Below are 110,824 nucleotides of genomic sequence, written 5' to 3'. Positions count from 1 at the left end.
TGGGGGTGTCGACGGTCGCGTAGTAGGTGGACGTGGACATCGAGTTGGTCCTCTCAGGAAGTTTCGGATTGCCAGAGGTGTAGGACGGCGTACGACCGCCAGGGACGCCAGCGGCTCGCCCATTCGTCCAGCGCCCGCGGGTCGTCGGGGAGACCCAGCTGAGCCGCCGCGCGGCGGACGCCCAGGTCGCCGGAGAGGAAGACGTCCGGCGCCCCGGTGGCCCGCAGCGCGATGTAACCGGCGGTCCACGGCCCGATGCCGGGCAGCTCCTGCAGCGCCTCCATCGCCTCGGCCGGGTCGGTGCCCGCGTCGAGCACCAGGTCGCCGCCGGCCAGCGCGGTGCAGAGCGCGATCAGCGTCCGGGCCCGGCTGGCCGGCATCGGGAGTGCCGCCGGAGTGAGCTCGGCGAGCGCCTCCGCGGTGGGGAACACGCGAGCGCCGTCGGCGTCGGCGGGCTCGCCGTACTGCTCGGCGAGGCGCCCGGCGACCGTGCGGGCCGCTGCCACCGACACCTGCTGCCCGAGCACGGCGCGGACCGCGATCTCGGCCCCGTCGACCGCGCCCGGAACCCGGAGACCGGGGTGGGCGGCGACCAGCGGACCGAGCGCCGGGTCGGCGCCCAGCGCGGTGTCGACCGCGACCGGATCGGCGTCCAGGTCGAGCAGCCGGCGGCAGCGATGGACGGCGGTGCCGAGATCGCGCAGGTCGGCGAGGGTCAGCTCGGCGCGGACGTGCCCGGCGGCCGGCGTCAGCGCGACCGACCCGACGCCGTGCGGAAGCCGCAGCGTGCGCCGGTACGTGTCGCCCTCCACGACCTCGACGTGGGGAACCGCTCTGGCGGCGAGGAACGCCCAGAGCGCTGGCGCGTCGAACGGCTCGCGGTAGGCCAGCCGCAGCGCGATGGTTCCGGGCCCGGCGGCGGGTACCTGCCCGCCTGCCGTGCGCCGCTTGGCGCGCAGCGCGCTGGGCGTCGCCGCGAAGACCTCACGGACGGTCTCGTTGAACTGTCGGATGCTGCTGAACCCGGCGGCGAACGCGACGTCCGCGAACGGCAGCGTCGTGGTCTCGATCAGCGTGCGGGCGATCTGCGCCCGCCGGGCACGCGCCAGCGCCAGCGGGCCGACACCCAGCTCGGCGATGAGCTGCCGGTTGAGGTGGCGGGCCGAGTAGCCGAGCCGGTCGGCCAGCCCGGTGACGCCGTCGCGCTCGACGACGCCGTCGCCGACCAGCCGCATCGCGCGCCCGACCAGGTCGGCGCGGAGGTTCCAGTCGGGTGAGCCGGGCGCCGCGTCGGGCAGGCAGCGCAGGCAGGCCCGGAATCCGGCCGCCTGCGCGGTCGCCGGAGTCGGATAGAAGCGGACGTTGGCGCGCTTCGGTGTCATCGCCGGGCAGCTCGGACGGCAGTAGATGCCGGTGGAAGTCACTCCCAGCACGAACTGCCCGTCGAACCGCGCGTCGCGGCTGCGGGCCACGCGGTAGCAGAAGTCGGGGTCTAGTAGTGCGGTCACGAACATGATCCTGCCGCCATCACCCACCCACTGGCTGGCGGGAATCGGACCTGTTGATAACCGGCCCGTTGCGTGGACTGCGATCCTGGGCGACGTGACGCAGACGACGTTCGAGTTCCACAGCGACGGGTTGGCCCTGGCGGGGATCCTGCGGGTCCCGTCAGGCACGGCACCGGAGGGCGGATGGCCGGCGCTGGTCTTCACCGGCCCGCTGTCCGGCGTCAAGGAACAGGTCGTCGGCGGGTACGCCGAGCGGTTGACCGCGGCCGGCTACGTCACGCTCGCGTTCGACCATCGCAACTTCGGTGGCAGCGAGGGCGAACCGCGCCAGCACGAGGACTCCGCGGGCAAGCTGGCCGACCTGCGTGACGCGGTCAGCGCGCTGACGATTCACCCGGCCGTGGACGCCGCCCGGATCGGCGCGGTCGGCATCTGTCTCGGTGGCGGGTACGCGCTCCGGTTCGCCGCGTTCGACCCGCGGATCCGCGCGGTCGCGTGCGTCGCGGGCGGATACAACGACCCGGCCGCGATGCGGGCGGCGATGGGCGCCGAGACCTATCGGGCGCAGCTCGCGAGCTACGCCGAGGTGGCCGGCGCGCAGTACCGCACCGGGCAGGTCGAGTACCTCGCGGCGGTGTCCGCGGATGAGACCGAACCGGCGGTGATGGCCGGTGCGGAGCCGTTCACGTACTACGGCACCGAGCGGTCGGCCACCCCCGGCTGGGTGAACCGCCTGACCGTGCTGACCGTCCGCGAACTGATCACCGTGGACCTGGCGGTGGGCGCCGACTTCCTCGGGCCGACGCCCCTGCTCGTCGTCCACGGCACGACCGACGCGTTCTGCTCACCGGACGGGGCGCGCGCGGTGTTCGAGCGCACCAGCGGCCCGGCGGAGATTCTGTGGCTGGAGACCACCAACCACATCGACCTGTACGACCGCCCGGAGTACGTCGACCCGGCAGTGGCGCGGATCACCGAGTTCCTCACGGACCATCTGTGATGTCCGCCGGATAGCTGACAGCATTCAGGTGTCAACGGGCGCACAATGATCGGAGACGAATTACTCAGGCGGAGCTTAATTCCTGCATGGCTCCGGGGGGTGGAATCGACTCATGACGCTGGCGAACCCATCTACCACCGCCCTCGGCGGCCGGTCCGGTGATCACGTCGGCCCGGTCGACGTCGGGTTGCCCGCCGTGCTCACCCGCGCCGTCGACTGGGCGAAGCAGCGCCGCCGCCGCCGGTACGTCGCCGCGGTGAAGCGACGTCTCCGCCGCTACGACCCGCCCGCCGGTCGCTGAGCCCTGGCCCTGACGACTCCCAGGTCGTAGGCGAGGATCGTCGCCCGCACCCGGTCACGGACGCCCAGCTTCGTGAGCACCGCGTTGACGTGCGTCTTCACCGTGCCGACGCCGACGCCGAGCTGTTCGGCCAGCTCCGCATTGGACAGCCCGGACGCCAGCAGCACGAACACCTCGCGCTCCCGGCCGGTCAACCCCGCCAGCGCCGCCTCCGCGTCCGGGTCGGGCGGCGGCCCACCGTCGGCGAACGTGGCGATCAGCCGCCGGGTCACGGTCGGTGACAGCATCGCCTCACCGCCGGCCACCACGCGCACCGCGGCCAGCAGTTCGTCCGGCTCGGCGTCCTTGAGCAGGTAGCCGGCGGCGCCGGCGCGCAGTGCCTCGTACACGTACGCGTCCAGGTCGAACGTGGTGAGGACCACAACGGCAGGCGCGGCCGGGCGGTCGGTCAGCAGCCGGGTCGCGGTGAGGCCGTCCATGCCCGGCATCCGGATGTCCATCAGCACCACGTCCGGTGCGAGCGCGGCGGCGAGTTCGACCCCGGCGGCGCCGTCACCGGCTTGTCCGACGACGGTCAGGTCGGGCTCGGCGTCGAGGATCGCGGCGAAGCCCGCTCGGAGCACCGGTTGGTCCTCCACGACCAGCACCCGAATCACGCCGGCACCGCCACAGCCGCCCCATCCGCGCCCGCGCGCGGCCCCGCGCCCGGCCCTGCGGCCGGGGCCGGCGCGGCGACCGGCAGCCGCGTCGGGCCGACGCCGCTCGGCGGATCGAGCGCGGTCAGCAGCTCGCGCATCGCGGCCAGAGCGGCCCGCGCCGCCCGCAGCACCTCGTCCGGATCCTCGCTCTCGGCGGCGGCCACCACCAGGCCGGTCTGTTCGAGCACCTGCTGCCGCAGCCCGGTGACCAGCCGCGACCGTTCGGCCCGCGCCTCCGCCTCGGCGGCGGCCACCGCGGTGGTGACGGCCTGGTGCTCCCGCTGCACCACGCCGTCGCGCCGCACCCGGACGGCAAAACCCAACCCCCAGACGGCTGTGGCCGGCAGCGCGAACAGGGCCGCCGAGAACACCGCGATCGCGACCGCGACCGCCTGCTCCACCCGATCGCCGTCCACCGTCCAGCCGGCCGTGGCGAACTCGGCGGTCACCGCCACGGTCAGCACCGCGCTGCTCGCCGGGATCACCAGCAGGCTCAGCAAGCGGTTCCGCGCGTACGCGCTGACCGCGTAGACCGCGGCGAACTCCGCGAAGAACCCGAATACCACCGCGGCCGCGAGCCGGTCGGTCACCCCGGCCTCCGACAGCCACAGCGGCCAGAGCCCGAACGTCGCGAACACCCCGAACCAGGCGAGCCACGGCGCCCGGCGGCGCAGCAACAGCGGCAGCACGTGCGCGATCACGAGCAGCGTCGGCCAGGTGCGCAGGACGGCAGGCTCCATCGCCCAGGTGTCCTCGTCCGGCATGACGAGCGAGGCGATCCCCACGGCCAGCATGAGGACGACGACGGCGAGATCGAACACCGGAGTGCGGTGTGCACTCCACCAGCGTGCATCACCCGGTACTCCCCGCTCGACCACCGGCAACGACGCCGTTACCCGCCAGCCGCCGTCCGCCCGCGGCTCGGCGTCCAGCGTGCCGCCCAGGCCGGTGGCGCGCCGCCGCAGCCCGGTGAGCCCGCGGCCGGATCCGAGCCGCCCGGCGCCCCCGACGGCACCGGCCGCGATGTCGTTCTCGACCACGATGCCCAGCTGTGGAGCGTCCGCCGCAGGAGTAGTAAGGGTCAGCCGGACGCGGACCGCGGCCCCGGGCGCGTAGCGCACCGTGTTGGTCAGCGCCTCGCGCACGATCGCGTGCGCCGCCTCGGCCACGGCCGGGGGCAGCGTGTCGAGGTTCGGCGCCTCCACCGTCACCTGCTGCCCGAGGCGGGTGAACGCGTCGGTGAGCTCGGCCAGCCGGTCGGTGAGTTGCCCGCCGGCCGGTGACGGCCCGGCGTCGGCCAGCAGGCCGCGCAGGTCGGTGAGCGCCTCCCGGCCGGTGTTCGCGGCCATCGCGAGGCTCTCGGCGAGCAGGTCCGGCCGGCCGGCCGCCAGCCGACGGGCCGCGTTCATCGTGACGACGATCGACGTGAGGTGATGGGCGCTGACGTCGTGCAGCTCGGCGGAGAGGCGACGGCGCTCACCGTCCCCGGCCTCCCGGCGGGCGGTCTCGGCCTGGCGCAGCGCGTCCGCGGCGGCCCGACGACCGGCCAGCCACTGCCGGCGAGCCATCCCCGCGCCGACGGTCACCAGGTAACCGACCACCAGGAAGCCGGACTCGATGACCCACTCGCCGCTGAAGCCGTACTCGATCGCTCCGACGCCCAGCTGCCACGGTGCCAGCAACCCCAGCGACAACCACGTGCGCTGCGGATCCCGCACGGCGACCGAGTAGAGCGCGATCAGGTCGGCCGCCCCGATCAGCAACGGCGCGTCGATCGGCGTCACCAGGAACGCGACCGTGAGCCCGCCGACCACGCCCGCCAGCGCCACCACCGGGCGGCGCAGCCGCAGACCGAGCGCGGCCGTGACGACGACGATCGCGAGCACACCGACGGTCGTCACCACCGGACCGGTCGCTTCCACCGTTTCGTACCCCGCGAGCACGCTCCCCGGCCACCACGCGAGCTGCGCGGTGGCCAGCAGGATCGGGAGCAACCAGGTCTTCATCGGCACCGACGATAGGGGGTCCGCCGCGCACACACTGTCAGCTCTCTATCGCTGGGTAGAGAGTCGGATCCTGCCCAGAGCCGACGAGATCCGGCCGCGCCGACCGGACGCTGGACGCATGCTGACACACACCCTTCCGCAGATTCCCTACCACCGCCTCGCCCGCACGGCGACGAATCGGTGGTGGAAGACCCTTCTCGGGTTCATTCTGATGCCGGTCGCCTACCTGTTCGTCGTGTTCTTCGGCTCGCTGGTGGTCTTCATCCCATTCATGATCGCCAGCGGCTCGGCGAAGACGCCGGAGTTCAGCCCGCTCGCCGAACTCGGCGTCGGCCTCGGCTCGATCGCGATCGTCCTGCCCCTGATCCTGCTCGCCGCGTGGTGGACCCAGGGCCGCCGTCCGGGGACGCTCTCCTCGGTGCGCGGCCGATTGCGCTGGCGCTGGCTGCTCGGCTGCGTGCTGCTGGCGGTGCCGATGACGCTGCTCGCGCTGGGGCTGGCCGTCGGGCTGTACGCGCTGACCGGCTCCGACAGCGGCGACGACTACCAGTGGGTGGGCTGGGCCACGTTCGGCCCGGCGCTGCTCCTGGTCTTCGCGCTGGTGCCGTTCCAGGCTGCCGCCGAGGAGTACCTGTGCCGTGGCTGGCTGCTGCAGTCGGTCGGCGCGTTCGTCCGGTGGCGCTGGATCGCGATCGGCGTCCAGACGCTGGTCTTCGCCCTGCTGCACGGCGTCGGGACGCCCTGGGGCTTCGCCGACCTCGTGGTGTTCGGCGCCGTCACCGGCTGGCTGGCGATCCGTACCGGTGGACTGGAGTCGGGCATCGCCCTGCACGTCGTGAACAACGTCCTCGCACTCAGCCTGGCGGTGAGCGCGGTGGGCGGCCTGACCCTGGACGAGACCGCGGCCGACTCCGGCTGGCAGCTGGCGGTGGCCGACATCCTCGTGATCGTCAGCTACGGGCTGCTGGTGCGCTGGCTGGCGACCCGATTCCGGGTCGAGACCGCGGCGCGCGGCCCGATCGAGCTGGCGGGACGCGAGTCGATCGAGCCGGTCGCGGCGGTTCCGGCGCCCGGCACCGACCGGGGGCCGGTCCTGACCAGCCTGTCCAGCCTCCCGGACGTCTCCTCGTCCTCCGGCAAGTAGACGAGGAGGCGCTGGTCGTCGGCCACCGAGTCGGCCAGCCCGAGCGATTCGAACCGCAGCCGCAACTCTCCGACGTCCGGATGGCGCAGCACCTCGATCTCCGTGGGCGCGACCATCCCGGACGCTCGGCACGCCCTGGTAGTGAACGCATCCCCGGCCGCGCCGGCCAGCTCCTCGGCCAGCGCGGCCACGTGCGGGTCCGCCCCGTTCACACCGAACTGCAGGCCGGCGACCCTGGCGTCGGCGATCGCGGCCCAGTCGGCGTAGGCCTCCCGAGCGCGCGGGTCGGTGAGCACGTACCGCGTCAAGTTCGGCCGCGCACCGTCGAACAGCCCGAACGGACGCATCAGCTGGGTGTACCCATCGGTGCACGCGAGCACGTCGGTGAGCCGGTTGAGTACCACGGCAGGCGTCGGCTCGAGGCGATCCAGCACCATCCGGACCTCCCGGCGAACCACCGTGGTCGGCGGCTCGATGACCAGGCACGGAGCGTTGTCCGCGGCCTTCGCGATCCGGCGGAGCTGAATACGGTCGGCCATCGACAACCGGAGCGCGTCGGCCAGCGCGGCGATCACCTGCGCGGACGGGCGCCGGTCGCGGCCCTGCTCCAGCCGGGCCAGGTACTCGACGCTGACCCCGGCCAGCGTGGCCAGCTCGCCGCGCCGGAGCCCGGGCGTCCGGCGCCGGGAGCCGGTCGGTAACCCCACCGCGGACGGGCTGAGCGCCTCTCGTCGGGAGCGCAGAAACGCGCCCAGCTCGTTTTCGCTCACGCCTTCCGAGGTTAGTAGCGCCGCGGCGACTTATCGTCGCCCTGCGAGGGCCAGCCTTCGCTCGGCGTTCCTCCGGCCGCTCACGACTCCCACGCTGAAGAGGTCCTTCTCGTGACCCAAGGAGTTCGGAATGAAGCTCGTGATCATCGTCGGAAGCGTGCGTGACGGACGGTTCGGGCCGCTGGTCGCTCAGTGGTTCACCCAGCAGGCCGCGGCGCACGGAGCCTTCGAGCTCGACGTCGTCGACACCGCGGAGGCGCAGCTGCCGTGGGTCCTGCCACCGAGCCACGACGCGCTGACCGACGTCGCCGCCCGCTCCGCCGAGCAACAGGAACTGGCCGGGCGGCTCGCTGCCGCGGACGCGTTCGTGGTCGTGACGCCGGAGTACAACCACAGCTTCCCGGCGGCGCTCAAGCACCTCGTCGACTGGCACTTCACCGAGTGGCAGGCCAAGCCGATCGGGTTCGTCTCCTACGGCGGGCTCGGCGGCGGGCTGCGGGCGATCGAACACCTCCGGCTCGTCTTCGCCGAGCTGCACGCGGCGACGGTCCGCGACACGGTCAGTTTCGACCGGCACTGGGAGCGTTTCGACGCTGACGGTTCCCTGCTGGACGCCGACGGGCCGAACGCCGCCGCGAAGGTTCTGCTCGATCAGCTCGTGTGGTGGGGAACGGCGCTGGCCGACGCCCGGGAGACTCGGCCGTACGTCGCCGCGTAACCTTGGTCGGCGTGAGCCTTACGCTGGGTATAGTCGGCCTGCCGAACGTCGGTAAGTCGACCCTCTTCAACGCCCTGACCAAGAACGACGTCCTCGCGGCGAACTACCCGTTCGCGACGATCGAGCCGAACGTCGGCGTGGTCGGTGTACCCGACGAGCGCCTCACGGCGCTGGCGAAGATCTTCGACTCGCAGAAGATCGTCCCGGCCGCGGTGAGCTTCGTCGACATCGCGGGGCTGGTGCGTGGGGCTTCGACCGGCCAGGGCCGCGGCAACGCGTTCCTCGCCAACATCCGCGAGGCCAGCGCGATCTGCCAGGTCATCCGGGCGTTCAGCGACCCGAACGTCGTCCACGTCGACGGCAAGGTGAGCCCGGCCGACGACATGGAGACGATCAACACCGAGCTGATCCTGGCCGACCTGCAGACGCTGGAGAAGGCGATCCCGCGGCTGGAGAAGGAAGCCCGGATGAAGAAGGACCGGGTCCCGGTCCTGGAGGCCGCTCGCGCGGCATCTGCCCTGTTGAACGAGGGGACGACGCTCTACGCCGGCGCTTCTCGCGCGGGCATCGACGCGGACGTGCTGCGCGAGCTCAGCCTGCTCACCACGAAGCCGTTCCTCTACGTCTTCAACGTCGACGAGGACGAACTGGGCAACGCCACTTTCCTGGACGAGTTGCGCGCGCTGGTGGCTCCGGCCGAAGCGGTGTTCCTGGACGCCAAGATCGAGTCCGAGCTGATCGACCTGCCCGAGGACGAGGCGCGAGAGCTACTGGAATCGGTCGGGCAGAACGAGCCGGGTCTCAACCAGCTGATCCGGGTGGGCTTCCGGACGCTCGGCCTGCAGACGTACCTCACGGCCGGTCCGAAGGAGGCCCGCGCGTGGACGATCCCGATCGGGGCCACGGCGCCGGAAGCGGCGGGCGTGATCCACTCGGACTTCCAACGCGGCTTCATCAAGGCCGAGGTGGTGTCGTTCGACGATCTGGTGAGCGCCGGAACGATGCAGGAAGCCCGGTCGCGAGGGCGGGTGCGCATGGAGGGTAAGGACTACGTCATGCAGGACGGCGACGTCGTCGAGTTCCGCTTCAACGTCTGAGTCTCTGCTGTATCCGCTGGTCAGACTCGCTTGCGCTTGTTCTGGGGCACATCGGGGGCACCGTTCCAGGCGTCGTCGATCGCGCGGCGGGTCCGATCCTCGGAGTCGGGCATGAGGTGGCCGTACGTCGACAGCACGAGGTTCGCGTTCTCGTGCCCAAGACGTTCGGCCACCGCGACGACGGACTCGCCCTTCGACAGTAGAACGCTGGCGTAGTGGTGACGCAGGTCGTGCGGCGTCGTGCTATCCGGTACGCCGTCGAGCTTCTTGACGGTGGCCTTGAAGATCTGCGCGCCGTAGTAGGCGTGCGAGTACGGCGCGCCGAACCGGGTCGTGAAGATAGTGCCGTCCTCGGCCGGGTCAAAGTCGGCTAGGTGGGCTTGGATCGCATCGGCGACGACTTGCGGAAGCGGGATCGTTCGCCGGGACCGGCGCGTCTTGGGGTCCGACCTTGTCCGTGACCCAGGGGCGATCTGAAACTCCACCCGGGCCGTGCGCTTCAGGAAGTTGACGTCTTGGACGCGTAGCGCGAGCAACTCGCCAATGCGAAGCCCGAGCCCGGCTTGGGTGATGACCATTGCTCGGTTCCGCTTGGGCATCGCGGCGGCGAGCACGCGGACCTGGTCGACGGTTAGCGGAACGACCCGCTCGCGATGCGACGGCGGCAGCTGGAGCCGAACAACCGGCGTTTGAGCCACCAGTCGATCCAGCACCGCGGAGGCATAGACCGATCGAAGCAAGCCGACGACGTTCCGTAGCGTGGTCGGGGCCAGGTGCTTCGCCCGATCAGTGGCCCAGACCTGGACCTCGGAGGGCCGGACCGCGGCGAGTCGCCGCTTGCCGAGGTCCGTGCCCTCGATATGAGTGCGGATATGCCCAGCGACGTTCCGTGCCGTCGAGGGCCGGTGGTGTCGTGCCTTCGCCCACTGCCAGGCGTACTCGGCGACCGTGGTTCGGTCGGAGGGGTCGACGTACTGGCCGCGGAGTAGGTCTCCCTCGACCTGGGTCACGAACCGCTGAGCGTCGGCCTTCCGAGGGAACGACCGCTTGCGTTGACGCCCGGTGTCGTCGCGCCACCGGGCGAGCCAGGTGATGTGTCCGTCCCTGCTGCGACGCTCGACGCTCGCCATCAGGCCACCTGCTGCCGGAGCCAGGAGCGGACTTCGGCCGGGTCGTACTTGAGTCGGCGGCCGACCTTGTAGGCCGGCGGACCGATCCGGCGGTGATGCCACTGGTACAGGGTTCCCACCGGGACTCCGAGATAGGTCGAGGTGTCGGTGACCGACCAGAGCCGGTCGATGATCGGGATGACTGGGGTCATGGGGCTCCTTTCTGATCGGAGACGGATTGTTCGCGGGCGGTCTCCCGTCGTTCGCGCGCTCGGGCTGCTGCGGAGGCGGCTAGGGCGACGTCGCCGTCGGTGAGGTGACCGAGGCCAACGAAGGTCCAGGTGGAGACGACGAGCGTCGAGTCGTCGACTACGTCTGGGTTCTCTGCTTCGCGGTAGGCACGGCGTTCCGCGCGGATGGCGCCAAGGGTGATCGAGTAGCGGCGGCTCTTGGTGGCGAAGTGGCCGCGGAAGCCGAGGATGTGGAGCCAGCGGTGGAGGCCGGCGTAGTTCTCGTGTTCGCCGAGGCGCCAGCAGGTGTCGAGGAGCCTGGCGATGTGGTCGGACACGTCGAGCGGCGTGTCGGGCGTGATGCGCCGGTCGCCGAGCCCGAAGTCGTCGGCGGATTTGGTGGCGTACTTGGCGATGTAGGCGGCGACGCGTTCGGGCGTGAGGCCGCGCCGGCCGTGGACGGGCTGGGTGTCGATCTGGTCTCCGAAGCTCAGGGACAGCCCGTCGCTTGTGAGTCGAGCGTCCCGGGCTGCGTGCTGGATCGCGTCGGCGAGTTCGTCGACGTTGACTTGGACGCCGGGCGGCGTGAAGGCGTCCGGGCCGTCGAGGCGGATGAGCGCGTGGAAGTGAACGACACCGCGACGCTGGAACTCGGCGACCTTGACGAAGTTGATGCGGGCGCGGCGGTCGAACTGGCTGGGCGTCATCCGGCAGCGATGGGCCAGCGTGCGCCGCAGGGTGATGGTGAAGCGTCGCCAGAGTTCAGGGGCATACCAGTTGAACGCGGCGTGGGCGTCGTAGCTGTAGCAGTTGGGGCAGAGTGGTTGCCCGAGTGCCGGGTCGCGGTGGTCATGCACCGCCGTGCAGACGGTGGCGCGTCCGTGCTGGCACCTGCGCTGTGGCTGAGCTCCGGCCGGCCGGGGGTGACAGCGCCGGTTTCCCTCTCGGGTGGTGTGGACCGGTCCGAAGCTCGGCGCGGTCAGCGTGGCGAAGATGAGTGGGTGGTTGCGGATGGATTCCGGGACGCCTTTCCGGCCGCCGGCGGCTCCCGCGTAGAGGAGCTGCCACATGTCGCCGGCGTATTCACGGGAGCAGGACGGGCAGGCTGAGGCGCGCCGGTTGCCGCAACGGACGAGCAGCACGCCGTCAGGCTCGGAGTGGGTGGAGTAGGTGACGGCGCGCCGGCCGCCGGGAGTGCGGTGGGTGATGCGGCCGCGGAGTCGGACGGGCCGGGAGCAGTAGCCGCAGTGCTGGAGCTGTTGCTGCCAGCGGTCGAAGTCCGGACGTCCGGCGCGGTCGAGGATCTGGTCGACGGTCCTTCGCGTGAAGGCAACGGGATCTGTCATTCAGGTACCTCCTCGTGCTCGGCGTGCAGGGTGGCAATGGCGTGGATGCGGCCGGCGGAGCGCTGGAACAGGTCGCGCTGGTGCCGTTCGCAGACGGCGGCTTCACCGGTGGAGTCGCCGACGATGACGACGGCCAGGCGGATGCAGAGCAGGCAGCAGCCCGCGCCGTAGGGAGAGGCGAAGCGCTTCACTCGCCATCACCACCGTTCCGGAGTTCAGCGGCATGTGCGGCGAGGTCGACGACCTGGACGTCGGTGAGGAAGGCGGACTTGAGACGGCGCGGTATACCGCCTTCGGCGATGAGCCAGCCGACGCCGCGGGCGGCCGGGTCGATGGATGCGGCGGTATAGCCCTCGTTGGCCCAGCCGTGGCCGAGGATCACGTCGGAGCTGGCGTGCGTGGAGCACCGGAAGGCCCACCGGTAGCCGAACAGGTCCCGCAGCGACGTCGGGACGATGTCCGACGACGGTCGTTGTGTCGCCGCGACGACGATGATGCCCGCCGCTCGGCCGCGTGCCACGAGGTCGCGGACGAGGCCGACAAACTCTTTCTGCTGCCGGCTCTCCCCGACGGTGGCGGAGAAGTAGGCGAGTTCGTCGATGACGACCAGGACCACCCGCGCGCCGGTGAGCCGGGTGAGCTTGCGGTGCCCGATCGACAGGAGCATGTCGTAGCGCTCGTCCATCTCGACTTGGAGCGCCTTGAGCGTGGTGATGGCGTCAGTGATCGACGGGCCGACGAACGCTTCCGCGCAGCCGGCCCAGAGCCCGAGCTCGACGCGTTTCCCGTCGACGAGAATGAGCCGGCAGTCGAGAGAAAGCGCTGCATGAGCGACAAGCAGATTGAGCGCGACCGACTTTCCGGCGCCGGGTTCGCCGCCGATCAGCAGATTGCGTTCCGCGAGACTGACGCGAACAGCGCGGCCGTTCTCGTCGATGCCAAGGAACACTTTCTGCCAGATCGACAGCGAACCCGCAGCGGGCAGCCGACGATTACGGAATCGGTGCATGAGTCTCCGTCCCGTGGATGACCCGCAGTGCCAGCGGATGCTGAACAATTCGTCGGGCCGCGAGCGGGTCGCGGCGGATGACGTCGACGGTGACCAGTTGTGACCACCGCGGATTTCGGGTGACGCGGATGTCGCGCGCCCAGCACGCCGCCCGCAGATGCTCGGAGGCGTCGGCCAGGTCTTCGGCCGAGACACCCGCTCGCAGCCACAGCCAGACGCGTTCACCGACCGAGGTCGGGCGGATGAACAGCTTCACGGGTGGCTTGCCCGAGTGCGCCGTGAGACGCAGCTCGACCAGGCCGGTCCGCAGCCGGTGCCGGGTGACCCGGACGAGGACGAGCGCGGTCACCGCTCGCCGGGTCCAGGGCACCGCGAGGAGGAGCGCGACCAGGACGACGAGCAGGACCGTGGCCCACCGGCTCCCGATGTGCTCAGCGGTCCAGTGCCAGGCCGCGGCCGGCGAGAGGATGCTGAGTGCTTCGGGGATGTGCCGGGCGAGCCACCAGAGCGCGGCGAGGATCGGTTGGGTGGCCGACGGGTTGGCCGGCCGGAGTTCACGACCCAGCGCCCGAAGGTCGCGGTTCACCGTAACCACCACTGTGTCCAGAGAGGTCGGTTGGTGAGGTCCCGGACCAGGCGCTCGACCGCGCGGTTGAGGCGCTGGTTCCACGGGTCGGTGGAGGTGATCCAGCCGGCGTCGCGCAGGCGGGCGTCTTCGCGGGTCGGGTTTCGGCGTAGCGTCATCACAAGCTCCTTGCTTTCGCTGCTGAAGTGGGGGTGAGGAGTGGGAGCGCCCGGCCGGTGCTGGTTGGCCGCCGTGGACCGGCCGGGCGCGCGTCCCTAGGTGTCGTGTTCGGTCGAGGTGGCCTCGCGGAGCACCGTCCAGGCGTCCGTCGTGGCGTCGTTGGCCGCGTCATAGACGGCCATCGCTTCCTGCCACGCGTGAAAGGCAGCTCGTTCGTTCTGGGCTGCTTCGGCGCGCTGCGCTTCGGCCCGGTGGTACTGCTCGCGGAGCCAGTCCATCGCGTCGCCTTCGGCCAGCGGGGGCATCAGGCAGCCGCTCCGGTGTTGAACTTGACCGGGGTGATCGAGTCGGCGCGAAACGCGACACCCGAGCGGCCATCGACCGCCCACGGGATCGCGATCAGTCCGACCACGTTGACCGGCTGCCGGCGGCCGACCTTGGGAGCACCGACCGTGGTCACCTTGATGACCTCGGCGCCGGAGTCGTCCATCGCCACAATCTCGGTGGTGAAGAGCAGCTCTCCGGTGCCCTTGTCCGCTTTCGGGCGTCCATCGTTGTCGTTCTTGTTCTCTGGTGCCTTTGACACCACGAATTCGATTCCGTCGCATTTGATTTCGAGGCGCATTGGGTTTTCCGCTCCCTGGTGAACCTTGGGTCTGCGGCGCCCCGTGTTGGCGTCGCATACTTATGGAACGCCGGAATGGACGGTCAGAACTGGTCCGCGAGCTAGTCCCGGACTAGTCCGCTGACTAGTCCCGACTACCGAGCGCGAGGGATAGCGGGAATGGTCGAAGGCACGAGGCAGTACCCACCGGGGAGGCGACGCGTGACCAGCGACCCGAACCGCCCGCGCCTACGGCAGCTCCGCGAGGAACGCGGCTGGACCCAGCAGGACGTTGCTGACCAGCTCATCCGTCTCGCGTGGCTGCACAATCGCGAGCGGGTCGGCGTCAACGCGGACATGGTCGCCAAGTGGGAACGCGGCGCCAAGGGCGTCAGCACCCGCTACCGGGACCTGATGTGCCTGCTGTTCGGTGTGGACGCGGACTACCTGCGAGTGAAGACCACCGGGTCGAAGCCGCGGACCAGTCCCACCGCCGCGCCGGACGAGGGCTCACTGGTCGCCACCCTCGGTGGTGCTGCTTCGGTACTGGATCAACTCGGCGCCGCCGGGGAGATCCTCCAGCCGAAGATGTTCGACGCTTGGAAGGACGAGCTCATGCACCGCCGTGCACTGCTCAAACTGATGGGCCTGACGCCGGCCGCAGCCGGACTGGGGCTCGGCGAACCGGAGACCACCCGTTCCGGCAAGCCCACCCCCGCAGCAATCGCCGACCTCGACACCCTCGCCGACCGCTACCAGACCCTCTACCACTCGACCGCACCCGCATCGCTCATGACGCCCGTCGTCGCGCACCTCGCGACCGCATCCGACCTACTCCGGCAGGGTCCGGCGCCGGCCGATCGGTTGCGGTTGCTCGAGAACCGCGCACGCGTCGCCACCCTCGCCGGCCGTCTAGCGTTCTTCGACCTGCATGACCCGATGGGCGCTCGTGGCTACTACAACCTCGCGTTGGAAGCCGCCCGTGAGGCCGGGGACCACCTCCAGGCCGCTAGCGCGTTGGCGCACACCGCGTTCATCCCCGCCAGCGAGCACGGTTTTCCGGCCGCGCTGGACTACCTCCAGGCCGCCAACCGGCACGTCGTGAAGCACCCGCACGGCCCGGTCGCCTCGTGGCTGGCCGCCGTGGAGTCGGAGATGCAGACCAACGCCGGACAGCCCAAGGCCGCTCTCGCCGCGATCGACCGCGCCCGCGAGGCACTCGGCCGCCGGGACGCCACCGCGACGAAGCTCGTGTGGTTCGACTATTACGACTCCACACGCCTGGAAGGATTCGCCGGCTACGCCACCCTCCGAGCCGGGAAGTACCGCGACGCCGAGAACTCGCTGTCCGTCGCGCTGGGCCGGTTGCCGCGTACCGCCGTCAAGCAGCGCGCCGTGTTCCTGGTCGACCTCGCCACGGTCGAGCTGCACAACGGCAACCTCGACGAGGCATGCCGCATCGTCGGCGACGCAGCCGAACAGCTGCACCAGGCCGGCTACGCCACCGGCGCCGACCGCATCCGCGAGTTCCGGACCGCGGTGGCCCCGTGGAAGACCTCGGAGGCAGTGCGCCTGCTCGACGAACAGCTCATCGCACTCGTCTAACCTGCACTTCACCCTGTTCGCCGAGCCAGGAGGTTCTCCCGTCGTGCCCATCCGCGCTGTCTGGTTCGACGTCGGCGAAACCCTCATCGACGAATCCCATGAGTACGGCACCTGGGCCGACTGGCTCGGCGTCCCCCGCCACACCTTCTCCGCCATGTTCGGCGCCGTCCTGGCCCGCGGCGAGGACTACCGCACGGTCTTCGAACACTTCAAGCCTGGCTTTGACCTGGAGAAGGAACGTCAAGCACGGATCGACGCCGGGATGGGCGAGTACCTCAACGCGCTCAACCTCTACCCCGACGTCCGGACGTGCCTGTCCGAGCTGCGTGAGGCCGGGTACTTCGTCGGCATCGCAGGCAACCAGACGGTCCGCGCCGGCCAGTTCCTACGGGAGCTCAACCTCCCGTGCGACCTGCTCGCCACGTCCGACGACTGGGGCGTCACCAAGCCTGACGTCGCGTTCTTCGAGAAGCTCATCGAGGTCAGCGGTCACCGGCCGGAAGAGATCGCCTACGTGGGCGACCGCCTGGACAACGACATCGCCCCCGCCGCGAGGGCCGGCCTAGTCACCGTCTGGATTCGGCGCGGCCCTTGGGGCTTTGTGCAGGAGCCAGGAAGCGCCGATTCACCCTCCGAGCTTCGAGCCGTTGCGCCCGACAGCAGTATCCAAGGGTTGGACACCTTGGCAACCTCACTGAAAGATGACCTATCGCGGGCCCCCCATCAGCCGATGATCTAAGAGACATCCGCTGTCTTGCCATCGAGCGAATGCTCAGCTGACACACTGGACCTCGACGGTACTGGGTACGTCCGCGCGAGCTTGAAGACCACAACACGGCTGAAGGGGAGTAGCAAATGCTCGAAGATGCACCCCCGAACATAATAAAACTAGCCGTCGCGCGAGCGATCATTGACACGTTCGATCAAGGCAAGTGGCATGAGATTGGGCTAATTACAAATACGCTCGACGATATCGAGGGTCATCCTCGACTCCTCCGGTCGATGCGTTTCGGCGACGACGATTATTCCGCCTGCGTATATCAAATGATTCCAATAATTCTTGATGAGCAGACGGGCTCTAAGGGAATTGCGTCTCGCCGAGAAGTCGCCTTCGGAAATCTTGAGACGGTGACCACTTTTATTGGCCTAAAGGCATGGCTGCAAAAAAATGATATCGACCTATATGAAAGTCTCTACGGGGAAACTGGATGGCGTCGCCAAGTTGGAACCCAGAGCACTGAGCTAGACGAAGTTGATCCGGTGACGACGGTGCCAAAAATATCGTCAGCTTCTCCCATCCGGGATGCACAAAAGACACAGGGGCCAACTACCGCAACCGTTCCAAGTAGACGCCGAGTATTTCTTGTGCACGGCCGGGATCTAGCGAAGCGCGACTCTCTAACTGCCTTGCTCCGAGCATTTGACCTTCGAACGATCACGTGGTCTGAGGCCGAAGCCGCGACCGGAGTGGCTACTCCCTATACGGGTGACGTGGTTATTGCCGGTATGGACGCAGCAGACATTGTCGTCGTGCTTCTGACTCCGGACGATCTCGGACAACTCTCGCCGGAATTCATCCAGGTAAACGACGGCCCAGAAGAACGGCAGCCAAGTGGCCAGCCTCGCATGAACGTGATTTTCGAGGCAGGCATGGCGATGGCAAGAAGCCGAAACAGCGTCATATTCGTTGAAATTGGCAAAATTCGACCCATGAGTGATATCACGGGCCTGAACGTTCTCCGCCTTACAAATGACGTGGAATCACGGCGCCAACTGGGAACCCGACTACGAACCGCTGGACTTACCGTCGACATGGAGCACGACGGCTGGCGATCAGCAGGCGACTTTACCTAGGCGGTGAGAACTTTCTCTTCCTAGTCAAGGGCGGCCCTGAACGGGCCGCCGCACCCGCCACCGAAGGAACCCCGGCTCGCTTCCGGCTTGGGGCCGGAAGCGGCCGGGATGGCTGGGTGCGAAACGCGGCAGGGCCGCCAAAGACGAAAGGCGTGCCTCCGGCGGGGATCTCTGGCAGGAGGGGGGCATCCCGTCTACCGACGACCCGGGCAGAGCCGAGCAGACCGACGGCCGGCGGCGCGATCCGCCGTTGGGATGTCAAGCCGCCGTTGACAGGCGCGCCGCCGGCCGCCGCTGCGATACTTTGCGGCCATGCAAAGTGGTCCCTGGTGGGGAGCAGCCCTGATTGCTGGTATTTCCGCCTTTTTGGGTGTCCTCACGGCACAGGCGGTTGCTATCCGAATTGAGCGACAACGAGAGAGGCGCGACGATCTAAAGCACTGGCATAAGGAGCGGCTCGAGATTTACTCACAGTTTCTGGCTCAGGTGCATTTAGTAATCCAGTCTTTCATGGTCGATCAAGCCGGCGAAACAATGATTAACCATGAGCTAAACAAGAATCGAATCGCCTTGCAGACACTTTTCACGCAGGTTAGATTCATGGGAAGTTCCGACACAATAAATACGGCCACTGGCATAATGAATCTAGTAGACCAGCTAATAGACGCCTACAATAAGGGCTACGGAAGCGGCTATGGAAACAAGTTCACGCAACTAGTGGCTATCGAGCAACGCAATCGCCCGCAAATGTTGCATTTTATGGACGCATTCTTCCAATCGGCCCAACGTGAGATTTATAATCCCATTCGCTGATGGCGGTGGGTGTATCGCCGACACGAGCGCCATGGGTTACCCTACGGCAATCACTGCTAACTGCGCACTAGCGGCAGCTACTTCTGGCAGGCTCCACGGGGCGATCGCGCAGGTCCAGCCCTAGCGTTAGGCAACCATGTCGGATGACCAGGAACGTCGTCCGGGAGGCGGGCGATTCGAGTCAAGGCCAGGCCGTCGCCAGGCCGTCGGAGGTTCACCCGTCGCCACCGACGCCCACCAACAGCCACCGCCCGCACCGCAGGTCAGGCCCAGAATGTCGAACGTGCGTCCAGGTCGCCTATGACCACGTGCACTTCTACGACATCTGATCGGCACTGCCCAACGACTTCGGCGGCGCTTTCGGCCGGCAGGGGGCTGGGGCATGCGGCCTGGCGGCCGGTCCCCGCCCCCCGCCCGCCGAGCGCCGCCGAGTGATAGCGAGCCTTCAGTTCTGTGCGATCATTTAAGGCCCCCATCGTGTTGGAACGGGCCACCGGTCCCCAGCCCGTAATAAGGCGGTCCGTCCCACGGGTGATCGTCGGTAAGCGGCCGAACTTCGAATGCCAGTAGCAGCCCCACCGCGGCAGTTCGAGTCGCGACGTGGCGCATGGCAGCAGAGTCGATCGGATGGCCGCGATCGACCAGCAGGCGCATGACGACCGCGATGACGTCGGACACCGCGCAACCGTCGGGCGCCTGGGGCGGCGTCTCGGTCTGCCCGTCGGGCAAATGTCCGTACTCCGTACTCATGATTCGTCCGCCGGGATCTCGCCGCGCGCTTCCGCCGCGAGTACAGCGTCGGACCAGTTGATCTGTTCGCACGGCCACGACGGCGGCGTGATCAGGTGCAGCGCCGAGACGCACTTGCGTCGGCCGAGCGCATCCGACTCGGACGGCATGTGCAGCTCGCGGACCGCTCGGGCGCTCACGACGTCCTCTTGCGTCAACTCGCGGTGCCAGCGCATCACCGCTCACTACCCGAGTCGAGCAGCTCGGTGTAGGCGAGGTTCGTCGTTGCCGTGTCCGAGCACACCGCAGCGAGCAGCGCCCACGCCAGTTCCTCGCCAGCTTCCTCGCTCATCCATCGGGCAGCCGCATCGACAACGGCGATGCATTGCAACGGCGATAGGTCGCGCTCGCGAGTCTTGAGCACGTCAACCGCGGCGAGCCGCTGCGCCGTCGTCACTCGCTCGGACACCCGCACAGCGCATCGCGTGGCACCAGCGTCGCCGGCCAACGCGGCGCCGGAATCGAGCGTCAGCGCCAACGCCCGCTCGGTCACGCACGACGAGCGCAGCGTCGCGAACACGAGCGCCACGCGAGACCAGTCTTCGAGCACGTGCGCCAGGACGTGCGCGCGAGCTCGGCTCATCCGGAGGACGACCGCGGGCACCTGGTCGCCGCTCTCGGGATCGAGGATCGTGCTTCCGTCGGTCTCGACGATCTGACCGTCGTCGAGCTCAACCCGGAACCTGGATCCGGGTACGTCGATAGAGTCCGTCACTGGGTCTTCGCCCTTCTAGCCAAGGGAGTGGATCAAGGCCCGGGACGGTGCTCCAACACCGACCCGGGCCGACTTGCAACCAGGTGCGTCTATCCGACCGTGGTAACGACCGGTACAGAAGGTCCCGCAACTAGTCCGTTCGCTCGCTACCTCCTAGTCCGCGCGCTAGTCCTCAGCTCAGAGCCGCCAGCGTCGGCACGCGGAAGTCCCCAGGGCCGGGGCACCCACGGGGCACAAGACCCCGGAAACCGGTGTCAACGAGTGGCAACCGGCGAAGGCCCGCGCGGCTGGTCAGCGGCAACGCAGCAGGTCGCAGCCGCCCCGCGCAGAGTTCCGCTTCAATGTCTGAGCCACCGCCGCTGCCGTTGGCCGCTCCGGGATGAAATGCGGATAGGTCCAGCCAGGGCTGGACCTATCCGCATCCGTCGCGCCGGTGTCGAGAACCGCGGATCGGCTCCGACCAAGTGTTGACGGCGCCCAATCCGGCGCCGCGGACACGGAAGGAACGCCATGGGCCGCCCGGTAGTGCACTTCGAGATCATCGGCACCGACCCCGCCGCACTCCGCGGCTACTACGGCACCCTCTTCGGCTGGAACCCCACCGTCGGCGACGCCACCACCGAGACCGTCTCCCCACCCGGAACCTACGGCTTCATCAACAGCAGCGAGGCCGGGATCAACGGCGGGATCGGCGCCGGCGTCCGGCCGCACGTGTTGTTCTACGTGGCCGTCGAGGACGTCGAGGAAGCGCTGCGCGAAGCCGAGCGCCTGGGCGGAACGCGGGTGCTCGGCCCCGAGCCGTCCGCGGGAGACTTCACCGTCGGGCAGTTCACCGACCCGGAAGGCAACCTGATCGGCGTCGCGGGCCCGTCCGCGTAGGCCGAGCGAAGGAACCCGCGATGAAGTACCTGCTGCTGATCTACAGCAACCCCGAGCAGTGGGAGCACCCGGTCTTCCGCCACCATCCGGACTTCCGGACACTGCCGCCGGACGAGCAGGCGAACCTCACCGCGCAGTGGGAGGAGCTTCGCCGGGAGATCGTCGAGTCCGGCGAGCTGATCCAGGGTGTGGCGCTGGCCGAGCCGCGGCGGGCTCGTACGGTGCGATCGCGGGACGGCGTCCGCCTCGTGACGGATGGGCCGTACGCGGAGGCGAAGGAACATCTCGCGGGGTACCTGGTGGTCGAGTGTGCCGATCCGCGCCGTGCGTCGGAGATCGCGTCCCGCATCCCCGACGCGCGGTTCGCGGCGGTCGAGGTCCGTCCGATCGGGACGTTCAGCGTCGGCTGAAACGCTCGTGCGCCGACTGCCTGGTGACGCCGAGCGCGGCACCGATCTCGGCCCACGACTTGCCGGCCGCCCGGGCGGCGTCCACCGCCTGCTGGAGCGCCGGACGGTGCCACCGCTCGATCTCCGCCAGCACCCCGAGCGCCTGCAGCGGCCACGTCGTCGCCAGCTCCTGCAGGTTGTCGCGGAGGACGTCCGAGCGGTTGAGGAGCCAGTGCGGCGGCGTGGCGGCGAGGAACGGCTGGACGTGCGCGGCCCACTCTGACGTCGCGGACCAGCTGCCGACATCGGTCGCCGGGTACTCGGTCGCGCCGAGCCAGCCGCACGAGCAGACCGCCCGGTACGCGGTGCCGGTCTCGGCGGTGGTGCTGAGCTCGCCGTCCGGCTGACGTCGACCGACCGCCCCGGTGTGGCCGGGCAGCAGGTCGAACTCGGCGGGCACCCGGCCAGCTTAGGCGAGCCCGGTCCCAAGCTCGGCGCCGCTCGTCAACTAGAAAACTTTTCTAGAAAAAGTTTCGGTTTCCGCGTACGGTCCCCTCATGGCGAAGGAAGCAGACGACGCGCGGACAGTGGCCATCACCGGCGCCAACCGGGGCATCGGGTATGCCGTCGCCGTGGAGCTCGTGCGCCGTGGCCACCGCACGGTGCTGGTCACCCGCAACGCCGCGAACGGTGCCGCTGCGGTGGCAGCACTGACCCGCCTGGCGGCGGGCCCGCCCCCGGTGGCGGTGGTCGGCGACCTCAGCACGCTGTCCGGCGTCCGGGCGGTTGCTGACGCTCTTCGGGACGCCTGCCCGCGGCTGGACGTCCTGGTGCACAACGCGGGGCTCTGGCCGGCGCGGCGGGTGCTGACCACGGACGGCGTCGAGGAGTCGTTCGCGGTCAACCACCTGGCGCCGTTCCTGCTCAACCACCTGCTGGAACCCGAGCTGGTGGCGGCGCGGGCCCGCGTCGTCCAGGTCAGCGCGGGCATCTACGTCAAGGGACGCGTCGACCTGGAACGCACGCCGGTCGGCACCGACTTCAGCGGGTTCCGCACGTACGCCGACACCAAACTGTGCAACGTTCTGACGCTGCCGCTCTTCGCCGAACGCTGGGCCGACCGGGGCGTGACGATCAACGCGGTCCACCCGGGCGTCATCCGGACCGGGCTCGGCGCCCGCTCCGGCCCGCTCGGGCTGGTGCTGAAGGTGGTGAAGCGCCGCTGGGCCGCCCCCGAGGAAGGCGCGCGGCCTATCGTCCGACTGGTGACGGAACCGGTAGGGAACGGCGGGTACTACCACCTCGACCAGCTGACACCGCTGGAAGGTCCGGCCGCGGACCGGGACCTGGCCCAGCGGGTCTGGGCGCAGGCCGCCGCGCTGACCGGCGTGACGTCCGACGCGGCCAACTGACGGTGTCACCCAAACAGCAGCGCGGCGCCGAAACCGCGCAGCGGTTGCTGGACGCCGCCCTCGCCGTGCACGAGGAGGGCGGCTCCGAGCAGTTCACGGTGCAGGCGATCAGCGCCGCCAGCGGCGTCAGCCTGGGGAGCCTGTACCACCACTTCGGCAGCGCCGACGGGTTGGCCGCGGCGCTGTACGCACGCTGCATGGTGGCGCTGCTGGAGGCGGTTGCCGCACCGCTGACCACGGCACGGACCGCGCGCGCCGGGGTCCGGGGCATCGCCGCCGCGTACCTGACGTTCGTCGCGGAGCAGCCGGCCGCGGCACGGTTCATCCACGCGTCGGCGGTGTCCGGCTACCTGGCCGCGCACGCCGAAACCGTCGCGGCGGCGAAGAAGCCCGCGATCGAGCCGATCTTCGAGTGGGCGCGGCCGCACGTCCGCGCCGGTCGAATCGTGGATCTGCCGGAGCCGCTGCTGGAGATGCTGATCATCGGTCCGGTCGCCGAGACCGCGCGGCGCTATCTGGCCGGCGTGCCCGGCCTCGACCTCGCGGAAGCCGTCCGGGTGCTGCCGGAGCGGATCTGGCAGGCAGTTCGTGCGCCGGCCGAGGGCTGACGAAATTGTCGGACCTGGAGGGCAAGATGCGCGGTGTCCTCGGATCCGGGAGAGATCGCGATGCCTTTCGCCGACGAACTGCTCGGGGCGCCCGCCCTCACCGCGCTGATCGACGCGCTGTCCGAGGCGGCGCCCGGAAATCCACTCACCGCGCTCCGGGCCGTCGAGCTGGGCGAGCTGCCGTTGCGCGAGCGTAGCGACCTGATCCGTGATGCGCTGCTCACCGATCTACCGGGCGGCTACGACGCGTTCGCGGCGACGATCCGTGCCGCTCAGGACGGGGAGCGGCCGTTCACCGGGTGGCTGATCTGGCCGGTGACCACCGCGGTCGTGGCACGGGCGCTGGCCGACGACGCCGCCTTCGACGACGGGCTGGCCCTGCTCGCGGAGCTCACGCCCCGGTTGACCAGCGAGTTCGCGATACGTGGTCTGTTGGCTCACGACCTCGACCGTGCGCTGCCGATCGTCCTGTCCTGGACGACGTCACCCGACGAACACGTGCGACGGCTGGCCACCGAGGGCACCCGGCCGTTCCTTCCCTGGACGAAACGCGTGCCGGCGATCCTCGCGCGGCCCCGGGCGACGCTGCCGATCCTGTCGGCGCTCTACCGCGACGAGAGCGAGTACGTCCGACGCTCGGTCGCCAACCACCTGAACGACCTGAGCCGCGAGCATCCCGACCTCGTCGTAGAGACCGCGGCGGCCTGGCTCTCGGCGCCGGATGCGAACACCGAGCGGGTCGTGCGCCACGGCCTGCGGACGCTCGTGAAGAAGGGGCATCCCGGTGCGCTCGCGCTGCTGGGCTTCACCACGGGCGCGGTGCTGGACGTCGTCGGGCCGACGCTCGCCGAGGTCGAGATCCCGTTCGGCGGGTCCGTGCGGTTCACCGCGACCGTGACGAACACCGCGTCGGCGCCGGCCGTCATCGCGGTCGACTACATCGTCCACCACCGCAAGGCGAACGGACGGCTCGCCGGCAAGACGTTCAAGCTCACCACCGCCACGCTCGCGCCGGGCGAGCGGCGGCAGATCTCCCGCGAGCACTCGTTCCGCCCGATCACGACCCGTCGCTACTACCCGGGGGTGCACGCGATCGAGCTGCAGCTGAACGGCGTCGCCGCCGGGCGCAGCGAGTTCACGTTGAACGCGGGGCCGCCGGGATGAGCTCAGGTGACGGCGCGGGCCGGGGGGCGAGCGCCGACGACGTGACGGGTCAACTCGTCCACCAGAACGAGCCCGATCACCTGTCCCCACGAGTCCGTGCACACGACCGGATCGAATCGGTGTGCCGCCGGGCGGGTCAGCGCCCGCATCAGCACGTCGTCGGCGGCGTCCGAGGCGAGCACACGCAGGCTCACCGGCAGCCGCCGCGGCACGCCGTCCCGCGGGTCCGGCGCGAGCATCTCGACCGGCGCCCCGGAGCGGTCCACGACCACCGCCGGCTCCGTCGTCTTCACGTTCTCGACCCGGTCCGCCGTGGTCACGGTCACGCGGCTCAGCATCACGCTGGCGATCGCGTCGGTCACCGCGACCCGGGTCGTCTCGGCCAGCACGCGAGCCCGCACCTCGTCGGCGAGCGGCATCATCCGGTCCGCTGGGCGTCCGAGCAGCCATCCCTGGCCGAGCGGTACGCCCATCCGGCAAAACGTCGCGAGTTCGCCCACGGTCTCGATGCCCTCGGCGAGCAGCCAGGCGTCCAGGCGCCCGGCGAACTGACCGAGCAGCTCGGCGAGCGCCGCCCGCGCCGGGTCACGGTCGGCTCCGGCCACCAGCGCCCGGTCGAGCTTCACCAGTTGCGGGCGGAGCTCCAGGATCTGCTGCAAGCCCGCATAACCGCTGCCCGCGTCGTCCACCGCGATCAGTGCGCCGGCAGAACGCAGACGGCGGGTTTCGGCGGTGATCGACTCCAGGTCGCCGAAGGCGACGTGTTCGGTGAGCTCAACCACGACCCGGGACAGCTCCGGGACGCTCCCGAACGCCTCGTCGAGCTCCGGCGTTCCGAGCAGATGCGGGCTGACGTTCACGGTGAGGAATGCGTTCGGCGGCAACTCACCCAGCCGGGTCAGCGCCCTGGCGATGACGACGCCCTCCAGCGCGGGTCCGAGCCCGTTCTCCTCGGCGGCGCCGAACCACTGATCGGGGGAGAGGCGGTCGCCGATCCCCGGCACCGGGACGTCGATGCGGGCCAGCGTCTCGTATCCGGCGACCGTGCCGCGGGCCAGGTCGGCGATCGGCTGGAACACCACCCGGATCTGTTCCGGATCGGCCAGCACGCCCTGGATCGCCCGGCGCCACGCCAGCTGCCTCCGGACCTGCGCCGGATCAGGGGGCATCGTCGGACGGGACCGACTCTTCTGGCCGCCCCACCAGGACGACGCGTCGTCCAATGGGTCGTAGTCGGACCCGCTCGCGAGCCCTGTGACCAGCTCGGTGCTCATCCGGCCTCCGCCTGGTCTCCCGTCGTGACACCTCGGGAAACCCATCGGGCCGGAAACACAAAACCTGAGAGTTGCGGACGCGTGGTCCGCGACTCTCAGGTTCGGGGGCTGCTCAGGCCTGACTGGCCTCGGCTTCAGCTTCGGCTGCCTGCTTGCGGACGTCGTCCATGTCGACGGCCCGCGCCTGCTCGATCAGATCGTCGAGGACGTCACCCGGAAGCGCGCCCGGCTGGGCGTAGAGCACGACGCGGTCACGAACGACCAGCAGCGTCGGGATCGACTGGATGTCGAACGCGGCCGCCAGCTCCTGCTGGGCCTCGGTGTCGACCTTGCCGAAGACGACGTCGTCGTGCGTTTCGGAGGCCTTCTCGAACACCGGAGCGAACTGGCGACACGGCCCGCACCAGGAAGCCCAGAAGTCCACCAGCGTGATTCCGTCGCGCGCCAGCGTGTCGTTGAAGTTCTCGGTGGTGAGTTCCACCGTGGCCATCGTGTCTCCCTCGGTTGTCGCGCCTTCCCCCGAATCAACGCGGCAGTCGGTCAGAACCTTCCAGGAGTGCCCGGTCCGGCGCTGCTGGAACCTCTGGCAGGCTGGTGTGGTGTCCAATCCCCTCCCTCCTGTCTCGTCCGCCCCGCTGATCGTTGTCGGCGCCGCGATCGTGAACGACCGCGGGCAGGTGCTGGCCGCGCAGCGCGCCGAGCCGCCCGCGCTGGCCGGTTGCTGGGAGTTCCCGGGCGGCAAGGTCGAGCCGGGCGAGAGTGATGTGTCGGCGATCGTCCGCGAGTGCCGCGAGGAGCTCGGCGTCGAGGTTGAGCTCGTCGAACGGCTCGGGCCCGACCTTCCGCTGCAGCGTGACTTCGGAGTACTGCGGGTCTGGATCGCACGGCTCGCCGAGGGCGAGCCGACTGCCCTCGAACATGCCGCGCTTCGCTGGTTGGACGCGACGGAGCTGGACGACGTGGCCTGGCTGCCCGCCGACGCGCCGCTGATCGACGAGCTGCGCGTCCGATTGGCGGAGTGGGGCGGCTGAAGTGCCGGTCCTCTGCGCGACGACGCTGATCCACGCCCCGGCCGACGTCGTGTTCGACCTGGCCAGAGACGTCCGCGAGCACACCGCATCACTCGTGCACACCGCCGAGCGGGTCGTGCCACCGGGACGAGTAAGCGGGCTGCTGGAGGAGGGTGACCTGGTCTGCTTCCGCGCGCGGCACTTCGGTCTGCCGTTGGCGTTGGACGCTCGTGTGCTCCGCGTGGACGCGCCGCGAAGCTTCACCGACGAGCAGGTCCGTGGGCCGTTCCGCTCGCTACGGCACGACCACGTCTTCGTGGCCACCGGCGCCGGGACGCTGATGACCGACCGGATCGTGTGGGAATCGCCACTCGGAGTGGTTGGGCGGCTCGCGGACGAGGTCGCGGTGCGGCGGCAACTGCTGTCGATCCTGACCGCGCGCAACACGCACCTCAAGCGCCGGGCCGAAGTGCGCGCGTCGGCGCCCTGAGCACCACCCGCCAGCGCGAGCCGTGCCGGCTCGGGCGGCGTGGCGGTTCGGGGTGGGGTGGCGGTTCGGGCTGGCGCGGGGCAGGGCGCGAGCCCTAGCGGTCGGGGCGGCTCAGGGCAAGGCGCGAGCCTAGCGGTCGGGGCGGCTCAGGGCAGGGCGCGAGCCCTAGCGGTCGGGGCGGCTCAGGGCAGGGCGCGAGCCCTGGCCAGGACGGCGGCGGCCAGCTGGACCGCGGAGTTGCGGGTGCGCTCACCCAGCCGCCACGGCTCGATCGTCGAGCCGGTCGCGAGGTGCCGGTCGTACGGCAGAAGAGCCGGCACCACCCCGTACGGCGCGAATGCCTCCGCGGTGCGGTTCAGGTCGATGTCTCCGGCCTGGGGTGACATCGCGGTGAGCGCGATCAGCGTCTGCGGTAGCCGGTGCGGCCCCCACTCGCGGATCCACTCCAGCGCCCGCCGCGCGCTCACCACGCCGTCGATGCTGGCGGGCGTGGCCAGCACGATCGCGTGCGCGTCGGCCAGCACGGACTGGTTGAGCGGCGTGACCATGCCGGCTCCGGCGTCGACGACCGTGACCGCGAAGTAGCGGCTGATCCCGTGCAGGACGCCGAGGTAGGCGTTCGGCGGCACCGTCTCCGGCGCGGCCGAGTTCCGTTCGCCGGAGAGGATCCAGGCGCCGGACTGGCTCCGGCCCAGGCAACGCTCCGCCTCGTCGAGCGACGCCCAGACTCGCGGCACCTTGCCGAGGTTGGCGAGCGACGTCGGAGAGTTCGCGCCGAGCCGGAGGCCGAGCGAGCCGAGGTCGGGGTCGGCGTCGACCGCGAGCACCCGGTCGCCGCGGTGCGTGGCGTACGCGCTGACCAGCAGCGAGGCCACCGTGCTCTTGCCGGATCCGCCGCGGATGCCGAGCACCGCGATGCGGCGTCCGGTGGTGACCGGCTGGCTCAGCTCGCGGGCCAGCCCGGCCGCTTCCCGGGCGTTGCGTCCCGAGCCGCCGACGCCCTTGACGCTGGTGCGCAGGCGCTGGAGCCGGTTGTCGGCGTGGTCGGGCATGCGCAGCAGACCGTCGGGCGTCCACTGCTCGGGGATGGGTGTGGCGTCCGGGCCGAAGACCTTCGACGGTCCCGGCGCCATCTGCTGAGGCAGCTGGGACGGCACCGGCGGAGCGCCGGGCGCGGCATAACCGGGGTACGCGGGCGCGCCCGGGTGCTGGCCGCCCTGGTGCTGGCCGCCGGGGTGGCTGCCAGGGTGCTGGCCGGCGGGGTGCTGGCCGGCGGGGTGCTGGCCGGCGGGCGGCGGCTGGACCGCTGGGTAGTGGGGCTGGGCGCCGGGGAACGGCTGGGCCGGAAACTCTCCCGGCGGAGGGGGCACCGACGGCAGACCCGCGCCCGGCGCTCCCGCGGCAGCTACTCCGGGAGCCGACGCGCCGGGGGCGGGCGTGCCGGGCGGCGGCGGGAAGTACTGGCCCGGCTGAGCCTGCTCGGCCCCGGCGAACGGCTGCGCGCTCGACAGCGGCTGCGCGGGGAACGGCTGCGCATCCGGCAACGCCTGCGCGCTCGGCAGCGGCTGCGCGAATGGCTGCGGCTGCGCGAATGGCTGCGCGTCCGGCAATGCCTGCGCGGGAAACGGCTGCGCCTCCGGCAGCGGCTGCGCGAATGGTTGGGCGTCCGGCAGCGGCTGCGCGGGGAACGGCTGGGCGTCTGGCAGTTGCTGCGCGCTCGGCAGCGGCTGCGCGGGGAACGGCTGCGCGTCCGGCAGGGGCTGTGCGGGGAACGGCTGGGCGTCTGGCAGCTGCTGCGTGCTCGGCAGCGGCTGCGCGAATGGCTGCGCGTCCGGCAACTGCTGCGCGCTCGGCACCGGCTGCGCCGGGAATGGCTGGGCAGCGGGGAACTGCTCCGCACCTGGGTACGGCTGGGCAGCCGGGAACTGGTCGCTACCAGGGAACGCCGGGGGAGCCGGGAACGGCTGGGCCTGCGGCGCGGACTGAGCCGGCGTTCCGGGCTGAGCAAGCGGCGACGCCGAGGAGAACGGCTGAGCCGGCTCGTACGGCGGGGGAGCGGGGTAGGCCGGTGAGTCGCTGGTCGACTCCGTCGACGGCGTTCCGCCCGTGGAGTCCAGCGCGGTGGTCGTCTGCTCCGCGGACGGGTCGTCGCCGAGTGCGCCCGGCGCCTCCGGTGCGGGCGGCTGCGTCACCGAAAACGCGCCCGGTTGCACCGCGCTGAGCTGGGTCGTCGGGGGCAGCCCCGCATCGGGCAGGCCCGCGGACGGAGCCGTCCCCGGTAACTCAGCCCCGGCCACGCCCGCCCCGGCCACGCCCGCCCCGGGCACGCCCGCCCCGGGCACGCCTGCTCCGGGCACGCCTGCCCCGGGCACGCCTGCTCCGGGCACGCCTGCCCCGGGCACGCCTGCGCCAGGCACACCCGCCCCGGGCTGGGTCGACCCCTGCTGGGCCGCCCAGGGCTGGGCGATCGGCGACTGGGTCGGGGACGCCTGGGCCGTCGCGGGCTGGGTGAGCGGGTTGTGGTCAGAGGACGGCGGCTGCATCTGGATCGGCAGCGTCGCGCCGAGCGTCGCCGGGTCGACGACCTGGGTCGCAGCCGAGTCGTCCTCGTCGCTCGCGTCGTCCGGCGTCAGGCCGCTCGACGGAAACGTTCCTCCCGGAAACGGGTATGGAGCATCGCTGTGCCGGCCGTTCGTGCCGTCGGTCGTCAGGTCTCGCAGAACCGTTCCCTGCCAGTCCTGCCGCGCGTCCTGGGAACTCGTCACGGCTCGGGCCTCTCCGTCCTTCCGATACGGAATCAGACTAACCAGGGGAACCCGCCGAGTGTCCGGGCCCGCCGTTTTCGCTCCCGACGCCGAGCGCCCCGTCGGCCGCTCCGCCGAGCGCCCCGTCGGCCGCTCCGCCGCGTGACCCGCGGGGAGCCCCACTGGGCCCCCCGCCACGTTGCCCGCCGAGCGCGGACTGCAGCGCCGCGCGACAGGCGGCGTCGGCGCGCCGGGTCGTCTCCGGTTGCCGGTACCCGGTGGTGAGCTCGAGCGTCACCCGGCACGCCTGGGCCGCCCCGATCCGGTGCCCGACCGAGACGTACACCGGCTTGACGCCGTCCCGCGTCCGAACGGCCTGCCCCACCACCTCGCCCTGGTCGACCAAGTTGACCACCGATCCGCGAGCCGCGCCGAGCGCCCCGGCCTCCACGCCGACGAACCGGGTCTTCGCGACGCCGAACGTCGGCACCCCGGTGAGGACTCCCAGGTGACAGGCGAGCCCGAACCGGCGCGGATGCGCGAGCCCGTATCCGTCACAGACCAGCAGGTCGGGCGTCACCGGAAGGTCGGCGAGCGCGGCCAGCAGCACCGGGATCTCTCGGAACGCCAATAATCCCGGGACGTACGGGAACGTCACCCGGCTGACCACTGTCGCTTCGGCCACGGTGGCCAGAGTCGCGGCCGAGACCACCACGGCCGCGCCCGCGATCAAGTCTGAGCCGGTGTCGTACGCGACGTCGAGCCCGGCGATCAGGCGCGCGTCGACCGTCCCGGTGGCATCCACCCGGGCGCGCAACGTCTCCTGCGCGGCGATCGCTGCCGCCTCGGTCGTCGGCCAGTCCGGAGGCAGGTCCACGCGCATCGGCCCAGGCTATTTCGCTGGTGGCGGCATCCCGCTTCTGCCACCGTGCTGACGTGCTCACTCCCGCTGACTACCTGAACTCTCTCGTCCGACGCGAGTCCGCCGGTGAGCGGGTGGATCACCTCTACTTCTGGAAGGCGCTGCCCGGCCCCGGCGGACGCCCTGGCCCGGGGTGCCTGAGCCAGTGGTGGCAGCAGCCGTTCACGGTCGACGGGATCGAATATGGCAGCGCCGAGCACTGGATGATGGCCGGCAAGGCACGATTGTTCGGCGACGACGAGGCGCTGGAGCAGATTCTCGCCGCAGAGCACCCGTCGCTCGTCAAGAAACTGGGTCAGGGCGTCCGGAACTTCGACGACAAGACCTGGAAGGCGCATCGGTTCGAGATCGTCGTCGCGGGCAACCGGGCGAAGTTCGGCAGCGATCCGGCGCTGGCCGAGTATCTGGTGGGTACCGGCGACCGCGTGCTCGTTGAGGCCAGCCCGCTGGATCGGATCTGGGGGATCGGTCTCGCCGACGACGACCCCCGCGCCGCGACGTCGTCCACCTGGCGCGGCTTGAACCTCCTGGGCTGGGCACTGATGGAGATCCGCACGGAGCTGGTCACGGCCCCCGCGCGCCGTTGAGCGGATTGCATTTGGAAGGCCTATAACCCTTCCAAATGCAATCCGCCGCCGCCGGCGAGCGGTTGGCCACCCGCCGGCAGCTAGCCCCTCACGACTTGCGGCGGCCGATCTTGGAGCCCAGCCACGTGATCGGGTCGTACTTGCGGTCGACGACGCGTTCCTTCATCGGGATGATCGCGTTGTCGGTGATCGTGATGTGCTCCGGGCACACCTCGCTGCAGCACTTCGTGATGTTGCAGTAGCCGATCCCCTGCGTGGCCTGCGCGAACTCTTTGCGGTCCTCGAGAGAATCCAGCGGGTGCATGTCCAGCTCGGCGGCCCGGATGAACAGCCGCGGCCCGGCGAACGCGGGCTTGTTCTCGTCGTGGTCACGGACGACGTGACAGGTGTTCTGGCAGAGGAAGCACTCGATGCACTTCCGGAACTCCTGCGACCGCTCGACGTCGACCTGCGCCATCCGATACTCACCCGGCGCCACGCCGGGCGGCGGCGCGAACGCGGGCATCTCGCGCGCCTTCTCGTAGTTGTACGAGACGTCCGTGACCAGGTCCTTGATCAGCGGGAACGTCCGGATCGGCGTGACGGTCACGGTCTCGTCCGCGTCGAACGTCGTCATGCGGGTCATGCACATCAGCCGAGGCTTGCCGTTGATCTCGGCCGAGCACGACCCGCACTTGCCCGCCTTGCAGTTCCACCGCACCGCGAGGTCCGGTGTCTGGGTGGCCTGCAGCCGGTGGATGACGTCGAGGACGACCTCACCCTCGTTGACCTCGACCTCGTAGTCGTGCAGCTCCCCGTCGGCCTCGGCGGCCGAGATCGTCTCGTCGGGGCGGCCGGCGCCGCGCCAGACCCGGAACTTCGCCTGGTACCCCATCAGCCCCTGCTCCCCTCGGAGTCGCTCACTGAGTCCACCGGAGTTCGTGCCGCGATGACCGGCGGCGGATCCTCAGGCAGGACAGTGAGCTCCTCCTCCGTGAGGTACTTCGAGAGTTCCTTGCGATCGAACAGGCTGAGCAGCTCGACCGGCATCGTCGGGAGGGGCTGCTCCCGGACGCTCACGCCCGGGCCCTCCTTGTCCAGCGCGCAGATGAGGTTGCGACGGCGCCACTCGGCCGACATCTCCGGGAAGTCGTCCCTGGTGTGGCCACCGCGGCTCTCCTCGCGGATCAGCGCGGCCCGCGCCACACACTCCGCGATGACCAGCAGGTTCCGCAGGTCCAGCGCGACGTGCCAACCGGGGTTGTACGTCCGGCCGCCCGCCGCCGAGACCCGCGAAGCCCGCTCGCGCAGCTCGGTCAGGTTGTCCAGCGCCTGCTGGATCTCCGGCGCCTTCCGGATGATGCCGACCAGTTCGTGCATGGTCTGCTGCAGGTCCGTCTGGACGCGATACGGGTTCTCGCCGCTCTCCCGGGACAGCGGCGCCAGCGCGAACGACACCGCTTCCTCGACGTCCGCATCGAGTACTGACGGGCGGCCTTCCAGACCCGACACGTAGGCCGCGGCGCCCGCCCCGGCCCGGCGGCCGAAGACCAGCAGGTCGGAGAGGGAGTTACCACCGAGCCGGTTGGAGCCGTGCATGCCGCCGGACACCTCGCCTGCCGCGAACAGGCCGGCGACGCCGACCGCGGCCTGGCTGTCCGGGTCGACCTCCACCCCGCCCATGACGTAGTGACAGGTCGGTCCGACCTCCATCGGTTCGGCCGTGATGTCGACGTCGGCCAGCTCCTTGAACTGGTGGTACATCGACGGCAGGCGCCGACGGATCTCGTCGGCGGGCAGCCGCTTGGAGACGTCCAGGAAGACGCCACCGTGCGGGGACCCCCGTCCGGCCTTCACCTCGGAGTTGATCGCCCTGGCCACCTCGTCACGCGGCAACAGCTCCGGCGGACGGCGGTTGTTGTCCGCGTCGGTGTACCAGCGGTCGGCCTCCTCCTCGGTGGTCGCGTACTTGTCGCGGAACACGTCGGGGATGTAGTCGAACATGAACCGCTTGCCCTCGGAGTTCGTCAGCACGCCGCCGTCACCGCGCACCGACTCGGTCACCAGAATGCCCTTGACCGAGGGCGGCCAGACCATCCCGGTGGGGTGGAACTGGACGAACTCCATGTTCACCAGCGTGCCGCCCGCCCGCAGCGCGAGCGCGTGCCCGTCGCCGGTGTACTCCCAGGAGTTGGACGTCACCTGGAACGACTTCCCGATGCCGCCGGTGGCGAGCACGACCGCGGGGGCCGTGAACAGCAGGAACCGGCCGTCGTCGCGGGCGTAGCCGAACGCGCCGGAGATCCGGTCGCCGTCCTTGAGCAGTTCACTGATCGTGACCTCGTGAAAAACCCGCAGATACTTCTCAAAATCACCGTGTTCGCGCTGATCGTCCTGCTGGAGGCTGACGATCTTCTGCTGCAGCGTCCGGATCAGCTCCAGGCCGGTGCGGTCACCGACGTGCGCGAGCCGCGGGTACTCGTGGCCACCGAAGTTGCGCTGGCTGATCTTGCCGTCCTTGGTGCGGTCGAAGAGGGCGCCGTAGGTCTCCAGCTCCCAGATCCGCTCCGGCGCCTCTCTGGCGTGTAGCTCGGCCATCCGCCAGTGGTTCAGGAATTTGCCGCCGCGCATCGTGTCGCGGAAGTGCACCTGCCAGTTGTCGCGGCTGTTGACGTTGCCCATCGCGGCCGCGGCGCCGCCCTCCGCCATGACGGTGTGCGCCTTGCCGAACAGCGACTTGCAGATGATCGCGGTGCGTTTGCCCTGCTGGCGAGCCTCGATCGCGGCTCGCAGCCCGGCGCCACCGGCGCCGACCACGAGGACGTCGTACTCGTGTCGTTCGATATTCGAGGTCATCGCACTCACCCGACGAATCGCAGATCAGAGAACCATTCGGCCGAGACCGCCATCACGTAGAAGTCCGTGATCGCGAGCGTGGCCAGCGTGAGCCAGGCCAGGGCCATGTGTCGGGCGTTGAGGCGCGAGACGAAGGTCCAGGCCCGATACCGGACCGGATGCTTGGAGAAGTGCTTGAGCCTGCCGCCGATGATGTGCCGGCAGGAGTGGCAGGACACCGTGTACGCCCAGAGCGCGACGACGTTGCCGAGCAGGATCACGTTGCCCAGCCCGAAGCCGAAACCGCCGCCGGGCGAGTGGAACGCCAGGATCGCGTCCCAGGTGTTGATGATCGAGATCAGGAACGCGGCGTAGAACGCGTACCGGTGCAGGTTCTGCCCGAGCAGCGGGAACCGGGTCTCACCGGTGTACTTCGTGTGCGGCTCGGACACCGCGCAGGCCGGCGGCGAGAGCCAGAACGACCGGTAGTACGCCTTGCGGTAGTAGTAGCAGGTCAGCCGGAAGAGCAGCAGGAACGGCAGGCTGAACGCCGCGTACGGGATGAACCAGACGTCGGGTAGCACCCGCCCGAAGTGGGCGGACTCCGGAATACAGCCGTTGGAGACGCACGGCGAGTAGAACGGCGTCAGGTAGTGGAAGTCGTCGACCCAGTACCACTTCTGCATAAAGGCCCGCACGGTCGCGTATGCCAGCCAAGCCACCAGTCCGAGGACGGTGAGCAGCGGTGCCAGCCACCATCGGTCGGTGCGGAGCGTCCGAACGCCGATCTTGGCGCGCGCTCGGGGCTGTTCACTGGCGGGGGGAACGACCGGGGGTTTGGGGGGTGCACTCATGCCTGGGGTGGCTCTCCTGTGCAGGGATCATCGGTTTGCCCGGACCGATGACCGGCCCGGGCTGGGTGTGCGTATTCGAGGGACGTTCAGCTGTGCCTACTCCGGCCGCCGAGGCCTTCGTCGTCGCAGTCGCGCCAGAGGTCCGGCGGGTACGGCGTGTCGGAGACGTAGTGAAGGTTCTCGGGGCCGTTCCCGGCGGGGGCCGGGGGCAGGTCGCCGATCTCGTCGAGGTCCTCGAGCAGCCGGCGAACATCGCTCACCAGCCGACGGACGCCCAGCGTCTCGGAGTGGTGCGCCTGCAGTCTGCCGACCGCTCGTTCGAGTTCGACGAGCGCCCGCCGGACCTGCGCGACATCCGGATCGACTGCGGTCGACCCTGCTGTTCCGTGTTCACGCACCGACATGTGACCACCTCCGTGGCGCCTCGGCGCGCAGCCCGACGCGAGCACGTGTCAGCCCGCTCGGCGTCGACAGCGCGTCGACCCTACGTACGCGCAGTCTGCCGTGATACATGCCACACGGGAAGCGTTTGGGCCAAACCGGCGTGCCGCGGATCGGGCTGAATCGTGCCGAGTTCGTTGTCGGTGCGTCATCGAAACCGTTCAGTCGGTGACGAGTGTGTCGATTTCGCTAGCGAGGTCGAGGTCCTTCCGCGTGACGCCGCCGGCCGAATGCGTCGAGAGCGTGAACGTGACCTTGCGCCAGCGGATGTCGATGTCCGGGTGGTGGTCGCGCTGTTCGGCGACGACCGCCACCCGATCGACGAGCGCGATCGCGGCGGGGAAGCTCGCGGCCTCCACCGTCCGCCGTATCCCGGAGGTGTCACCGCTCCATTCCGGCAGCTTCGCCAGGCCCGCGGTCACTTCGTCAGCACTGAGAGTCGTGTTCGCCATGAACCGACCGTGGCTGTGAAGTGTGCGCTTGACAACCCTCGGTGAGTCATACGTCGTCGAACCAGCGCGGAACGCGCCCGTAGAATCGAACTGTTTCGCCCGGTGTCGCGAGTCGCGCGGGCATCCCGAGAACGAGGAGTTACCCTCCCATGCCCGCCCAGTCCGACGACACGGTGCTCTCCCGCCGCGATGACCTGCGCAACGTCGCGATCGTCGCGCACGTCGACCACGGCAAGACCACCCTGGTCGACGCCATGCTCTGGCAGTCCGGAGCGTTCAGCGCCCACCAGAAGGAGCAGGGCGACGTCGATGACCGGGTGATGGACTCGATGGACCTCGAGCGCGAGAAGGGCATCACGATTCTCGCGAAGAACACCGCCGTCCAGTACGGCGACACCACGATCAACATCATCGACACCCCGGGCCACGCCGACTTCGGCGGCGAGGTCGAGCGCGGCCTGTCGATGGTCGACGGCGTCCTGCTGCTCGTGGACGCCAGCGAGGGCCCGCTCCCGCAGACCCGGTTCGTCCTCCGCAAGGCCCTCGAGGCCAAGCTCCCGGTGATCCTGGTCGTGAACAAGGTCGACCGGCCCGACTCCCGGATCGCCGAGGTCGTCGACGAGGCCTACGAGCTCTTCCTCGACCTCGACGCGGACGAGCACCAGATCGAGTTCCCGATCGTCTACGCCAGCGCCAAGGCCGGCCGCGCGTCGATGACGCGTCCGGCGAACGCGAGCCTGCCGGACGCCGAGGACCTCAAGCCGTTGTTCGACGCGATCCTGGAGACGATCCCGGCGCCGCGCTTCGACCCGAGCGTCCCGCTGCAGGCCCACGTCACGAACCTCGACGCCTCGCCGTACCTCGGTCGGCTGGCGCTCTGCCGGGTGCACAACGGGACGATCAAGAAGGGTCAGCAGGCGGCCTGGTGCCGCGCCGACGGTTCGATCGAGCGCGTCAAGATCACCGAGCTGCTGATGACCGACGCACTGGAGCGGCGTCCGGTCGAGTCGGCGGGCCCCGGCGACATCATCGCGATCGCGGGTATCCCGGAGATCACGATCGGGGAGACGCTGGCCGATCCGGAGGACCCGCGGCCACTGCCTGTGATCACCGTCGACGAGCCGAGCATCTCGATGACGATCGGTATCAACACGTCGCCGCTGGCCGGTGAGAGCGGCAAGAAGCTCACCGCGCGGCTGGTGAAGAGCCGGCTGGACGCCGAACTCGTCGGCAACGTCAGCATCCGGGTGCTGAACACCGAGCGGCCCGACACGTGGGAGGTCCAGGGCCGCGGTGAGCTGCAGCTCGCGGTGCTGGTCGAGATCATGCGCCGGGAGGGCTTCGAGCTCACGGTCGGCAAGCCCCAGGTCGTCACCCGGGAGATCGACGGCAAGATCCACGAGCCGATGGAGCGGCTGACCATCGACATCCCGGAGGACTACCTCGGGGTCGTCACGCAGCTGATGGCCCTGCGCAAGGGCCGGATGGAGCAGATGGTCAACCACGGCACCGGCTGGGTCCGGATGGAGTACCTGGTGCCGGCGCGTGGCCTGATCGGCTTCCGCACCGAGTTCCTCACTGACACCCGGGGTACCGGCCTGCTGCACCACGTCTTCGAGAAGTACGAGCCGTGGCACGGCGAGCTGCGCACGCGTCCGACCGGGTCGCTGGTCGCCGACCGGCGCGGCCCGACCACCGGGTTCGCGCTCGCCAACCTGCAGGAACGCGGCACGATGTTCGTCGGCCCCGGCACCGAGGTGTACGAGGGAATGATCGTCGGCGAGAACTCCCGGTCGGACGACATGGACGTCAACCCGACCAAGGAGAAGAAGCTGACGAACATGCGTCAGTCCTCGGGTGACGTCCTGGTGCCGCTGATCCCGCACCGACAGATGTCGATGGAGCAGGCGCTGGAGTTCTGCCGCGAGGACGAGTGCATCGAGGTCACACCGGCCACGGTGCGGATTCGCAAGGTCGTGCTTTCCGCGCACGAGCGGGAGAAGACTCGCGGTCGTCGGAAGTGGGCCAATCCCCCCGCGTGATCCCAGGTAAATGCAGCGCCCCGGGCCGGACGGCCCGGGGCGCTGCTGTGTTCTGGAGCCACTCCCGTTAGCAGATCGATACCTCTGTTTAATCCGGAAGAGGCGCTGCTACTCGCTGTTGCAGTGCCGCCTGCGCTCGTGATTGAGCTGTTACACGATTGTGGGCACTTGCGACCTCGCGGTTATGAACATTCGCGTAGCTTTTCGGCGGGGCGGCACAGATCGGCATGTGCACGTCGCAAAGTAGGCGACCCACGTGGTGGCCTGCGTAGCCGCGCCCAGATGGGTCGCCTCGGACGGGGACCGCCTCGTTCATGAAAGGAGAACGCCAACGATGAGCCATGTCGGCGGCGATCGGCCTTCGACGGAGGGCGCCGGCGGCCTGAGCGGGCCCGGCCCCGTCCTGCCGCTCGACACGGAGGCGGTACTCACACCGGCCGGTGCGAGCGAGCCCGGCGCGAGCAAGCCCGGAGACAAGCCGTCTGCGATCCAGGGCCGGTCACCCGGCCAGCTCGCTTGGGCTCGCCTGCGGCGCGACAAGGTCGCGATCGCCAGCGCCGTGGTGCTGGTGTTCTTCCTTCTGGTGGCGATCTTCGCAGACCTCATCGTGGCTGCCTACGGAATTAATCGCGACCAGCTGTTCCAGAACAAGCTCGACTCGCTCGGCTATCCGCTGGGATACCTGGGCGGCGTCAGCGGAGAACACTGGTTCGGCTTGGAGCCCCAGCTCGGCCGGGACATCTTCGTGCAGCTGGTCTACGGTGCCCGGACCTCGCTCGGGATCGCGCTGGCGGCCGCGCTGTGCAGCACCGTGATCGGTGTTGTCCTCGGTTTGGTCTCGGGTTTCCTCGGTGGCGTGGTGGACTCGGTGATCAGCTGGGTAACCGACCTGTTGCTGGCGTTTCCGTTCATCATCTTCTCGCTGGCTGCAATTCCGATCATCAATACGCTGATCACCGGTTCCGTGCAGAAACAGCCGAGCGTGGAATCGCGGATCTACGTCGTCATCGGAGTGCTGGTGACGTTCGGCTGGATGAGCACCTGCCGACTCGTCCGCGGCCAGGTTCTTTCGCTCCGCGAACGCGAGTTCGTGGACGCCGCCCGCGCAGCGGGCGCGGGAACCCGGCACATCATTTTCCGGCAGCTGCTCCCCAACCTCTGGGCGCCGATCCTGGTGACGTTCTCGCTGGCTGTGCCGCAGTACGTGACCACCGAGGCGGCCCTGTCGTTCCTCCAAATCGGCGTCACCGAACCGGTGCCGGACTGGGGGCGGATGATCTATCGCTCCATCAGCTTCGTGTCCGCCGACCCGGCGTACGCGTTCTTCCCCGGCGTCGCTCTGTTCTTGCTCGTGCTCGCGTTCAACCTCTTCGGTGACTCGCTGCGCGACGCACTAGATCCCCGGTCTGCGCGATGACCGGTCATTACGGGCAAAACCCAGTGGGGTGCGCCTTGGGAGAAGGAAGGTACTCGTGCGACGACCAGTACGGATGCTGAGTGTCAGCATCCTCGCCGTGGTGCTCGCCGCGGCCGGATGCAGCAAGAACACCGGAGACGACGACGGCTCTGGCGACCAGACCGAGGTGTCGACGCAGACCGCCACGCTCGCGGAGAACTCCGACGGGCCCGCTCCCGAGGTGCCCGGTGCCAAGAAGGGCGGCACCGTCACGATCTACACCAGCGGTGGCTTCGAGCACCTCGACCCGCAGCAGAACTACGTCGTGCCGGCGCAGACCACCGGTACGAACCTCCTCTACCGGACGCTGACCCAGTACCGGGAGAACGGCGACGGCAAGCTGGAGGTCGTCGGTGACCTGGCCACGAACACCGGCGAGGAGTCCAACGGCGGTAGGACCTGGAAGTACACGCTGAAAGACGGCCTGAAGTACGAGGACGGCTCGCCGATCACGGCCCATGACGTCGCGTACGGCGTCGCCCGGTCGTTCAGCCCGGACCTGCCGAACGGTGCGCACTACCTCCAGCAGTGGCTGGTCGGCAGCGCGGAGTACAACGCGAAGTACAAGGGCCCGTACAACGGCGGATCGAAGATCCCGCCGGGCGTCCAGGTTCCGGACGACAAGACGATCATCTTCACCTTCCCCGAGCCGCACGCGGACATGCCGTTCATGGCGGCGATGACCACGGTCTCGCCGGTGCCGGCGGCGCGGGACACGAAGATCCAGTACGACAACCGGCCGTTCTCGTCGGGCCCGTACAAGATCCAGACGCACAACCGCACCCAGAAGATGGTGCTGGTGCGGAACGAGCACTGGGACCCGAAGACCGACCCGATCCGGCACAACTACCCGGACCAGTACGTCATCGAGTTCACTCGCACCGACGTCCAGGCCAGCGAGCTGCTGATCTCGGATGCGGGCGCGGCCCAGACGTCGCTGACGTTCCAGGACCTGAACATCCCGGCGAGCGTCTACCCGAAGGCCGTCCAGAGCGCGAAGGACCGGATTCTCACCGGCCCGACGCAGTTCGTCTGGTTGATCAACTTCAACAACCAGCGGGTGAAGGACCTCAAGGTCCGTCAGGCGCTGAACTACGCGATCGATCGCCAGGGCATGCTGAAGGTGTGGGGTTCCTACGCCGGTAACCCGGCCACGACGCTGCTGTCGCCGACCACCTCGGGCTACCAGAACTACAACGCGTACGACGGTGGCCCGAACGGCAACATCGAGAAGGCCAAGGAGCTGCTCGGCGGCAAGACGGTCAAGCTGACCTACGGCTACCGGAACACCGAGCGCAACCAGGCGATCGCCGCGTTCCTGCGGAGCAGCCTGAAGCCCGCCGGGTTCGAGCTGAACATCCAGCCGATCGACGAGGACCAGTACTACACGGTCATCGGCAAGAAGAACAACCAGTTCGACCTCTACATGTACGGCTGGGGTGCGGACTGGCCGGGCGGTGGCACGGTCATCCCGCCGCTCTGGGACGGTGACCGCATCGTGCCGGAGGGCAACAACAACACCGCGTACCTGGACGACCCGAAGACCAACGCGGAGATCGACCGGATCCTGTCCCTGTCCGACCTGACCGAGGCCGACAAGGCCTGGGCCGCGCTGGACAAGGACATCATGACCCGCCTCGCTCCGACCGTTCCGGTCATCTACGACAAGCAGACGACCCTGTACGGCTCGAAGATCGGCGGTATCTACCTGAGCAAGCCGTACGGCAACTCGGGTCTGAACAACCTGTACGTCAAGTAGTCAAGTCACCACTGCTCCGGTCGGCCGTCCTAGACGTGACGGCCGGCCGGAGCACCCGGCTGGGAGAGGTCAGTGGCCCGGTTCATCGTGCGGCGAGGGTTGCTCGCGCTGCTGACGTTGTTCAGCGTGAGCGTCTTGACATTCCTGATGTTCTTCGGGGTTCCGACCAGCCCGGCCGAACTGCAATGCGGTCGCGACTGCCGTCCGGCTCAGGTGGCGAACATCGAGAAGCAGCTGGGTCTCGATCGGCCGATCTGGGAGCAGTACGGCGAGTACATGAAGGGCATCGTCGCCGGCCGGACGATCGGGTCGGGCGACACCGCGATCGAGTGTGACGCCCCCTGCCTGGGCTGGTCGTTCCGCAGTAGCGAGGCGGTGACCGACATCGTCGGACGCGCGCTCCCGATCACGCTCTCGATCGTGCTCGGCGGAGCCGTGCTCTGGGCACTGCTGGGCGTCTCGCTCGGATTCCTCTCCGCGTTGCGCAGAGGGACCTGGGTCGACAAGGCCGCGATCGGCTTCTCGCTCACCGGTGCCTCGCTGCAGATCTACTTCGTCGGCCTGCTCCTCCAAGTGTTGTTCGTCTACACGCTGAAATGGCTGCCGTCGCCCACGTACACCAGCCCGTTCGAGAGCCTCGGCGACTGGTTCGTCGGAATGATCCTGCCCTGGACGACGCTCGCGTTCCTCAACTCCGCGATCTACGCCCGGCTCACCCGGGCCCAGATGATCGAGACGCTGTCCGAGGACTTCGTCCGTACCGCGCGGGCCAAGGGGCTGCCGTCGCGCCAGGTCTACCGGCGCCACGCGCTCCGGGCCGGTATTACCCCGATCGTCACGATCTTCGGCCTCGACCTGGGGGTGTCGCTGGGTGGTGCGGTGATCACCGAGTACGTCTTCGGGATGCCGGGGCTCGGCTTCGTCTCCGCCGAGGCCGCGCGGCAACTCAACCTGCCGGTCGTCATGGCCACGGTGTTGCTGGCCGCGTTCTTCATCGTCCTGATGAACGTCGTCGTCGACTGGCTCTACGCCTACATCGACCCGCGGGTGAGGCTCGGATGACTGAAACTTCTACGGCGGCCGAGGCAGAGGACTTCCTCCAGGTCGAAGACCTCCGCGTCAACTTCCGGACGTTGGACGGTGTGGTCCGGGCCGTCGACGGCATCACGTTCGGAGTCCGCCGTGGCCAGACGCTCGGCATCGTCGGCGAGTCCGGCTCCGGCAAGTCCGTCAGCAGCATGGCGATCATGGGGCTGCACGACCTGCACCGCACGGAGATCACCGGCCGGATCACCGTCGGGGGCCGCGAGATCGTCGGCTGCCCGGAGGAGGAGGTCCGGAAGCTGCGCGGCCGGACGATGGCCATGATCTTCCAGGATCCGCTCTCCGCGCTGCACCCGTACTACACGGTGGGCCGGCAGATCGTCGAGGCGTACCGGATCCACCACCCCGGTGAGCCGAAGAAGGTCGCGCGGACCCGAGCGATCGAGATGCTCGACCGGGTCGGGATCCCGCGGCCGGACAAGCGCATCGACAGCTACCCGCACGAGTTCTCCGGCGGTATGCGGCAGCGCGCGATGATCGCGATGGCGCTGGTCAACGACCCCGACCTGCTGATCGCCGACGAGCCGACCACCGCGCTGGACGTGACCGTCCAGGCGCAGATCCTGGACCTGCTCGAGGACCTGCAGCGCGAATTCAACTCGGCGGTCATCATCATCACCCACGACCTGGGCGTGATCAGCCAGGTCGCGGACGACGTCCTGGTCATGTACGCGGGCCGCGCGGTCGAGAAGGGCACCGTCGAGCAGGTGCTCCGGCGCCCGCAGCACCCGTACACCTGGGGCCTGCTCAACTCGGTGCCGTCGCTGCACGGCGACGCCGAGGCCGACCTGGTGCCGATCAAGGGCAGCCCGCCCAGCCTGGTGAACCGGCCGTCCGGCTGCGCGTTCCACCCGCGCTGCCCGTACGCGGGTCAGAACGGCGACCGGTCGTTCACCGACGTGCCGGAGCTGCTGCCGGTCCTGGACGACGCCGGTCATTCGGTGGCGTGCCACCTGCCGGCCGACCGCCGGCGCGAGATCTACCAGCGGGACATCGCCGAGGCGGGTGTGGCTCTGTGAACAAGACCGACGTACGGCCCAGCGACGAGGTCGCGCCGCCGCCCGCGAAGGACGCGCTGCTCTCGGTGCGCGGCCTGGCCAAGCACTACCCGGTGGGTGGCGGGGTGTTCGGTACGAAGGCCGTGGTCCGCGCGGTCGACGGCGTCGACTTCGACGTCGCGGCGGGGGAGACGCTCGGGTTGGTCGGCGAGTCCGGCTGTGGCAAGACGACGACCGGCCGGATGGTGATCCGGCTGCTGGAGCCCACGGCGGGCACGATCACGTTCGAGGGCAAGGACGTCACGAAGGCGCGCGGCCGGGCGTTGACCCAGCTCCGCCAGGACATGCAGATCATCTTCCAGGACCCGTATTCGTCGCTGAACCCGCGGCACACGGTGGGCCGGATCGTCGAGATGCCGCTGACCGTCAACGACATCGACCCGCCGGGCGGGCGGAAGAAGCGCGTCCAGGAGATACTCGAACTGGTCGGGCTCAACCCCGAGCACTACAACCGGTACCCGCACGAGTTCTCCGGCGGGCAGCGGCAGCGGATCGGGATCGCGCGGGCGCTGGTGGTGGAGCCGCGGTTCATCGTCGCCGACGAGCCGGTCTCCGCGCTGGACGTCTCGATCCAGGCCCAGATCATCAACCTGCTGCGGAAGCTGCAGAGCGAGCTGGACCTGGCGTTCCTGTTCATCGCGCACGACCTGGCGGTGGTGCGGCACTTCTCCCAGCGGATCGCGGTGATGTACCTGGGGAAGATCGTCGAGGTCGGCGATCGGGAGGCGATCTACGAGCGGCCGTCCCACCCGTACACCCGGGCACTGCTGTCGGCGGTACCGGACGTGACGAAGCTGGGGAGCGCTGACTCGAAGCGGATCCGGCTGGCCGGTGACGTGCCGACGCCGCTGGACCCGCCGTCGGGCTGCCGGTTCCGCACGCGGTGCTGGAAGGCGCAGGACAAGTGCGCGCAGGAGGAACCGCCGCTCAGCCCCAAGCGCGGCGGGAGCCTGGCCGCCTGCCACTTCCCCGAGACATAGTGGGCGGCCCGCTCAGGACGACGCTGCCGAGCGGGCGGGACGACTTGAGTATCACGGCATACGCGGCGTCGTCGCGCCCGATCGGCAGCGACGCCCTGAGCGGGCTCCAGGTTCAGACAATGCGAGCGCCTGGCGGCGCTTCAACGGCAACTGCGCTTCGCGGACGCTTTGCCGCGAGCCGCCGTCCGCCGCGTCACAGGGCGAGTGAGCGGCGGAGGAAGTCGAGCTGGAGGAGCAGCAGGTTCTCCTTGACGGTCTCGTTCGTTGCCATGTGGGTGATGCCGGTCAGCGGGAGCACCTCGTGCGGGCGTCCCGCGGCCAGCAGCGCGGACGACAGCTGCAACGTGTGCGCGGCGACGACGTTGTCGTCCGCGAGGCCGTGCACGATCATGAGCGGCCGGGCGAGCTTTCCGGCGTCCTCGATCAGCGAGGAACGACGGTAGGCGTCCGGCTGTTCGTCCGGCAGCCCGAGGTACCGCTCGGTGTAGAACGTGTCGTAGAGGGCCCAGTCCGTCACCGGCGCCCCCGCGATTCCGGCGTGGAACACGTCCGGACGCCGCAACACCGCCAGCGCGGCCAAGTACCCCCCGAACGACCAACCGCGGATCCCGACCCGTCCGAGGTCGAGATCGGGGTGCTCCTTCGCGAGCGCGAGCAGCCCGTCGGCCTGGTCGTCCAGCACGGGCCCGGCGAGGTCGAGACGGATCGCGTGCTCGAACGACGGTGCGACGCCGGGCGTCCCGCGACCGTCGATGACGACCACCGCGAAGCCCTGATCCGCCCACCACTGCGGCTCCAGCCACATCGTCCCGGCGGCCATCACCTCCTGGTGGTGCGGGCCGCCGTATGGGTCCATGAGGACGGGCAGGCGAGTGCCGGGGACGTGATCGCGCGGGTAGAGCACGGCGGCGGGTAGCCGACGGTCGGTCACCCGGCTCAGCGTGGGCGCCCCCAGGAACGGTGGTGCGGCTGCGGACGATTCGAGTGTGTGGGCGGGCTGACCGCCGCGGTGGACGACGTACGTCACGCCGGTCGTCCCGAGCGTCCGCCGGATCTCCACCCGGGTCTCGCCGCCGGAGACGCCGCTGAACCACCCCACGCCCTCGGTGACGCGCCGCGCGGTGCCGTCCGCGCCGACCCGGTAGACGTGGTTCTGCTCCGGCGCGTCCTCGGTGCCCTCGACGACCAGTTCGTCGTTCTCCTGGCCGAGGAACCGCCGCACGTACAGGCTCGTCGGGGTGGCCACTACACCGCCGACGACCAGCCGCCGAGCGTCCCCCTCGTCGGAACCCAGCACCAGCCGGCCGTCACCCAGCAACGCCGGGGTACCCGGCAGGACCTCCAGCCACGGGGAACCCGTGGCCTCGGTGTGCGTGGTCAGCTCACCGGTGTCGGGATCGGCGCCGAGCACCAGGGCCTTCGTCTGCCTGCGGTCCATCACCGTGAACAGCGGGCAGCCGCTGTCGTCCCACCCGGCGGTGACCAGGTAGGGGTACGCGTCCGCGTCCCAGGCCAGATCGAGCCGCGGTGCCTCGCCCGACACCGGCAGGATGTGCAGGCTGACCAGCGCGTTCGGGCTTCCGGCCGCGGGATAGCGGATCGTGTTCGGCTCCTGCCCCGGCTGGGCCGGGTCGGCGATGTACCAGACCCGCACCGGCGACTCGTCGACCCGGGCGGCGAGCAGGCGCTCGGAGTCCGGTGACCACCAGTAACCCCGGAACCGGTTCATCTCCTCGGCGGCGGCGAACTCCGCGACGCCCCAGGTGACGCCGTCCTCGGCGACCAGCGTGCGGTCCGCCCAGCCCTCGCCGATCCGCTCCACCAGGTGCAGTGCGCCGCCGGTGACGTACGCGACGCGCTCGCCGGTCGGTGAGGGACGCGGGTCGAGGACCGGACCGGCGACCGGCAGCTCGATCGGCGTCGGGTCGTCGCCGGGCAGCAACCCGATCCGGAACAGCTTCCCGCCGAGCGTGAACACCGCGATCCGGGTGTCCTCGTCGGTGGCGTAGGACACGATGCCGCCGCCGGCCTCCCGGCGACGCTCGCGGAGCGCCTTCTCCTCCGGCGAGAGGTTCTCCTCGTCGGTGTCGCGGAGGACGCGTGGGTCGGCGACGATCCGCTCGGTGCTGCTCCCGACGTCGAGCACCCAGAGCGCGTGCACGGGGTCGGTCGGGCCGGACGATCGGAGGAAGACGACCCGTTCCCCGTCGGCGGACACGGCGACGGTGCGCGGTGCCCCGAGGGTGAAGGTGCGGGTCCGGGCGGCCAGCCGAGGGAACGACGTGCCCGGATCGGTCTCGACGGTGCTCGAACTCACCATGCCATCCTGCCATTCGGGCCTCGGGTCGGCCCGGCGCCCGCCTTTACGCTGGAAACATGGCTGTGTGCCCCGGCCGACTCCACTGCTCCGCTCCTCGGTCGCTAGGGCTCCCTACGATGCTCACTCCGGAGTCGACCTCATGACCGCAAGCCGCCGACTACTGCTGGTACACGCGCACCCGGACGACGAGACGATCACCACCGGCGCGACGATGGCCCGGTACGCGGCCGAGGGCGCGCACGTCACGCTCGTCACCTGCACGCTCGGCGAGGAGGGCGAGATCCTGGTGCCGGCCCTGGCCGGGCTCGCGGCGGACCGGGCGGATCAGCTGGGCGGTTACCGGATCGGGGAACTCGCGCAGGCGATGGCCGCGCTCGGCGTCACCGACCAGCGGTTTCTCGGCGGCGCGGGCCGCTACCGCGACAGCGGCATGATCGGCACCCCGCAGAACGACCACCCGCGGGCGTTCTGGCGCGCTTCGGTCGACGAGGCCGGTGCCTGGCTGGCCGCGGTGATCCGCGAGGTGCGGCCGCAGGTCGTCATCACGTACGACCCGGACGGCCTGTACGGCCACCCGGACCACATCCAGGCACACCGCGTGACGATGCGCGCGATCGAGATCGCTGCCGACGACTGGCGCGTCGCGAAGGTCTACTGGCCGAGCGAGCCCCGTTCGCTGCTGGCTCGCGGCATCGAGGCCTTCGCGACGTCGGCGGAGAACCCGTTCGCCGGCGAGCGGAACGTCGACGCGCTGCCGTTCGTCACCCCCGACGAGAAACTCGGCGCGCGGATCGACGCGTCCGCGTACGCCGAGGCGAAGCGGGCCGCGATGCGCGCCCACGCCACCCAGGTCGACCCCGGCACGTGGCTGCACGTGCTCGCCGAGAACCTCGGTGTCGAGCCGGTCGGGATCGAGTACTACATCCGGGCAGTGGGCCAGGCCGGTCCGAGCATCGATCCGAACGGGTGGGAGGACGATCTGTTCGCGGGCCTGTGAGTACTCTCCGCGAGGTGACAACCCCTCCCGCTGAATGGGCGCTGCGCATCGCCGCGGTGCTGGTCGGCACAGTGATCACGGTGACGAGCGAAGTGATCGCCGCGTTCCTGACGCCGTTTCGGATCGGTGCCCAGCTGATCCCGATCAGCTGGGCGATCGTCGTGATCGGCGTGGTCCTCGGCGTGGCGATCACCCGGTACGGATCCGGGGTCGCCGGCGCCACCGCGATCCCGGCGGTCGCGTTCTTCCTGGTGCTGTGGCCGCTCTCGTCGCGCACCTCGGAGGGTGACGTCGTGGTGCCGGGAACCTGGGTCGGCTACGGCGTCCTGCTGCTCGGACTGATGGCGATCGTCGGGACCGTGGCCGTGACCATGTCGGTGTCGAGACCGCGACGGTCACTTGGGTAAAGCCGCCCGGCGTGGTGCGGTGATGTCCTACCGTTCCGGCGGTACGGCATCGTGGGAGGTCGGAAGTGCGTAACAGGTGGGCCCGGGTCGGGGTGGTCGTCGCGACGCTGGTCGTGGTGAACTTCGCCGCGCGATTGGTGCTGCGGATCGCGAGCGGCGCCAGCGAGGACGTGGAGTTCACGACCGCGCTGAGCTCGCTGGTGGCGATGGGGCTCGTGGTGGCGGTGGCCGGGTTCCTGACGTCCCGGCGGTACCTGCCGTCGGTCACGGCCGGTGATCTGTTCTTCGACATCCTGTTCGCGTCGCTGCTGGTGACGCTCGTCGGGCCGTTCGTCTCCGGCGGCACACCGTTCGGGTCGGGTGCCGGGCAGTGGATCATTCAGCTGCTGGTGTGCGTCGGCGCGCTGATCGTCGGCGGCGCGATCGGCGTGCTGCTCGCGGTCGCGTTCGGACTGGACCCGAAGAGCCGCGCCTGGGGCGCCTACGCGTCCCAGGTGAAACTCCCCGCGAAAAAGGCCCAGCCCACCAAGCCGGGAAAAAGGACCCAGGGCGCCAAAAAGCGCCCCTCCGCCAAGCGCTGAGAAGCGCCTAGGCACGCTCTGGGGTTTGAACCTGGAGCCCGCCGAGGACGAGGCTGGCGTCCGCGTCAGGCTCGCCCCTCGGCGGGCCGCCCACTAAGGCCGGTAATACCGGTAGGTGTGGTGGTGGCGGAAGCCGAGCTTTTCGTACATCGCGACCGCCCCGGTGTTGTCGGAGTCCACCTGCAGGTAGACGCCACGCGCGCCCTGCCCGGCGGCGTACTCGACGGTGCCCGCCAGCAGGTGCGTGGCCAGCCCGCGCCGACGGTGCGCCGGGTCGACCTCGAGCGCGGTGATTCCCATCCACCCCTCGTCGACCACGAGGCGGCAGATCGCCACCGGCACGCCGTCCAGCCGCACGGCGGCGAACCCCGGTGCGGCGGCGTTCCGCAGCACGTCCAGAGCCACCGCGGGGAGCGCGTCTCCCCGGTAGTGGTACGCGGCCAGCCAGGCGTCGTCGGGCTCCGCGGCGACGGTCACCGGCGGCAGCCCCGGCACCGCCAGGCGCGCCGCCCGCAGCGCCCGGACGCTCGCCACCAGCACCAGCGCACCCCACCGATCCGACCAGCCCCGCTCCTCCAGCGCGCGGCGCAGCTCGTCGCACGCGGGCAGCGGCAGCTGGACCGTCGGCGGCAGGTCGCGGGCGGAGTACCAATCCCGGACGACGTCCAGCGCGGCGTCCAGCGGCATCCCCGGGTCGCCCAGCGGCAGCACGGAGTTCGCCCGTCCGGTCCACCCGCCTGCCGCCCGCAGCTGCCAGTCGCCCAGCGTCGCGGTGTCCAGCCCGCGCCAGCCCAGCGCGGCGATCCGCTCCAGCTCCAGATCCGCGACCGGCAGCGAACCGGGCGGCCGGGGCGGGATCCGCTTCGCCGCGACGACGTCCGCGACGGCCACCGCGACCGTGTCCCCGGTTGCGGTTCTCACCACTACGCGCTGGCGTTCGGCGTCCAGCTCGATAAGCTCCCCGAGAACGTCGCCGTACTGCGGTCGAACGGCATCGGGGTCGCCGAGGACCCTTCGCACGACGACACGGTGGCCGACGTCCGTGGGGCTGAGCGACATCTGACCCACCTCTGCATCTCCGAGCTGCAGCCAGTGATACTAGATACCGCTAAGGCGGTACCTCGTCTGTCGTTGAGCCTGCACAGATCGAAGGCGAAGCCGCCACCGCGCCTGGAAGGACTACCTACGTGACGTACGTCATCGCCGAGCCCTGCGTCGATGTCAAGGACAAGGCGTGCATCGAGGAGTGCCCCGTCGACTGCATCTACGAGGGGGAGCGGATGCTCTACATCCACCCCGACGAGTGCGTCGACTGCGGTGCCTGTGAGCCGGTGTGCCCGGTCGAGGCGATCTTCTACGAGGACGACGTGAAGGAAGAGTGGCGCGAGTACTACAACGCGAACGTCGTCTTCTTCGACGAGATCGGTTCGCCCGGTGGTGCATCCAAGCTCGGGCTGATCAAGCACGACGCTCCGCTGGTCGCCGCACTCCCGCCGCAGGAGGGTGAGCACTGACCCCGCACGATCTACCGGACTTTCCCTGGGACACGCTGGCGCCGTTCGGAGACCGGGCGCGCCGGCATCCGGACGGCGTCGTCGATCTCTCGGTCGGGACGCCGGTCGACCCGACGCCTGCGGTGGTGCGGGAAGCGCTGGTGGCCACTGCGGACGCGCCGGGGTACCCGCTGACCGCTGGTAACTCGGCGCTCCGCGGTGCGGTGCAGCAGTGGGTCGCCGACCGGCTCCACTGCACCGCGACGGTCGGGGTTCTGCCGACGATCGGCTCGAAGGAGCTGGTCGCCTGGCTCCCGACGCTGCTCGGGCTCGGTCCGTCCGACACCGTGCTCTTCCCGGAGCTGGCCTATCCCACGTACGACGTCGGGATCCGGCTGGCCGGTGCGGCCGGCCTCCGGTCGGACGCCGTGGTCGCCGCGGGGCCGGGCCGCCCCGCCGCGATCTGGGTGAACTCGCCGTCGAACCCGACCGGGCGCGTGCTCGGCGTCCCGCACCTGCGCAAGGTCGTGGCCTGGGCGCGGGAGCGCGGGACCGTGGTCGTCTCCGACGAGTGCTACCTGGAGCTCGGCTGGGACGTCGAGCCGGTCTCGGTGCTCTCCGACGAGGTGAGCGACGGGGACGTCACCGGGCTGCTCGCGGTGCACTCGCTGTCGAAGCGCTCGAACCTCGCCGGGTACCGGGCCGGGTTCGTCGCCGGTGACCCGGCGATCGTCGGCGAGCTGCTGGCGGTGCGCAAGCACGCCGGGATGATCGTGCCGGAGCCGGTGCAGGCCGCGATGGCGGCCGCCCTGGGCGATACCGAGCACGTGCGGGAGCAGCGGGACCGGTACGCGCTGCGCCGGACGGCGTTGCGCGAGGCGCTGGAGAGCGCCGGTTTCCGGATCGACCACTCGGAGGCCGGGCTGTACCTGTGGGCGACCCGGGACGAGCCGTGCTGGGACACCGTGGAGTGGCTCGCCGACCGCGGGATCCTCGTGGCGCCCGGCGAGTTCTACGGGCCGGCCGGTGCGCGGCACGTGCGGGTGGCCCTCACCGCCACCGACGAACGCGTCGCCGCCGCGGTCAAGCGCCTCAGCGCGTAGGCCCCCGCGCCACACGACGCGAAAGCGGGCTCTAACAACCCGTTAGAGCCCGCTTTCCCGTCAACCCAGCGCGAGACCCGGGCCGAGCCCGGCCCCCCGGCGTCAGTTTTGGTGCAGGGCCTCGTTCAGGCCACCCCACGACCGGCCGGCGCGCGGTACGGCCTCCAGCGCCCCGGTCACCGAGTTACGGCGGAACAGGATCCCGTCCGCGCCGGCCAGCGAAGCGGCCTTCACCACCGACCCGTCCGGCAGCGTCACCTTCGACCCGGCGGTGATGTACGCCCCCGCCTCGACGACCGAGTCGTCACCGAGCGGAATGCCCAGCCCGGAGTTCGCCCCCAGCAGGCACCGCTCGCCGATCGAGATCACGGTCTTTCCGCCACCGGACAGCGTCCCCATGATCGACGCGCCACCACCGACGTCGGAGCCGTCGCCCACGACCACACCGGCCGAAATCCGCCCTTCGACCATCGAAGATCCGAGCGTCCCGGCGTTGAAGTTGACGAAGCCCTCGTGCATCACGGTCGTGCCGGACGCGAGGTGCGCCCCGAGCCGCACCCGGTCGGCATCGGCGATCCGGACCCCGGACGGCACCACGTAGTCGGTCATCCGCGGGAACTTGTCGACGCCGTACACCTCGAAGTGCGTCCGCGCGGCCCGCGCCCGCGCGCGCACGGATTCCACCTCGGCAACCGCCACCGGGCCCGCCGACGTCCACGCGACGTTCGCCAGCGCCCCGAAGATCCCGTCCAGGTTCACGCCGTGCGGACGAACGACCCGGTGCGAGAGCAGGTGCAGGCGCAGGTACGCGTCAGCGGCGTCGACCGGCGCCGCGTCCAGGTCGGTGACGACCGACACCGCGAAGACCTCGACGCCGCGCAGCGGGTCCGGCCCAACCGCACTGGCCAACTCGGAGCCGAGTGCGGCCTCTCCCTGAGCCTTGTCCAGCCGCGCGACGCCGGGCGCCAACTCTGATACCCCGGGTTCGCCCAGGCCCAACTTCCCCGTGGGAAACCACACGTCCAGAATCTGGCCGGCGAACTCGGTCGCAAGGCCTACTCCCCAGATGCTCACGGGCCTCAGAGTATCGAGAGCTACTGTGAGCCCGTGCCGTTGGACCTCGCCGGCGACCCGGTCGCCCTCACGACAGCTCTGGTCGACTTCCCGTCCGTCTCCGGCGACGAAGGACCCCTCGCCGATGCGGTCGAAACCGCGCTCGAGGGCCTCAAAAACTACCGAACCGCCCGCGACGGTGACACGATCGTCGCCCGAACGGAACTCGGGAAAAAGCACCGTATCGTCCTCGCCGGGCACCTCGACACGGTGCCGATCGTCGACAACGTCCCGTCCCGCCGCGACGGAGACCTCCTCTACGGCTGCGGGGCCAGCGACATGAAGAGCGGCCTGGCCGTTCTCCTCCACCTCGCCGCGACGATCGACGACCCCGCCTACGACCTCACGCTCGTCTGTTACGACAACGAGGAGGTCGAGGCGGTCAAGAACGGCCTCGGCCGGGTGAGCCGCAACCATCCGGACTGGCTGGCCGCCGACTTCGCGGTGCTGCTCGAACCCACCGACGGCACGGTCGAGGGCGGTTGCCAGGGCACGCTGCGAGCCAAGATCACCACCCACGGTAAGCGGGCCCACTCCGCGCGCAGCTGGTTCGGCGTCAACGCGATCCACCGTGCCGCCGAGATCCTCGACCGGCTCAACACCTATCAGGCCAGAGAGGTCGACATCGACGGCTGCCTTTACCGCGAAGGCCTCAACGCGGTGCGCATCGAGGGCGGCGTCGCGGGCAACGTCATCCCCGACCGGTGTGATGTCACGGTCAACTTCCGGTTCGCACCCGACCGCACCGAGAAGGACGCCGAGCAGCACGTCCGCGAGGTGTTCGAGGGTTACGCCGTCGAGGTCACCGACTCCGCGCCCGGCGCGCTGCCGGGCCTGAACGAACCGGCGGCTGCCCGCTTCGTCGAAGCGCTCCAGGCGCCGGTGCAGGCCAAGCTCGGCTGGACCGACGTCGCTCGGTTCGCGACGCTGGGCATTCCCGCGGTGAATTTCGGCCCTGGCGACCCGAATCTGGCCCACCAGGCCGGTGAATACGTGGACGTCCGAAAGATCACCGATGCCGCATCGGCACTTCGTCGCTACCTCACTGCCGGTTAGCGTTCGCAGTTCGCGGGATACCGTGACCGGCATGAGCGTGCCGCAACCAGAACGTCAGCGTGGCCGGGTCACGCTCCGCCGTCGGCAGGTCCCCACGGGCACCACCGACCAGCGTCTGCTCGACAACAAGAGCGGCCGCGCGGACTTCATCCACTCGGACACGTGGCGCGTACTCCGGATCCAGAGCGAGTTCGTGGAGGGCTTCGGCGCGCTCGCCGAGCTCGGGCCGGCGGTGAGCGTGTTCGGCTCCGCCCGCACCCCCGTCGACCACCCCGACTACCTGCTCGCCGAGCAACTGGGCCAGGCTCTCGTCCGCGCCGGGTTCGCGGTGATCACCGGTGGCGGACCCGGCACGATGGAGGCCGCGAACAAGGGCGCCAGCACGGCGGGCGGAGTGAGCGTCGGCCTCGGCATCGAGCTGCCGTTCGAGCAGGAACTCAACAAGTGGGTCGATGTCGGCGTCAACTTCCGGTACTTCTTCGCCCGGAAGACGATGTTCGTGAAGTACGCCCAGGCGTTCTGCGTGCTCCCCGGCGGCTTCGGGACCCTCGACGAGCTGTTCGAGGCCCTCACGCTGGTTCAGACCCGCAAAGTCACCCGGTTCCCGGTCGTCCTGATCGGCACCAAATACTGGGGCGGCCTGGTCGACTGGCTGCGCGAGAGCATGCTCGCCGACGGCAAGATCTCCGCGCAGGACCTGGAACTGATCCAGCTCACCGACGACATCGACGAGGCGGTCGCTGCCGTCCAGTCCGCGGAGAACCTCTCGACCGAGCAGGCCACCGGCGCCGACGACGCCCCAGTGGAGGCGTAGGTGAATTCTTTTCGACCGACCTCTGCGGACGGCGCTCACCCTGCGGAAAGACGCGAGGTTGAAAAGAGTTCGTCGGCCGTCTGCGTCTACTGCGCGTCCTCCACGTCGATCGAACCGCACTACGTCACGCTCGCCGCCGAGGTCGGCGCCGAGCTGGCCCGCCGCGGCCACGAGCTGGTCTCCGGCGGCGGCCGGGTGTCGATGATGGGCGCGGTCGCGGCCGCTGCCCGTGCCGGGGGAGCGCGCACGATCGGCGTCATCCCCGAGGCGCTGAGCAGCCGGGAGATCGCCGACTTCGACTCCGACGAACTCCTCGTCACCACCGGAATGCGGGAACGCAAAGCCGCGATGGACGACCGCGCCGACGCGTTTCTCGGACTCCCTGGCGGCATCGGCACGCTCGAAGAGGTGTTCGAGGTCTGGACGTCCCGGTCGCTCGGCATGCACGCGAAACCCGTCGTGCTGCTCGACCCCGAGGGCTTCTACAACGGCCTGCTCGGGTGGCTCACCGACCTGGCCGGCCGCGGGTTCGTGCGCCCGGAAGCACTCGCGCTGCTCACGGTCGTCTCCTCCGTTCCGGAGGCGTTCGACGCCATCGAGGACGGGATCGCTCACGCGACCCGCGTCGAGGCCGGCCCGTCAGCCCCGGTGCGCGTTCAAGATTGATTGATACGCCGCCCGGCGAACCACCGCAGGCCTGCCCGCTCCTGCATCACCGGCGAGCGACGCGCCCCTCGCGCCCCCTGGCGAGGCTTCCGGCCGCTGCCGCGCGGATGGATGACCCGTAGCGGGTCCTATGGCACCCACCGCGGGTCACCCATCCGCGATCCGCACCGGGCCCGCCGCTTTCACGCGAGCCCCCGACGGGTGAACGCCGGCGGGCGCGTGCCGCGGATGGACGCGACCATGTCCAGCGTGCGCCGGGTCGCCAGCACGTCGTGAGCACGGAACACCCGGGCGCCGAGCCACGCGCTGATCGCGGTGGCCGCCAGCGTGCCCTCGAGCCGGTCGTCCACCGGCAGGTCGAGCGTCTCGCCGACGAAGTCCTTGCGGGAGAGCGCCACCAGCACCGGCCACCCGGTCGCCACCAGCGCCTCCAACTCCCGGGTGAGCGTCAACGAGTGCCAGGTGTTCTTGCCGAAGTCGTGCGCGGGGTCGATCAGGATGCCGTCCGAGCGCACCCCGGCCTCCACCGCCCGCTCGGCGAGCCGCGTCACCGTGCTCACCACGTCCGCCGTGACGTCCGGGAAGCTCGGCCGGTGCGGTCGCGAGCGGGGGGTCAGGCCGCCCGCGTGTGAGCAGATCAGCCCGGCCCCCGTGCGCGCCGCCACCGTCGCCAGCTCCGGGTCGGCGCCCGACCAGGTGTCGTTGAGTAGGTCGGCACCCGCCTCGACCGCCGCCTCGCCGACCTCCGCGCGCCAGGTGTCGATGCTGATCACCAGGTCCGGGTAGCGGGTGCGCACCTCGCGGATCAGCGGCACCGTGCGCCGGGCCTCCTCGGTGGCGTCCACCGCCTCGCCGGGCCCCGCCTTCACCCCGCCGATGTCGACGATCTGGGCGCCGTCGCGCACCGCGGCGTCGACCGCGGCGAGCGCGGCCTCGTCGGTGAACGTCGCGCCACGGTCGTAGAACGAGTCCGGGGTGCGGTTGACGATGGCCATCACCAGCAACTCGGTGTCGGCGAATACGTGATGGCGGAGGCGGAGCGGCACGTCCCTATTCTGTCCCGCCTCGAGCGGTGCACACTTTGATCCCTGATAGCGGATCAAAATGTGCATCGCTTCGCGCTCCGTTACGGCGTCCGTGACACCATGCGGGGGTGGGAAGCTTCCTCCTCGTCGTCGTGGCCGCGCTCGTCCTGTCCGGCATCGTGTTCGGTGCCGCTGCGTTCACGCTGGGTCGTGATCGCGGGCTGACCCCGCCTCGCCCGGACGGCGTCCCGTTCGACTTGCCCGCCGACCGGCCGCTCGACCGGGGTGACCTCGATGGTCTCCGGTTCGACACGACGATCCGTGGTTACCGGATGGACCAGGTCGACGAGATCCTGCAGCGGGTGGCCGACGACTTCGACTTCCTGCACGCTCGAATCATCGATCTGGAGGACCAGCTCGCCGCCCGCGTTCCCGAGGACGACGACGAGGAGCGCCCGTTCGCGTTCCCGTGGGACGCCGCGGAGGCCGAGGCTGTCGAGGGCTCCGGGGTGCCCGCCGATCCGACCGCACCCCACACCGACGACGCCGTCCGCGCCGACGCCACTGCCCTCGCCGACGCCGCTGCCCGGTCCGTCGACGGGACCGGACCCGCCGCGCCGGTCGACGCGACCGCGGCGGCACCGGCCGTGCCCGAGCCCGGCACCCCCGAGCCCGGCACCCCCGAGCCCGGCACCCCCGAGCCCGGCACCACCGCCCCTGGCGCCGCCAAACCGGGCGAGCCGACCCGGAGCGACACGGAAACCGAGCCCGACACGGACGACTCCGCCACGCCGGAGCCCACCCCGACGACCCCCGAGCCGCAGGTCGCCACGACGAAGCCCGAGCCGCAGGCCGCGGCAGCGAAGCCCGAGCCGCAGGCCGCGGCGGGCAAGCCGAGCGCGCCGGCCGCGCCCGAGCCCGTGGATGCCGCCGATGAGGCCGTGGCCGCCGACGAGGCTCCGGCCGAGGTCGCCGTGCCACGCTCCGGCCGCGGCCGGTGACCGAGCCGCCCGCCCAGCCGTCGGATCCCTCCGGGGCGGCCGGCGCAGCGAGGTTCGGCCCGTCCGAGGACGGTCCGTCGGCGAATCCTGCCGTGTCCGAGCTGCCCGCTGGGCTGGTGGTGGCGGGGCCGGGGCGGCTCGCGGTCGACGTCGAGATCGAGGCGGACCTCGAAACGGTCTTCGCGGCCGCAACCGACTGGCCGGCGCAAGCACGGTGGATCCCGCTGACCGGCGTCCGGGTGGCCCGCGGCGACGGGCGCACCCCGGGCAGCGTCGTGCACGCGTTCACCGGCGTCGGCAAGATCGGCTTCCTGGACGTCTTCCATGTCGTCGACTGGGAGCCACCGCACCGGGTGGAGGTCGTGCACGTCGGGCGGGTGGTTCGCGGCCCTGGTGCGTTCCGCCTGACCGAGCGGGGACCCGGCCGCACCGTGATGACCTGGAGCGAGGACCTGCACCTGCCGTTCGGCGCGTTCGGCGTCCGGGTCTGGCCGCTCGTCCGCCCGCTCGCCGCCGCGGCGCTGGGGCTGGGCCTGCGCCGGTTCCGCCGCTACGTCGCCGAGCGAGCCCGATGACCACCCCCGACGCGCAGGAGCTGGCCGAGGTCGGGCTGGTGCGCGGCGCCGACGGCCTGCTGCGCTGCTCGTGGGCCGGGGCGACCGAGGACTACGCCACCTACCACGACCAGGAGTGGGGACGCCGCCTCACCGGCGACGATGCGCTCTTCGAACGGCTGTGCCTGGAAGCGTTCCAGTCCGGCCTGTCCTGGCTGACGATCCTGCGGCGCCGGGAGGGCTTCCGGCGGGCGTTCGCCGGGTTCTCGATCAGCGCGGTCGCGGCGTTCGGCGAGTCGGACGTCGAACGGCTGCTCGCGGACACCGGCATCATCCGGAACCGGGCGAAGATCGACGCCGCGATCACGAACGCGAAGCTCGCCGCCGAGCTCCCTGGCGGGCTGTCCGCGCTGCTCTGGTCGTTCGCACCGCCCGCGCGGCCCCGCCCACGGACCCGGGCGGACGTACCCGCCACGTCGCCGGAGTCGACCGCACTCGCGAAGGACCTCCGCAAGCGTGGCTTTCGTTTCGTCGGTCCGACGACTTCGTACGCGTTGATGCAGGCAACCGGTATGGTCGATGACCACATCGTGGGCTGTCACGCAGGCGCGGCGTAAGGACTTTCCTCGATCCTCTCGCCTGCTTGCGTCCGTTCGGTGCGCAGCGGAGACCCCGCGCGGACCGGGCCGGCGTCTTTTCTGCAGGTCCGGAGCGTGCTAGTCCACTGTGTTTAGCCGGGTCGAGTTTGGGACGCCAGCAGGTATGGGCGAGAATAAGACAGTAGTGAGATGTCCCGGGCACGTGAGATCCAGCGAGCCTGCAAAGAGTGACCGTACATGCACCTACGGTCACCGGTCGAGGGGAGCATGAGATGGCGGCCATGAAGCCGCGGACGGGTGACGGTCCGCTCGAAGTCACCAAGGAGGGCCGCGGCATCGTGATGCGCGTACCGCTCGAGGGCGGAGGGCGTCTCGTCGTCGAAATGTCGGCCGACGAGGCCAGCGCGCTCGGGGACGCTCTGAAGAACGTCGCGGGCTAGTCGCCCCGCCGACAGCCGGCCCAGCCTCGCACGGAGCCGCACCCGTGCAGGCTGGGTCGGCTGCCTCGTCTCTGGCCGACCTGGGTGTCGCCGCCCCTGTCCGTGCAATTCGCCGCCACGCGAGCAGAATGAAGCGGAAGCGGCGGCTGCCGAAATTCTGAGCGGGAGGAGCCAGCGTGCTCGACGTCCGACTGGTGGCTGCCACCGAGTTGACCACCGGTCCCACACCGGTGCTGCTCGCGTTGCCGACGGCACCGGCCGACGCCGGGGAACCCGCTGAGACCGACGACGCGCCCGAGGCGTCGGAGTCGGCTGCGCAGGCGTTCCCGGACCGGCCGGACGCGGTGGCCGAGGACTCCATCGACGACGACACGGACCGGGCCGAACCGGCGGTGCTCCTGCCGACCCCGTACACCGTTCCGGCCGCGCTCGGCGACACGCTCGCGGCCTGGCTGGGCGACGAGCGGCGTCCGGAGCCGCCCGCGAAGGGAAAGGCCAGCGAGGTCGCCACGCTGCCGCTGCCGGGTGGATCGCCGGCGGTTGTGCTGCTGGTCGGCACCGGCGCGGGGACGGAGTCGGACTGGCGCAAGGCCGGTGCGGCGCTGGTCCGGGCCGCGTCCGGCGACCCCGAGGTGGTCTTCGCGCTGCCCTCCGACGCCACGCCGGACGCCGTCCGCGGGCTGTTCGAGGGCGCGCTGCTGGCGTCCTACCGGTTCACGCTGGCGTCCGACCCGAAGCCTCCGACGCTGACCACGGTCCGGATCCTCACCGACGACCCGGAGCGCTACGCGGACGCCCGAGTGCGCGCCGAGGCGGTCGCCCACGGGACCACGTTCGCCCGTGACCTGGTGAACACGCCGAGCAACATCAAGTCCCCGGAGTGGTTCGCCGCGCAGGCGGCGGAGGCGGCCACCGCGCTCGGCATCGACGCGCAGGTCCGCGACCCGGAGTGGCTGGCGGCCAACAACTTCGGCGGCATGCTCGCGGTGGGCGGCGGTTCGACGCGCGGCCCCCGTCTGCTGGAGCTGCGGTGGGCGCCGGACGGCGTCGAGCTGCACACGCTGAAGCACGTCGTCCTGGTGGGCAAGGGCATCACGTTCGACACCGGCGGCATCTCGATCAAGCCCGCGCAGGGCATGCAACTGATGAAGAAGGACATGGGCGGCGGCGCCGCCGTGGTCGGCGCGGTGCTGGCCGCGGCCGCGCTGAAGCTGCCGCTGCGCGTCACCGTGCTGGTGCCGCTGGCCGAGAACATGCCGAGCGGTACCGCCTACCGGCCGGGGGACGTCGTCCGGCACTACGGCGGGCGGACCTCGGAGATCTTCAGCACCGACGCCGAGGGCCGGATGGTACTCGGCGACGCGCTGGCGTACGCGGTCGCGACCCTGCGGCCGGACGTCCTCATCGACCTGGCGACGCTGACCGGCGGTCAGTCGGTCGCGCTCGGGAAGCGCACCGCGGCGTTGTTCTCGGAGAACGACGATCTGGCGAAGGCGCTGTTCGAGGCCGCCGAGCAGGCGGGTGAGCGGGTCTGGCAGCTGCCGCTGCCCGAGGACTATCTGGAGCAGATCGACTCGGACGTCGCGGACGCGAACAACAGCGGCGGACGCGGCGCGCAGACCGCCACCGCGGCGCTGTTCCTCCGCCCGTTCACCGGCGAGGCCAGGGACCGCTGGGCGCATGTGGACATGTCGTCGCCCGCGTGGTCCGACGGCCCGAACGACGAGCTGACCAAGGGCGCCACGGGTTGGGGCACCCGAACCCTGACCAGGTACCTCGAAGCGCTTTAGCCGAGCGACATGTACACCGTGATCGTCTGCTCGGCGATCGCTTCCCAGCTGAACAGGTCGACGGCGCGCTTGCGTCCGGCGCGGCCGAACTCGCTGCCGCGGATCGGGTCGCCCACGACCGTCGCCAGCGCCTCGGCCAGGCCCGCCTCGAACGCGGGCAGGTCGTCCGGCGTGTACGGCACGAGCAGCCCGGTGACGCCGTCCTGGACCACCTCGGGGATGCCGCCGACCGCGCTCGCCACGACCGGGGCGCGGCAGGCCATCGCCTCCAGGTTGACGATGCCGAGCGGCTCGTAGACCGACGGGCAGACGAACGTCGCAGCGTGGCTGAGCAGCGAGATGACGTCCTCGCGCGGCAGCATCTCGGTCTGGTGCAGCACCGTGTGGCCGCCGGCGCGAAGGTGCTCGATCCGTTCGGTGACCTCGGCGGCGAGCTCCGGGGTGTCCGGCGCCGACGCGCACAGCACGATCTGGACATCCCGGTCGAGGCGCTCGGCCGCGGCCAGCAGGTGGGTGATGCCCTTCTGCCGGGTGATTCGGCCGACGTACAGGATGTACGGGCGGTCCTGGTCGATGCCGACCTTGCGCAGCGCGGCGTCGTCACCGGTCGGCGCGTACAGCTCGGTGTCGACGCCGTTGTGGACGACGTGGATCCGCTCCGGGTCGAGCGTCGGGTAGGCAGCCAGGACGTCGGCGCGCATGCCGTTGCTGACCGCGATCACCGCGTCCGCGGCCTCGTACGCGGTTTTTTCGGCCCAGGACGAGATCCGGTACCCACCGCCGAGTTGCTCGGCCTTCCACGGCCGCAACGGCTCCAGCGAGTGCGCGGTGACGACGTGCGGCTTGTCGTGCAGCAGCTTCGCCAGGTGACCGCCGAGGTTGGCGTACCAGGTGTGCGAGTGGATCACGCCCACGTCGCCGACGCCGTCGGCCATCTCGAGGTCGATCGAGAGCGCGCGCAGCGCACCGTTGGCGTCGGCCAGTTCGCTCGGCGGAAGGTACGCGCGGGCGTCCTGTCGCGGCTGCCCGAAGCAGTGCACCTCGACCTCTACCAGCCGGCGGAGTTCCCGCACGAGGAAGTCGACGTGAACGCCTGCACCCCCGTACACCTGGGGCGGGTACTCGTTCGTCAGGACCGCGACGCGCATGCCGCTCACCCTACGGCCTGCGCCCGCTATGCTCGCGAGCGCGCGGCGGTCTCCAGACGTTAAACCCGATGCCACCGAGGCGACTAGGAGCCCGCTGTGTGGGGAACTAGGGTCGCACTATGGTGGGTGGCTCGGTGACACGTTCAGTTCTCGGCATCGTCCTGGCAGGCGGCGAGGGCAAGCGGCTGATGCCGCTGACAGCGGACCGGGCCAAGCCCGCGGTCCCGTTCGGCGGGCCGTATCGGCTGATCGACTTCGTCCTGTCGAATCTGGTGAACGCCGACGTCCGCAAGATCTGCGTGCTGACCCAGTACAAGTCCCATTCGCTGGACCGACACGTCACCACCACCTGGCGAATGAGCACTCTGCTCGGCAACTACGTGACCCCGGTCCCGGCGCAGCAGCGGCTCGGCCCGCGCTGGTACACCGGCTCGGCCGACGCGATCTACCAGTCGCTGAACCTCGTCTACGACGAGGACCCGGAGTACATCGCGGTCTTCGGTGCCGACCACGTGTACCGGATGGACCCGGCGCAGATGATCGAGCAGCACGTCTTCTCCGGTGCCGGGGTGACGGTGGCGGGCATCCGGGTGCCGCGCCGGGAGGCCACTCAGTTCGGCGTCATCGAGACCGCGGCCGACGGCCGGACGATCGCCCAGTTCCTGGAGAAGCCGGCCGACCCGCCGGGCGTTCCGGACGATCCGGAGGTCGCCTACGCGTCGATGGGCAACTACGTCTTCACCACGAAGACGCTGCTGGACGCGCTCCGGATGGACGCCGAGGACCCGGCGTCCGCGCACGACATGGGCGGCAACATCATCCCGATGCTGGTCGGCAAGGGTGAGGCCGCGGTATACGACTTCTCCGACAACGAGGTGCCCGGCCAGACCGACCGGGACCGCGGTTACTGGCGGGACGTCGGGACGCTCGACTCGTACTACGAGGCGCACCGTGACCTCGCGTCCGTCCACCCGGTCTTCAACCTCTACAACCGGGCCTGGCCGATCCTCACCTCGATGCCCCAGCTGCCGCCGGCGAAGTTCGCGCTCAGCGGACGGGCGACCGAGTCGATCATCTCGGCCGGGTGCATCGTCACCGGCGAGGTCCGCGACTCGGTGCTCTCGCCCGGCGTGCTGGTGGCGGCCAAGGCCCAGGTCTCGGAGTCCGTCCTGCTCAACGGCGTGGTGGTCGGAGAGGGCGCGATCGTGCGGAACGCGATCCTGGACAAGAACGTCGTGGTGCCGCCCGGCGCCCGGATCGGTGTGGACGAGGAGTTCGACCGGCACCACTACCGGGTCAGCGACGGCGGTGTGGTGGTGCTCGGCAAGGGCCAGCCGGTCGTCGTCGCCTAGGCCACGTTCCATGAGCCCGTGCTCTGCTGCGGACCCGCCCAGACGCCGCCCGGCGGCGGCGGAGATCCGCCCGAAGACCAGTGCACGTATGCGGACGGATCTCCGCCGACGCCGGACGACGTCTGCGTGGGGCCTCGCGAGAGCGAGGCTCATAGAACGCGGCCTAGGAACTTCTTAAGTGTTTTTGACCGCGACCAGCAGGCCGTCGTCGACCGGGAGGATCGCCGGCGTGAGGTTCTGGTGGTCGCGGATCGTGCGCAGCAGATCCCGCACGACGACGGTCAGCGGGTCGCGGACGCTCGAGTCCGCGACCCGGCCACCGAGCAGCACGCCGCCGAACGCGACCGCGCCACCCGGCCGCAGCAGGCGCATGGCCTCCACCAGGTAGTCCGGGTACTCGGCGACCGGGGCGTCGCTGACCAGGACCAGGTCGTAGTAGCCGTCGGCGAGCCGGGGCAGGACGTCGAGCGCGCGGCCGTTGATCAGCCGGGCCCTGCTCGCGGGCACCCCGGCTTCGCGGAACGCCAGCCGGGCGGCGCCCTGCAGCTCCGCCTCGGAGTCGATGCTGGTCAGGACGCCGTCCGGACGCATACCGCGGAGGACCCACAGCCCGCTCACACCGGTGCCGGTGCCGACCTCCACGACCGCTTTCGCCTGCATCGCGGCGGCGAGCACCCGCAGCGCGGCACCGCACTCCGGGGACAGCGCCAGGCAGCCGAGCTCCTCCGCGCGGGCGCGGGCCGCCGCCAGAATCGCGTCCTCCGCGGCCACGTCCAACCGGCCGAGAGCACTGCTCCCGGCCGAATTGCCGGGTCTATCGGGAAACGCGGACGTGCCGGGGCGCGCTGAGGCATCCATCACAGTCCTCCCGTCCCAGCACCGCCTCGGACAGGGTAGGGGAACGCGCTCGAACCGCGATCCGTTGGCAGGCAGGAAGGCACAGCACGACGAGATGGCGTGCACCGCACGGGGGCTAACCCGGGTCGTGCAGCAGCGAAGAGTGGGAGGGCCCGGGCACAATGGTGATCACACCGGTAGCGCCTGTGAGGGAGGTCGCGGTGACTGCGCACACCGGGGCCCCCGGAGAACCCGCCGAGGAGCCCGTCGCCGAACGGTCCGTGGCCGGCTTCACGGAGCCGGTCAGCTGGGACCCGCCCGCGTGGGACGAGGTCGTCCGCGAGCACTCCGCCCGGGTTTACCGGCTCGCCTACCGGCTCACCGGCAACCGCCCCGACGCCGAGGACCTCACGCAGGAGGTCTTCGTCCGGGTCTTCCGCGCGCTCGACCGCTACCGGCCCGGAACGTTCGAGGGCTGGCTGCACCGGATCACCACGAACCTGTTCCTCGACCTGGCGCGGCGACGCGCCCGGATCCGCTTCGAGGCGCTGCCCGACGACGCCGAGCGTGTGCCCGGCCGCGAGCGCAGCCCCGAGCAGGTCTACGTCGACGAGAACCTCGACGACGACGTCCAGCGCGCGCTGGCCGCGTTGCCGCCGGACTTCCGCGCGCCGGTCGTCCTGTGCGACATCGAAGGCCTCTCCTACGAGGAGATCGCCGCGACCCTGGGCGTGAAGCTCGGAACGGTCCGCAGCCGGATCCACCGCGGCCGTAGCCAGCTCCGTGAGGCGCTGGCGCACCGGGCACCCCGAGCCACCCGCGGCGCCGATGGTGGTGTCGACGCGGAGAGCCCCGTGGACGGCATGTCGTGACCGGCCCCCGCCGCGATCCGCACCTCGGTGAGCTCGCATCCGCCTTCGCGGACGACGCGCTCGACCTGACGACCCGTGACCGGGTACTCGTCCATCTCGCCCACTGCGCGGAGTGCCGCGCGGAAGTTGACGGCCACCGTCAGCTCAAGGCCCGGCTGGCCAAGCTCGAGACGCCGCGGTGCCCGGACTCGCTGCTCGACCGGCTCCGCGCGCTGCCCGAGACCACGCCCACCGATCGGGCCACACCGGAGCTCACCCCGCCGCCGATCCGGATGGAAGCGAGCTTCCGTGCGGTGGCGCCCGCGGGGCGTCCGCCGATCACCCGTCGGCCGGTCGCAGCCGCTGCCGGCCGACGACGCCCGATCGGACGCCGTCCGGACAGTTCGCGTCCGGGTGGACGCCGTCTGCGGCGCAGCGTCGTGGCGACCGCGGTCGGTGGCGTCGCGGCGTTCGCGATCAGCCTCTCCACGGTTGTCGTCCTCGGCGGCGACCAGCAGCAGCCCAGCACCGTCAACCCGCCGGTCCTGACCTACATCAAGGAGCACGGCGAGGTGACCGGTGGTGTGCCGGGCGGTGACCGGGAAGCGTCCGTCGTCGACGTTGCGGACACCGACGAGTGAAGCTGGTCGATCCGCGCGCCGGGCTGCTGCGAGCGGCCCGTCGCCTCGTGCTCGTGGTCGGCGCCGGCGCGCTCGGTGCGGTCGTCTGCTCGACCGGCGTCTACCTGTTCGTTCCGGCGCCGGTGGAGACGACCGGCGCCGGTCAGTCCGGCGGCGGCTCGTCGCTGCGTTCCGCGCCTGCCCTCACCGTCGGCTCGCGGACGCTCGGCGCGGGTGAGCGTCGCGCGCTCGACCTGCTGCGCCGCGCCGCCCGCGCTCAGGCGGAGACCGGATACCAGGGCACCAAGTTGTTCCGCAGCTGGTCGCGCTGGGGCCAGGTGACGACGACGGCGTTCGTCCGCAACGTTCCCGGCCACGGCGTCACGGTCGTCGCGACCGACGGGTCCGGGCGGAGCGGCGCCGGACGCCCGACCGGCCAGCTCGTCGCCGTGGACGGCACGCTCGACCTCTCCGACGCGACGCTGGCGACGCTCACCCAGGCATACCGGGTGGAGGTCAGGGGCGCGGAGCGGATGCTCGAGCGGCCGGTGACCCGGATCGATGTGCTGCGCCTGAGCGGCACGATCGTCGGCCGCCTCTGGGTCGACGACGAGACCGGGCTGGCGATCCAGCGGGAGCTGCTCGACACGGCGAGCCGGGTGATCCGCAGGTCGACGTTCACCGGCCTGACCGTGCTGCCCACCACCGCGGTGACGCCCGCACCGTCCGAGGTGCCCGCTTCTGACGCTCCCTCGGAGGCCGTCGGCGCGTGCGACGACGGCCTCTCCGACGAGGAGCTCGCCGAGCTCACCGCCGAGGGCTGGGACCTGCCGGGCAAGCGGCTGGCCGGCCTCACCCAGGTCTGCGCACGGACCGTCGGCACCGGGGCGGACCTCTCGGTGCAGCTGAGCTACTCCGACGGGCTGTTCGCGCTCTCGCTGTTCGCCCAGCGTGGTCGGCTGGACGAATCCGCTGTTCCGGCGGGCTTCAGCAGGCGCCAGGTCGGCGACACCGAGGTCTACCTGCGCTGCGGTCTCTACCGTGAGGTCAGCTGGGCCGGCTCCGGCATGGTCTACACGCTGATCACCGACGTTCCCGACGCCACCGTGACGACGGTGGTCGAATCGCTGCCGACGGTGTCCGCCGACACCGGTGTCCTCGCCCGGATGAGCAAGGGGATCCGGCGAGTGGGATCCTGGGTCGATCCTTTCCACTGATCTTGCGCGTGTGCCGCATGCGCGGCCGTGTCACGCTGTTCGGCGGGCAGGGCCCCCTCCGGTCGGATGACTTGGGCTGCATCGGTGGACTGGGCGAGGAACACTGGAGTGGAGCACCCGGCGGAAGACGCCGGGCGTGACGAGGCGGAGGTACCCCCTTGACCGACGCGAGCCGGGTCGACGGACGACCGGCGGACGCCCCGACGCCGGAGGACGCGGCGGCCTCGCCTCCGGGTGCGCCGGGTAGCGGGTCGGCGAGCGGTGCGCCGTGGAGTTCCCCGCAGCCCGATGTGGGTTACGCGCCGACGTCCGAGGCCTACAACACCGGCGCTCTGCCGACCGCGCCGACGCCGAGCAGCGCCCCGGCCGCGCCGTTGAGCGGTGGGCCGTCGGGGGGCATGCCGTCCGGGGGCATGCCGTCTCCGGGCATGCAGTCGGGGGGCGTGCCGTCGCAGCCGGGGCCGAGCGGGTACCCCACCGCGCCGATTCCGACCGCCGGACCGGCCGTTCCCACCCCCGGGAACGGCGCACCGGGCGGTTCGCCGTTCTGGTCGCAGGCGGGGGCTCAGGACCCGTGGCGCGACCCGTCGGCCGCCCCGGCCTGGCTGGCTCCGACGCCGCCCGGCACCCCGCCGCCCGCCGGGCCCACGCCGCCCGGTGACGGACCGGCGCGCCGCGGTGGGTTCGGGCCGATCATGCTCGTCTCGATCGTGGTCGCGGTCGTCGCGGGCCTTCTCGGTGGTGCGCTCGGGTACGTCGTGGCCGCCCGCACCGCAGGCAGCTCGTTCTCGCTCGGCGACAGCTCGGGCGAGACGCCGGAGCTGGCCGAGCGTCCGCCCACGTCGCTGGCGGGCATCGCGAAGCAGCTGCAGCCCAGCGTCGTCACGATCGTGATCCGCTCGGCGAGCGGCAACGGCAACGGGTCCGGCTTCGTCATCTCCGACGAGGGTTACGTCCTCACGAACAACCACGTGGCCGCGCCGGCCGCCGCCGGCGGCACGCTGCGCGTGGTGTTCCACGACGGCACGTCGGTTTCGGCGTCGATCGTCGGACGCGATCCCGGGTCCGACATCGCGGTGCTGAAGATCCAGAAGAGCGACCTCAAGCAGGTCAAGTTCGGCGACTCGGACAAGATCGCGATCGGCGACCCCACCGTGGCGTTCGGTTCGCCGCTCGGACTGGCCGACACGGTGACCAGCGGCATCGTCAGCGCGTTGGACCGGCCGGTGCGGACCGGCGGCGACAGCGGCGCCAGCCAGGGCGACGAGGACGACGCGTACCTGGCCGCGATCCAGACCGACGCGGCGATCAACCCCGGTAACTCCGGTGGACCGCTCGTCGACGGAGCCGGCCGGGTCATCGGCGTCAACTCCGCGATCGCGGCGCTGCCCAGCCGGAGCGGGTCGAGCAGCGGCAACATCGGCATCGGCTTCGCGATCCCGATCAACCAGGCCAAGCGCATCGCCGAGGAGATCATCGCCACCGGCAAGGCGCGCACGACGATCATCGGTGCGGAGGTCAACCTCGCCGACGAGACGTCGGGCGGTGCGCCGCTGACCAAGGTGGTCGCCGGTGGTCCCGCGGAGAAGGCCGGGCTGAAGGCAGGCGACATCGTGACGAAGTTCGTCAACCGGCCGATCGAGGACGGCGTCGCCCTGATCGCGCTGATCCGGAAGCAGGATCCGAACACCAAGGTCGGGATCACCTACCGACGTGGTGGCAAGACGGTGACGACGACCGTGACGCTCGGCCAGCGCTAGCCGTACCCTCTGTTCCCACAGCAAGCTCGTGCCCGGGCGGCCTGACGGACCGTCCGGGCACGGATTAGGCTGCGGAGGAGCGGCCAGGTACCGAGCTGACGACACGGCGGTGACCGCGGTGAGGAGCAGCGGTGTTCGAGAATCTCGGTTGGTGGGAGATCATCGTCCTGGCGCTGATCGGGCTCTTCGTGTTCGGGCCCGATCGGTTGCCGAAGGTGATCGGTGAAGCGGGGCGGATGCTCCGGACGCTCCGCCAGATGGCCCGTGGGGCCAGCGCGGAGCTGCGGGACGAGCTAGGCACCGATTTTGAGATCGAGGATCTGCACCCGAAGCGCTTCGTCCGGAAGCACCTGCTGAGCGAAGAGGACGAAGCCGCGCTGCGGAAGCCCCTGAAGGACGCGATGCGTGACTTCGAGGAGCTGACCCACGTCGACGAGGTCACGGAGGCCTACCGCGACGAGGGCCCGTCCAAAAACGGCAAGGCAAAGAGCTCGTCCCCGGAGTCGCGCGCGGCTCGCTACGACTCCGACGCCACCTAGTGCACGGCCCGCTAGAACAACTGCGCGCGCCGGCCTAGCGGCGCTTGGCGGGGCTGAGGCCCAGGGACATGCCCGCGAGGCCTCGCTGGCGGACGGCTAGTTTGTCGGCGACGCCGCGGAGAGCCTTGGCCGCGGCGGCGTCCGGGTCGGAGAGCACGAGCGGGGTTCCGGAGTCGCCACCCTCGCGGACGCGCGGGTCGAGCGGGATCTGCCCCAGCAGCGGCACCTGCGCGCCGAGCGTCCGGCTGAGCGCCGCGGAGACCGCCTCGCCGCCACCGGAGCCGAACACGTCCATCCGCTCGCCGTTCGGCAGCTCCAGCCACGACATGTTCTCGACGACACCCACCAACCGCTGGTGCGTTTGGAGCGCGATCGAGCCCGCTCGTTCCGCGACCTCGGCCGCGGCCTGCTGCGGCGTGGTCACGACCAGGATCTCCGCGTTCGGTACCAGCTGCGCCACCGAGATCGCGATGTCGCCGGTGCCCGGCGGCAGGTCCATCAGCAGCACGTCCAGATCGCCCCAGAACACGTCGGCGAGGAACTGCTGCAGCGCGCGGTGCAACATCGGCCCGCGCCACACCACCGCGGTGTTCCCCGGCGTGAACATGCCGATCGAGATCACCTTCACGCCGTGCGACTGCGGCGGCATGATCATCTGCTCGACCTGCGTCGGACTTCCCTCGACGCCGAGCATGCGCGGGATCGAGAAGCCGTAGATGTCGGCGTCCAGCACCCCCACCGACAACCCGCGGGCAGCCAGCGCCGCGGCCAGGTTGACGGTCACCGACGACTTGCCGACGCCGCCCTTACCGGACGCCACCGCGTACACCCGGGTCATCGAGCCGGGCTGCGCGAACGGGATCACCGGTTCGCCGGTCTTGCCACCGCGCAGCGACGCCTGCAGCTCCTTGCGCTGGGTGTCGCTCATCACGCCGAAGTTCACCCGCACGCCGGTGACGCCGGTCAGCTTGCTCACCGCGGCCGTGACGTCGTTGGTCAGCGTGTCCCGCATGGGGCACCCGGCCACCGTGAGCAGCACCGCGACCTCGACCACCCCATCGGGGTGCACGGCCACCGATTCGACCATGCCGAGGTCGGTGATCGGCCGGCGGATCTCGGGGTCGTTGACTCCAGCGAGGGCCGTACGAATATCGGCTTCCGCGGGGAGCGTGGGAGAGAGCGGCATGCGGCTAATGCTACGTGCGGGTAGGGGACGCACCACCCCAACCTGTGCGCTGAACGCAACCGCATGACGAGGTTCGCGTCACACGCCGGTAACCGGACGTTCGGTACGGGATTTACGGTGCGGTCATGGAATCAACCCCGCAGTCCCGCACGATCCTCCGCGACGCGCTCGGCGTCGGCGTCGCCACCGGGGCGTACGGGATCGCGTTCGGCGCGGCCGGTGTCGCCGCCGGGTTGAGCATCTTGCAGACCTGCCTGAGCAGCCTGCTCGTGTTCACCGGCGCGAGCCAGTTCGCGCTGGTCGGTGTCGTCGGAGCGGGTGGTGGGGTGCCCGCCGCGGTCGGTTCGGCGCTGCTGCTCGGTGCGCGGAACGCGCTGTACGGCGTCCGGCTGTCGGGGCTGCTGGGGTGGTCGGGGTGGCGGCGGGCGGTCGCCGCGCAAGGCGTGATCGACGAATCGGCGGCGATGGCGCTCGCCCAGCCGACCCCCGCCGCGTCGCGGCTCGCGTTCGTCTCGACGGCGACCAGCGTGTTCGTGCTCTGGAACGCTGCGACGCTGCTCGGGGCGGCGGGTGCGACCGCGGTCGGCGACCCCGCGGTCCTAGGTCTGGACGCCGCAGCGCCGGCCGGGTTCCTCGCGCTGCTCGCGCCTCGGCTGCGCGAGGGTGGGGGTGCGTGGCGGGTGGCCGCCGCCGGAGCGGTGATCGCGCTGGTGGCCACGCCGTGGCTGCCGCCAGGCGTCCCGGTGCTCTTGGCGTCGTTCGGTGTCCTCGCCGTCGGCCGAACCCTCCTTGCCCGCGGCGACTCGCCGCCGCCCAGCGCCCCCGCGCCCGGCGGTCCTGCGTCCGGCGGTCCTGCGTCCGGCGGTCCTGCGTCCGGCGGTCCTGCGTCCGGCGGTCCTGCGTCCGGCGGTCCTGCGTCCGGCGGTCCTGCGTCCGGGCGGGCTGGGGTCGACGGCGGTTCGGTGGCGGGGGACGCGTCGTGATCTGGCTGGCGCTGGGCCTCGCCGCTGCGGGCTGTTACCTGTTCAAGTGGGTCGGGTTGTCGCTGCCGTCGCACTGGCTGGAGGACCCGCGCGTCCTGCGCGTTGCGACGCTGCTGCCGGTCGCGCTGCTCGCGGCGCTGGTCGCGGTGCAGACGTTCGGCAGCGGTCGCGCGCTCGTCCTGGACGCCCGCGCGGCCGGCGTCGCGGTCGCAGTTGTCGCGGTGCTGCTCCGGGCGCCGTTCCTGCTCGTCGTCGTGCTCGCGGCGGCGACCGCCGCGCTGGTGCGCGCGGTCGCCGGGTGAGGCGCGCGGTCAGCCGAAGTGCGCGCGGCCCGTCGGGCGAAGTGCGGGCGGTCAGCGGGTGAGGCGGGCGGTCATCGGGTGAGGCGCGCGGTCAGCGGGTGAGGCGGGCGCGGCGGCCGTCGGTGTCGCGTCGGCTCTCGGTGCTCAGGCGCCGCTCGGCGCGGCGGCTCTCTCCGGCGGGCCGAGCCAGGTCGGCGTCCGCGTCCGAGGGTTCGCGTAGTTCTTCGACGACCCGGCCGAGCTCCGACCGGAGGTACTCGCGGGTCGCGACCTCACCCAGCGCGAGCCGCAGCGCGGCGAGTTCCCTGGCCAGGTACTCGGTGTCGGCCTTCGCCGCCTGCGCGCGCAGCCGATCCTCCTCCAGCGAGATCCGGTCCCGGTCGGCCTGGCGGTTCTGCGCCAGCAGGATCAGCGGCGCGGCGTACGCGGCCTGGGTGGAGAACGCGAGGTTCAGCAGGATGAACGGGTAGGGGTCCCAGCGCAGGTTGACCGCGAAGATGTTGAGCGTCACCCAGACGATGACGATGACCGTCTGCATCAGGATGAACGTGCCGGTACCGAGGAACTGCGCGACCCGCTCGGAGCCACGGCCGAACGCGTCCGCGTCGAACCGCGGCAACCGGCGGCGCCGCTCGCGCGGCTGATCCAACCGGCTCCGGGACCGTGTGACATCCGACATTCCCGTTCACCTCCTCCGCGGTTCAGCCGTCCCGGTCGCGCCAGTCCTCCGGCAGGAGGTGGTCGAGCACGTCGTCCACGGTGACGGCGCCGAGCAGGCGGTCGTTCTCGTCGACGACCGGCACGGCGACCAAGTTGTACGTCGCCAGGTAGTGGGCCACCTGGGCGAGCGTCGCGTCGGCGTTCAGCGGGTCGAGGTCGGCGTCGACGACTGCGCTGACCAGCGTGCCAGGCTCCTCTCGGAGGAGACGCTGCAGGTGGGCGATGCCGAGGAACCGGCCGGTCGGCGTCGCCGACGGCGGACGGCAGACGTACACCTGGGCCGCCAGCGCCGGCGTCAGGTCCGGGTCGCGGACCCGCGCGAGAGCATGGGCCACGGTCGCGTCCGGCGGCATGATCACCGGCTCGGACGTCATCATGCCGCCCGCGGTGTCCTCGGTGTAATCGAGCAGACGCCGCACCGGGGCGGCCTCCGACGGCTCCATCATCGCCAGCAGGCGCTCCTGCTCGGGCTCCGGCAGCTCGCCGAGCAGGTCCGCGGCGTCGTCCGGGTCCATCTCCTCGAGGACGTGGGCGGCGCGTTCGGTGTCCAGGTAACCGAGGATCTCGACCTGGTCGTCCTCGGGCAGTTCCTCGAGGACGTCGGCGAGCCGGTCGTCGCCGAGCGCGGCGGCGACCTCCACCCGGCGCTTGTCCGAGAGCCCTTGCAGCACGTTCGCCAGGTCGGCGGCGCGGAGCTGGTCGAACACCGCGAGGAGGTTGGCCGCGCCCTGCCGGTCCTGGCTGCTGATCACGCCGTCGACCTCGCCCCAGTCGACCTGGCGGAGGTGCCCCCGGCGGCGTCCGAGCATGCCCGACGAGTGCTCCCGGGCCGCGACCTTGACCAGCTCCCACTCGCCGGCGCGCGACCGCTCCATCGCGACGTCGACGACGACCGCGCGGACCGGTGGATCGTCGGCGCCGATCGTCACCTGGCGGTCGAGCATGTCGCCCAGTGCCATCAGCTCGCCGGTGCGCTGCTCGAACCGGCGCAGGCTGATCGTTCCGGTGTTCAGCATCACCGCGTCCGGGTCGAACGCGGTCACCCGGCCGAGCGGGACGAAGATGCGGCGTCGGTGGACGATCTCGACCACCAGGCCGGTGACCCGCGGTGGGCGCGTGATCTCCGCCCGAGGGCGTACCACCGCGTCCCGGACCCGGCCGAGTTGATCGCCACTCGGATCGAAGACCGCAACGCCGGCCAGTCGCGCCAAGTAGATCCGGGTGGCGGTGGTCACCTGCGCAGCCTAACCGCCGCTGCTGCTCACCGCCGCCGGTGGAACGTGCGCGGTATCGGCGTGGGGGTCGTCGCCGAGGTCGGCCGCGGTGGGGCAGCCCCGATGTCGTCCGGGAGCGAAGCGCCCTCCTCGACCGGGTCGCCCACCGGCACCAGCCTGCTGATCCGTGCGGTGGTGGCCCACCGGTCCGGTGCGCCGACCGGGTCGGTCGCGTTCAGCCGTTTCTGCGCGAGCTGTGGCGCCACCTCGTCCCAGAGCGGTGTGCCCGGTTCGACACGCTCGACCGCCGCGCGCCAGGTCAGGATGCGTCCGCCGTGTTCACCGCGGACGCCGACCCGGCACTCGCTCGCCTCGGCGAGGCCGGGGATCGGCTGCTCGGGGCCCTCGTGGACGACGTACGCGGCGCCGTCGACCCACGTCAGCCAGGCGGCCGTGGCGGGTCGTCCGTCGGTCGACAGCCAGCCGACGGCGGCCTTCTTCATCGCCTCGGCGACCAGCGGGTGTGCGTCCGCGCTCATGCCCGCATCCTGGCACGGCAGGATTCGACTGTGACCCGTTCGACCGCGACACCGATGACCTGGGGAGCGGTGGCGGTCGCGATCGTCGCCGTCGGCGGGTCCGGCCCGTTGATGGCCGCGGCCGCCAGCGTGGTGCCCGCGCTGGCGATCGCGTTCTGGCGCAACGCGATGGCGCTCTCGGTGCTGGCGCCGGTGACCGTGGTCCGGCTGGGGCGCAACCGGGGTGCGCGGCCGGACCGGCGGACCGTGCTGCGGTGTTCACTCGCGGGGATCTTGCTGGCCGGGCACTTCGCGACCTGGGTGCCGAGCGTGACGATGACCAGCGTCGCGACCGCCACCGCGCTGGTGTGCACCCAACCGATCTGGGCGGCGCTGATCGCGCTGCGTTCCGGGCAACGGTTCTCGTCCCGGTTCTGGGCCGGCGTGGTGCTCGCCGTGGTCGGGGTGGCGCTGATGACTGGCGCCGACGTCACGGTCTCCGGGCGGGCGCTGCTGGGCGACGCACTCGCGCTGGCCGGGGCGGTGCTGGCGGCGGCCTACGTGACCGTCGGCGCCGGGATCCGGGCCGAAACCAGCACGACGACGTACACGACGTTCGGCTACGGCAGCTGCGCCGCGGTGCTGCTGGTCGTGTGCCTGATCGGCGGTGTGCGACTGGAGGGGTACCCGGCGCACACCTGGCTGCTGCTGGCCGCGGTCACGATCGGGCCGCAGCTGCTCGGGCACTCGCTGATCAACTGGGCGCTGTCGTCGATCTCGGCGACCGCGATCAGCGTCGCGCTGCTGCTGGAGGTGCCCGGTGCGGCTCTGCTCGCATGGGTGATCCTGGATCAGGCACCGCCGCTACTGGCCTGGCCGGGGATCGCGGTGCTGCTCATCGGGCTCGCGTTCGTGGTGCTCGGCAGCCGGAGTGGCGCGCCGGACGGCGTCCCCCACGACGTGTGAGGGGGCGGTAGGGCAGGCGCGGAACGTCACAGTCTGAACCGGTTCCGCTTGCGGAACCGGGACCTGGTCAGTCGGTAAGTTACTGATGAGTTGGCCCATCCGTGAGGAGTGCAATCCATGTCTGAGCCTCGGACCCTGCGGCCTCGCCGGTCGTGTCTGGCCGTGCCGGGATCGAACCCGCGGTTCCTGGAGAAGGCCAAGGGCCTCCCCGCCGACCAGGTGTTCCTCGACCTCGAGGACGCATGCGCCCCGCTGGCCAAGCCCGAGGCGCGGAAGAACATCGTCGCTGCGCTGAACGAGGGCGGCTGGGGCGACAAGATCCGGGTGGTGCGGGTCAACGACCTCACCACGCACTGGACCTACCGGGACGTCGTCGAGGTCGTCGAGGGCGCGGGCCCGAACCTCGACTGCATCATGCTGCCGAAGGTGCAGTCCGCGGCGCAGGTGCAGTGGTTGGACTTCACGCTGACCCAGATCGAGAAGACGATGGGCTTCGAGGTCGGGCGGATCGGCATCGAGGCGCAGATCGAGAACGCCAAGGGCCTGATCGAGGTGGACGCGATCGCGCAGGCCTCGCCGCGGGTCGAGACGATCATCTTCGGCCCGGCCGACTTCATGGCGAGCATCAACATGAAGTCGCTGGTCGTGGGCGCGCTGCACCCGGATTACCCGGCGGACCCGTTCCACTACATCCTGATGAAGATCCTGATGGCGGCGCGGGCCCACGACAAGCAGGCGATCGACGGTCCGTTCCTGCAGATCCGCGATGTGGACGCGTTCCGCGAGGTCGCGAAGCGGGCCGCCATGCTCGGCTACGACGGCAAGTGGGTGCTGCACCCCGGCCAGATCGACGCGGCGAACGAGATCTTCGCGCCGAGCCAGGAGGACTACGACCACGCCGAGCTGATCCTCGACGCGTACGAGTGGTCGACCTCGGAGGCCGGCGGTAAGAAGGGCTCCGCGATGCTCGGCGACGAGATGATCGACGAGGCGAGCCGGAAGATGGCGCTGGTAATCGCCGGTAAGGGCCGCGCGGCCGGGATGGCCAGGACCTCGACGTTCACGCCGCCCGAGAGCTGAGCAGACGAGTGAGCGACGGCCGGGCAGGTGCCCGGCCGTCGCGGTGTCAGTAGGTGCTGTAGTTGGGCTCGTCGAACCAGCCGAACGCCACCGCACCGATGATCAAGACCGCGTAGACCAGGACGACGGCCATGCCGAGGCCGAAGCCGATCCAGCCGACGATGATGCCGACCGTCGCCAGGCTCGCGCCTTCCTCGCCGGTCTGCCGGATCTGCTTCCTCGCCGAGTGCCCGATCAGCGCGCCGACGATGCCGGGCAGACCACCGCACATCACCAGCGAGCAGATCGACACGATCATCGACGCGAGCGCCATGCCGTTCTGCTTGCGCGGCGGCGGGTAGCCCGGATAACCCGGCGGTGGTGCGCCCCACGCGCCCGCAGGCGGGTAACCGTTCGGCTGACCGGCGGGCGGGTACCCGGCGTAGGCGTTCGCGTCATAGGCCGGGGTGGCCGGGTATCCGGAGGTCGGGTCCGGGTAGCCCGACGTGGGTGCCGGTTGAGCCGAGGTGGGATCAGGAAAACCCGACGTCGGCTTGGCCCACGGGTTGGCTTCGCCCGGCGGTGGGTTGGTCGTCATGGGCGCGGGTCTATCACACCAGCAACATCGTTCACCACAGTTCGGGCGCTCCGGGCGGGACGCCGCCGCGTGAAGCACGTACGACACAATCACCCCATGAGTGAGCACGCCGCCCCGACGGTTAACCCCACCGACCGCCTCGACGGCAGGGTCGCGCTCGTCACCGGAGCCGGCAGCCCGGACGGCATCGGTTACGCGATCGCACGTCGGCTGATCGGCCTCGGTGCCCGCGTCGGCATCGTCTCGACGACCCGCCGGATCCACGAACGCGCCGCCGAACTCGGTGCGGCCGGGTTCGTCGTGGACCTGGTCGACCCCGCGGAGGTCGAGGCGTTCGCGGACGCCGTCCGCGAAACGCTCGGCGACGTCGAGGTGCTGGTCAACAACGCCGGGATGGCCAGCGTCGCCAGCCCGGAGGTGCTGCGCCCGGTCAGCCAGCTCACCGACGACGACTGGCGCGCCGAGATCGACCGCAACCTCACCACCGCGTTCCTCACCAGCCGGGCGTTCGTCGGCGGGATGACCGAACGGGGCTGGGGACGGATCGTCAACGTCTCGTCCACGACCGGACCGGTCAACGCGATGCCCGCCGAGGCCGGGTACGCGGCGGGGAAGGCCGGCATGGTCGGGCTGACCCGCGCGCTCGCGATGGAGGTCGTGGCCGACGGGGTCACGGTGAACGCCGTGGCGCCGGGTTGGATCCACACCGGGTCCTCGACCGTGAGCGAGCTGCACTACGGGCGGCTGACGCCGCTCGGGCGGCCGGGCTCCCCGGACGAGGTGGCGGCGCTGGTGGCGTTCCTGACGACGCCCGCCGCGTCCTACGTCACCGGCCAGATGCTCGTCGTCGACGGCGGCAACTCCGTCCTGGAGTCCCGGGGCTGAGCTCTTCGAAAATTTGGCCACTTATCGACGCATCCCCGCCGGGTGATACGTCGATCGGTGGCCAAACTTTTTCGCCGACCCTCTGTAGCGGGGTTCACAGGGGGCTTTATCGGTTCGGATGGGCATACTCGTCGGTAACAACGGTCGAGGGCGACCCTGCTCTCGGCTGCCCCGCCGACGGAGGGAGAGCGCCCGATGGCCCGTCTCGCGCAGACCCACGGGTTGACTGAAATCCAGACCGACATCCTCGCGACGGTCCGGACCTTCGTCGACAAGGAGATCATCCCGCACGCGCAGGAACTCGAGCACGCCGACGAGTACCCCACCGAGATCGTCGACGGCATGAAGGAGATGGGCCTGTTCGGGCTCATGATCCCCGAGGAGTACGGGGGCCTCGGCGAGTCGCTGCTGACGTACGCGCTGGTCGTCGAAGAGATCGCCCGCGGCTGGATGAGCGTCTCGGGCATCATCAACACCCACTTCATCGTCGCGTACCTGCTGCGCCAGCACGGCACCGACGAGCAGAAGCAGCGCCTGCTGCCGAAGATGGCCACCGGCGACGTCCGGGGCGCGTTCTCGATGTCCGAGCCGGCCCTGGGCTCGGACGTCTCGGCCATCTCGACCCGCGCGAAGAAGGACGGAGATCACTACTCGATCACCGGCCAGAAGATGTGGCTGACCAACGGCGCGCAGTCGTCGGTCGTCGCGACGCTGGTGAAGACCGACGAGGGGAACGAGTCGGTCTACAAGAACATGACGACGTTCCTGGTCGAGAAGGAACCGGGCTTCGGCGAGACCGCGCAGGGCATCACGATCCCGAAGAAGATCGAGAAGATGGGCTACAAGGGCGTCGAGACGACCGAGCTCATCTTCGACGACGCGCGGATCCCGGCGACCTCGATCCTCGGCGGGCCGGACAAGGCCGGGCGCGGCTTCTACCAGATGATGGACGGCATCGAGGTCGGCCGGGTGAACGTCGCGGCCCGCGCGTGCGGCATCGCGATCCGGGCGTTCGAGCTGGGCGTCAGCTACGCCCAGCAGCGCAAGACGTTCGGCAAGGCGATCGTCGACCACCAGGCGATCGCGTTCAAGCTCGCCGAGATGGCGACGAAGATCGAGGCCGCGCACGCCCTGATGGTGAACGCCGCCCGGCTGAAGGACGCCGGCCAGCGCAACGACGTCGAGGCGGGCATGGCCAAGCTGCTGGCCAGCGAGTACTGCGCCGAGGTCACCCAGGAGGCGTTCCGCATCCACGGCGGTTACGGCTACTCCAAGGAGTACGAGATCGAGCGGCTCATGCGTGAGGCGCCGTTCCTGCTCATCGGCGAGGGCACGTCGGAGATCCAGAAGACGATCATCAGCCGCGGCCTGCTCCGTGAGTACGGCCTCAAGGGGTAAGTCCGGAACGCACCGTGGGAAGGCGGACTGGGTGCAGGGGTGCTGCACCCAGTCCGCCCGTGCACCGCGCCTGCCTGCGCAGACCCGGACCCCGTACGCAGGCTGGGCGCGGTGCGTCGGCCCCGTTCCCGCGGCCGCAGTCCGGCGGGAACGGGGCTCTGGCCGAGTCCGTTCGTCGGCCGCTCCGCCCGGGTGGGGGCGCAGGCGGGCGGCAGCACGCGGACTCGTCCTGCTGACAGTCGGACCGGTCCCCAGGCCGGGCCCGGCCGTCAGCGGGCTGGACTCAGAGCAACATCAGCTGCTGAGCGGCCGGTTCGGCCGTGACCTCCTCCGGGGCGACGTCGCGGGCGTTGCTCGGCGTCCGGCGGCCGATGCCGTACGACGCCGCGATCTCGTGCACGCGTGCGTTCAGCGCCCGGGTGTACTCGGCCGGCGCGTAGGCCGACTCGCGGTAGAGCCTGCGGTAGGCCCCGACGAGGTCGGGCCGGGCGCCGCGCAGCCAGCCGAGGAACCACTCGCGCGCGCCGGGCCGCAGGTGCAGGGTCAGCGGCGTGACCGCGACCGCCCCCGCGTCCGCGATGGCCGCGACCGTGGCTTCGAGCTGCTCGTCGGTGTCGGTGAGGTACGGGAGCACGGGCGCCATCAGGACGCCACACCCGATACCGGCGTCGGTCAGCGCCCGGCAGACCCCGAGGCGGGCCCGCGGGTTCGGCGTACCCGGCTCGACCTGCCGCCAGAGCGCCGCGTCGACGAAACCCACCGAGACGTTCACCCGGACGTCGGTGACCTGCGCTGCTTCGGTCAGCAGGTCGAGGTCGCGCAGCACGAGCGTCCCCTTGGTCAGGATCGAAAAAGGGTTCGCGTGGTCGCGCAGCGCGGTGATCACCTCCCGCATCAGGCCGTAGCGGCCTTCGGCCCGCTGGTACGGGTCGGTGTTGGTGCCCATCGCCACGTGTTCGCCCGCCCACGACCGCGCGCCGAGTTCGCGGCGCAGCAACTCGCCGGCGTTGACCTTGACCACGATCCGCGAATCGAAGTCGTGGCCGGCGTCGAGGTCGAGGTAGGTGTGCGTGTTCCGGGCGAAGCAGTACGTGCAGGCGTGCGTACACCCCCGATACGGGTTCACCGTCCACTGGAACGGCACCGGGGACGACGCGGGCACCCGGTTCAGAATCGACTTCGCCCGGATCTCGTAGAAGGTGACCCCCCGGAACTCCGGGGTGTCGATCGTGCGGACCTGGACGCCGGCGCCCTCGAACGGCAGCGGGAGGGGCAGCGGTGCCGCCTCCGCGTCGCCGTTCTCGGTCGACAGCAGCCGCATGTGGTCCCAGCGCATCGCCTCTCCTGTCGGTCTCGGTTTGCGCCCCGGCGCGGGGAACCCCGCGTCGAACACCACCGTATTCGAACAAGCGTTCGAGCGCCAGTAGGACACGGTTGTGTCAGAAGTCCGTTTGTCCCGTCCACGCCGTAGGAGGCCGTCATGACTGCACCGTCGGACGCCGTACTCGACCTGCCGCCGTTCCCGGCCGCCGGTGACCTGCCCGGAAGCCTGCGCTGGCAGGCCGCGGCGTGCGGCGATCGGGCTCCGCTGTACCGGGAGCTGCTCCGCAGCGTGGCCGCGGACGTGGAGTCGGGCGGGCCGGCCACGACGCTCCTCGAGCCCTACACGTCGGACTTGGTGGTCGGGTTGCGGCTGATGGCGGCGCTCCACCGGTTGGTGCTGGACGGTGCGCTGCCCGACCTGGCGCCGTTCTACCCGAGCGCGGGTGGAACCGAACGGCCCGAGGGCGCGTGGCCGGTCGTCCGCCAGGTGCTGGCGGACCGCTCCGACCAGGTGGCCGCGCTGCTGCCGCTGCCGGTCCAGACGAACGAGACCGGGCGGGCAGCCGTGCTCTACGCCGGCCTCCTGGTGCTCGCGCACCGGACTGGCCTCCCGATCCGGCTGCTGGAGATCGGCGCCTCGGCCGGCCTGAACCTGCGGGCCGACGGGTTCGGGTACCGCACCTCCGCCGGGGTGTTCGGCGCCGCGGAGAGCGCGCTGGTGCTGGACGAGCCGTGGCGCGGGACGCCGCCGGTGCCGCTGAGCACCCCGGTGCGCGTCGTGGAACGTCGCGGTTGTGACCCGGCGCCGCTCGACCCGGCGGACCCGGGGCACCGCCGACGACTGGAGTCGCTGGTCTGGGCGGACCAGCTCGACCGGTTGGCGCGGCTGCGGGCGGCGTTCACGGTCGCCGAGGCCGTACCCGCGCCGGTCGACCGGGCCGACGACACGGTCGCCTGGCTCGCCGACCGGCTGGCGGAGACATCGGCCGGGACGCTGACCGTGGTGTGGCACTCGGTCATCGCGCCCTACGTCGACCGGGAGACCTGGGGAGCGGTCGGTGCGCTGCTCGCCGACGTCGGAGAGGGCGCTACCGGGGACGCCCCGCTGGCGCGGCTCGGCTTCGAGGGCGAGGCCGACGAGAGCGGGAAGGTCCGGATGACGGCGCGGATCACGCTGTGGCCGGACGGCGGAACGCGCCTGCTCGGTACCGCGCGCGACCACGGCATGCCGTTCGTCTGGGACGGGCCGCACCTGCGCCCAGGGATCGCCTGAGCGCGGGGCGCGCCTGAGCGCGCGGCAGAATGAGTGCATGGCCACCTTCGTCTACGACGGCGACTGCGCGTTCTGCTCGACGTGTGCACGCTTCATCGAGCGCCGCATCCCGACGTCCGCCGCGGTCGTCGCGTGGCAGCGCACGGACCTGGACGCGCTCGGGCTCACGATGGACGAGGCCGAGACCGCCGTGCAGTGGGTGTCGCCCGAGCGCCGCGCCGCCGGTCCGGACGCGATCGCGCAGCTGCTGATCGACGCCGGCTCGTTCTGGCGGCCGGCCGGGTGGGTGCTGCGGCTCGCGCCGGTGCGGGCGCTCGCCTGGCCGGTCTACCGCTGGGTCGCCCGCAACCGCGACCGGCTCCCCGGCGGAACCGCTACGTGCGCTCTCCCGCAGGCTGAGCGCGATCGCCTCGCCGGGTAGGCACCCGCAGCCGTTCCAGCGGGAGTAGGGCGGTGAGCGCGATGAGGTGCGGCCAGAACGCGATCGTGAGCGCCGCGTAGACCATCGCGTGGAAGGCGAACAGGAACAGCACCGCCCGGAGCTGCCAGCGCCCGCGGAGGAACAGCAGGACCGGGCTGCACAGCTCGAACACGATCGTGCCGATCTGGGCCAGCACCAGCAGGTACGGCACGTGCACGGTCCAGTCCGAGAGGATCGTCCCGCGACGGAGCACGGCCTTCGTGTACGTCGCGCCGGTGAGCCAGTCGACGCCGCCGAACCGGAACTTCGCCCACGCGGCCAGGAAGTACGTGCACACCACCGCGATCGCGACCGCCCGGATCGTCCAGCCGGCCCGCTCCGAGAGCGTGCGGTCGCCCCACCGGGCCCGGCCGACGGTCGGCAGCACCGCGAGCAGGACCAGATATCCGACCCGGTCGTGGTCGACCTTGCCGTAGGACATCGCGACCAGCATCCATGCCAGGTAGAGCACCGCGACCAGCGTTCCGAGCAGCCGCGGTGCCCGTCCGGTCGCCGCCGCCAGCGCCGTGACCACCAGCGCCACGCAGAGCCCGACGACGACGGCATGGGTTGGCTCCGGCAGCGCGAACACCCGGGCGATCCGGAGCGGCTGGTAGAGCGCGACCGGGACGTCCCGGTGGGCCAGCGCCCACGGCGTGATCAGGAAGACGTCCAGTGGCACGAACAGGTACGCGAGCGTCCGGAGGACGGCGATGCGCCCGAGGGCGACCGGCGTGAAGAACCAGCGTTCGACGCCGTTCATGAGGTTCCCGGGGTGCACGGTCACGGGATCTCCCGCCGCACGGTCGTGGTGTCCCGCCACTTCCCGCTCGGACGCCCGTCGCGCAGCTCGATCAGCCGTACGACGATGTCGACCCGCGCCAGCCGAGGCTCATCGGGATGCCGCGTGTGATACGCCTCCGCGACGGCGTCGAGCAGCGCGGGATCGGCCTTGAGCCGCTGCTGCTGGCCCTCGAACTCGGCCCGCCGCAGGCCGGTGTCGGAGTCCTTCAGCACGATCCGCTCCCCGTCGACCGTGACCGCCTCGACGCGCAGCGAGCGGACCGTCCCGTCCAGCCGGTCGGTCGTGGAGTACATCCGGAACGGGCTGAACGGGAAGTCGTCGTCCTGTCCGACCAGTGTTCCGGCCACGAGCAGCGCCAGCCCGACCAACACCGCGCCGATCCGGACACGACGGCCGACCCGACCCGGACCAGGCTCGGTGATCTCCTCCACGTCGGGCAGTGTGACACTCGTCGCTGCAGGCGCAGGAACGGCCCGGCAAGATCCTTGTTACCAGCCAGTAGCCAGCGTAGGCAGACGGGAGTGGTCGGATGCAGTTCGGTCGGTACTTCGAGGAGTTCGAGGTCGGCGCGGTCTACAAGCACTGGCCCGGAAAGACGGTCACCGAGTACGACGACCACCTGTTCTGCCTGATCACGATGAACCACCACCCGCTGCACCTGGACGCGCACTACGCCGAGCAGACGACGGACTTCAAGCAGAACGTCGTGGTGGGCAACTACATCTACTCGCTGCTGCTCGGCATGTCGGTGGCCGACGTCTCCGGCAAGGCGATCGCCAACCTCGAGGTCGAGTCGCTCCGGCATATCGCGCCGACGTTCCACGGCGACACGATCTACGGCGAGACCACCGTGCTCGACAAGACGCCGTCGAAGTCGAAGGACGACCGCGGCGTCGTCTACGTCGAGACCAAGGGTTACAAGCAGGACGGGACCGTGGTCTGCGTGTTCCGCCGCAAGGTGATGGTGCCCAAGAAGTCGTACGGCGACTCCCGCGGTGGCGAACAGCCGGGAAGGCCGGAGCCGAAGGCCTGAGTACGGTTGGCGGCGTGACCGCGCTGGAAGAAGAGCCGGAGCTGGCTGTCGGGGTGGGGCCGTGGGAGGGGCCGTGGCCCACCGACCCGCGGTACGACCCGGAGCTGCTCGCCGGCGGTGATCGGCGCAACGTCGTCGACCGGTACCGGTACTGGCGCCGCGAGGCGATCGTCGAGGACCTCGACCGGGTTCGGCACCCGTTCCACGTCGCGATCGAGAACTGGCAGCACGACTTCAACATCGGGACGGTCGTCCGGAACGCGAACGCGTTCCTGGCCCGCGAGGTGCACATCGTCGGCCGCCGGCGGTGGAATCGCCGCGGTGCGATGGTGACCGACCGCTATCAGCACATCCGCTACCACGGTGACGTCACGGAGCTGCTGACCTGGGCGACGGCGGAGCAGTTGCCGGTGATCGGGATCGACAACCTGCCCGGCGCGGTGCCGCTGGAGACCGTCGAGCTGCCGCGGGCCTGCGTCCTGCTGTTCGGTCAGGAGGGGCCGGGTCTGTCCGAGGAAGCCAGGGCAGGACTGGACCTGGTGTGCTCGATCGCGCAGTTCGGGTCGACCCGGTCGATCAACGCCGGGGTCGCGTCCGGCATCGCGATGCACGCCTGGATTCGGCGTCACGCGGTGTCCGGCTGAGCTGGACGAGGCCGCTGGGACAGCGGGCCTGAATTGTCCGATCGTGTCAGGTCTTGACGGGACATGGTCTGAAGGCGGACGGTTGCGCTGTGTCATCACCGCCTAGCTGTCCGCGCTGCGTGCATGCGGTCCGTCCGCCGGACCTGATGCACAGCGATTGGCGATGCCCCGTGCACGGTGCCGTGCCGCCCCTGCACGTTGCCCGCCGGCTGGGCACGGACGTGCTGGACGCGGTCCGGATCGACGCCGGGGTGCCGGTCTGGGTGCCCTGGCCGATGCTGCCCGACTGGACCGTCACCGGGCTCGCCTGGGCCGGCGACGATCGTCGTCCGATCGTGGCCACCGCCGTGGCGTGTACCGGGCCGGCGCCGCTCGGCGGGGTCGCCGACGTCGTCCTGGTCGCCGAGGAGCCGGGTGTCGGGCTCGGGGCGCGGTTCGCGGGCCTGTCCGGTCTGGATGCGGGCGACGTGCTCTGCGGCGGGCTGCTCGACACGAACGCGCACGCCAAGGTCGTCGCGGCCGGCCACCCGACCCCGCTGTGGTCGATCGAGGCGGAGCGGGATCGCTGCGTCTACGTCGGCGAGGCGAAAGGCATGTGGCTGTGGACCGTCGCCTGGCCGGGTGAGGCCGGTTATGTGCTTGCCGAACACTTTGTGTTGCAAGATGGTCGCGATGGGCTACCAGGTCCGTTGCCGTTCGGGGCGCTCTCGCCGTACCTTCAATGGGGACCGCCGGAGGAAGGAGTCAGCTGACCCGCCGACACGGCCTGCGCATGTTCGCTCCCGCTTGCCCGCGATGGTAGAACGACCTTCGTTGCCGAGCGGGAGGTCGGGCTGCAGTGAAGAAGGCCCTGAGTTGGATCGCGGTTGCGTTTTTCGTCTTCTACATCGTGACCCAACCGGGGGACGCCGCCAACTTACTGCGTTCGCTCGGCGACGGCTTGCGTGACATCGCGACCGGGTTCGGGACGTTCGTGTCCAATGTGTTCTAGTCCTCCGATCACCGGGTACCGCGTCCTACGGACCCGGTAGTCCACTTCCGTCCCCCCGTGGAGGTGTGCGATGGCCGCAGACGACCCTGGCACCGGGTCGAGCCCGGAGCGCGATCTCGGTCGTCGCACGCTGCACGACCCGCCGCCGGTAGGACTCGGCATCACGCCGGTGCCCACTGACGACGATCCTCCGGGCCCGCCCCCACCGCCGTCACCGGATCCGACGGCCGGGCGCCCGCCGCCGCCGGCACCTCCCACCGCGGCACCCGCGCCACCGCCTCCGCCCCGGCCGTACCGGCCGATCCTGGAACCGACTCGCCACGTCGCGCAGTACCTGTTCGACAGCGAGCGCTACTGCGGCGAGTGGCGTCGGCACTGGATCCACGTGATCCGCTGGCTGCTCGCGCTGGCCGGCGGCACGCTGCTGCTCGGGTACATCGTCGGTGCGATGCAGAACGTCCCGTACGTCGTCGGCGCCGTGACGCTGCTGTGGATCGCGCTGCTGATCGCCGCCGGGTACAAGATCGGCGACTGGTACTTCGACAAGTTCGTGCTGACCGACAAGCGGGTGATGCTCATCGAGGGCATCGTCACCCGCAAGGTCGCGATGATGCCGCTGGCCCGCGTCACCGACATGGCCTACCAGCAGAGCCCGCTCGGCCGGGTGCTCAACTACGGCACGTTCGTGCTGGAGTCCGCCGGTCAGGATCAGGCGCTGCGGGAGATCGCGCCGCTGCCCTACCCGAACCAGCTCTACCTGCTGTTCTGCCAGGTCATGTACGACCCCGAGGAGATGCTGGCGGTCGGCGACGAGGGCGACTGACGTCTCTGCTCTCCGGAGTGATTAGGGTGATGTCTGGGCACGTCCGTGCCCGGCATCGTCCGTCTGTCGGAGTTCGCGAGGCACGCCGTCCATGCGCATCGATCTGCACACGCATTCGACGGCGAGCGACGGGACGGTTCCCCCGGCGCGGCTGGTCGTCGACGCGGTGGAGGCCGGGCTCGACGTCATCGGGCTGACCGACCACGACACCACCGCCGGCTGGCGTCCCGCGATCGAGGCGCTGCCACCCGGGCTGGTGCTGGTTCCGGGCGCGGAACTGTCCTGCTACTGGGCGCTGTCCAACGGCTGGTCGATCAGCCTGCACTTGCTCGCGTACCTGTTCGACCCCACCGAGCCGGCGTTCGCCGCGGAGCGGGCGATGCTGAGGGCGTCCCGCTTCACCCGGGCGGAGGAGATGGTCGGCATGCTCGTCGCCGACGGCGCGCCGATCACCTGGCAGGGCGTGCTGGCGATCGCCGACGGTGCGCCGGTGGGCCGCCCGCACGTCGCTCAGGCGCTGGTGGCCGCGGGCGTCGTGGAGGACGTGCCGACCGCGTTCCGCTCGGAGTGGCTCGGCGCCCGGTACCGGGTGCCCAAGCGCGACATCGAGGTGCTGGACGCCCTGCGGCTGGTGCGCGGCGCAGGCGGCGTCAGCGTGCTGGCCCATCCCAAGGCGTCCAAGCGTGGGCGGGTGATCGACGACGAGGTCTTCGCCGAACTCGCCGCAGCCGGTCTGAACGGGCTGGAGATCGACCACCCCGACCACGACGACGCCGAGCGGACGTCGCTCGCCGGCATCGCCGCCGACCTGGGCCTGCTCACCACTGGATCGAGCGACTTCCACGGGACGAACAAGACCGTGCGGCTCGGCGAGAACACCACGCGCCCGGAGGTCTACGAGGAGTTGGTCTCGCTGGCCACCGGGGCGTCGCCGGTGACCGCTCGCGACCAGTGGCCGCTGCGCCGCCGCTGACCCACGGATTGTCGGTGCCCCGTGGGAGGATCGTGGGTGATGGAACAGCTCGGTTTTGCCGGTATGCCCACGCGGCTCTTCTCCTGCACACCGTCCAAACTGGCGGCGTTCGCGGAGTGTCCGCGTCGATACCGAATGACGTACATCGACCGGCCGTCGCCCCCCAAGGGGGCGCCGTGGGCGCACAACGCGCTCGGGGCGACCGTGCACAACGTGCTGCGGTCGTGGTGGTCGCTGCCGCGGCAGCGGCGGACACCCGAGGCGAGTAGGGCGCTGCTGAACGAGGCGTGGATCTCCGACGGCTACCGCGACGCCGAGCAGCAGGCGGCGGCCAAGGAACTCGCGGTGGGGTGGCTGGAGAGCTACCTGGCGACCATCGACCCCGACGCCGAACCGTTCGGCCTGGAGCGCACGGTGGCGATGCGCACCGACACGCTCGCGGTCTCCGGGCGCATCGACCGGCTCGACGACCGGAACGGCGAGCCGGTGGTCGTCGACTACAAGACCGGCCGGTCCGCGCTGTCCGAAGAGGATGCGGCGGGCTCGCAGGCGCTGGCGCTCTACGCGCTGGCGGCGTCCCGCACGCTCCGCCGTCCCTGTCAGCGGGTCGAGCTGCACCACCTGAGCGCGGGGGAGGTCTACACCCACGTGCACACGCCGGAGCGGCTCCAGCGACACCTACGGCGGGCGGAACAGACCGCTGCCGACGCGGTCGAGGCGGAGACACGCTTCAAGAGCGGCGGAGCGTCCGCCGACGAGGCGTTCCCGCCCGCTCCGGGGCCGCGCTGCTCATGGTGCGACTTCCGCCGTCACTGCCCTGAGGGCCAAGCGGCGGGCCCTCCAAAGGAGCCGTGGGCGGCGATCCCGGTCCAGCGCTAGGCGGCTCCCTACGGACCTGGAGCCCCCCTCGGCGGGCCGCTCACGCAGGAAGGGATTCGAGGCGGCGGATGGGGACGGCGGCCACGCGGGCGCGGGCGGCCTTGAGCTGTGGCCCCTCGCGCACCGACGCCGGCAGCGCCAGCACCGCGGCGCGCAGCGTCCGCAGGCTCGCGGTGGCCGTCATCTCGCTGCCCGGCAGCGCGGGCAGGTGCGTGTAGAGCCGCTTGGCCCACCCCGGGAGCAGCCCGAACCCCATCGCGACCAGCGCGCCCCAACTCGGCGCTGCCGGCGTCGCCCACCGCACCCACCAGCGCATCGGGGGAGCGCTCAGCAGCTTGAGCCCCTCGTACGCCGGCCGGGTAGCGCGCAACAGCGGCCGGACGTCGGTGAAGTACGCGTCGAGCTCCGCGCTCGTACGCGGCACCTCGATGGCGTCCGGGGTGAGACCGATCAGCCGGGCCTGGCGCACCTGCTCCGCGACGTACCGGTCCGCGTCGGCGTCCGACAGGCGCACGCCGGCGCGCCGCGCCGTGGAGAGGAACGAGTCCACCTCGCAGCAGTGCACCCAGAGCAGGAGCGACGGGTCGTCCACCGGATAGACCTCACCGGAGTCCGGGTCGACCGCGGTCAGCCGCCGGTGCAGGCGACGGATCTTGCTCGCCGCCTCCTCGGCGGCCCCGGCCGTGCCGAACGTCGTGATCGCCACGTACTCGGTGGTGCGCTGCAGACGGCCCCACGGGTCGTCCCGATATCCGGAGTTCGCCGAGACACCGGCCATCGCGACCGGATGCAGCGCCTGCAGCAGCAGCGCGCGCAACCCGCCCACAGCGAGCGACGGATCCGAGTGGATCCGCCAGGTGACGCTCTCCGGCCCGTACAGGCCGAGGTCGGAGATCACCATTGGCCCTCCAATAGTCGGTACCCCGATCACTGAGTCTCAGTGTGCACCCCGGACGCCGGAACCGCCCGGTCGTCCAGGTCGTCGACCGAACGCCAGAACTGCTCCAGCGCCACGACCGTCTGCGCGCTGTTCTCGATCGCCGGCGAGTGCGCGGCCTGCGGGATCACCACGTGCCGTGCGCCGAGCCGCCGCGCCATGTCGGCCTGCACCGGCGGCAGCCAAGCGTCATCATGCTCGCCGTGGCAGACCAGCAGCGGAAGACCCGCCGCGGCCAGTTCGGCCGTGCGGTCCGGCTCGGATCCGAGCGCGTCGCCCATCCCGCGCAGGCCCGCCGCCGACGACGCGACGAACCGCTTCTTCAGGAACGCCTTCAGCTCGGGCGAGGCCTCCTGCCACTTGGGGTCGAGCCGGGCACCCTCCTCGACCGCCTCGTAGACCGCGGCCATGCCGAGCGGCAGCAGCGGTTCCAGCCGGGCCATCCGGTCACGCCGGGCGCCGACGATCGCCTCCGGGCCCGAGCAGAGCAGCGTGAGCGACCGGAACTCACCCGGCGCGGACAGCACGGCGCCCCGGGACACCAGCCCACCGAACGAGTGCCCGACCAGGTGCACCGGGCCGTCGCCGAGCGCCGCGACGACCGCACGGACGACGTCGGCGAGCCGGGCCACCGTGTAGCCGAGCGGCGACTCGGGGCCCGGGGACTCGAACTGACCGGGCTGGTCGATCGCGACGACACGGTAGCCGGCGTCGGTCAGCGGGTCGAAGAGCGGTGCGAAGTCTTCCTTGCTGCCGGTGTAACCCGGGACGAACAGCGCGGTGCCGCGATGAATCCCCGCGGGCGGCGGCGCGTCCCACCCGGCGACCGGGTAGTCCGAGACGGAGAAGACGACACGGGTGGCGCGGTGGGGGGCGAGCTGAGTCACGGTTCCAGTGTGCTCGACGGCTTGTCACGAGCCGCGGAGAACCTGTTGCCCGTGTGCTCCGTGTGGCTTGTGTAGCTCGAGCCTGCCCTGATGCGTACTCGGTCGCACTAGGGTACGGCTGTCACGCCGTTTGCGGAGGTCACCGTGTTCGAGAAAGTGTTCGGCCTACCGGCCCACCCGTTGGTGGTGCACGCCGCGGTCGTGCTGATACCGATCGCGGTCCTCGCCGCGTTCGCCTACGTCCTGGTGCCGCGGCTGCGGTCGAAGGTCGGCTGGGTGCTGGTGCTCAGCGCGCTGTCGGGCGCCGGAGCGGCCATCGTGGCGGCCGAGACCGGTGACCGGTTCGCGCAGTACCTCGGCGGGTCGCCCACCATCAACGAACACGGCGGTTTCGGCCTCGACACCCGCAACATGGCCGTGCTTCTCGCGGTCGTCGCGGTCGTCCTGGTCGTCGTCGAACGAGCCCGGGGCACTCGCCGCGCCCAGGCCCCCGTCTACGACCAGCGCGACCAGTGGACGAACGTCGGCGAACCGCAGCGCGACAGCAGCGGCTCGACCGTTCTCAAGGTCGTCTCGATCGTGCTCTCGGTCGCGTTGCTGGGCACCGCCGTCGGTGCCGCCGTCTCCGTGGTTCGGGCGGGCGACACCGGCGCGCGGATGGTGTGGGAAGGCCGCTGACGTCGTCGCTCAGACGCCGGTCGTGGAACCGGCGCGGATGACCATCATCAGCAGCAGCAGGAACAGGACGATGAGTGTCAGCACGCCGACTCCGACGGTGACGGCCCTGGCCTGGGCTTCCTCCCGGTCGAGCGCCTCGTGGTCCTGGGTCGGCAGCGAACGCGGGGTGGGGCCGGGCGTGATCACCGGGCCCCAGCCCACGGCGGCCGACGGGCGGTGCATCTGCGGCGGGCCCTGATACTGCGCAGGGACCGCCGCATTCGCTGCTGCCGGTGACGCGGACGACGTCGGCTCGGCCGGGCGGCGCCAGTAGGCGTCGCTCGCGGACCCGTCCGGCGACGCCCAGCCGTTCAGGCCCGGAGGAACCGGCGGGAGCGCGTTGCCCGGATGCATCGGGCCGGTCGTCGTCATCGGACTACTCGGCCGCGGACGCGTCGGCCGGGGTGTCGGTGGAGTCCGTGCCTGCCGGACGCCGGGTCCGACCGGACCCTCCACGACGCCGACGACGACGCCGCGGCGCCGCACCGTCCTCGCCGTCCGCGATCGGCTCGTCCGCGTCGTCGCCGGCCCGGAAATCGTCGGCAGCGGCGAAGTCGTCGGCAGCGGCGAAGTCTTCGGTAGCGGCGAAGTCATCGCCGGCGGAGAACTCGTCGGCGGGCCGGAACTGGGGCGGAGCGATCGTCGCCACCGCACCGGGAGCCTCCGCGGCGCTCTCGGACGCCGGGTCGGTGTCCTCCGGCGCCGGGCTCGTGCTCAGGAGCTGCCCGCCGCGGGTACGCCGCCGGGGCCGCGTGCGCTGGCGCGCCGGCAGCTCCACGTCGGCGTTCTCCTCGACGTCGACCGGCGTGCCCGGGTCGATGTCGCCCTTCCGCTTGCGCACCCGGGTGCGCCGCGCCTTCTTGCCGCCGGTCTCACCGAGGTCCTCGACCTCTTCGGCCTCCAGACCGGCCCTGGTCCGGTCGGCGCGGGGGAGGACCCCGGTGGCATCGGACGGGATGTCCAGCTCGGCGTGGAGGTGCTCGGACGTGGAGTACGTCTCGGGCGGATCGGCGAACGGCAGGTCGAGCGCCGTGTTGATCATCGTCCAGCGGGTCAGCTCGTCCCAGTCGACGAACGTGACCGCGACGCCGTCGGCACCGGCCCGGCCGGTGCGGCCGATCCGGTGCAGGTAGGTCTTCTCGTCCTCGGGGCACTGGTAGTTGATGACGTGGGTGACGCCGGTGACGTCGATGCCGCGCGCGGCGACGTCGGTGGCGACCAGCACGTCGACCTTGCCCGAGCGGAATGCGCGCAGGGCCTGCTCACGGGCGCCCTGACCGAGGTCACCGTGCACCGCGGCCGCCGCGAAACCGCGCTCGACCAGGTCGTCCGCGACCTTCTGGGCGGTGCGCTTGGTGCGGCAGAACACCATCGTCAGGCCGCGGTCGCGAGCCTGCAGGATGCGGGCGAGCATCTCGGACTTGTCCAGGGCGTGAGCCCGGTAGATGTGCTGCGCGGTGGTGGGCACCGTGCGGCCGGCGTCCGGCTCTTCGGCCCGGATGTGGACCGGCTGCCGCATGAAGTTCCGCGCCAGCGCCACGATCGGGCCCGGCATCGTCGCGCTGAACAGCATCGTCTGCCGCTCGGACGGGATCGTGGCGAGGATCCGCTCGATGTCGGGCAGGAAGCCCAGGTCGAGCATCTCGTCGGCCTCGTCGAGGACCAGGATCGAGACCGCACCGAGCTGCAGGTGACCCTGCTCGACCAGGTCGAGCAGGCGGCCCGGGGTGCCGATGACGACCTCGACGCCGTTCTTCAGCGCGGCGATCTGCGGTTCGTACGCGCGGCCGCCGTACACCGAGAGGACGCGAATCTTGCGGGTCTTGCCCGCGGCCGCGATGTCGCGCGTGACCTGCACGCACAGCTCCCGGGTGGGGACCACGACCAGGGCCTGCGGGGCACCGCTCGCCGAGCGGCCGCCCTCGCCGGGCGCCTCGATCCGCTGCAGCAGCGGGACACCGAAGCCCAGCGTCTTGCCGGTGCCGGTGCGGGCCTGCCCGATCAGGTCACTGCCCGCGAGCGCGATCGGGAGCGTGAGCTCCTGGATCGCGAACGCGCGGGTGATGCCGGCGGCGGCCAGCGCATCCACGGTCTCGGCCCGGACGCCGAGGTCCGCGAAGAGTGGGTTCTGCTCGCTGACCGGCTTGGTGGCGGTCAGCTCCTCGATCTGCTCGTCCTCCGGCGCGCCGGTGACGGCGTGCTCCAACTCGATCGGGTCGGGAATGTGATCGGACGCCGTGTCGGCGTCCGGTGCGACGTTGGTGTTCAGGGGTCTTCGCCTCTCTCCGAGTGCGCAGACGCCCTGGTGGATCCGGTAGCTACCATGCGTCGCTCGAGCCTCACGCCTGCCGCAGTGCGGTGGCGGGCTCAGCGGGACGACGACCTGGAGTGGGGTCCGCGCTCGATATTCCATGCTCTGTACTGCGTTGGTGCTGGTACTACCGTTTGTGGGTCGGCCGGGGCTCCGGCCGGCGCCGTAGCGCGCGTGGGGCACCCGGCCGGGAACGGCAGGCGCGACGCGGACCATGCACCCAAGGGGGGCAATTACGGCGCGAGTTAGTGCGGTGACGGCTGTCACCTCACTCATAGCCTACCGCGACGTTTTTCGCAGCCGTGGTCGCGTACCGATGTCATCGGCGATCTGTGACGAACACCGCCACTGGCGGTGCAGGCTCTACGGTGAGCACGTCCGCCTACTTCATCGCCACCGAGGAGCTTGCACTGAGCGTTTCGGGTCGTTCTGACGCCTCCGATCAGTTGTCGGCCGAGGCTGGTCCCTCCGTCGCCGACCTGCTCGGCGTCCTGAGCTACGGCGCGCTGGTGGCCTTCGACAACCTGGCCGTGGACGCTCGGCTCGCCCCGGACCTCCGCAGGCGTGCGGCGCTGAGCGAGATGGCCGCCGCGGAGCTCGTGCACTACCGGCGCCTGGCGGACCGGCTCGCCGAGATCGGCGTCGACCCGGTCGAGGCGATGACGCCGTTCGTCACCTCGCTGGACGCCTATCACCAGTCGACCCGGCCCAAGGACTGGCTCGAAGGGCTCGTCAAGGCGTACGTCGGCGACGGAATCGCGGACGACTTCTACCGTGAGGTGGCCGCCAGTCTCGCCGAGCCGGACCGGACGCTCGTCCTGGAGGTGCTGCACGACGATCGGCACGCCGGGTACGCGGTCGCGGAGGTGCGCGCCGCGGTGGCGGTCGACCCGACGTTGGCCGGGCGGCTCGGGCTCTGGGCGCGGCGGTTGGTGGCGGAGGCTGTCACCCAGGCCCAGCTCGTCGTGGCGGCGCGTCCGGCGCTGGTGGCGCTGGTGGAGCCGCTCGGGTCCGGCGAGCCGGCCGGGCTGGCTGCGCTGATCGACCGCCTCACGGCCGGCCACACCGCGCGACTCCAGTCCTTGGGCCTCAAGTCCTGACGGTGCTCCCAAAGCACAAACGCCCGGCCGCGATTCCTCGCGGCCGGGCGTCCGACTATTGCTTGTAAAGCGCCGCCAGGCGCGCGCAGTTGTACCTGCTACGGACCTGGAGCCCGGTCAGGGCGGGGCTGGCGGTCGAGCGAGCCGACGCCGTGACCTTTGGCCTGTTGCCATAAGGAGGCTCGCTCGCCCGTCAGCGTCGGCCTGACCGGGCCGCCCACTAAGGGGTGCCGAAGCCTACTCGGCGTAGTTCGCTTTCGGCGATTTCGACGTAGGCGATCTTGTCGGCCGGAACGACCACCCGCCGCCCCTTCTCGTCGACCAGGGACAGCAGGTTGTTCTTGCCGGCCAGCGCCTCGGCGACCGCCTGCTCCACGTCGTCCTGGCTCTGGGTGCTCTCCAGCACGAGCTCGCGTGGAGCGAACTGCACGCCGATCTTGACCTCCACCGCAGTGCCTCCTCGCTGACGGGTACGAATCCGTACCCGGACGCTCACATCAACCGCTCTAGAAGCTATCCGATCGAAGCTCCCACCGAGCGGCGCGGGCAGCGGTGTCAGCGCTGAGCAGAATTCTCCGGCTCGCGCTCCAGCGGGAAGTCGGAGATCCCGCGCCAGAGCAACGTGCTCAGCAGCGCGATGGCTTCTTCCTTCGGAACGGCCCGGTTCGCGTTGAGCCAGTAGCGCGCCGCGATTTCGGACGCACCGGTCAAGCCGATCGCGAGCAGCTCGGCTCGCTCACGTGAGACACCGGTGTCATGCCCGATCGTGTCGGCGATCGCCTCCATGCACAGCTGGGACGCGCGTTCGACGCGCTCGCGCACGGCCGGCTCGTTGCGCAGGTCCGACTCGAACACGAGCCGGAACGCCTCGCCCTCGCTGTCGACGAAGTCGAAGTAGGCCTTGGTGGCCAGGTGGACGCGGATTTTGTTGTCACTCGTACCCGCAAGCGCCTGTGTGACATGGTTCACCAGCGCCTCGGTGTGCTGGTCGATCAGCGCCAGGTACAGGTCCAGCTTGCCGGGAAAGTGCTGGTAGAGGACGGGTTTCGACACCCCGGCCCGGTCCGCGATGTCATCCATCGCCGCGGCGTGATAGCCGTTGGCGACGAAGACCTCCTGCGCGGCGGTGAGCAACTGCCGGCGCCGCGCGGACCGGGGCAACCGGCCGGTTCTGCCGGTGCTCGCGGCGACAGGATCACTGCTCACCGGGGTAGCCATGGTCTCCTCCAGCCTCGCGGAACCTCCGCACTTACCGCCGGGTAGCAAGAGTACGCGAGCTGTCATGAACCTTCTGCCCGCTCCGCCGGAACCGCCGTTCGGACTGTCCGTTTGCACCCTTCAGTACCGGACCGTTCCCCCTCAGGTGCCTGACCGGAAGGGCTATCCGTCGGTAGCCTGCGTGAGAGGTCGTACGAGACGGGAGTACCTCGTGACCACCGCTCCGCACCGCAACCGGCACCTGGTCGGAGCGCGTGCGGTGTTCACGGTGAGAACCCGCGGTCCGGGCGGTTCCCGGCCGATCGCGGTGGCCGCGTTGCTCGATGCCGTACGCGCGGTCGTCGGGGTCCGTAGCGCCGAGCTTCGGACGGCGGCGGGTGGAGACCGTACTCTGCATCTGGATCTCGTCGACGGTGCCGACGAGGCCGCAGTGGCGTGGTCAGTGACCCGGATCCTTGACGAAAGGCTCGGCGTGGAGGTGGACCAGACCCGGTCCGTGCTGGTGGACGACGGAGTGGACGAGGATCGGAGCGTCCCGCTCGACGGCCCGCAGCGCCGCGTCCACCTGGAGCGTTTACAGGTCGTCACCGGCGGTCTGGATGTCCGGGTGGACGTCGCGCTCGCGACGGCCACAGCGCGCGTGGTCGGCTCGGCCACCGGGCCGGCCGTCGAGCGCACGGTGCTCCGCACGGTGGCAGGCGCGACCCTCAACGCGGTCGACGCGCTCCTGGAGGGCCGCGCCCGGTGCGGTCTCGACCAGGCCGAACTGACCGACATCGGCTCCGACCGGCTCGCGGTGGCGGTCGTGACACTGCTGACGCCGGGGCAGGTCGATCGGCTCGCCGGCGTGGCGCTGGTTCGCGGAGACGCCCGCCAGGCGATGGTGCGGGCGGTCCTCTCCGCGCTCAACCGGCGGTTCGAGTCGCTGCTCCCGGAGAGCGCGGCGACGTCGTCGTGGGCCGCGAGCTTCTCGCACTCGGCGCCGCCGCTCGCGGTCGAGAACACCGCGACCTACCGGACGATCATGGCCGGTCCGGACGACGCGCCGTACGACCCGGAGCCGGAGCCGGACGCCGCGGAAGTGGCGTCGGCGCACGCTCCGTCGCATGCTGCTCCGCAGGCTGACGAAGCGGCGTCGGAGCCGGTCAGAGAACCGGTTCGTGGCGGCCGGGCGGCTCGCCGGGCCGCGGCAGCGGCACAGAGCGAGAAGGACACCGGCAGCTACCCGGTGCCGGGTACGACCGAGCCGGAGTACGCGCCGAGCACACCGTTGGTCTCGCCGCCGCCGTACACGGAGTCGATCGCGGCCCCCACCGGCGAGCTGGAGCTCGCGCCGGGCCCGAACGGTGCGGCCGACCTGGGTGACTGGGCGGCGGCGACCTGGGCGCGGCTGGTTCGCAACGACGTCACGAAGGACTCGCCGGACGACGCGGCTCCGGTGTCGCCTGCGCCCGTCGAGCCCGCGATTCTCTCGCTGCCTGATCTTCCGCTCTCCGACCCCGAGCCCGACGCGCGGACCAGCGGCGATCTCACCGCCGGGGCGTCTGCGGTGTTCACCCCGCCGGCCGAGCCCACCTGGGCGCCGCCGGAGGAGCCGATCTGGTCGTGGCCGACGTCCGAAGAACCGGCGCCCGCCGCCGAGTGGACGCCGCCGCGCTGGGACGAGGCAGCCTCGACGCCGGAGCAGCCAGGCAACGTCCCGCCGTCGTACGGCCGAGGCACGAACGGTGCGACGCCGTCGAGCGAGCCGTCGGCGGTGAACGGCGCGGCTGGCGGGGGACCGCTGGGCGGGCTCGGAGGCGGTGGCCTCGGGGGCGGGAGCTATCTGGAACGTGAGTACGGCGGGCTCGGGCTGCCGCCGCGGCGCGCCGCCGAACCGGCCGGGTACGGCGAACCGGCTGGGTACGGCGAGTCGGGCGGGTACGCCGAGTCGGCCGGGTACGCCGAGTCGGCCGGGTACGCCGAGTCGGCCGGGTACGCCGAGTCGGCGTCCGGTGGCGGGCGGGGCAGGCACGGCCGGGCCGAGTCGCCGGTGTCCGGGCAGCCCGGTGCGGGGCTCGGTCACCCGGTTTCGGGGCAGCCGGGCTCGGGTCCGTCGGGTCTTGGCCAGTCGGGTCTGGGACCGTCGGGTCTGGGGGCGTCGGATCTTGGGCCGTCGGGTCTGGGGCAGGCATCGGGTATGGGCCAGCCGTCGGCGGGCCTCGGGCCGTCGGGGCTGGGACAACCGTCGCCCGGGTTCGGTCAGTCGTCGGGAGCGGGCCAGCCGTCCGGGTTCGGCCAGTCATCGGGTTTCGGGTCGTCCGGGGCGGGCGGGCTAGGCCAGCCGTCCGGGTTCGGGTCGTCCGGCCTGGGCCAGCCGTCCGGCCTGGGCCAGCCGTCCGGCCTGGGCCAGCCGTCCGGCCTGGGCCAGCCGTCCGGGGCGGGCCAGCCGTCCGGGGCGGGGCTCGGGCCGAGTGGCTACGGGCCTAACGGCGCTGGCGCGAACGGTGCGGGTCCGCACAGTGTCGGCCCGAGCGGCCTCGGCCCGAACGGCGCCGGCCTGAACGGCGCTGGCCCTAACGGTGGAGGCCTGAACGGGGCGGGCCCGAACGGGGTCGGTCCCAACGGCGCCGCACCCAACGGGTACGGCTCGAACGAATACGGCTCAACCGGGCTGGGCCCCGCCGGCCCGAGCGGCCTCAACGGCCCGAGCGGCCTCAACGGCCCGAGCGGCCTCAACGGTCCCAGCGGCCTCAATGGTCCCAGCGGGCTGGGTTCCAGCGGCCCGAGCGGCCTCAATGGCCCCGGCGGACCTAGCGGCCTGAACGGCCCCAGCGGCCTGAACGGCCCCAGCGGCCTGAACGGCCCGAGCGGGCTGAACGGTCCCGGCGGCCCGGGTGGCCTCGGTAGCCCGGTCGGCCTCGGCGGCCCGGCGATGCCGGGTAGTCCCGCCGGCCTCGGCCCGAGTGCGGCGTCCCCGCCGCCGCGCCGTCGGCACGCCGCTGAACCCACCGGCGCCTGGCCGGTGCACGACCCGCTCGGCCCCAGCGGCTCCTGGGCCGACCCGCAGCCGGTCGGGCCGCCGACGCAACGCGAGCCAAGCCCCGCGGAGCGTGGCTACCGATCCGGCCCGCCCGGTCCGGCCGCCGAGTACCCGGATCGCCGCGACCAGCCGTCCCCGCGGGCGCGTCGTCGTTACGCCGACGAGGAGACCGGCCGCCACGGCGGCGGCTACTAGAAGCGGCAGCCGCTAGAACCGGCGACGAGCGGGCGGCCACCCGCAGCGCTACCCGCCATCGCCCAGGGGCCGGCCACGCGGAGGCCGCCACCTGCGGCAACTGGCCGCCACCTGCGGCAACTGGCCGCCACCTGCGGCAACTGGCCGCCGCCGCGCCGACCCCGAACCCCGCGAACCCGCAGATCGCAGGCCCCGATCAGGGCCTCCAGTGCCAGATCCCCAGAACGCGGCCGAACTGGCGGGCAAACTGGAAAGGGTGACGCCTGCTCGACTCGCCCCCGACTCCGTACTCCGCCCAACGCCAGACCCGCTGGTTCCGCCCTGGCCCGGTCGCACCGTCGAGGTCGACTGGCCGGGCGGAGCGATCGAGATCCACGTCCGGGAGACCCCGGCCACCGCGCCGGACGCCGAGCCCGCGCTCTACGTCCACGGGCTCGGTGGCTCCGGACAGAACTGGACCGACCTCGCCGACCTCCTCTCCGATCGTCTCGACGGGCAGGCGATCGACCTGCCCGGCTTCGGCCGGAGCGGCCCGGCCCTGCCCGGCGGCTACACCCAGCAGAGCTACGCCGAGCTGGTGATCCGCTGGATCGAGGTGTCCGGACGCGGACCGGTCCACCTGTTCGGCAACTCGCTCGGCGGCGCGGTCGTGATCCGGGCCGCCGCACTGCGTCCGGACCTGGTGCGGACGCTGACGCTGATCTCGCCGGCGATGCCGGTGTACCGCCCGCGCCCCACCCACCGCCACATGCTCCCGGTCCTGGTGGTGCCCCGCGTCGAGCGCGTGGTGGAGCGCATCCTCCGAGCCGCGACGCCGCACCAGATGGCCCAGGGCATGATCGACGTCTGTTTCGCCGATCCGTCGGCGGTCGCGCCGCAGCGCTGGGAGGAAGCGATCGCCGAGGCCGAGCATCGGTTGGCGGTGCCGTGGGGAGCCGCCGCGTACGTCGCCTCGTTGCGCGGGCTGGTGGCGTCCTACTTGGTCCCGCCGGGCCGTTCGCTCTGGCGGCTGGCCGGTCAGATTCAGGCGCCCACGCTGGTGATCTGGGGCCACAAAGACCGCATGGTCGACGTCAAATTGGCCTCAAGGACCGCAAAAGCGATACCGAACAGTCGTCTGCTCGTTCTACGCGGTGTGGGACATACGGCTCAACTCGAATCCCCCCGTATTGTGGCCCGGGCGGTGCTTCCGCTGATCGAGGCAGGTAACCGGTCAGTAGTGGCCTGACTCACCCGTCGGACAGGGCATCGTAGGTGGGGTACGGGGGAATCCGCCGTGAACGCCGTGATCAGAGTGACCGGGGAGGCGAACTGAGCGAGCGGACCGCGGACCCGTCCCTGCGGGGGGAGGACCCCGCGCACCCGTCGGACGGCCGTCACCGGGATACCGGCCGGCGGGCGACAGCGGACACGCGTACGGACGCGTTCCGCGAGCGACGCGTGCGCGGGCGCCATCACCCCGACTCGGCGAACGAGGCCCGCCGTGCCCTGCGTTCCGAGATCCGGCAGGGGCGGCGGCCCGGCGATCGTCCCGCTTCGGCACCACCGCACTCCTCGGTCTCCGCGACCTACCTCCGCGCCCAACGCCAGGCCGCCCGGCGGCGAGCAGCCCGCCGACGCCGTCGGTTCCTCGTGCTCCTCGTGCTGTTCACAGCCCTTCTGGTGCTCGTCGACCTGGTCCGCGGGGGCAGCCGCACCGAACACGAGCAGGCGGAGCGAACCCGGACGACCGGGAGAGCCACGCCCTCCGCAGCAGTGAGCACCCAACCGAGCACCAACCCGAGCGCCGAAGCGATCCAGCCGGAGGCGAGCCCGACGGCGTCGACGGCGGTAACGGTGCCCGCGCGGGGTAGCGGGGCGTTCACCGCCGCGGGTGGGACGACGCCGGTGCGCGGCTCCACCGGGACGCTGGTCCGCTACCAGGTCAAGGTGGAACGCGGCTCCGGGCAGAAGCCCGACGACTTCGCCGCCGCAGTGGACGCCACGCTGTCGGACCCCCGAGGCTGGACCGCGGCGAAGAAGTGGCGCTTCCAGCGGGTGACCGGTGGCTCCGTGGACGCGGTGATTCTGCTGGCCACCCCGGAGACCACGAACCGCATCTGCCGCGCCGGTGGGCTCGACCCGGCCGGTTACACGTCGTGCCGCACCGGCGACCAGGTCGTGATCAACCTGGCGCGCTGGTTGCTGGCGGTGCCCGCGTTCAAGGGCGACCTACCCACCTACCGGCAGTACGTCGTCAACCATGAGATGGGGCACCAGCTCGGCCACGGTCACGTGCGCTGCGGAGGCCGCGGCAAACCCGCGCCGGTGATGCAGCAGCAGACGCTCGGCCTGCAGGGTTGCACGCCCAACGCCTGGCCGTACGTCAACGGGCGCTACCTCTCCGGGCAGCCCACCGCAGGTCAGTGAGGCCTGTCCCAGAGTTCGGGCGTCGGGAACAATGAACTCCGAGCCCCGGTTCCCACCGGTGGAGTCATCCCCGCATGGAAGGAGCAGCTCGTGGCCCTGCCGCCGCTGGTCGAGCCGGCCGCGTCGCTGTCCGTCGACGAGGTACGCCGCTATTCGCGGCACCTGATCATCCCCGACGTCGGGATGGACGGGCAGAAGCGGTTGAAGAACGCCAAGGTGCTGTGTGTGGGCGCGGGCGGGCTGGGTTCGCCGACGCTGATGTACCTGGCTGCCGCGGGTGTCGGGACGCTCGGCATCGTGGAGTTCGACACCGTCGACGAGTCGAACCTCCAGCGCCAGATCATCCACGGCCAGTCCGACATCGGCCGCAGCAAGGCCGAGTCCGCGCGTGACTCGGTCAAGGAGATCAACCCGTACGTCAACGTGATCCTGCACGAGACCCGGCTCGAGTCGGACAACGTGCTCGACATCTTCCGCGACTACGACCTGATCGTCGACGGCACCGACAACTTCGCCACCCGCTACCTGGTGAACGACGCCGCGGTGCTGCTCGGCAAGCCGTACGTCTGGGGCTCGATCTACCGGTTCGAGGGCCAGGTCAGCGTGTTCTGGGACGAGCACGGCCCGAACTACCGCGACCTGTACCCGGTTCCGCCGCCGCCCGGCATGGTGCCCAGCTGCGCCGAGGGCGGCGTGCTCGGCATCCTCTGCGCGTCGATCGCGTCCGTGCAGGCCACCGAGGCGATCAAGCTGATCACCGGCATCGGTGAGACGCTGCTCGGCCGGCTCATGGTCTACGACGCCCTGGAAATGTCGTACCGGACGATCAAGATCCGGAAGGACCCGCAGGCCGAGCCGATCACCGAGCTGATCGACTACGAGGAGTTCTGCGGCACGGTCTCCGAGGAGGCCCAGGACGCGGCCCGCGGATCCACGATCACCAACCTGGAGCTGCAGGAGTGGAAGGACGCCGGGAAGGACTACTTCCTGGTCGACGTCCGCGAGCCCGCCGAGTTCGAGATCGTGTCGATCCCGGGCGCGACGCTCATTCCGAAGGGCGACATCCTCTCCGGCCAAGCGCTGTCGAAGCTGCCGCAGGACAAGCAGATCGTCCTGTACTGCAAGACGGGGGTCCGGTCGGCCGAGGCGCTCGCCGCCGTGAAGCAAGCCGGCTTCAAGGACGCGGTCCACGTGCAGGGTGGTGTGATCGGCTACGTGAAGCAGATCGACCCGAGCCTCCCCGAGTACTAAAAGCACAATCTTTGCTACGCCTGCATGGCTGGGGCCGGTCGCTTCCGCGACCGGCCCCAGTTGCTTGCGGCGCGGTCGTTCCGCGCCGCCGTCGAGGTTCTCGCCTGCCCTCGCCCCCCGAGGCCACACCGCAGGGCCCGACACCGCCCGCCCCGTGGCGAGCCAGCGCAGCAAGCCGCACGGATTCCCGCGAAAGCGGCCTCTAAGCTCCCTTTAAGGCCACTTTCGCGTGACTCGGCGTCAGTCGACGCGCGCCGGCTCGCGCTCGGCCCGGGCCAGGCGGCTGTGCGTGCGGCCGTAGGCGAAGTAGATGACAAATCCCAGCGCCATCCACGCCAGGAACCGCAGCCAGGTGGCCACCTCCAGGAACAGCATCAGGATCACGCACGAGATCACGGCCAGTGTCGAGACGACCGGCAGCGCCCGCACCCGGAACGCTCGCGGCAGATCCGGCCGGGTCCGGCGCAGCACCAGCACCGCGATCGAGACCAGCACGAACGCGAACAGCGTCCCGATGTTCACCATCTCGGCGAGCGCGGAGAGCGGCAGCAACCCGGCCAGCACCGCGACGACGATCCCGACGATGATCGTGATGACGTACGGCGTCCCGAATCGCGGATGCACCCGGCCGAGGCCGCGCGGCAGCAGGCCGTCCCGGCTCATCGCGAACGCGACCCGGCTCTGCCCGAGCATCAGCACCATGATCACGGTCGTCAGACCGGCTAGCGCCCCGATCGTGATGAAGTCGGCGAACAGCGGATGCCCGACGTCGCGGAACGCCGTCGCGAGCGGAGCCTCCGGGTCGAGCTCGCTGTACTTCTGCATGCCGACGACGACCAGCGACACCGCCACGTAGAGGATCGTGCAGACCACCAGCGAACCGAGGATCCCGCGCGGTACGTCCCGCTGCGGGTTCCGGGTCTCCTCGGCGGCGGTCGCGACGACGTCGAAACCGATATAGGCGAAGAACACCAGCGCGGCGGCCGCGAGGATGCCGCTCACCCCGAAGCTGGCCGGCCCGGACCCGAAGATCGTCTGGATCAGCGTCGCGGACAGGCCGGATTCATCCTCGGCGGGCTTCGTCGGCGGGATGAACGGCGAGTAGTTCGACGCCTTGACGAAGAACAGCCCGGCGACGATCACGAACAGGACCACCGCGAGCTTGATCATCACGATCACCGCGTTGAGCCGGGACGAGATCCGGATGCCGGTCACCAGGACGGCGGTCAGCGCGAGCGCGATCAGCGCCGCGGGCAGGTTGAACACCCCGTCCTCGGCGCTGGCGATCGACGTGGGCAGGTTCCAGCCCAGCGACTCCAGCAGCACCGCGAGGTACTGCGACCAGCCGACCGAGACGGTGGCCGCCCCGAGCATCAGCTCGAGGATCAGGTCCCAGCCGATGATCCACGCGACGAACTCACCGATGCCCGCGTACGAGAAGGTGTAGGCGCTGCCCGCGACCGGGACCGTGGACGCGAACTCCGCGTAACAGAGCCCGGCCAGGCCGCAGGCGATCGCCGCGAGGACGAACGAGATCGCGACGGCCGGTCCCGCGGACTCCTGCGCTGCTTCGCCGGTGAGGACGAAGATCCCGGTGCCGATGATCACGCCGATCCCGAACACCGTGAGGTCCATCCCGGACAGGTCTTTCCGTAACCGATGTTCTGGCTCTTCGGTTTCCCGGATGGCCTGTTCCACGGATTTTGTGCGCATCACGCTCATGGGGCACCTCCCGGTCCGGATGCCGGTCCTGTTTCCCCTCGATGCGCTGGGTTAATCGAGCTCCCCCGGCCACCAGCGGGCGGCGTCCATCGCGACCTTGACACCTCGGAACGACACGCCCTCCGCGCGGAGGCGCCGCGTCGCCTCGTCCTCGTGGCCCGGGGGCAGCCGACCGTCGGACGCCACCACCCGGTGCCAGGGCACCGCGCTGCCGTACCGTGCCATCACCGCGCCGACCGTGCGGGCCGACCCGCTGCCGGTCCGTTCTCGCACGACCTCGGCGACCATGCCGTAGCTCATCACCCGGCCGGGCGGGATCGCGTCGACGACATCCAGGACCTGCTCGACGTACTCACTCGGGGGTGCAGCGGTCACCGGCCCATTCTGCAGAATGCGACGACGGGCGCGACCTTGTCGCGTTCGATCTCCACTGCTTCCCCCGTGCCCACCGGAACCGTCAGGATGCGAACGTGACAGCCACTCCGGTTTCGGTGACCCCTCGGCTGGACCGCGGCACCCGCGTCGGGTACTCGGCCGGTTCGCTGGTGAACGGCGCGTTCGGCACGGTGCCGGGGCTGCTGTTGCTGCCTTATCTGACCGACACGCTCGCGGTCGCGGCGGGCCTCGCCGGCCTGCTGGTCCTCCTGCCCAAGGCGTGGGACGTCGTGCTCAACCCCATCGCGGGCCGCATCTCCGATCGCACGACGACGCGTTGGGGCGCGCGTCGTCCGTATCTGCTCGTCGGCGGGCTCGGTACCGCGGTCACGTTCGCCGCGCTGTTCGCCGGGCCGTTCTCCGGCGGCGCCGGTGCCGCGTACGTCACGGTCGCGTTCCTGGCCACCGCGACCGCGTTCGCGTTCTTCCAGGTGCCGTACGTCGCGATGCCCGCCGAGATCACCGCGGGTACCGCCGACCCGTACGGCGAGCGCACTCGCTTGATGACCTGGCGGATCGCCGTGCTGGCGCTCGCCATCCTCGCGTCCGGCGCCGCGGCCCCGGCGATCCGCGACGCCGCCGGGGGTGGCCGCGACGGCTACCGGGTCGCCGGGCTGGCGGTCGCGGCCCTGATCGCGGTGGGGGCACTCGCGGCGTTCTGGGGCACCCGGCGGGCGCCGACCGGTTCGGTGCACGAGAGCGAGCCGTCGTTGCGCAAGCAGCTCGCCGTCGCCCGGCGGAACCGTCCGTTCGCGCTGCTGCTCGGCTGCTTCGTGATCCAGGCGGTGGGCATCGGCGTGATGCTGGCCGGCACCGACTACGTCGCGTCGGGCCCGCTCGACGACGACGGGGCGACGTCGCTGCTGTTCGTGTGTTTTGTCGGGCCCGCGCTGATCGTCACACCGCTCTGGGGCCGGGTCGGTGCCCGGATCGGCAAGCGCGCCGGGTACGTCGTCGGCTCGGTGCTGTTCGCGGCCGGCGCGCTGTTGATCGGGGTGGCGTTTCTGCTGGGCGAGGCGCCGCTGGGTGCGGTGCTCGCCGCCACCGCGCTGGTCGGCGTGGGTTACGCCGGCCAGCAGGTGTTCGGGCTGGCGATGCTGCCGGACACGATCGCCGCCGACGAAGCGGTCACCGGCCGCCGCCAGGCCGGGGTGTTCACCGGCGTCTGGACCGGCGGCGAGACGCTGGGGCTCGCGCTCGGCCCTGGTCTGTTCGGCCTGGTGTTGCAGTTCGGGGGCTATCGGTCCGGGGTGGACGCCGACGCGCAGCCGGACAGCGCTCGGACCGCGATTGTCCTCGGTTTCAGCGTGCTGCCGGCGCTGATCATGCTGGTCGCGCTGCCGCTGCTCCGCCGCTACGACCTCACGCCCGCCCGGCTAGCCACGCTGACCGCGCCAACGGCCCCGCCGGGTGATCGGACTACCTCGACCCACGGAGAAGCATGACCCTCGAGAAGCAGGGCGCGCCGGCCGAGGATGTCCTCGCGGAGCTGGCGGCGCTGCGAGCCGCCGACCTGCCGACGCACGGCGGTCGCACCTGGGCGTACGTCTACGACTCAGGGCTGGCCGGGCTCGACGCGCTGGCGCACCGGGCAGCGGAGGCCGTGACCGGGCTCAACGGTCTCGACCCGACGGTGTTCCCGTCGCTGCTGACGATGGAGAACGAGGTCGTGGCCGCCGCGGCCAGGCTGCTCGGCGGCGGCCCCGGGACGGTTGGCACCGTGACCTCCGGTGGCACCGAGTCGATCCTGCTCGCGGTGAAGGCCGCACGGGACGGGCGGCACGACGTCGAGCGTCCGCAGCTGGTGGCACCGGTGACCGCGCACGCCGCGTTCGCCAAGGCGGCGGAATACTTCCGGGTCGAGCTGGTTCCGGTCGAGGTCGACCCGGTCACGTTCCGCCCGGACCCGGCCGACGTCGCGGCGGCGATCACCGACCGGACCGTGCTCGTCGTGGCGAGCGCGCCGTCGTACGCCCACGGGGTGATCGATCCGGTGGTCGAGATCGCTGCGGTGGCCGCGGAGCGAGGTGTCCGGTGCCATGTGGACGCCTGCATCGGTGGCTGGGTGCTGCCGTTCTGGCGCCGGCTCGGCGTCCCAATGCCTGGCTTTGACCTGAGCGTGCCCGGCGTCACCAGCCTCTCGGTCGACCTGCACAAGTACGCTTACGCCCCGAAGGGGACGTCGGTGCTGTTGCACCGCGACGCCGAGCTGCGCCGCAGCCAGTACTTCGCGTTCGCGGACTGGCCCGGCTACTCGATGATCAACGCGACGATGCAGTCGACGAAGTCGGCGGCGCCGTTGGCCGCGGCCTGGGCGGTCCTCCGTCACCTCGGCGAGGAGGGGTACCTCGCGCTGGCCGAGCAGACGCTGGCCGCGACCCGGACGTTGATCGCCGGGGTCGAAGCGGTGGAGGGGCTGCGGGTGCTCGGTCCGCCGCAGGCCAGCCTGGTTGCGTTCGGGGCCGCGGACGATGGCCCGGACCTGTTCGTGCTGGCCGACGAGCTGACCGTGCGGGGGTGGTACGTCCAGCCGCAGTTCGCGCTCGGGGCGCTGCCGACGAACCTCCACCTGACGGTCACAGCCGCCAGCGCGCCGAAAATCGAGCCGTTCCTCGCGGATCTGCGGGACGCGGTCGCGGCGGCACACGCGCACGGGCCGGTGGCGGTGGACGCGGGGATCGTCGAGTGGTTGCGGACGCTCGATCCGTCGACGTTGACGTCCGAGGAGTTCGGCGGCTTGCTGGCGGCCGGCGGGCTGGCGCCGGGCGACGGCGGGGGCGCGTTCGCGCTGCCGGCGCGGATGGCCGAGATCAACGCGCTCCTCGCCGCGGCCCCGCCGCGCCTACGCGAGCGTCTGTTGATCGAGTTCTTCGGCCTGCTCTACACCCCGTAGCGCAGGCTCACCCGGCGGCGCCCCCGGGGAGTGGACCCGTTTGGGGCGGCTATGGCTCGCCCAGGTGGGTCCACTCGGCGCGGGGTCGGCGCGAGGCGTCAATGTGGGTTGACGAAGTGGGCAGCGTCAACTACGGTTGACGACATGAGTGAGGCAACGGAGCTGGCCGCGGCGGCCAGCAGTGGAGACGCCCGGATCGGCCTTCGCGCCGTCCGCGCGCTCCGCCGGCTGGCCGAGACGCTGGAAGCAGTGCAAGTCGAGAACGCCCGCCGTGCGGGCTGGTCCTGGCAGGAGATCGCCGAGGTCCTCGAAGTCAGCAAACAAGCCGTCCACAAGAAGTACGCCGGGCGAGTTCCCGGGTCGCGGAACTAAGGAGCGCATCGATGTTCGAACGGTTCACCAAGGAAGCGCGCGAGCTGGTCCTCGACGCCCGTGACCAGGCGCGCCGGTTGCGCCACCCGCTGATCGGCACCGAGCACCTCCTGCTCGCGATGCTGGCCCACGACGACGTCCGCGCCAACACGGTGCTCCGCGACGCCGGCCTGGAGTACGACCGGGTCCGGGCCGACATCCAGCGCGCGGTCGGCACGTCCGGCCGGGTGCTCACCGACGAGGACGCCGAGGCGCTGCGCAGCATCGGCATCGACCTGGACGCGGTGCTGGCCAGCGTCGAGCGGACGCTGGGCCCGGACTCGTGGCCCACACCGGTCCCGGAGGAGGAAGAGCGGCGTGGGCTGTTCGGACGCTCGAAGCGCAGCGGCACCAGCCGGTTCGCTCCGCGGTCCAAGAAGGTTCTCGAACTCGCGCTGCGGGAGGCGATCCACCTGCAGAGCCGCGAGATCAACAGCGATTTCATCCTGCTCGGGCTGATCCGGGAGGGCGAGGGGCTCGGCGCGAAGGTCATCGTCGACGCCGGCGTCAACCTCGACGACCTGCGCCGGGCCACGCTCGACCACCTGAAGAAGGCGGCCTGAGCGCAGCCCGGGAGATCACTCGTTCCGGGCTGACTCCGGGCCGGTGAGCCGCCGCAGCAGCGGCAGCGTGGACGCCAGCACCGCGAGCGACGCGGCCAACCCCACCGCCACGATCACGTAGTACTCGACTCCGGGCGCCCGGAGCGAATAGTCCATCTGCGCCCGCAGGAACAGGTGCGCGGCGAGTAGCCCGGTCCCGATCGCGACCGCGGAGACCGTGAGCAGCGGCACCGCACTCTCCAGCGCGACCACCCGGCGCAGCATCCGCAGCGGCACGCCGGACAGGCGCAGCAGCGCGAACGGCCGCTTCCGCTCGCTCAGCCCGCCGACGACGGCCACCGCCAGGCCGCACCCGGCGATCGGCAGGCTGCCGAGGATCACGACGTTCGCGAGCCGCTGCCAGATCACCAGGCTGTTGTTGAAGCTCGCGTTGAAGTCGTTGTCGGTGCCCGGCGGCACCCGGTAGCCGGGAAACTGCTGCTCCAGGAACGTGCGGCTGCGCTCCAGCGCCGCCGTCGAACCGTCGGTCCCGACCAGAACCCAGCCGATCGGCATGTTCGTCAGCTCCGCGGCGGAGATCCGCGCGGTCGGCCAGGTCGACTGCGGCGTGTCCCGCTCGACCTGCCCGGCCAGAACCGGAGCCCAGACCGACGCGACCTCGGCACCGGGCTCGCACGTTCCGCCCACCGGTGTCCGGGCGAGGTCGGCGCAGAGTACGAGACCCGAGTACGGCCCGTGCTGGGACTCCCCGGTCGCCTCGTTCGGCGGATCGATCCGGATCGTCGCCGCGTCCTCGACCCCGGGTATCGACCGGAGCGCGGCGTCCGGTGTCGTCGGAGGCAGCAGGGTGCGTGGCGTCCGCTCGTCGAGCGAAAGCACGAGCACGCTGTTCGCGGTGTCGCTCGGATCCGAACCGCGGTACGCGACGATCGTCGTGATGACGCCGATCGCGGTGCTGGCCACGAACAGCGCCAGCACGAGGCCGCTGACCGCCCGGAACGCGGTCCGGGGATCGTCGGCGAGGCGGCGGGCCGCGATCAGCGTCGCGGGCCGGCGAGACCGCGCCGCCAGCGCGCGGGAGCCGAGCATCGTCAGCCATGGCCCGGCGATCACCAGGCCGACCATGATCAGCAGCATCCCGGTCAGGTAGGCGGTGGTCTGGCCGGCGCTGGTCTCCGGTCGCCGCCCGACGAACCAGGCCAGCTCCGCGAGCCCGGCGACCAGCGGAATCAGCCGGTACGCCCGGGGCGGCCGCGGTGTGGCCCTGCGGACGACGCCGAGCGGCGACGTCCGGACCCGCCGCAGGGTGATCCGGGCCGCCAGCGCCGCGGCGAGCGGGATGCCGACCGCGACCAGCAGCGCGCCGGGCCACTGCACGACGACGTCCTCGGGGTGGAACGGCGCGCCGGTGAACGGAACATCCGCGAGTGGACGCCGCACGGCGAAGAACGCCACGAACCCGATCGCGGTGCCGAGCGCTGCCGCGACCGCCGACTCGACCGTCGCGATCGTCGAGATCTGCCGTGGCGTGGCCCCCACCAGCCGGAGGGCAGCGAACCGCTGCTCGCGGCGGGCCGCCGACAGGCGGCTCGCCGTCCCGACGAAGATCAGGACCGGGAACAGCAGCCCGGCCCCGACGACGCCGAGGATCAGGCGCAGCGTCGCGGTCTGAATTGCCGGTTGCTCGGTGTTGATCGAGGCGACCCGGACGGCGCCGGGCGCGTCCGCGAGCTCTGCCGCGGGTCGGCCGACCAGGATGACGAGCGAATCCGGATCGGGGAGCGCCTCCGCGCCGATCGTGCCGGACTCTCCACCGGGGAAGCGGTCGCCGAGTTGCTCGCGCGGGGTGTCGGCGAGCAGCGTCCGGAGCGCGGGCGAGACGAAGTACTCGCCGGGCCGGGGCAGCCGGTCGACGCCGGGTGGCACCGGGGCGTCCGGCCCGACCGCGGCGACGTCGATCCGGAAGATCGTCCGGCCCTCGTAGAAGTCCTCCCTGCCGAGCCAGGCGAGCGGGGCGTCCGGTGGCCGGTCGTCGCTGCTCGTGAGCCAGGTGGACCGCTGGAACTGGCGGTCGACCGCGTTGGCGGCCGCCAGGATCGACAGCAGTAGTCCGGTGCCGAGCGCGACCGCGGTCGTGATCAGGATCAACCGGGCGACCGCCTCCCGCCCCCCTGCGAGCGTGAGGCGCACCCCGAACCTGATCACGGCGTCAGCGCCGGGCTGTTGACGCGACCGTCGCGCACGATGACCTCGCGGTCGGCGTACGCGGCGACCCGCGCTTCGTGGGTCACCAGGACCACCGTGGTGCCCGCGCTCCGGGCGGTGTCGACGAGCAGGTCCATCACCTGCTCACCGGTGAGGGAGTCGAGCGCGCCGGTCGGCTCGTCGGCGAACAGCACCTCGGGCTCGGCCACCAGGGCGCGGGCCAGCGCGACCCGCTGCGCCTGCCCACCGGACAACTCGCCCGACCGCCGGGCACCCAGCCCCTCCAGCCCGAGCCGCTCGAACCAGGGTTCCGCGCGCTTCAGCGCGGCCGCCCGGCGGACGCCGGCCAGCAGCAGCGGCAGTGCGACGTTCTCCAGCGCGGTCAGCTCTGGCACCAGCTGCCCGAACTGGAAGACGAAGCCGAAGCGGTCACGGCGTACCGCGCTGCGAGCCTCGTCGGAGCGTGAGTCCAGCCGCTCACCGGCGAACCACACCTCACCCGACGATGGCACCAGGATGCCGGCCAGGCAGTGCAGCAGTGTCGACTTGCCGGAGCCGCTCGGCCCCATGATCGCGAGCATCTCACCGGCCTCGACCTGCAGCGACGCTCCGCGCAGCGCGGGGGTGGCGCCGAACGACAGCGAGAGGTCACGGGCTTCCAGGATCATCACCGCACCGCCTTCGCGAGGGAGGCCAGCCGAGCACCGGTCAGGTCGATCCAGCGCAGATCGG

General features: G+C 70.8%; 116 protein-coding genes and 3 pseudogenes (2 of these 119 running past the window's edge). 67 read left to right on the top strand and 52 right to left on the bottom strand.

Features of this window, described 5'->3' with window-relative positions; all coding sequences use genetic code 11:
* Positions 1–40, bottom strand: partial view of a methylated-DNA--[protein]-cysteine S-methyltransferase gene (locus BUB75_RS18655; protein WP_073258825.1) — the beginning only. Its footprint begins 458 nt before the window's first position; only the first 40 of its 498 coding nucleotides appear in the window; its start codon is at positions 38–40; its stop codon lies beyond the left edge, outside the window.
* Between the two features lie 13 nt (positions 41–53).
* Positions 54–1,514: an AlkA N-terminal domain-containing protein gene (locus tag BUB75_RS18650; protein WP_073258824.1), complete on the bottom strand. Its 1,461-nt coding sequence runs from the start codon at positions 1,512–1,514 to the stop codon at positions 54–56.
* 88 nt (positions 1,515–1,602) lie between these two features.
* Here BUB75_RS18650 and BUB75_RS18645 point away from each other — a divergent pair, with 88 nt between their 5' ends.
* Both BUB75_RS18645 and BUB75_RS18640 read left to right on the top strand, forming a co-directional pair.
* Positions 1,603–2,508: an alpha/beta hydrolase gene (locus BUB75_RS18645; protein WP_073258823.1), complete on the top strand. Its 906-nt coding sequence runs from the start codon at positions 1,603–1,605 to the stop codon at positions 2,506–2,508.
* Between the two features lie 112 nt (positions 2,509–2,620).
* On the top strand, positions 2,621–2,809 hold the full coding sequence (locus BUB75_RS18640; RefSeq protein ID WP_073258822.1) for a hypothetical protein: 189 nt from the start codon (positions 2,621–2,623) through the stop codon (positions 2,807–2,809).
* Here the strand turns inward: BUB75_RS18640 and BUB75_RS18635 are convergent.
* Together BUB75_RS18635 and BUB75_RS18630 are read right to left on the bottom strand one after the other, a co-directional pair.
* Positions 2,785–3,465: a response regulator gene (locus tag BUB75_RS18635; RefSeq protein WP_073258821.1), complete on the bottom strand. Its 681-nt coding sequence runs from the start codon at positions 3,463–3,465 to the stop codon at positions 2,785–2,787. The two genes, BUB75_RS18640 and BUB75_RS18635, sit on opposite strands and share 25 nt — an antisense overlap.
* A complete protein-coding gene (locus tag BUB75_RS18630) occupies positions 3,462–5,513 on the bottom strand; it encodes a histidine kinase (protein ID WP_073258820.1) in 2,052 nt (683 codons plus the stop codon). Before BUB75_RS18630 ends, BUB75_RS18635 begins: the two co-directional genes overlap by 4 nt.
* A gap of 118 nt (positions 5,514–5,631) precedes the next feature.
* Between BUB75_RS18630 and BUB75_RS47685 the strand changes: the two are divergent.
* Positions 5,632–6,351: pseudogene (locus BUB75_RS47685) on the top strand (lysostaphin resistance A-like protein); the annotation flags it as partial.
* 116 nt (positions 6,352–6,467) lie between these two features.
* Here the strand turns inward: BUB75_RS47685 and BUB75_RS18620 are convergent.
* The gene (locus BUB75_RS18620) at positions 6,468–7,427 is read right to left on the bottom strand and encodes a helix-turn-helix transcriptional regulator (RefSeq protein ID WP_073258818.1); all 960 of its coding nucleotides are present in this window, start codon (positions 7,425–7,427) and stop codon (positions 6,468–6,470) included.
* Positions 7,428–7,557: 130 nt separating this feature from the next.
* Here BUB75_RS18620 and BUB75_RS18615 point away from each other — a divergent pair, with 130 nt between their 5' ends.
* Entirely contained in the window at positions 7,558–8,145 is a 588-nt protein-coding gene (locus BUB75_RS18615; protein ID WP_073258817.1) for an NADPH-dependent FMN reductase, read from the top strand.
* A gap of 11 nt (positions 8,146–8,156) precedes the next feature.
* On the top strand, positions 8,157–9,242 hold the full coding sequence (gene ychF, locus BUB75_RS18610; protein ID WP_073259169.1) for a redox-regulated ATPase YchF: 1,086 nt from the start codon (positions 8,157–8,159) through the stop codon (positions 9,240–9,242).
* A 20-nt stretch (positions 9,243–9,262) separates the two neighbouring features.
* Here ychF and BUB75_RS18605 read toward each other — a convergent pair whose 3' ends face one another.
* From BUB75_RS18605 to BUB75_RS18570, 9 genes are all read right to left on the bottom strand, one after another.
* Positions 9,263–10,372, bottom strand: a complete 1,110-nt coding sequence (locus BUB75_RS18605; protein WP_073258816.1) for a tyrosine-type recombinase/integrase — start codon at positions 10,370–10,372, stop codon at positions 9,263–9,265.
* The gene (locus BUB75_RS18600; protein ID WP_073258815.1) at positions 10,372–10,563 is read right to left on the bottom strand and encodes a helix-turn-helix transcriptional regulator; all 192 of its coding nucleotides are present in this window, start codon (positions 10,561–10,563) and stop codon (positions 10,372–10,374) included. The genes BUB75_RS18605 and BUB75_RS18600 overlap by 1 nt, the downstream gene beginning before the upstream one ends.
* Complete coding sequence (locus tag BUB75_RS18595) at positions 10,560–11,927, bottom strand: replication initiator (protein WP_073258814.1); 1,368 nt, start codon at positions 11,925–11,927, stop codon at positions 10,560–10,562. Before BUB75_RS18595 ends, BUB75_RS18600 begins: the two co-directional genes overlap by 4 nt.
* Complete coding sequence (locus tag BUB75_RS18590; protein WP_073258813.1) at positions 11,924–12,118, bottom strand: hypothetical protein; 195 nt, start codon at positions 12,116–12,118, stop codon at positions 11,924–11,926. The genes BUB75_RS18595 and BUB75_RS18590 overlap by 4 nt, the downstream gene beginning before the upstream one ends.
* Positions 12,115–12,936 (bottom strand): FtsK/SpoIIIE domain-containing protein, encoded by an 822-nt coding sequence (locus tag BUB75_RS18585; RefSeq protein WP_073258812.1) that lies wholly within the window; start codon positions 12,934–12,936, stop codon positions 12,115–12,117. The genes BUB75_RS18590 and BUB75_RS18585 overlap by 4 nt, the downstream gene beginning before the upstream one ends.
* A complete protein-coding gene (locus BUB75_RS18580; RefSeq protein ID WP_073258811.1) occupies positions 12,920–13,522 on the bottom strand; it encodes a hypothetical protein in 603 nt (200 codons plus the stop codon). The genes BUB75_RS18585 and BUB75_RS18580 overlap by 17 nt, the downstream gene beginning before the upstream one ends.
* Entirely contained in the window at positions 13,519–13,680 is a 162-nt protein-coding gene (locus BUB75_RS46310) for a hypothetical protein (protein ID WP_178379910.1), read from the bottom strand. The genes BUB75_RS18580 and BUB75_RS46310 overlap by 4 nt, the downstream gene beginning before the upstream one ends.
* A 96-nt stretch (positions 13,681–13,776) precedes the next feature.
* Complete coding sequence (locus tag BUB75_RS18575; protein WP_143175290.1) at positions 13,777–13,959, bottom strand: hypothetical protein; 183 nt, start codon at positions 13,957–13,959, stop codon at positions 13,777–13,779.
* Between the two features lie 26 nt (positions 13,960–13,985).
* On the bottom strand, positions 13,986–14,306 hold the full coding sequence (locus BUB75_RS18570) for a hypothetical protein (RefSeq protein WP_073258809.1): 321 nt from the start codon (positions 14,304–14,306) through the stop codon (positions 13,986–13,988).
* 201 nt (positions 14,307–14,507) lie between these two features.
* Here BUB75_RS18570 and BUB75_RS18565 point away from each other — a divergent pair, with 201 nt between their 5' ends.
* The 4 genes from BUB75_RS18565 (at position 14,508) to BUB75_RS45275 (ending at position 18,557) form a co-directional block, all read left to right on the top strand.
* A complete protein-coding gene (locus BUB75_RS18565) occupies positions 14,508–15,890 on the top strand; it encodes a helix-turn-helix domain-containing protein (RefSeq protein WP_073258808.1) in 1,383 nt (460 codons plus the stop codon).
* Positions 15,891–15,933: 43 nt separating this feature from the next.
* On the top strand, positions 15,934–16,629 hold the full coding sequence (locus tag BUB75_RS18560) for an HAD family hydrolase (protein WP_084741462.1): 696 nt from the start codon (positions 15,934–15,936) through the stop codon (positions 16,627–16,629).
* Positions 16,630–16,745: 116 nt separating this feature from the next.
* Positions 16,746–17,744, top strand: a complete 999-nt coding sequence (locus BUB75_RS44290) for a TIR domain-containing protein (protein WP_084741460.1) — start codon at positions 16,746–16,748, stop codon at positions 17,742–17,744.
* Between the two features lie 312 nt (positions 17,745–18,056).
* Positions 18,057–18,557 (top strand): hypothetical protein, encoded by a 501-nt coding sequence (locus tag BUB75_RS45275; protein ID WP_143175289.1) that lies wholly within the window; start codon positions 18,057–18,059, stop codon positions 18,555–18,557.
* A 459-nt stretch (positions 18,558–19,016) separates the two neighbouring features.
* On the opposite strand, the gene BUB75_RS18550 is transcribed toward BUB75_RS45275, so the two are convergent.
* From BUB75_RS18550 to BUB75_RS18540, 3 genes are read right to left on the bottom strand one after another with little or no spacing between them, the layout of a single operon-like run.
* Positions 19,017–19,307: a hypothetical protein gene (locus BUB75_RS18550; protein WP_073258806.1), complete on the bottom strand. Its 291-nt coding sequence runs from the start codon at positions 19,305–19,307 to the stop codon at positions 19,017–19,019.
* A complete protein-coding gene (locus BUB75_RS18545; RefSeq protein ID WP_143175288.1) occupies positions 19,304–19,486 on the bottom strand; it encodes a hypothetical protein in 183 nt (60 codons plus the stop codon). Before BUB75_RS18545 ends, BUB75_RS18550 begins: the two co-directional genes overlap by 4 nt.
* Positions 19,487–19,521: 35 nt before the next feature.
* Positions 19,522–20,061 (bottom strand): hypothetical protein, encoded by a 540-nt coding sequence (locus BUB75_RS18540; RefSeq protein ID WP_073258804.1) that lies wholly within the window; start codon positions 20,059–20,061, stop codon positions 19,522–19,524.
* Between the two features lie 510 nt (positions 20,062–20,571).
* On the opposite strand from BUB75_RS18540, the gene BUB75_RS18535 reads away from it, so the two are divergent.
* A complete protein-coding gene (locus BUB75_RS18535; protein ID WP_073258803.1) occupies positions 20,572–20,940 on the top strand; it encodes a VOC family protein in 369 nt (122 codons plus the stop codon).
* A gap of 20 nt (positions 20,941–20,960) precedes the next feature.
* Positions 20,961–21,350 carry a YciI family protein gene (locus BUB75_RS18530; RefSeq protein ID WP_073258802.1) on the top strand — a complete coding sequence of 130 codons (390 nt, stop codon included), beginning with the start codon at positions 20,961–20,963 and terminating at the stop codon, positions 21,348–21,350.
* Here BUB75_RS18530 and BUB75_RS18525 read toward each other — a convergent pair.
* The gene (locus tag BUB75_RS18525) at positions 21,337–21,789 is read right to left on the bottom strand and encodes a hypothetical protein (RefSeq protein WP_073258801.1); all 453 of its coding nucleotides are present in this window, start codon (positions 21,787–21,789) and stop codon (positions 21,337–21,339) included. The genes BUB75_RS18530 and BUB75_RS18525 overlap by 14 nt on opposite strands.
* A 97-nt stretch (positions 21,790–21,886) precedes the next feature.
* Between BUB75_RS18525 and BUB75_RS18520 the strand changes: the two genes are divergently transcribed.
* From BUB75_RS18520 to BUB75_RS18510, 3 genes are read left to right on the top strand one after another with little or no spacing between them, the layout of a single operon-like run.
* Positions 21,887–22,741, top strand: coding sequence for an SDR family NAD(P)-dependent oxidoreductase (locus BUB75_RS18520; protein ID WP_073258800.1), 855 nt, complete (start codon positions 21,887–21,889; stop codon positions 22,739–22,741).
* A 2-nt stretch (positions 22,742–22,743) separates the two neighbouring features.
* The gene (locus tag BUB75_RS18515) at positions 22,744–23,349 is read left to right on the top strand and encodes a TetR/AcrR family transcriptional regulator (RefSeq protein ID WP_073258799.1); all 606 of its coding nucleotides are present in this window, start codon (positions 22,744–22,746) and stop codon (positions 23,347–23,349) included.
* A 60-nt stretch (positions 23,350–23,409) separates the two neighbouring features.
* Complete coding sequence (locus tag BUB75_RS18510; RefSeq protein ID WP_073259167.1) at positions 23,410–24,513, top strand: DNA alkylation repair protein; 1,104 nt, start codon at positions 23,410–23,412, stop codon at positions 24,511–24,513.
* Positions 24,514–24,515: 2 nt separating this feature from the next.
* Here the strand turns inward: BUB75_RS18510 and BUB75_RS18505 are convergent, their stop codons facing one another.
* Positions 24,516–25,787, bottom strand: a complete 1,272-nt coding sequence (locus BUB75_RS18505) for an EAL domain-containing protein (RefSeq protein ID WP_218617613.1) — start codon at positions 25,785–25,787, stop codon at positions 24,516–24,518.
* Positions 25,788–25,899: 112 nt separating this feature from the next.
* On the bottom strand, positions 25,900–26,277 hold the full coding sequence (gene trxA, locus BUB75_RS18500) for a thioredoxin (RefSeq protein ID WP_073258798.1): 378 nt from the start codon (positions 26,275–26,277) through the stop codon (positions 25,900–25,902).
* Between the two features lie 109 nt (positions 26,278–26,386).
* Between trxA and BUB75_RS18495 the strand changes: the two genes are divergently transcribed.
* Entirely contained in the window at positions 26,387–26,818 is a 432-nt protein-coding gene (locus BUB75_RS18495; protein ID WP_218617612.1) for a (deoxy)nucleoside triphosphate pyrophosphohydrolase, read from the top strand.
* A 1-nt stretch (position 26,819) separates the two neighbouring features.
* Complete coding sequence (locus BUB75_RS18490) at positions 26,820–27,287, top strand: SRPBCC family protein (protein ID WP_073258796.1); 468 nt, start codon at positions 26,820–26,822, stop codon at positions 27,285–27,287.
* A 182-nt stretch (positions 27,288–27,469) separates the two neighbouring features.
* Here BUB75_RS18490 and BUB75_RS46305 read toward each other — a convergent pair whose 3' ends face one another.
* Entirely contained in the window at positions 27,470–30,052 is a 2,583-nt protein-coding gene (locus tag BUB75_RS46305) for a CpaE/TadZ family protein (RefSeq protein WP_178379909.1), read from the bottom strand.
* A 190-nt stretch (positions 30,053–30,242) separates the two neighbouring features.
* Positions 30,243–30,914: pseudogene (locus tag BUB75_RS18475) on the bottom strand (endonuclease V); the annotation flags it as partial.
* Between the two features lie 53 nt (positions 30,915–30,967).
* Here BUB75_RS18475 and BUB75_RS18470 point away from each other — a divergent pair.
* On the top strand, positions 30,968–31,540 hold the full coding sequence (locus tag BUB75_RS18470; RefSeq protein ID WP_218617611.1) for a riboflavin biosynthesis intermediates N-glycosidase: 573 nt from the start codon (positions 30,968–30,970) through the stop codon (positions 31,538–31,540).
* A 97-nt stretch (positions 31,541–31,637) separates the two neighbouring features.
* Here BUB75_RS18470 and BUB75_RS18465 read toward each other — a convergent pair.
* The 5 genes and pseudogenes from BUB75_RS18465 to BUB75_RS18445 all read right to left on the bottom strand — a co-directional run.
* Positions 31,638–32,414, bottom strand: a pseudogene (locus BUB75_RS18465) (succinate dehydrogenase/fumarate reductase iron-sulfur subunit); the annotation flags it as partial.
* Positions 32,414–34,375: a fumarate reductase/succinate dehydrogenase flavoprotein subunit gene (locus BUB75_RS18460; RefSeq protein WP_084741457.1), complete on the bottom strand. Its 1,962-nt coding sequence runs from the start codon at positions 34,373–34,375 to the stop codon at positions 32,414–32,416. The pseudogene BUB75_RS18465 and the gene BUB75_RS18460, both read right to left, overlap by 1 nt.
* Positions 34,376–34,380: 5 nt before the next feature.
* The gene (locus BUB75_RS18455; RefSeq protein WP_073258792.1) at positions 34,381–35,208 is read right to left on the bottom strand and encodes a hypothetical protein; all 828 of its coding nucleotides are present in this window, start codon (positions 35,206–35,208) and stop codon (positions 34,381–34,383) included.
* 86 nt (positions 35,209–35,294) lie between these two features.
* On the bottom strand, positions 35,295–35,612 hold the full coding sequence (locus BUB75_RS18450; protein WP_073258791.1) for a hypothetical protein: 318 nt from the start codon (positions 35,610–35,612) through the stop codon (positions 35,295–35,297).
* A gap of 198 nt (positions 35,613–35,810) precedes the next feature.
* Positions 35,811–36,101, bottom strand: a complete 291-nt coding sequence (locus BUB75_RS18445; protein ID WP_073258790.1) for a 4a-hydroxytetrahydrobiopterin dehydratase — start codon at positions 36,099–36,101, stop codon at positions 35,811–35,813.
* Positions 36,102–36,250: 149 nt separating this feature from the next.
* On the opposite strand from BUB75_RS18445, the gene typA reads away from it, so the two are divergent.
* The 6 genes from typA to BUB75_RS18415 all read left to right on the top strand — a co-directional run bounded on the left by typA (position 36,251) and on the right by BUB75_RS18415 (position 44,500).
* Positions 36,251–38,143, top strand: a complete 1,893-nt coding sequence (typA, locus tag BUB75_RS18440; RefSeq protein WP_073258789.1) for a translational GTPase TypA — start codon at positions 36,251–36,253, stop codon at positions 38,141–38,143.
* 334 nt (positions 38,144–38,477) lie between these two features.
* Positions 38,478–39,560, top strand: coding sequence for an ABC transporter permease (locus BUB75_RS18435; protein WP_073258788.1), 1,083 nt, complete (start codon positions 38,478–38,480; stop codon positions 39,558–39,560).
* A 55-nt stretch (positions 39,561–39,615) separates the two neighbouring features.
* Positions 39,616–41,358, top strand: coding sequence for an ABC transporter substrate-binding protein (locus BUB75_RS18430; protein WP_073258787.1), 1,743 nt, complete (start codon positions 39,616–39,618; stop codon positions 41,356–41,358).
* A 72-nt stretch (positions 41,359–41,430) separates the two neighbouring features.
* The gene (locus BUB75_RS18425; RefSeq protein ID WP_073258786.1) at positions 41,431–42,420 is read left to right on the top strand and encodes an ABC transporter permease; all 990 of its coding nucleotides are present in this window, start codon (positions 41,431–41,433) and stop codon (positions 42,418–42,420) included.
* Positions 42,417–43,481 carry an ABC transporter ATP-binding protein gene (locus BUB75_RS18420; protein WP_073258785.1) on the top strand — a complete coding sequence of 355 codons (1,065 nt, stop codon included), beginning with the start codon at positions 42,417–42,419 and terminating at the stop codon, positions 43,479–43,481. Before BUB75_RS18425 ends, BUB75_RS18420 begins: the two co-directional genes overlap by 4 nt.
* Positions 43,478–44,500: an ABC transporter ATP-binding protein gene (locus BUB75_RS18415; protein WP_073258784.1), complete on the top strand. Its 1,023-nt coding sequence runs from the start codon at positions 43,478–43,480 to the stop codon at positions 44,498–44,500. The genes BUB75_RS18420 and BUB75_RS18415 overlap by 4 nt, the downstream gene beginning before the upstream one ends.
* A 193-nt stretch (positions 44,501–44,693) precedes the next feature.
* On the opposite strand, the gene BUB75_RS18410 is transcribed toward BUB75_RS18415, so the two are convergent.
* Positions 44,694–46,817, bottom strand: a complete 2,124-nt coding sequence (locus BUB75_RS18410; RefSeq protein ID WP_218617610.1) for a S9 family peptidase — start codon at positions 46,815–46,817, stop codon at positions 44,694–44,696.
* Positions 46,818–46,959: 142 nt separating this feature from the next.
* Between BUB75_RS18410 and mshB the strand changes: the two genes are divergently transcribed.
* The 3 genes from mshB to BUB75_RS18395 all read left to right on the top strand — a co-directional run bounded on the left by mshB (position 46,960) and on the right by BUB75_RS18395 (position 48,805).
* Positions 46,960–47,817, top strand: coding sequence for an N-acetyl-1-D-myo-inositol-2-amino-2-deoxy-alpha-D-glucopyranoside deacetylase (mshB, locus tag BUB75_RS18405; RefSeq protein WP_073258782.1), 858 nt, complete (start codon positions 46,960–46,962; stop codon positions 47,815–47,817).
* A gap of 14 nt (positions 47,818–47,831) precedes the next feature.
* Complete coding sequence (locus BUB75_RS18400) at positions 47,832–48,224, top strand: hypothetical protein (RefSeq protein ID WP_073258781.1); 393 nt, start codon at positions 47,832–47,834, stop codon at positions 48,222–48,224.
* A gap of 65 nt (positions 48,225–48,289) precedes the next feature.
* Entirely contained in the window at positions 48,290–48,805 is a 516-nt protein-coding gene (locus BUB75_RS18395) for a hypothetical protein (RefSeq protein ID WP_143175285.1), read from the top strand.
* A 93-nt stretch (positions 48,806–48,898) separates the two neighbouring features.
* Here BUB75_RS18395 and BUB75_RS18390 read toward each other — a convergent pair whose 3' ends face one another.
* Positions 48,899–49,864 carry a GNAT family N-acetyltransferase gene (locus tag BUB75_RS18390; RefSeq protein ID WP_073258779.1) on the bottom strand — a complete coding sequence of 322 codons (966 nt, stop codon included), beginning with the start codon at positions 49,862–49,864 and terminating at the stop codon, positions 48,899–48,901.
* 128 nt (positions 49,865–49,992) lie between these two features.
* On the opposite strand from BUB75_RS18390, the gene fdxA reads away from it, so the two are divergent.
* Positions 49,993–50,319, top strand: a complete 327-nt coding sequence (gene fdxA, locus BUB75_RS18385) for a ferredoxin (protein WP_035857536.1) — start codon at positions 49,993–49,995, stop codon at positions 50,317–50,319.
* The gene (gene dapC / locus BUB75_RS18380; protein WP_073258778.1) at positions 50,316–51,401 is read left to right on the top strand and encodes a succinyldiaminopimelate transaminase; all 1,086 of its coding nucleotides are present in this window, start codon (positions 50,316–50,318) and stop codon (positions 51,399–51,401) included. The genes fdxA and dapC overlap by 4 nt, the downstream gene beginning before the upstream one ends.
* A 102-nt stretch (positions 51,402–51,503) precedes the next feature.
* Here dapC and dapD read toward each other — a convergent pair whose 3' ends face one another.
* On the bottom strand, positions 51,504–52,475 hold the full coding sequence (gene dapD, locus BUB75_RS18375) for a 2,3,4,5-tetrahydropyridine-2,6-dicarboxylate N-succinyltransferase (RefSeq protein WP_245806284.1): 972 nt from the start codon (positions 52,473–52,475) through the stop codon (positions 51,504–51,506).
* 33 nt (positions 52,476–52,508) lie between these two features.
* Between dapD and dapE the strand changes: the two genes are divergently transcribed.
* From dapE to BUB75_RS18360, 3 genes are read left to right on the top strand one after another with little or no spacing between them, the layout of a single operon-like run.
* The gene (gene dapE / locus BUB75_RS18370; RefSeq protein WP_084741455.1) at positions 52,509–53,570 is read left to right on the top strand and encodes a succinyl-diaminopimelate desuccinylase; all 1,062 of its coding nucleotides are present in this window, start codon (positions 52,509–52,511) and stop codon (positions 53,568–53,570) included.
* 31 nt (positions 53,571–53,601) lie between these two features.
* On the top strand, positions 53,602–54,384 hold the full coding sequence (locus BUB75_RS18365) for an LOG family protein (RefSeq protein ID WP_073259163.1): 783 nt from the start codon (positions 53,602–53,604) through the stop codon (positions 54,382–54,384).
* The gene (locus BUB75_RS18360) at positions 54,385–55,050 is read left to right on the top strand and encodes an LOG family protein (protein ID WP_084741454.1); all 666 of its coding nucleotides are present in this window, start codon (positions 54,385–54,387) and stop codon (positions 55,048–55,050) included.
* Between the two features lie 182 nt (positions 55,051–55,232).
* On the opposite strand, the gene folP is transcribed toward BUB75_RS18360, so the two are convergent.
* Positions 55,233–56,045, bottom strand: coding sequence for a dihydropteroate synthase (gene folP / locus BUB75_RS18355; RefSeq protein WP_073259161.1), 813 nt, complete (start codon positions 56,043–56,045; stop codon positions 55,233–55,235).
* Positions 56,046–56,203: 158 nt separating this feature from the next.
* On the opposite strand from folP, the gene BUB75_RS48160 reads away from it, so the two are divergent.
* The 5 genes from BUB75_RS48160 (at position 56,204) to BUB75_RS18330 (ending at position 60,459) form a co-directional block, all read left to right on the top strand.
* Complete coding sequence (locus BUB75_RS48160; protein WP_073258776.1) at positions 56,204–57,076, top strand: DivIVA domain-containing protein; 873 nt, start codon at positions 56,204–56,206, stop codon at positions 57,074–57,076.
* Positions 57,073–57,651 (top strand): SRPBCC family protein, encoded by a 579-nt coding sequence (locus tag BUB75_RS18345; RefSeq protein ID WP_084741450.1) that lies wholly within the window; start codon positions 57,073–57,075, stop codon positions 57,649–57,651. The genes BUB75_RS48160 and BUB75_RS18345 overlap by 4 nt, the downstream gene beginning before the upstream one ends.
* Positions 57,648–58,247: a DNA-3-methyladenine glycosylase I gene (locus BUB75_RS18340; protein WP_073258775.1), complete on the top strand. Its 600-nt coding sequence runs from the start codon at positions 57,648–57,650 to the stop codon at positions 58,245–58,247. Before BUB75_RS18345 ends, BUB75_RS18340 begins: the two co-directional genes overlap by 4 nt.
* Before the next feature lie 254 nt (positions 58,248–58,501).
* Positions 58,502–58,669, top strand: a complete 168-nt coding sequence (locus tag BUB75_RS18335; RefSeq protein ID WP_143175284.1) for a DUF3117 domain-containing protein — start codon at positions 58,502–58,504, stop codon at positions 58,667–58,669.
* Between the two features lie 344 nt (positions 58,670–59,013).
* On the top strand, positions 59,014–60,459 hold the full coding sequence (locus tag BUB75_RS18330) for a leucyl aminopeptidase (protein WP_073259159.1): 1,446 nt from the start codon (positions 59,014–59,016) through the stop codon (positions 60,457–60,459).
* Here BUB75_RS18330 and glgA read toward each other — a convergent pair.
* Positions 60,456–61,607: a glycogen synthase gene (gene glgA, locus BUB75_RS18325; protein ID WP_178379908.1), complete on the bottom strand. Its 1,152-nt coding sequence runs from the start codon at positions 61,605–61,607 to the stop codon at positions 60,456–60,458. The two genes, BUB75_RS18330 and glgA, sit on opposite strands and share 4 nt — an antisense overlap.
* A gap of 134 nt (positions 61,608–61,741) precedes the next feature.
* Here glgA and glgC point away from each other — a divergent pair, with 134 nt between their 5' ends.
* Positions 61,742–62,959, top strand: coding sequence for a glucose-1-phosphate adenylyltransferase (glgC, locus tag BUB75_RS18320; protein WP_245806283.1), 1,218 nt, complete (start codon positions 61,742–61,744; stop codon positions 62,957–62,959).
* A 174-nt stretch (positions 62,960–63,133) separates the two neighbouring features.
* Here glgC and BUB75_RS18315 read toward each other — a convergent pair whose 3' ends face one another.
* On the bottom strand, positions 63,134–63,817 hold the full coding sequence (locus tag BUB75_RS18315; RefSeq protein ID WP_084741448.1) for an O-methyltransferase: 684 nt from the start codon (positions 63,815–63,817) through the stop codon (positions 63,134–63,136).
* A 161-nt stretch (positions 63,818–63,978) separates the two neighbouring features.
* Between BUB75_RS18315 and sigE the strand changes: the two genes are divergently transcribed.
* From sigE to BUB75_RS18290, 5 genes are all read left to right on the top strand, one after another.
* Positions 63,979–64,668: an RNA polymerase sigma factor SigE gene (gene sigE, locus BUB75_RS18310; protein WP_084741446.1), complete on the top strand. Its 690-nt coding sequence runs from the start codon at positions 63,979–63,981 to the stop codon at positions 64,666–64,668.
* A complete protein-coding gene (locus BUB75_RS18305) occupies positions 64,665–65,288 on the top strand; it encodes an anti-sigma factor family protein (RefSeq protein WP_073258769.1) in 624 nt (207 codons plus the stop codon). Before sigE ends, BUB75_RS18305 begins: the two co-directional genes overlap by 4 nt.
* Positions 65,285–66,484 (top strand): sigma-E factor regulatory protein RseB domain-containing protein, encoded by a 1,200-nt coding sequence (locus BUB75_RS18300; protein WP_073258768.1) that lies wholly within the window; start codon positions 65,285–65,287, stop codon positions 66,482–66,484. Before BUB75_RS18305 ends, BUB75_RS18300 begins: the two co-directional genes overlap by 4 nt.
* 158 nt (positions 66,485–66,642) lie before the next feature.
* Positions 66,643–68,244: a S1C family serine protease gene (locus tag BUB75_RS18295; protein ID WP_218617607.1), complete on the top strand. Its 1,602-nt coding sequence runs from the start codon at positions 66,643–66,645 to the stop codon at positions 68,242–68,244.
* 131 nt (positions 68,245–68,375) lie between these two features.
* Positions 68,376–68,783, top strand: a complete 408-nt coding sequence (locus BUB75_RS18290) for a sec-independent translocase (RefSeq protein ID WP_073258767.1) — start codon at positions 68,376–68,378, stop codon at positions 68,781–68,783.
* 34 nt (positions 68,784–68,817) lie between these two features.
* Here BUB75_RS18290 and BUB75_RS18285 read toward each other — a convergent pair whose 3' ends face one another.
* Complete coding sequence (locus tag BUB75_RS18285) at positions 68,818–69,969, bottom strand: Mrp/NBP35 family ATP-binding protein (protein ID WP_073258766.1); 1,152 nt, start codon at positions 69,967–69,969, stop codon at positions 68,818–68,820.
* Between the two features lie 125 nt (positions 69,970–70,094).
* Between BUB75_RS18285 and BUB75_RS18280 the strand changes: the two genes are divergently transcribed.
* Together BUB75_RS18280 and BUB75_RS18275 are read left to right on the top strand one after the other, a co-directional pair.
* Complete coding sequence (locus BUB75_RS18280) at positions 70,095–70,952, top strand: AzlC family ABC transporter permease (protein WP_073258765.1); 858 nt, start codon at positions 70,095–70,097, stop codon at positions 70,950–70,952.
* Positions 70,949–71,254 (top strand): AzlD domain-containing protein, encoded by a 306-nt coding sequence (locus BUB75_RS18275; RefSeq protein ID WP_073258764.1) that lies wholly within the window; start codon positions 70,949–70,951, stop codon positions 71,252–71,254. The genes BUB75_RS18280 and BUB75_RS18275 overlap by 4 nt, the downstream gene beginning before the upstream one ends.
* A gap of 91 nt (positions 71,255–71,345) precedes the next feature.
* Here the strand turns inward: BUB75_RS18275 and BUB75_RS18270 are convergent, their stop codons facing one another.
* The 3 genes from BUB75_RS18270 to BUB75_RS46300 are packed head-to-tail and all read right to left on the bottom strand — an operon-like array spanning position 71,346 to position 73,727.
* Positions 71,346–71,933 carry a DUF1003 domain-containing protein gene (locus tag BUB75_RS18270; protein WP_073258763.1) on the bottom strand — a complete coding sequence of 196 codons (588 nt, stop codon included), beginning with the start codon at positions 71,931–71,933 and terminating at the stop codon, positions 71,346–71,348.
* A 22-nt stretch (positions 71,934–71,955) separates the two neighbouring features.
* Positions 71,956–73,209: a magnesium transporter MgtE N-terminal domain-containing protein gene (locus tag BUB75_RS18265; RefSeq protein WP_073258762.1), complete on the bottom strand. Its 1,254-nt coding sequence runs from the start codon at positions 73,207–73,209 to the stop codon at positions 71,956–71,958.
* Between the two features lie 26 nt (positions 73,210–73,235).
* Positions 73,236–73,727, bottom strand: coding sequence for a hypothetical protein (locus tag BUB75_RS46300; protein ID WP_073258761.1), 492 nt, complete (start codon positions 73,725–73,727; stop codon positions 73,236–73,238).
* Positions 73,728–73,781: 54 nt separating this feature from the next.
* Here BUB75_RS46300 and BUB75_RS18255 point away from each other — a divergent pair, with 54 nt between their 5' ends.
* Together BUB75_RS18255 and BUB75_RS18250 are read left to right on the top strand one after the other, a co-directional pair.
* Positions 73,782–74,672, top strand: a complete 891-nt coding sequence (locus BUB75_RS18255) for a DMT family transporter (protein WP_073259157.1) — start codon at positions 73,782–73,784, stop codon at positions 74,670–74,672.
* Between the two features lie 117 nt (positions 74,673–74,789).
* Positions 74,790–75,752, top strand: a complete 963-nt coding sequence (locus BUB75_RS18250) for an HpcH/HpaI aldolase/citrate lyase family protein (RefSeq protein ID WP_073258760.1) — start codon at positions 74,790–74,792, stop codon at positions 75,750–75,752.
* A 46-nt stretch (positions 75,753–75,798) separates the two neighbouring features.
* Here the strand turns inward: BUB75_RS18250 and BUB75_RS18245 are convergent, their stop codons facing one another.
* Positions 75,799–76,329, bottom strand: coding sequence for a DUF4190 domain-containing protein (locus tag BUB75_RS18245; RefSeq protein WP_073258759.1), 531 nt, complete (start codon positions 76,327–76,329; stop codon positions 75,799–75,801).
* 96 nt (positions 76,330–76,425) lie between these two features.
* Between BUB75_RS18245 and BUB75_RS18240 the strand changes: the two genes are divergently transcribed.
* Both BUB75_RS18240 and BUB75_RS18235 read left to right on the top strand, forming a co-directional pair.
* Positions 76,426–77,214: an SDR family NAD(P)-dependent oxidoreductase gene (locus BUB75_RS18240; RefSeq protein ID WP_073258758.1), complete on the top strand. Its 789-nt coding sequence runs from the start codon at positions 76,426–76,428 to the stop codon at positions 77,212–77,214.
* Between the two features lie 195 nt (positions 77,215–77,409).
* Positions 77,410–78,612, top strand: coding sequence for an acyl-CoA dehydrogenase family protein (locus BUB75_RS18235; protein WP_073258757.1), 1,203 nt, complete (start codon positions 77,410–77,412; stop codon positions 78,610–78,612).
* A gap of 283 nt (positions 78,613–78,895) precedes the next feature.
* On the opposite strand, the gene BUB75_RS18230 is transcribed toward BUB75_RS18235, so the two are convergent.
* Positions 78,896–79,948, bottom strand: coding sequence for an Rv2578c family radical SAM protein (locus BUB75_RS18230; RefSeq protein ID WP_073258756.1), 1,053 nt, complete (start codon positions 79,946–79,948; stop codon positions 78,896–78,898).
* A gap of 144 nt (positions 79,949–80,092) precedes the next feature.
* Between BUB75_RS18230 and BUB75_RS18225 the strand changes: the two genes are divergently transcribed.
* Positions 80,093–81,208 carry a DUF2332 domain-containing protein gene (locus BUB75_RS18225; protein ID WP_084741444.1) on the top strand — a complete coding sequence of 372 codons (1,116 nt, stop codon included), beginning with the start codon at positions 80,093–80,095 and terminating at the stop codon, positions 81,206–81,208.
* A 37-nt stretch (positions 81,209–81,245) separates the two neighbouring features.
* Positions 81,246–81,629 (top strand): thiol-disulfide oxidoreductase DCC family protein, encoded by a 384-nt coding sequence (locus BUB75_RS18220; RefSeq protein ID WP_073258755.1) that lies wholly within the window; start codon positions 81,246–81,248, stop codon positions 81,627–81,629.
* Here the strand turns inward: BUB75_RS18220 and BUB75_RS18215 are convergent.
* Positions 81,583–82,455, bottom strand: coding sequence for an HTTM domain-containing protein (locus BUB75_RS18215; RefSeq protein WP_143175282.1), 873 nt, complete (start codon positions 82,453–82,455; stop codon positions 81,583–81,585). The two genes, BUB75_RS18220 and BUB75_RS18215, sit on opposite strands and share 47 nt — an antisense overlap.
* Complete coding sequence (locus tag BUB75_RS18210; RefSeq protein ID WP_073258754.1) at positions 82,452–82,904, bottom strand: hypothetical protein; 453 nt, start codon at positions 82,902–82,904, stop codon at positions 82,452–82,454. The genes BUB75_RS18215 and BUB75_RS18210 overlap by 4 nt, the downstream gene beginning before the upstream one ends.
* Positions 82,905–83,002: 98 nt before the next feature.
* Here BUB75_RS18210 and BUB75_RS18205 point away from each other — a divergent pair, with 98 nt between their 5' ends.
* The 7 genes from BUB75_RS18205 to BUB75_RS18180 all read left to right on the top strand — a co-directional run bounded on the left by BUB75_RS18205 (position 83,003) and on the right by BUB75_RS18180 (position 87,816).
* On the top strand, positions 83,003–83,506 hold the full coding sequence (locus BUB75_RS18205) for a MaoC family dehydratase (RefSeq protein ID WP_073258753.1): 504 nt from the start codon (positions 83,003–83,005) through the stop codon (positions 83,504–83,506).
* A gap of 14 nt (positions 83,507–83,520) precedes the next feature.
* Complete coding sequence (locus BUB75_RS18200) at positions 83,521–84,150, top strand: TrmH family RNA methyltransferase (RefSeq protein WP_245806281.1); 630 nt, start codon at positions 83,521–83,523, stop codon at positions 84,148–84,150.
* An 89-nt stretch (positions 84,151–84,239) separates the two neighbouring features.
* Positions 84,240–84,902 (top strand): DUF6758 family protein, encoded by a 663-nt coding sequence (locus tag BUB75_RS18195; RefSeq protein WP_342761145.1) that lies wholly within the window; start codon positions 84,240–84,242, stop codon positions 84,900–84,902.
* Between the two features lie 86 nt (positions 84,903–84,988).
* Positions 84,989–85,141 carry a hypothetical protein gene (locus BUB75_RS46295; RefSeq protein ID WP_178379907.1) on the top strand — a complete coding sequence of 51 codons (153 nt, stop codon included), beginning with the start codon at positions 84,989–84,991 and terminating at the stop codon, positions 85,139–85,141.
* A gap of 70 nt (positions 85,142–85,211) precedes the next feature.
* The gene (locus BUB75_RS18190) at positions 85,212–85,964 is read left to right on the top strand and encodes a PH domain-containing protein (protein WP_073258752.1); all 753 of its coding nucleotides are present in this window, start codon (positions 85,212–85,214) and stop codon (positions 85,962–85,964) included.
* Between the two features lie 91 nt (positions 85,965–86,055).
* Entirely contained in the window at positions 86,056–86,937 is an 882-nt protein-coding gene (locus BUB75_RS18185) for a PHP domain-containing protein (protein WP_073258751.1), read from the top strand.
* A gap of 39 nt (positions 86,938–86,976) precedes the next feature.
* Positions 86,977–87,816 carry a RecB family exonuclease gene (locus tag BUB75_RS18180; RefSeq protein WP_073258750.1) on the top strand — a complete coding sequence of 280 codons (840 nt, stop codon included), beginning with the start codon at positions 86,977–86,979 and terminating at the stop codon, positions 87,814–87,816.
* Between the two features lie 40 nt (positions 87,817–87,856).
* Here BUB75_RS18180 and BUB75_RS18175 read toward each other — a convergent pair whose 3' ends face one another.
* A complete protein-coding gene (locus tag BUB75_RS18175) occupies positions 87,857–88,717 on the bottom strand; it encodes an oxygenase MpaB family protein (RefSeq protein WP_073258749.1) in 861 nt (286 codons plus the stop codon).
* A 26-nt stretch (positions 88,718–88,743) separates the two neighbouring features.
* Positions 88,744–89,640, bottom strand: coding sequence for an alpha/beta fold hydrolase (locus tag BUB75_RS18170; protein ID WP_073258748.1), 897 nt, complete (start codon positions 89,638–89,640; stop codon positions 88,744–88,746).
* A gap of 144 nt (positions 89,641–89,784) precedes the next feature.
* Between BUB75_RS18170 and BUB75_RS18165 the strand changes: the two genes are divergently transcribed.
* Positions 89,785–90,318 carry a DUF2231 domain-containing protein gene (locus BUB75_RS18165; RefSeq protein ID WP_073258747.1) on the top strand — a complete coding sequence of 178 codons (534 nt, stop codon included), beginning with the start codon at positions 89,785–89,787 and terminating at the stop codon, positions 90,316–90,318.
* 9 nt (positions 90,319–90,327) lie between these two features.
* Here the strand turns inward: BUB75_RS18165 and BUB75_RS18160 are convergent, their stop codons facing one another.
* Together BUB75_RS18160 and BUB75_RS18155 are read right to left on the bottom strand one after the other, a co-directional pair.
* Positions 90,328–90,729, bottom strand: coding sequence for a hypothetical protein (locus BUB75_RS18160; RefSeq protein WP_073258746.1), 402 nt, complete (start codon positions 90,727–90,729; stop codon positions 90,328–90,330).
* Between the two features lie 4 nt (positions 90,730–90,733).
* On the bottom strand, positions 90,734–92,770 hold the full coding sequence (locus BUB75_RS18155) for a DEAD/DEAH box helicase (protein ID WP_084741442.1): 2,037 nt from the start codon (positions 92,768–92,770) through the stop codon (positions 90,734–90,736).
* Between the two features lie 266 nt (positions 92,771–93,036).
* Here BUB75_RS18155 and BUB75_RS18150 point away from each other — a divergent pair, with 266 nt between their 5' ends.
* A complete protein-coding gene (locus BUB75_RS18150) occupies positions 93,037–93,768 on the top strand; it encodes a ferritin-like fold-containing protein (protein WP_084741440.1) in 732 nt (243 codons plus the stop codon).
* Between the two features lie 220 nt (positions 93,769–93,988).
* On the opposite strand, the gene BUB75_RS18145 is transcribed toward BUB75_RS18150, so the two are convergent.
* Together BUB75_RS18145 and BUB75_RS18140 are read right to left on the bottom strand one after the other, a co-directional pair.
* Complete coding sequence (locus BUB75_RS18145) at positions 93,989–94,216, bottom strand: DUF3107 domain-containing protein (protein WP_073258745.1); 228 nt, start codon at positions 94,214–94,216, stop codon at positions 93,989–93,991.
* Positions 94,217–94,323: 107 nt separating this feature from the next.
* Positions 94,324–94,986, bottom strand: a complete 663-nt coding sequence (locus tag BUB75_RS18140) for a TetR/AcrR family transcriptional regulator (protein WP_073258743.1) — start codon at positions 94,984–94,986, stop codon at positions 94,324–94,326.
* A 211-nt stretch (positions 94,987–95,197) separates the two neighbouring features.
* Between BUB75_RS18140 and BUB75_RS46290 the strand changes: the two genes are divergently transcribed.
* From BUB75_RS46290 to moeZ, 4 genes are all read left to right on the top strand, one after another.
* Positions 95,198–98,203 carry a mediator complex subunit 15 domain-containing protein gene (locus tag BUB75_RS46290; RefSeq protein WP_073258741.1) on the top strand — a complete coding sequence of 1,002 codons (3,006 nt, stop codon included), beginning with the start codon at positions 95,198–95,200 and terminating at the stop codon, positions 98,201–98,203.
* A 256-nt stretch (positions 98,204–98,459) separates the two neighbouring features.
* Complete coding sequence (locus tag BUB75_RS18130; protein WP_073258739.1) at positions 98,460–99,431, top strand: alpha/beta fold hydrolase; 972 nt, start codon at positions 98,460–98,462, stop codon at positions 99,429–99,431.
* A gap of 212 nt (positions 99,432–99,643) precedes the next feature.
* Positions 99,644–100,612 (top strand): DUF3152 domain-containing protein, encoded by a 969-nt coding sequence (locus tag BUB75_RS18125; protein WP_178379906.1) that lies wholly within the window; start codon positions 99,644–99,646, stop codon positions 100,610–100,612.
* Positions 100,613–100,702: 90 nt separating this feature from the next.
* The gene (moeZ, locus tag BUB75_RS18120; RefSeq protein WP_073258735.1) at positions 100,703–101,863 is read left to right on the top strand and encodes an adenylyltransferase/sulfurtransferase MoeZ; all 1,161 of its coding nucleotides are present in this window, start codon (positions 100,703–100,705) and stop codon (positions 101,861–101,863) included.
* A gap of 240 nt (positions 101,864–102,103) precedes the next feature.
* On the opposite strand, the gene BUB75_RS18115 is transcribed toward moeZ, so the two are convergent.
* A complete protein-coding gene (locus tag BUB75_RS18115; RefSeq protein WP_073258733.1) occupies positions 102,104–103,585 on the bottom strand; it encodes an amino acid permease in 1,482 nt (493 codons plus the stop codon).
* Between the two features lie 51 nt (positions 103,586–103,636).
* Entirely contained in the window at positions 103,637–103,960 is a 324-nt protein-coding gene (locus BUB75_RS18110) for an MGMT family protein (RefSeq protein ID WP_073258731.1), read from the bottom strand.
* Positions 103,961–104,055: 95 nt separating this feature from the next.
* On the opposite strand from BUB75_RS18110, the gene BUB75_RS18105 reads away from it, so the two are divergent.
* The 4 genes from BUB75_RS18105 to BUB75_RS18090 all read left to right on the top strand — a co-directional run bounded on the left by BUB75_RS18105 (position 104,056) and on the right by BUB75_RS18090 (position 107,887).
* On the top strand, positions 104,056–105,465 hold the full coding sequence (locus tag BUB75_RS18105) for an MFS transporter (protein WP_084741438.1): 1,410 nt from the start codon (positions 104,056–104,058) through the stop codon (positions 105,463–105,465).
* Positions 105,462–106,913 carry a pyridoxal phosphate-dependent decarboxylase family protein gene (locus BUB75_RS18100; RefSeq protein ID WP_073258727.1) on the top strand — a complete coding sequence of 484 codons (1,452 nt, stop codon included), beginning with the start codon at positions 105,462–105,464 and terminating at the stop codon, positions 106,911–106,913. The genes BUB75_RS18105 and BUB75_RS18100 overlap by 4 nt, the downstream gene beginning before the upstream one ends.
* 144 nt (positions 106,914–107,057) lie before the next feature.
* Positions 107,058–107,285, top strand: coding sequence for a hypothetical protein (locus BUB75_RS18095; RefSeq protein ID WP_073258725.1), 228 nt, complete (start codon positions 107,058–107,060; stop codon positions 107,283–107,285).
* A gap of 11 nt (positions 107,286–107,296) precedes the next feature.
* Entirely contained in the window at positions 107,297–107,887 is a 591-nt protein-coding gene (locus BUB75_RS18090; RefSeq protein WP_073258723.1) for a Clp protease N-terminal domain-containing protein, read from the top strand.
* A gap of 15 nt (positions 107,888–107,902) precedes the next feature.
* Here the strand turns inward: BUB75_RS18090 and BUB75_RS18085 are convergent, their stop codons facing one another.
* The 3 genes in view from BUB75_RS18085 to BUB75_RS18075 are tightly spaced (each overlapping or abutting the next) and all read right to left on the bottom strand, a layout consistent with a single transcriptional unit that may run on beyond the window.
* Positions 107,903–110,092, bottom strand: a complete 2,190-nt coding sequence (locus tag BUB75_RS18085) for an ABC transporter permease (protein ID WP_073258721.1) — start codon at positions 110,090–110,092, stop codon at positions 107,903–107,905.
* A complete protein-coding gene (locus BUB75_RS18080; RefSeq protein WP_073258719.1) occupies positions 110,089–110,760 on the bottom strand; it encodes an ABC transporter ATP-binding protein in 672 nt (223 codons plus the stop codon). The genes BUB75_RS18085 and BUB75_RS18080 overlap by 4 nt, the downstream gene beginning before the upstream one ends.
* Positions 110,760–110,824, bottom strand: the end of a protein-coding gene (locus BUB75_RS18075) for a PadR family transcriptional regulator (protein WP_073258717.1). Its footprint extends 457 nt past the window's final position; the window shows 65 of its 522 coding nt (coding positions 458–522); its start codon lies beyond the right edge, outside the window; the stop codon is at positions 110,760–110,762. Before BUB75_RS18075 ends, BUB75_RS18080 begins: the two co-directional genes overlap by 1 nt.

The sequence above is a fragment of the Cryptosporangium aurantiacum genome, from assembly GCF_900143005.1.
Classification (GTDB): Bacteria; Actinomycetota; Actinomycetes; order Mycobacteriales; family Cryptosporangiaceae; genus Cryptosporangium; species Cryptosporangium aurantiacum.
The sequence above is the reverse complement of the archived record's forward strand: the minus strand, read 5'-3'. Positions and strand labels throughout refer to the sequence as shown.

What these genes read in the sequence shown, in the direction of transcription:
- BUB75_RS18650 (WP_073258824.1), bottom strand. Translation starts at nt 1,514, where the DNA reads ATGTTCGTGACCGCACTACTAGACCCCGACTTCTGCTACCGCGTGGCC.
- BUB75_RS18640 (WP_073258822.1), top strand. Translation starts at nt 2,621, where the DNA reads ATGACGCTGGCGAACCCATCTACCACCGCCCTCGGCGGCCGGTCCGGT.
- BUB75_RS18630 (WP_073258820.1), bottom strand. Translation starts at nt 5,513, where the DNA reads ATGAAGACCTGGTTGCTCCCGATCCTGCTGGCCACCGCGCAGCTCGCG.
- BUB75_RS18615 (WP_073258817.1), top strand. Translation starts at nt 7,558, where the DNA reads ATGAAGCTCGTGATCATCGTCGGAAGCGTGCGTGACGGACGGTTCGGG.
- BUB75_RS18605 (WP_073258816.1), bottom strand. Translation starts at nt 10,372, where the DNA reads ATGGCGAGCGTCGAGCGTCGCAGCAGGGACGGACACATCACCTGGCTC.
- BUB75_RS18600 (WP_073258815.1), bottom strand. Translation starts at nt 10,563, where the DNA reads ATGACCCCAGTCATCCCGATCATCGACCGGCTCTGGTCGGTCACCGAC.
- BUB75_RS18595 (WP_073258814.1), bottom strand. Translation starts at nt 11,927, where the DNA reads ATGACAGATCCCGTTGCCTTCACGCGAAGGACCGTCGACCAGATCCTC.
- BUB75_RS18585 (WP_073258812.1), bottom strand. Translation starts at nt 12,936, where the DNA reads ATGCACCGATTCCGTAATCGTCGGCTGCCCGCTGCGGGTTCGCTGTCG.
- BUB75_RS46310 (WP_178379910.1), bottom strand. Translation starts at nt 13,680, where the DNA reads ATGACGCTACGCCGAAACCCGACCCGCGAAGACGCCCGCCTGCGCGAC.
- BUB75_RS18575 (WP_143175290.1), bottom strand. Translation starts at nt 13,959, where the DNA reads ATGGACTGGCTCCGCGAGCAGTACCACCGGGCCGAAGCGCAGCGCGCC.
- BUB75_RS18570 (WP_073258809.1), bottom strand. Translation starts at nt 14,306, where the DNA reads ATGCGCCTCGAAATCAAATGCGACGGAATCGAATTCGTGGTGTCAAAG.
- BUB75_RS44290 (WP_084741460.1), top strand. Translation starts at nt 16,746, where the DNA reads ATGCTCGAAGATGCACCCCCGAACATAATAAAACTAGCCGTCGCGCGA.
- BUB75_RS45275 (WP_143175289.1), top strand. Translation starts at nt 18,057, where the DNA reads ATGCAAAGTGGTCCCTGGTGGGGAGCAGCCCTGATTGCTGGTATTTCC.
- BUB75_RS18550 (WP_073258806.1), bottom strand. Translation starts at nt 19,307, where the DNA reads ATGAGTACGGAGTACGGACATTTGCCCGACGGGCAGACCGAGACGCCG.
- BUB75_RS18535 (WP_073258803.1), top strand. Translation starts at nt 20,572, where the DNA reads ATGGGCCGCCCGGTAGTGCACTTCGAGATCATCGGCACCGACCCCGCC.
- BUB75_RS18530 (WP_073258802.1), top strand. Translation starts at nt 20,961, where the DNA reads ATGAAGTACCTGCTGCTGATCTACAGCAACCCCGAGCAGTGGGAGCAC.
- BUB75_RS18520 (WP_073258800.1), top strand. Translation starts at nt 21,887, where the DNA reads ATGGCGAAGGAAGCAGACGACGCGCGGACAGTGGCCATCACCGGCGCC.
- BUB75_RS18510 (WP_073259167.1), top strand. Translation starts at nt 23,410, where the DNA reads ATGCCTTTCGCCGACGAACTGCTCGGGGCGCCCGCCCTCACCGCGCTG.
- BUB75_RS18505 (WP_218617613.1), bottom strand. Translation starts at nt 25,787, where the DNA reads ATGAGCACCGAGCTGGTCACAGGGCTCGCGAGCGGGTCCGACTACGAC.
- trxA (WP_073258798.1), bottom strand. Translation starts at nt 26,277, where the DNA reads ATGGCCACGGTGGAACTCACCACCGAGAACTTCAACGACACGCTGGCG.
- BUB75_RS18460 (WP_084741457.1), bottom strand. Translation starts at nt 34,375, where the DNA reads ATGACCTCGAATATCGAACGACACGAGTACGACGTCCTCGTGGTCGGC.
- BUB75_RS18455 (WP_073258792.1), bottom strand. Translation starts at nt 35,208, where the DNA reads ATGAGTGCACCCCCCAAACCCCCGGTCGTTCCCCCCGCCAGTGAACAG.
- BUB75_RS18450 (WP_073258791.1), bottom strand. Translation starts at nt 35,612, where the DNA reads ATGTCGGTGCGTGAACACGGAACAGCAGGGTCGACCGCAGTCGATCCG.
- BUB75_RS18445 (WP_073258790.1), bottom strand. Translation starts at nt 36,101, where the DNA reads ATGGCGAACACGACTCTCAGTGCTGACGAAGTGACCGCGGGCCTGGCG.
- typA (WP_073258789.1), top strand. Translation starts at nt 36,251, where the DNA reads ATGCCCGCCCAGTCCGACGACACGGTGCTCTCCCGCCGCGATGACCTG.
- BUB75_RS18435 (WP_073258788.1), top strand. Translation starts at nt 38,478, where the DNA reads ATGAGCCATGTCGGCGGCGATCGGCCTTCGACGGAGGGCGCCGGCGGC.
- BUB75_RS18420 (WP_073258785.1), top strand. Translation starts at nt 42,417, where the DNA reads ATGACTGAAACTTCTACGGCGGCCGAGGCAGAGGACTTCCTCCAGGTC.
- mshB (WP_073258782.1), top strand. Translation starts at nt 46,960, where the DNA reads ATGACCGCAAGCCGCCGACTACTGCTGGTACACGCGCACCCGGACGAC.
- BUB75_RS18390 (WP_073258779.1), bottom strand. Translation starts at nt 49,864, where the DNA reads ATGTCGCTCAGCCCCACGGACGTCGGCCACCGTGTCGTCGTGCGAAGG.
- BUB75_RS18365 (WP_073259163.1), top strand. Translation starts at nt 53,602, where the DNA reads ATGAGCGTGCCGCAACCAGAACGTCAGCGTGGCCGGGTCACGCTCCGC.
- folP (WP_073259161.1), bottom strand. Translation starts at nt 56,045, where the DNA reads ATGGCCATCGTCAACCGCACCCCGGACTCGTTCTACGACCGTGGCGCG.
- BUB75_RS18340 (WP_073258775.1), top strand. Translation starts at nt 57,648, where the DNA reads ATGACCACCCCCGACGCGCAGGAGCTGGCCGAGGTCGGGCTGGTGCGC.
- BUB75_RS18335 (WP_143175284.1), top strand. Translation starts at nt 58,502, where the DNA reads ATGGCGGCCATGAAGCCGCGGACGGGTGACGGTCCGCTCGAAGTCACC.
- glgA (WP_178379908.1), bottom strand. Translation starts at nt 61,607, where the DNA reads ATGCGCGTCGCGGTCCTGACGAACGAGTACCCGCCCCAGGTGTACGGG.
- BUB75_RS18315 (WP_084741448.1), bottom strand. Translation starts at nt 63,817, where the DNA reads ATGGATGCCTCAGCGCGCCCCGGCACGTCCGCGTTTCCCGATAGACCC.
- sigE (WP_084741446.1), top strand. Translation starts at nt 63,979, where the DNA reads ATGGTGATCACACCGGTAGCGCCTGTGAGGGAGGTCGCGGTGACTGCG.
- BUB75_RS18285 (WP_073258766.1), bottom strand. Translation starts at nt 69,969, where the DNA reads ATGCCGCTCTCTCCCACGCTCCCCGCGGAAGCCGATATTCGTACGGCC.
- BUB75_RS18280 (WP_073258765.1), top strand. Translation starts at nt 70,095, where the DNA reads ATGGAATCAACCCCGCAGTCCCGCACGATCCTCCGCGACGCGCTCGGC.
- BUB75_RS18270 (WP_073258763.1), bottom strand. Translation starts at nt 71,933, where the DNA reads ATGTCGGATGTCACACGGTCCCGGAGCCGGTTGGATCAGCCGCGCGAG.
- BUB75_RS46300 (WP_073258761.1), bottom strand. Translation starts at nt 73,727, where the DNA reads ATGAGCGCGGACGCACACCCGCTGGTCGCCGAGGCGATGAAGAAGGCC.
- BUB75_RS18255 (WP_073259157.1), top strand. Translation starts at nt 73,782, where the DNA reads ATGACCTGGGGAGCGGTGGCGGTCGCGATCGTCGCCGTCGGCGGGTCC.
- BUB75_RS18250 (WP_073258760.1), top strand. Translation starts at nt 74,790, where the DNA reads ATGTCTGAGCCTCGGACCCTGCGGCCTCGCCGGTCGTGTCTGGCCGTG.
- BUB75_RS18245 (WP_073258759.1), bottom strand. Translation starts at nt 76,329, where the DNA reads ATGACGACCAACCCACCGCCGGGCGAAGCCAACCCGTGGGCCAAGCCG.
- BUB75_RS18240 (WP_073258758.1), top strand. Translation starts at nt 76,426, where the DNA reads ATGAGTGAGCACGCCGCCCCGACGGTTAACCCCACCGACCGCCTCGAC.
- BUB75_RS18235 (WP_073258757.1), top strand. Translation starts at nt 77,410, where the DNA reads ATGGCCCGTCTCGCGCAGACCCACGGGTTGACTGAAATCCAGACCGAC.
- BUB75_RS18230 (WP_073258756.1), bottom strand. Translation starts at nt 79,948, where the DNA reads ATGCGCTGGGACCACATGCGGCTGCTGTCGACCGAGAACGGCGACGCG.
- BUB75_RS18225 (WP_084741444.1), top strand. Translation starts at nt 80,093, where the DNA reads ATGACTGCACCGTCGGACGCCGTACTCGACCTGCCGCCGTTCCCGGCC.
- BUB75_RS18220 (WP_073258755.1), top strand. Translation starts at nt 81,246, where the DNA reads ATGGCCACCTTCGTCTACGACGGCGACTGCGCGTTCTGCTCGACGTGT.
- BUB75_RS18205 (WP_073258753.1), top strand. Translation starts at nt 83,003, where the DNA reads ATGCAGTTCGGTCGGTACTTCGAGGAGTTCGAGGTCGGCGCGGTCTAC.
- BUB75_RS18190 (WP_073258752.1), top strand. Translation starts at nt 85,212, where the DNA reads ATGGCCGCAGACGACCCTGGCACCGGGTCGAGCCCGGAGCGCGATCTC.
- BUB75_RS18185 (WP_073258751.1), top strand. Translation starts at nt 86,056, where the DNA reads ATGCGCATCGATCTGCACACGCATTCGACGGCGAGCGACGGGACGGTT.
- BUB75_RS18180 (WP_073258750.1), top strand. Translation starts at nt 86,977, where the DNA reads ATGGAACAGCTCGGTTTTGCCGGTATGCCCACGCGGCTCTTCTCCTGC.
- BUB75_RS18175 (WP_073258749.1), bottom strand. Translation starts at nt 88,717, where the DNA reads ATGGTGATCTCCGACCTCGGCCTGTACGGGCCGGAGAGCGTCACCTGG.
- BUB75_RS18160 (WP_073258746.1), bottom strand. Translation starts at nt 90,729, where the DNA reads ATGACGACGACCGGCCCGATGCATCCGGGCAACGCGCTCCCGCCGGTT.
- BUB75_RS18155 (WP_084741442.1), bottom strand. Translation starts at nt 92,770, where the DNA reads ATGGAATATCGAGCGCGGACCCCACTCCAGGTCGTCGTCCCGCTGAGC.
- BUB75_RS18140 (WP_073258743.1), bottom strand. Translation starts at nt 94,986, where the DNA reads ATGGCTACCCCGGTGAGCAGTGATCCTGTCGCCGCGAGCACCGGCAGA.
- BUB75_RS18115 (WP_073258733.1), bottom strand. Translation starts at nt 103,585, where the DNA reads ATGAGCGTGATGCGCACAAAATCCGTGGAACAGGCCATCCGGGAAACC.
- BUB75_RS18100 (WP_073258727.1), top strand. Translation starts at nt 105,462, where the DNA reads ATGACCCTCGAGAAGCAGGGCGCGCCGGCCGAGGATGTCCTCGCGGAG.
- BUB75_RS18095 (WP_073258725.1), top strand. Translation starts at nt 107,058, where the DNA reads ATGAGTGAGGCAACGGAGCTGGCCGCGGCGGCCAGCAGTGGAGACGCC.
- BUB75_RS18090 (WP_073258723.1), top strand. Translation starts at nt 107,297, where the DNA reads ATGTTCGAACGGTTCACCAAGGAAGCGCGCGAGCTGGTCCTCGACGCC.
- BUB75_RS18080 (WP_073258719.1), bottom strand. Translation starts at nt 110,760, where the DNA reads ATGATCCTGGAAGCCCGTGACCTCTCGCTGTCGTTCGGCGCCACCCCC.